Raw genomic sequence first — 112,728 nt, 5'->3', positions numbered from 1 at the left:
GTCGCCCAGCGCCGACGGCTCCTGCAGTACGACGGACTCCAGGTAAGGGATCGCGTCGACGAAGATCGGCGGATGATGCAGTACGACGATCGAGCCGGCCGGTGCCGGAGTCGCCAGCTCCGCGGCCAACCACTCCAGCTGGTCACGACCCAACACGCCCTGCGTCTTGCCGGGCACCAGGCTGTCGAGGGTGATCACGCGCAGCCCGTTCACCTCACTGACGCCTGCGATCACCCGATCGATGTCGGCTCGGCGTCCGATCGGTGAACCGTCCGGTCCGAGGTGGCCGTGACTGAGGGCCGCCGCGAAGCCCTCGCGGCGATCGTGGTTCCCGGTGCTGTAGATGTGCGGGATCCCGCGCTCGGCGGCGAAGGCGCCGACCAGCGACCGGACCACCTCACATCCCTCGCGGGAGCCGTCGTCGGCGATGTCTCCACTGACCACGACCAGGTCCAGCGCCGGCACATGGCGTACGTCGTACAGCAGCTGCCGCAGCGCGGCGACGCCGTCGACGCCGTCCTCGTCCGGTCCGGTGCGGCTGACATGGGTGTCCGACAGGTGCAGTACACGGGTCACGACCAGGCTCCTCGGCATCGTTGCCTCAGGCACCCAGGCGGTCGATGCCCTGCTGTCACTCCCCGGTGGTCACACCCACCCGCGCCAGTCGTGTCCAGACAGCGTACCGGCGGGGCGCGTCAGAGTGGGGTGAGGAGGCAGAACTCGTTGCCTTCGGGGTCGGCGAGGACGGCCCACGCGACATCACCCTGGCCGACGTCGGCGTCGGTGGCGCCGAGCGCTTTCAGGCGCGCTACCTCCGCCGGGTGATCGTCACCGGGGTATGGCCGGACGTCCAGGTGGACGCGGTTCAACCCGGTCTTCGGGTCGGGTGTACGGACGAACTCGAGATAGGGACCGACGCCCTTGGCCGACCGCAACCGCGCATGATCGTCGGCCACCTCGTGGACGGTCCAGTCCATCGCCTCGCCCCAGAAGCGGGCCATGACCGCCGGATCCAGGCAGTCGACCACCACGGCCGCGATCGGCCCGGTGTCGCGGTAGATCTCCCGCGGCTCCAGGACGCAGAACTCGTTGCCTTCCGGGTCGGCGAGCACTGTCCACGGGACGTCGCCCTGGCCGACGTCGGCGGGTGTCGCGCCGAGGCCCTGCAGCCGCGCGACCAACTCCGCCTGATGAGCCGCGGAAGTGGTGGCGAGGTCGAGGTGCACCCGGTTCTTCACCGTCTTGGGTTCCGGGACCGCGAGGACGTCGACGCAGACGGCGACGGGGTCGGGATAGCTGAAGCCCACGGGCTCGACGTTCGTCACGCCGGGTCCCTCGCTGGAGACGCCCCAGCCGAGCGCGTCCGCCCAGAACCGGCCGACCGCAGCGTCGTCCCGAGCCTTCATCGTCACCTGAACAAGCCGCGTCGCCATGCCGCCGATCCTATGCCCGCGGATCCCGGGGAAAACCGCGGGCACCAGATGTCACACCGATGCGGCGGGCGGTGTCCTCAGAGCGACAACACGATCGGAAGGAACGAACATGCGAGTCTTCGTCACCGGAGCGACCGGCGCACTCGGTCGGCACCTGGTGCCTGGGCTGGTTGCGGCAGGTCACCAGGTCACTGCCACCACGAGGTCACCCGGCAAGATCGGGGAACTGCGGGCGGCGGGTGCCGAGGCGGTCGTCGTCGATGGGCTGGATCGGGAGGCGGTGATCGCCGCGGTCGGAGCCGCCGAGCCCGAGGTGATCGTGCACCAGATGACTGCGCTCGCCGAGATGCGCAACCTGCGCAAGGTCGACCAGGTGTTCGCCGCCACCAACGAATTGCGGACCCGCGGCACGGACAACCTGCTGGCGGCCGCCGAGCGAGCCGGCACCCGCCGGGTGGTCGCTCAGGGCCACAACTTCATCTACGACCAGTCCGGCGGTCCGGTGAAGACCGAGACCGACCCGGTTATCACCAACCCGGTCCCGTCCGCGGCCAAAACGCTCGCCGCGATCAAGTACGTGGACGCGACCGTGCAGGAGCGGGCCCCGGAGGGAATCGTCCTGCGCTACGGGTCCTTCTACGGGCCCGGCGCGTCGGACGCGATGGTCGAGATGGTGCGCAAACGGCAACTGCCGGTCGTCGCCGGCGGCGCCGGAATCTGGTCGTTCATCGAGACCACCGACGCCGCAGCCGCGACGCTGGCCGCGATCGAGCGCGGTGAGCCCGGCGTCTACAACATCGCCGACGACGACCCGGCTCCGGTCTCCGAGTGGCTGCCGTACCTGGCCGAGGTGGCCGGCGCCAAGCCGCCGATGCGCGTGCCGGCGTGGCTCGGTAAGCTGCTCGCCGGCGAGTTCGTCCTGGCTCAGATGACCACCGCGCGTGGCGTCTCCAACGAGAAGGCGCGCAAGGAACTCGACTGGACCCCGAAGTACCCGAGCTGGCGCGACGGCTTCCCCGCTTGGATCAAGGGCCAGGCCTAGGACTCCTGGAAAGTCACGTCCGCGGTGGTCTCGACCGCCGCGGTCCGGCCAGGAGCCTTGTGGTACTGCCAGTACAGGTTGGTGTGGGCGATCACCTTGTCCGGCGTCGGGGCGCCGTACTCGGAGAGGTCCTCGGTGGTGTGCGCGTCGCCGACGAGGGTCACGTCGTACCCACGGACGAAGGCGCCGTGGATGGTCGAGCGGATGCACTCGTCGGTCTGCGCGCCGCTGACGAACAGCCGGCCGATCCCGGCCGCGGCCAGCACGTCCTCGAGGTCGGTGTCCTCGAAGGAGTCGGCGAAGGTCTTGTGGACGAGCGGCTCGGACTCGGAGCGCTTCAGCTCCGGGACGAGCTGCCAGTTCTCGCTGTCCTTCACCAGGTTCTCGCTGTTGTGCTGAACCCACACCACTGACACACCGCCGGCACGGGCTTTGTCGACGAGCGTGCTGATGTTCGCCACTACCTGGTCGCGCTCGTGTCCCGCTGACACGACGCCGGTCTGGACATCGATGACGAGCAGGGCTGTATTCGGCCGATCGGACAACGTGGACATGTGAGGTTCCCTCCCTTTGCCGGGTGCGCAACGAACCCTAGACCCGGCCGTGGACAGTTTCAGGAGACCTTCCAGCTGCGCAGCCGGAGCCGGACGGTCGGCACGTCGCCGTCGTCGAGGTCCTCGGCCCGCCGGACCGCGGTCTTGACCGGCAGGATGTACCGGCCGTCCTTGGGAAACATCGAGGTGTCCCAGACGGTGCCGCCGATCTCGGCCTGGACCGGGATCATCCCCCAGCCGTAGGTGACGAAGTTCGACTCGGCCTCGAAGTAGGCGCTCTCCTCGTCCGGGACCGTGATGAAGAAGAAGGGCGCCGGGCCGCGCCAGTACCAGATCTCCCCGGCGAACTCGATCTCAGTCACAGCTGCTTGCCTCCAGCAAACGTCGGCCGAGCGCGCGACTGGCCTCCTGCAGCTCGGGCGAGCCGAGGATACGGTACGGCGCCTTGATCGCGGTCAGCTGCGCGGCGTACCAGTCCGGCTCGTCGGTGCTCGCGAGCAGCCGGGTGTGGCCGGCGTCGATCTCCTCGAGCCGGCCCATGCTGCGGGGGATCCACCACGCCGCGTCGGCGATCGGCGCGTCGATGACGACCTCGATCTTGTACTTCCAGCCGAGCGCGAGATGTTCCTCCACCGACGCGAGCGGATCAAGGTCCTCAGGTGGGCTGAAGGTCGCGTCCTGTGGATCGACCCGCTTGATCTTGTCCACGCGCAGCACGCGCTTGGCCGACTTCGTGTGCGACCAGCACAACAGGTACCAGCGCCCCCGGCGTACGACGACCGCCCACGGGTCGACGTCCATCGTCCAGCCCTCCCCCGGGCACCGCTCGTAGTACAACTCGATCCGCCGCTGCGCGGTGCTGTGCGTCACGAGTTGCGCGGTGATCTCGGGGTCCGGCGTCCGCGCCCCCGGATCCGGCCCGCGCGCACTCACCCGCCGTACGGCGTCCGTCGCTCGGGCGATCGGCTCCGGCAGCACCCGGACGATCTTGCCGAGCGCGTTCTCCACCGGATCGTCCGCGCCACGCGGCCCTTCGAGCACAGCCATGACCAGCCCGAGCGCCTCGGTGGTGCTGAACATCAGCGGTGGCAGCCGCAGCCCACGTCCGACCCGGTAGCCGCCGTACGGGCCTCTGACGGACTCGATCGGTACGTCGGCCTCGCGCAGGATCGCCACGTACCGCCGGGCGGCTCGCTCGGAGACGCCGAGCTTGTCCCCCAGTTGCTCGGCGGTGATGCCGGGACTGTTCTGGATCAGCTCGAGCACCATCAGGGTCCGCGCCGTCGGACTCTCGTCGTACGCCATGGCCCCACTATTCCGGAAGAGAACCGTCCGGAACAGCTCGTACAGTGTGGCCATGGACAACGAGATTCTCCTGGAGCCCCCGATCGCCGGCAGCGAGATCGACACCCTGATCGGTGCGCTGGAGCGGAACCGCCGGACCTTCGCCTGGAAGTGCGGCGGCCTCGACGCGGACGGGCTCGCGGCCAAGCACCCGCCGTCGACGCTGACGCTGGGTGGCCTGCTCAAGCACCTCGCCCTGGTCGAGGACGAGTACTTCACCGGCCGGCTGCACGACCGGGAGCTGCCGCCGCCGTGGGACACGGTGGACTGGGACGCGACCCCGGACTGGGAGTGGCAGAGCGCCGCCGACGACTCCCCCGAGCAGCTCATGACGCTCTGGCAGGACGCGGTCGAGCGCTCCCGCAAGGCAGTCGAGGAGGCACTCGCCACCGGCGGCATCGACCAGCTCGCGCAGCGGTCCCGCAACGGCCGGTCGGCGAGCCTGCGCTACATCCTCGTCGACCTGATCGAGGAGTACGCGCGCCACACCGGCCACGCCGACCTCATCCGCGAGTCCATCGACGGCCTGGTTGGCGAGGGCGCACCAAGCTGATCAGCACGACAGCTACGGGCAGTGACGCCCACAGCCAGCGGCTCCTCGCCCAGTCGTCGTCCGCCATGTAGGGGAACACGGGTACGGCGTCCGCGAACGGACGGGCCAGGGCGACGAACAGCGCGACTCCGACGATCCCCGCTGACACCGCCCGTGCCGGCCCGTGGGAGCCGCGGGCCCGCTGCCAGGTGAGGAACCCGGCCGCCGCGGCTGCCAGGGCGATCCCCTGCCAGGCGACGTCCATGGCGTGACCGAAGTACCCAGGCCGCGTCGCTCGTACGGCGATCAGCCACACCAGCACGACTGCGACCGCACCGGCCGACCGAGCCGCCGTACGCCAGCCGAGCCCACGTGGCAGCGTGTCGACGACCGCGGCGGCCGGTTCCGGGTAGCACCAGACGACTGTTCCCGCGAGCAACCCGACGGCAGTGCCCTGCAGCGGCCAGAGCTCGTACGGCCAGCGCTCTACCAACAGCAGCAGCCCGAAAGTCAGACCCGCGCCGGTCCCCAGGAGTCCCCAGGGGACGGCGCGGGCGGCGTACCGGATCATGGCTGTGACCGCAGTGGGTTGATCATGACGTCCTGCACGCCGGTGGTGATCGCCAGCGTGGCCGTGACCACCGCGAGCGCCGCGATCACACCGAGCGCGATCAGCAACGGACGGCGTGGTCGTTCGCGGTCGTGGAGCAGCGCGAGTACGACGCCCAGTGCACACAGCACCAGCAGGTACACGCAGTACCACTGTGGTGACCCAGTCAGGACCACCATGCGGTCGGCGTCTCCCTCCACGCCGACCGGACCGGCGAAGTAGGTCCACGGCGCGACCGGCCGGATGTACCGCAGCGACTCGAACAGCCCCTGCATCAGGATCGTCTCGGCCACCACCAGTACGGCGATCAGCGGTGCCGCACCGCGTCGCGGGACCCAACGCCCGACCAGCAACCCGAGGATTGGCCCGCCGAGAGCCGGGAGCACTCCGAGCGCTATGAAGTTCGCGAGGACCCAACCATCGCCGATGTCACCGAACGGCGCGCCGTACGGAGGCGGCGGCCAGTGCCGGCAGGCCCAGATCGCCCAGCCCAGCCAGCACAGTCCGGCCGCGAACGGCACGATCAGCGCACAGAGCAGCCCGAGCGTCCGGGTCCGTTCGGTCACCACGACCGCACCGGCTGCCGTCGCGATCTGGTCGGACGTTCGGGTCAGCGACGCCATCACCAGCAGGCCGATCACACCGAACCCCGCCGCCGGTGCGATCACGTTGCCGAGCGACGACATGTTCCCGTCCGGCTTGCCGATCGAGGTCAGCGCGACGAGCGCGACGCCGACCAGGAACAGCGGATGCGAGGCGTAGCGGGCGATCTCCTTGCGCGCCAACTGGCCGAGCATCGACTCCGGCCGAGCGGCGACCACAGCGGTAGTCATCGCGGCTCTCCGATCATCGTCTCGCTCCGGACGAGCAGGTACGCGTCCTCGACCGCCGGCTCGGCCGGGCGGCTGCCCGCGGCCGGGACCCCGCCGAGGGATCGCACTTCACCGGTCCCGGTGCGCCAGGAGGACAGGGCCCCGGAGTTCACCTCGGCGCCGATCCACACCTGCCCGTGAGCCAGCGCGATCAGCGACGCCACCGAGCCGTCGAACCTGATGCTGCCGTCGTCGAGGATGATCACCCGGTCGCAGAGCGCGGACACGTCCTCGGTCTGGTGGGTCGCGATCAGCACGGCGCCGCGGTCGGCGTACGACGACAGGATGCCGCGCAGCGACGCCCGCTGCTCCGGGTCGAGGCCGGTCGTCGGTTCGTCGAGCACGACCAGGTCCGGCTCACCCATCAGCGCCTGCGCGAGGGCCAGTCGCCGGCGTTGCCCGCCGGAGAGCGCCGACACGCGTTTCGTGCAGCGGTCTGCCAGCCCGACCAGGCGGAGGACGCGGTTGACCTCGCGATGCCGTGCGTCGGTGTCCTTCCACTCCTTCAGTACGGCGATGTAGTCGAGGAAACCGAAGCTGGTCATCCGGTGTGGGATGCCGGCCTCCTGTGGCAGGTAGCTGAGCCGGCGGCGGGCCGCCGTACGCTCTGCGATCCCGCCGGTGACGACGTGGCCGCTGACGACGATCCGGCCGGCGGTCGGTGGCATGGCAGTGGCGAGCAGGCGGAGCATGGTCGACTTGCCGGCGCCGTTCGGGCCGAGCAGGCCGATCACGCCGCGGTCGAAGCCGAGGTCGGTGCGGTGCAGCACCTCGGTACCGCCGTACGACTTGGTGACGCCGTCGAGGACGGCGATCTGGGGACTCATGCGTAGCCTCCTGGTGCATGGTGCGAGGTGAGCCGAATGGCGAGAGCGGCCAGCGCCAGGAGGGCTGCGACAGCGAAGGCCAGCTGGGCGAACGGAGTCTCGATCGCACTGAGCTGATCGGCCGACCGCAGGACTCCGACGACTGCGAGCCAGACAACGGCGACGACCCAGGCGGTGACCGGTGCGGTCCACCAGGTCAGCAGCGTCAGCGCGAGCAGGGTCAGAGTCAGTGACGGCAGCAGCCAAGCGAACGCGTCCGCGCCGACGAACGGCAGGACCAGCCCGGCCAGCAGTACGACGGGTAGCGCGACAGCAACCGCGGACGCCGTACGCAGCAGGGCGATGCGGACCTTGCTGAACGGTGTGGCCGCGGCCAGTTCGCGGATCGGGTCGGTGGTGTCGTACGCCGCTGCGACCGTGATTGCCGGGAGCAACGGAGCGAAGAGCAGGTAGAACGCGCGCTGCTGCGCTGCCGGGAGCATGGACCCGCCGACCCCGATCACGAACGCTCCGACGAGCGAGAGCAGCCACGGCCGGTAGAGCGCACTGGACGCGCGCAGGACGATCGCGTCGGTGTGGGCGAGGCCGAGCCTCCGCGCGATCCGGAGCGGCCAGGGCAGCCGCGGTCGGGCGGTCGCGATCTCTACGCCTTGCCAGATGTCGGCGAGCAGGTCCTGCGGCGCCTTGGCCGAGGTCAGGCGGCGGCAGTCGGCGCAGGCGACCAGGTGGGTCTCCACGGCGGACTGGCGAGCGAGGTCCAGGTCACCGTCGGCGTAGCGGTCCAGCAGTTCGGGACCGAGGTGCCAGGTCATCAGATCCTCCCGTCCCGGGTCGGCATCAACTGGTCGCGCAACCGGCTCTTGGCCACCCGCAGCCGGCTCTTCACGGTGCCTTGCGGTATGCCGAGCAGCACGGCCGCCTCCTTCGTGGTCAGCCCGTCGATCACGGTCGCCTGCAGCGTCGCGCGGAGCTCCGGTGGCAGCGTCCGCAGTGCGCGTCCGACGTCGCCGTACTCGATTCCGCGCAGCAACTCGTCCTCTGCGCTGTTGACAGCCGGTACGGCGGAGCCGACAACGTCGTCGCCGAGCGGGTCGGCCGCCGGGTGACCGCGGAGCGCCGAGACGAGTCGGCGGATGGAGATCCCCCACAGCCAGGCGGCCACGTCGCCCTCGCCGCGGAACCGTCCGGCGGACTGCCAGACCGCGACGAAGGTGTCCTGCAGCGCGCCGGCCACGACGTCCTGGCTGCCGCAGCGGCGGTTCAGCCGGAGCAGCAGCCAGCCGGCGTGCCGTTCGTAGAGCATCCGCAGCGCCGACTCGTCGCCGGCGGAGATGTTCCGCAGCAGCTCGGTGTCGGACAGGGTGCTCATGTCTTTACTGTCGCAGCGGACTTCGCGTCCGGATCGACCTGATTTTCCGTGCCTTTCCAGCGACTGAGAGTGCCCGGGATAAGTGCTCAGCGGTTGAGCGGTTTGTCTGCGAGCATGGTCGGGTGCGGGCGGATCGACTGGTGGCAGTACTGCTGCTGATGCAGGCGCGCGGCCGGGTGACCGCGGCCGAGGTGGCCGAGGAGCTGGAGATCTCGGTCGCCACCGCGCGGCGCGATCTCGAGGCGCTGTCGACCGCCGGGATCCCGGTCTATCCACAGCCTGGACGCAACGGTGGCTGGCAGCTGATCGGCGGCGCCCGGACGGACCTCAGTGGGCTGACCGCTCCGGAGGCGCAGGCGTTGTTCCTGCTGGTCGGGCCGGCTGCGTCGATCGCGCCGGATGCGAAAGCAGCGCTGCGCAAGCTCGTGCGGGCACTCCCCCAGACGTTCCGCGAGCATGCCGAGGCAGCGGCCGAGGCGGTCGTGATCGATCCGGCTCGCTGGGGCGAGAACGTGAAGGAACGCCCGGAGCTGGTGAAGCAGTTGCAGGATGCCGTCGTACGGCGGGCGAAGGTGCGATTGGTCTACGCAGGACGCGGCCGGGAGCCGTCCGAGCGCGTCGTCGATCCGCTCGGGCTCGTCGACAAGGACGACATCTGGTACCTGATCGCCTGGACGCCGAAGGGACAGCGGACGTTCCGGGTCGAGCGGGTGGTGTCAGCCGAGGCGACCGGCGAACAGTTCGAGCGGCCCGCGGACTTCGACCTGTCCGCGGCCTGGAACGCGGTCGTCGAGCAGATGGAGGAACGGCGCTCCGGACTGACCGCGACCGTGCTGATGGAGGAACGGCACCTGTGGGTGATGCAGGACCGGCTCGGACGGCACTGCGAGGTCGACGGGATGGACGGTGAGCGCGTCCGGATCAAGGTGACCGCGCCGACGCCGCTGATGATCGCGCAGCACCTGGCCGGCTGGGGTGGCTCGATCGAGGTCATCGATCCGCCGTCGGTGCAGGCCGAGCTGGCCCGCCTCGGCCGCGAGCTCGCAGACCGCTACACCGGCTCCGTCTGATCGCACACCGTTCCCAGCCGCCACCCTGGCCCACCCACCGCTGGTTGGCTGACCCACCAGAACGTGGGTTGCCCAACCGGAATCAGGTGGGCTGACCCACACGCTGGTTGGCTGACCCATCAAAGGGGGCGGGTCGGTGACTGGCGGCTGGTCGGGGCGAGTGGCGCGGGTAGGTGGTTGCGGCGGGGTTGGTCGGGTTGCTAGAGCGGGACGCCGTACAGGATGAAGCCGCGGTTCTCGGCGACCTGGTCGTAGAGGCGGCGGGCGGTCGCGTTCGACTCGTGGGTGGACCAGTAGACGCGGCCGCATCCGCGCGCTCGCGCCCAGTCGGTGACAGCCGCGATCAACGCGCGGGCGGCGCCCTGGCCGCGGGCCTCGGGGGCGGTGAAGAGGTCCTGCAGGTAGCAGGAGTCGGGCGAGGTCGTGCTGGCGTGGGTGAGGAAGTGCGTGATGCCGACCAGTTGGCCGCCGAGGCGGGCGCCGAGGGCGTGGATCTCGGTGTCCTGCCGGAATCTGGTCCAGGCCTGATCGTAGAACTCGTCCGGCATCGTGCGGCCGTAGAACTCGTTGTACCCGGCAAACAACTGCTGCCAGGCCGGGCGATCCGCGGGTTCCAGGGGACCGATCGTGAGCATGGACGCACGGTGCCACATGGAAGGCCCAAGTGGACCACTGGGGTGAGTAAAGTGCGGTGGTTCGTCTTGTTCCGTCATCGTCTTCCAGGAAGCGTCCGTGACCACATCCCCTCCCCAGCCCCCGCAGAACCCGTACCCCAACCAGCCGGGTGGCTACGGTCCGCCGGAGCAGTTCCCGCAGTACACCCAGCCGCAGCAGCCTCAGCAGTACCAGCAGGCGCCGCACCAGCAGACGTTCCCGCAGCCGGGTCAGCCGTTACCCCAGCAGCAGGGCCAGTTCCAGCAGCCGGGTCAGCCGCAGGGGCAGCCGCAACAGCAGCCGATGCCGCAGGGGGCGGCGGTGCAGTGCCGGTTCTGTGGTGGGTTCCCCGCCGTGCAGGCGACCGTGCGCGGGCACCAGGGCATGATCGTGGTGATGCGGTTCCTGAAGCTGCAGGGCCCGTTCTGCCGGACCTGCGGGATCGCGACCGTGCGGGACATGACCTCGAAGAGCCTGTGGCAGGGCTGGTGGGGTATCGGCTCGATGATCGTCAACCCGATCACGATGCTGATGAACCTCGAGCCGTGGTCGAAGTTCCGCAAGCTCCCCGAGCCCGCCCCCGGCGCCCCAGGCCGGCCGATGAACCCGGGCAAGCCGCTGCTGCAGCGCCCGGCGATCGCGATGCTGCTGCTCCCGATCGCGCTGCTCGTCGCGATCGTGGCGATCAACCTGACCATCACGACCGCGTCCGACGCCACAGTCGGATCCTGCGTGGTGAACAAGGGCACGTCGACGACCCCGGACGTCAAGGTCGTCGACTGCGCGTCGTCCGAGGCGGAGTACAAGGTCGTCGGCAAGCTCGACGACACTGTCGACGACACCAAGTGCGAGCAGTTCCCCGGCTACGAGGCGGCGTACACCTCCGAGGTCGGCTCGCAGCGCTACACCCTCTGCCTCGGCCCGATCTGATCCGCGAACGGTGCCGGTCTACGCGTAGTAGCCTTCGACCGGCACCTTCGCCTCGTCGTACAGCGCAGGGCCTTCCAGCGGTACGGCGGGGAAGCCGCCGGTGGACTTGAGTCCGTCGAGCTGCTCACCGGACAACGCGTAGACCACCCGGCCGAGCCCGGACCGTGCCAGCGCACCCGAGCACATCCCGCACGGCTGGCAACTCGTGTACATGGTCGTCCCCGCGGCCGTCTTGGGGTCCAGCTCGCGGGCCGCCCACACCGCAAGCTTCAGCTCCGGGTGGAAGCTGATGTCGCCGTCGGTGATCGTCGAATTCTGCTCCTCGGCGAGCACCGTCCCGTCCGGGCCGACCAGCAGCGACCCGAACGGCGGGTTGCCGGATCGCCGGGCGGCCGCGGCCAGCTCGATCGCGCGGCGAAGGAAGCCTTCTGCTTCGGGGGTCATGTGTTCTCCTGTCGTCGGTGCGCGGCGACCGTCGCCAGCGCCTGCCAAGCTACTTCGGGCCGCTCGGTCTCGGCGGGGTCGCCGATGAAGGGATCCAGTACGACGCTCCGCGCGCCGAGCTCATGGAGTGCGTCGAGGTCGGCCAGGACTTGGTCGAGCGAGCCTTCACCGCCCACCCGCTCGTCGTCGGGCAGCGGTGACTCGGTCAGCCGGAGCAGGATCCGGGGCGCGAACTCCGGTACCGGGCGCTCCTCCTCGGCGGCGATCGCGCGCAGCCGGTCCAGTGCCGTGCGCATCCAGTCGAGCCGTTCCCGCAGCGGGTGCCACGCGTCGCCGTACCGGACTGTCCGGCGCATGCCCGCCGTACTGCGGCCGCCGACCCAGATCGGGATCGAGCCGCCGCCGTAGTCCTTGTCGTTCGCCCAGGCTCGCCGGATCTCGATCAGCGTCTGGTCGGTCACCCGGCCGCGCGCTTCGAAATCCGCACCGAGCGCCTCGAACTCCTGCCGGGCCCAGCCGACGCCCACGCCGAGGACGAACCGGCCGCCGCTGAGCTGGTCGAGGTTCGCCGCCATCCTTGCCACCAGCAACGGGTGCCGGTACGGCGCGATCAGCACGGTGGTGCCGAGCCGGACCCGCTCGGTGACGCCGGCCAGCCAGCTGAGCGTGGTGAACGGATCGAAGAACGGCGCCGGGTACTGCTCCGCGACGTCGGGCGTGATCGCGACGTGGTCGGAGACCATCAGCAGGTCGTAGCCGAGGCCCTCGACCGTGCGGGCCCAGTCGCGCAGCCGGGCCGGGTTCGCGCCGGGGCCGAAGTTGGGGACGTTCACACCGAGTTCCACGCCTCACAGGCTAGCCAGCCGAGGGTGCGGTTTTGAAGGGAAACCTCCCGGCGTACGGCGGGTCGGGCCGGGGAATCGCCGGTATATTCGCGGTATGACCGAGACTCTCGATCCGACCGACTGGGCCATCCTGGCCGAGCTCCAGAACGACGCCCGGATCTCGCTGACCGAGCTCGGCCGCCGGGTGAACCTGAGCGCCTCCGCGACCACCGAGCGCGTCCGCCGGCTGGAGTCGGCCGGGATCATCACCGCGTATCGCGCCGAGGTGGATCTGACGAAGGTGGGTTACCCGGTGCTGGCCGTCGTACGACTGAAGTACCCCGGCAACAAGCACGAGCCCCTGCACCGGTTGCTCAAGGAACGCCACGAGATCCTCGAGTGTCTGCGCACCACCGGCGAGGACTGCTACACCCTGAAGGTCGCGGCGGCGTCGATGCCGCACCTCGAAGAGTTGGTCAACGAGCTCACCGACTTCGGCAGCACCACCACCAACCTCGTGTACTCCCAGACCCTCCCCCTGCGCGGCCCGCGGCAGACGCCGGAGTCAACGGTTTCCGCGTAGGCTGACCGGGTGAGGGTGCTCGTCACTGGGGCTGGTGGGCTACTGGGGAGCGAGATCGCGCGGGTGGCTGAGCACGAAGTGGTACCGGCGTACTACAGACAGCCAGTGCCGGGCGGGGTCCGGATGGATGTCCGGGATCGCGGCGAGGTCGAGGACGTCGTCCGCAAGGTCCGCCCGGACGGCATCATCCACACCGCGTTCCTGCAGTCGGACTGGGCGACGACCGCGGACGGTCCGGCCAATGTTGCCCTCGCGGCCCGCGGCATCAGACTCGTCTTCGTCTCGACGGACGTGGTCTTCGGCGGCGGCGACCACTCGTACGACGAGGACGCGAGCCCGTGCCCGGTCACGCCGTACGGCGCAGCGAAGGCAGCCGCCGAGACAGCGGTCCGAGCCATCGACCCGTCAGCCGTCGTCGCCCGGACCTCGCTGATCATCGGGTACGACGGCACGTCGTCGACGGAGCGCCTCGTGCACGCGCTGGCCGCGGGCGGGCCAGGTGCTTTGTACACCGGCAACATCCGCTGCCCGGTGCACGTCACCGACCTCGCGACCGCACTGCTCGAGCTCCTGGCGTCCGACCTCCAGGGCCCGGCCCATGTGGCCGGACCCCAAGCCGTCAACCGCCTCGAACTCGGTCGCATGATCGCGACCCGCGACGGCCTCGACCCGCAGTCGCTGCCCTTCACCCCCGGCTCGCCCTCGGATGTCCGGCTGGCCGGTGAGCGCACGCAGAAGCTCCTCACCACCCGGCTGCGGCCGGTCGGTGAGTTCCTCGGTTAGACCGTCTCGTCGACGGTCGTGGTGACCGGTGTCCCGAGCTCGACCGTGCGGCTGACCGTGCAGAGCCGGTCGTGCGACATCTTCACCGCGCGCGGCAACGCCTCGCGGGCCTTGTCGCCGTCCTCGCCCTCGGGGAATCCGATGGTGAGCTCGACCGCGAGGTTCTCCATCCGGTTGCCCTCCTCGGGGTCACGGACCTTGTCGCCGCGGACGACCGCCTTGAACTCCGTCGGCTCGGACCGGCGGCTGACCACGATGTCGACGTCGATCGCGGTGCAGGTGCCGATCGCCGCAAGCAGCAGCTCGATCGGGGTGAAGTCGGTGTCCTCACCACCCGAGCCGACCCGGATCGTGCCGCCGCGCGCGTTGCGGACCTCGTAGCTGCTGTTGGCCAGGCGCTCGAAGTGCACCTGCCGGAGAGTGTCGCCCATAACCGTCACATTCTGTTGCTTGTGGCAACGTCAGAGGTTCTTCAGTGCCTCGGCCGCCGGGGTCTGTCCGGCGACGAGCTCGAGGGTCCGGCCGATCGCGGCCGGGGTGTCGCAGAGGCCGGCCAGCACGAGCGCCACGTCGTCGCGGCTGATCCGGCCGTTGCCGATGTGCTCCGCGAGCTGGACCAGGCCGGTGCCGGGTTCGTTGGTGAGACCGCCCGGGCGCAGGATGGTCCAGTCGAGATCGCGCCGCCGCAGGTCCTCCTCGGCGGCCCACTTGGCCTTGAGGTAGGCGGTGAACACCTCGTCGTCGGTCAGCGAGTTCGCCCGGTCGGCGTTGATCGAGCCGACCTGGATGTGCCGCCGTACGCCGGCCTGCTCGGCAGCGTCCGCGAACAGCGCCGCGGCCCCCCGGTCGACGGTGTCCTTGCGCGCCTTCCCGCTGCCCGGCCCCGCACCGGCGGCGAAGATCGCCACGTCGGCTCCCGCCAGCACCTCGGCCACGGCAGCCGCGTCGACCTGTTCAAGGTCCAGTACGGCGGCCTGTCCGCCGGCGGCGGCGATGTCGGCTTCATGATCCGGGTTGCGAACCAGTCCGACTACCTCATGCCCGTCCCCGGCCATCAGCTTGGTCAACCGCAGCGCGATCTGCCCGTGTCCACCCGCAATCACCACTCGCATACCCCGAGCCTAACCCGCGACCGAATCAGGCAGACTGCTCCCGTGCCGCACGCAAGAACGACCGACGGCCAGCGGATCGCCTACCAGGTCCGGGGCGCCGGGCAACCGCTCGTGCTCCTGGCCGGCCAGTCCAACAACCACACCTGGTGGGACCCGGTCCGCGCCGACTTCGAAGCGTCGTACCAGACCATCACCCTCGACTGGCGCGGCACCGGTGACAGCGACAAGCCGGACGACGTCTACAGCACGCCCGGGTTCGCGGAGGACGTCATCGCCGTACTGGACGACCTCGGGCTGACCGCGGTCCACCTCTACGGCACGTCGATGGGTGGACGGGTCGCGCAGTGGGTAGCCATCAACCACCCCGACCGAGTGAGGGCGCTGGTCCTCGGGTGCACGTCACCGGGGGCGGCACATGGGTACGAGCGAAGCCAGGAGATCCGCCGCGCGCTGGCCGACTCCGAGAAGGCCGAGCGGGTGTTGCTCGAGCTGATGTACACGCCGGAGTGGCTGGCGGCGAACCCAGGCCCGCATCCGGTGCTCGGTGACGCGAGCATGCCGTCGTACGCGAAGGCTCGGCACCTGGTCGCGAGCAACAGGCACGACGCATGGGACGGCCTACCGAGCATCCCCGCGCCGACGCTCATCCTGCACGGGACCGACGACATCTTCAGCCCAGCGGCCAACGCGCAACTGCTCGCCGACCGCATCCCGCGAGCACGTGCCGAGCTCATCGCGGGCGCCCGGCACGCGTACTTCCACGAGTTCCACGCAGTCGCCGGGGCGGCGGTCCTACGGTTCCTGGGTGCGCAGGATCGGCCTTAAGGCCTCGAGTACGGCGGGATCCTCGATCGTCGACGGGATCGGTTCGTCGCGCCCGTCGGCGATACCGCGCATGGTCTTGCGCAGGATTTTCCCCGACCGAGTCTTGGGCAGCGCATCCACCACCGACACGTCCCGGAACGCGGCCACCGGCCCGATGTCCCGCCGTACCGCGGCCACCAACTCCTCGCGCAGGACCTCCTCGGGGATGTCGGCACCAGCCTTGAGTACGACGAGACCACGCGGAAGCTGGCCCTTCAATTCATCCTGCACACCGATCACCGCGCACTCGGCGACCGCCGGATGCGCGGCCAGCACGGCTTCCATGCTGCCGGTCGACAACCGGTGCCCGGCGACGTTGATGACGTCGTCGGTCCGGCCCATCACGAAGATGTACCCGTCGTCGTCGAGGTAACCGGAGTCGCCGGTCAGGTAGTAGCCGTCGTACCGGCTCAGGTAGTTGTCGATGTAGCGCTGGTCGTCACCCCACAGCGTCGGCAGCGCACCCGGCGGCAGCGGCAGCTTGATCGCGATCGCGCCCTCCTCGCCCGCCGGCAACTGGTTGCCGGTCGCGTCGAGGATCTGCAGGTTCCAGCCGGGCATCGGGACAGTCGCCGAGCCGGGCTTCGTCGGCAGCGGTTCGAGCCCGCGCGGGTTGGCGGCGATCGGCCAGCCGGTCTCGGTCTGCCACCAGTGATCGACCACCGGTACGCCGAGGTGCTCGTGCGCCCAGTGGTAGGTCTCCGGATCCAGTCGTTCACCGGCAAGGAACAGCGTCCGGAAGGCCGACAGGTCGTACTTCCCCAGCTCCAGAGCCTTTGGGTCGACTCGCTTGATCGCGCGGAACGCGGTCGGCGCGGTGAACAACGCCTTGGCGCCGTGCTCGGAGATCACCCGCCAGAACGCCCCGGCATCAGGGGTACCGACCGGTTTCCCCTCGTAGAGCACGGTCGTCGCGCCGACCAGCAACGGTGCGTAGACGATGTAGGAGTGGCCGACGACCCAGCCGACGTCGGAGGCCGTCCACCACACGTCACCCGGCCCGATGTCGTACACCGCGCGCATCGACCAGGACAGCGCGACCGCGTGACCGCCGTTGTCGCGGACCACGCCCTTCGGCTTCCCCGTCGTACCCGAGGTGTAAAGGATGTAGAGCGGATCGGTCGCGGCGACCGGCACCGGGTCGGCGGCCGCGGCGCCGGCGGTGAGGTCGGACCAGTCCAGATCGCGGTCGCCGAGCTTCGCGAGCGCGGCCTCGCGCTGGAGGACGACCGTGTGCTCCGGCTGGTGCCGGGTGAGCTCGAGGGCGGCGTCGACGATCGGCTTGTACTCGACCACGCGGGTCGGCTCGATCCCGCAGGACGCGGCGACGATCACCTTCGGCTCCGCGTCGTCGATCCGGGCCGCGAGCTCCTTCGGGGCGAAGCCGCCGAACACGACGGAGTGGATCGCGCCGAGTCGCGCGCACGCGAGCATCGCGACCGCAGCCTCCGGGACCATCGGCATGTAGACGATCACGCGGTCGCCCTTCCCGACGCCGAGTGACTCGAGCGCTCCGGCGAAGACGGCGACCTCGTCGCGCAGCTGCTGATAGGTCAGGGTCCGCTGGCCGGCGGTGACGGGCGAGTCGTAGATCAGCGCGGTCCGGTCGCCGTTGCCCGCTTCGAGGTGCCGGTCGAGCGCGTTGTACGACGTGTTCAGCTCGCCGTCCGGGAACCACCGGTACAGCGGCGCTCCCGCCGCGTCGAGGGCCCGTGCCGGTGGGCGGGTCCAGGAGATGGCGCCGGCCGCTTCCAGCCAGAACGCTTCCGGATCGTCGAGACTGCGCCGGTGGCTTTCCTCATACGCGCCCATGCCCTCATCGTGGCAGGGTTGGCGCATGACGGTAAGTGTCGACGACGTCCGCGCAGCGGCGAAGCGGATCGCCGGGCGGGTACGGCGTACGCCGGTGATCGAGGTCGCGCCGGGCCTCACCTTCAAGCTGGAGTTGCTCCAGCACACCGGGTCGTTCAAGCCACGCGGCGCGTTCAACCGACTGCTCACCGCGAGGGAGAACGGACACCTCACCGGCAAGGGACTCGTCGCGGCTTCAGGCGGCAACGCGGGCCTCGCGGCCGCTTACGCGGCTCGTGAGCTCGGGATCCCGGCGCGGATCTTCGTCCCCGCCACCACGCCCGCCGCGAAGGTCGCCAAGCTGCACACCCTGCAGGCCGAGGTCGTCCAGGTCGGAAACGAGTACGCCGAGGCGTACCAAGCGGCCCTCGAAGCTCGAGACGAGACGGGCGCGCTGCTGCTGCACGCCTACGACCAGCCCGAGGTGGTCGCCGGGCAAGGCACGATCGGGTTGGAGTTGCTCGACCAGGTCGGCGGGTTCGACACCGTGCTGGTCGCGGTCGGCGGCGGTGGGCTGATCGCGGGAATCGCGACCGCACTCGGAGACCAGGCTCGCGTCATCGGCATCGAACCCGAGCTCGCACCGACCTTCCACCACGCGCTCGAAGCAGGCGAGCCGGTCGACGTCCCGGTCGGCGGGGTCGCGGTCGACTCGCTGGGTGGCCGACGCCTGGGCGACCTGGCGTTCGCGGCGGCGACGCAGTACACCCTGTCCTCGCTGCTCGTCGACGACGACGCGATCGTTGCCGCGCGCAATGAGCTCTGGCGCGATCATCGCCTCGTGGTCGAGCACGGCGCCGCCGTCGCCTACGCCGCGCTCACGTCCGGGGTCTACCGCCCCGCGGCCGGCGAGCGGGTCGTGGTCATCGTCTGCGGAGCCAACACCGACCCCGCGACCCTCGGCTAACCCGCCCGTTTCTTCGGCCGGTCGTCGGCGAGGATCCAGGCGGCCAGGACGCCGGCGACCGCGCCGAACAGGTGACCCTGCCAGGAGATCCCGTCCTGCGGCAGCAGGCCGCCGAGCAGCGCACTCCCCCAGACCATGATCACCAGGACGCCGACCAGCACCTGGCTGAGCCGGCGGTTGAAGATGCCCCGCGCGATCAGGTACGCCGCGAACCCGAAGACCAGCCCGCTCGCGCCGATGGTGATCGTGTTCGGCGGTGAGATCAGCCAGGTGCCGATCCCGCCGATGACAGTGACGATCGCGGTGACCGCGAACAGCCGGGCCGCACCACTGAGCGCGATCAGCGCGCCGAGGGTCACCAGCGGCAGCGTGTTCGAGATCAGGTGGCCGAAGCCGAGGTGCAGGAACGGCGCGGTCACGACACCGAGCAGTCCCTCCGGATCGCGCGAGATGATCCCGTACTGATCGAGGGCGCCGTTCATCGCGGTGTCGACGATCTCGCTCAGCCACATCAGCCCGACGAGCAGCACGAGCAGCTTCAGCCCGCCGCCGATCCGGGCCGTGTCGACACTCCGACCGGTCCGTCGAGCCGGGGTCTGAAAGCTCATGTCTCAACGATGCCGTATCCACCCAAGTCTCAACCTGTGGCAGGCGCGGCGACAGCGGACGGTGATCTTTGCGATACTCCGGGTTGCAGTCGAGGGGTGGGGGAACGCGATGCCGGTAGCCGTCTATGTCCTTGGCCTGAGCATCTTCGCTCAGGGCACGTCCGAGCTGATGCTCGCCGGACTACTGCCTGAGCTGTCAGCGGACCTGGATGTCTCCATCCCCCAGGCCGGTCTGCTGATCTCGGCGTTCGCCGTCGGCATGCTGGTCGGAGCCCCGGTCCTCGCGGTCGTCACGCTCACCTGGTCCCGCCGTACGGCGCTGCTGCTCTTCTTGGCCGTGTTCGCCCTGACCCACGTCGCCGGTGCGCTCACGCCGAACTACGCCGTACTGCTCGTGACCCGAATCGTCGGCGCCTTCGTCTACGCCGGCTTCTGGTCGGTCGCGGCCGTCACCGTGGTCGCACTGGTCCCGGCGACTGCGCGCGCCCGAGCGATGAGCATCGTGACCGGCGGCCTCACCATTGCCACCATCGTCGGACTCCCGGCCGGCACGGTCATGGGCCAGCACCTCGGCTGGCGTACGGCGTTCTGGGCCGTCGCCGGACTCTGTGTCCTAGCGATGGCCGGTGTCCTCATCACGATCCCGGCAGGGCGACCAACCCCCGAGCAGACCCCGCGTCTCCGCAACGAAGTCCGGGCGCTCGTCAACTCCAGGCTGTGGCTGGCGTTCTGCACCACCGCACTGGTCACGACGACCATCCTGGTGGTGTTCAGCTACCTCGCTCCCCTGCTGATCCAGACCACCGGGCTCTCGCCGGCAGCCGTGCCCGGCGTCCTCGCGCTCTACGGTCTCGGCTCGTTCATCGGCATCACGCTCGGCGGCCGGACCGCGGACGCGCGGCCCTTCCACACCCTGTTCACCGGCGTCGCCGGCCTCAGCGTCCTGTCCGCCGTCCTGGCGCTCACCGCGACCGACCCCGTCGTCGCGATCGCGGTCATCGTGCTGCTCGGCGGCTTCGGCTTCGCGACCAACCCGGCGCTCAACGCCCGGGTCTTCAGCCTGGCCGGCGCCGCACCCACGCTGGCGACCGCGACCAACTTCTCCGCGTTCAACGTCGGCATCACAGCAGGGCCGTGGCTCGGCGGCCTGGCGATCGACGCCGGCGCGGGCTTCGCCGCACTCGGCTGGATCGCCGTGGCCACCGGGCTCACGGCCCTGGGCACTGTCGTGGTGGCAGCGCTGCTGCCGGTCAGTTCACCGGACCACCCGGGTCGATATGGCTCGGGTCGAACTCGGCGTGCCGGTTGAACACGTACTTGTTCAGCAGCCAGGTCAGCGCCCACAGCCCGACACCGATCAGCATCAGCCAGCCGGCGATCTTGTAGTCCGCCGAGGCCCGCCCGGACAGCGGGCTGGCCAGGTAGACGCACAGGACGGCGCCCAGCACCGGCAGCGCGGTCGGCGCGTGGAAGTGCTTGTGCTCCACCTGGTCCCGGCGCAGCACCAGTACGGCGACGTTCACGATCGCGAACACGCACAGCAGCAGGAGTGCCGTCGTACCACCGAGCGCTGCGAGGTCGGCGTACCCGATCAGGAAGAACGCGAGCAGCGTGGTGAACAGGATGGCCACGTACGGCGTCCGGCGCCGGTTCAGCACCCGGCCGAGTGGGCCGGGCAGGACCTGCTCGTGCGCCATGCCGTACAGCAGCCGGCTCGCCATCAGCATGTTGATCAGCGCCGAGTTCGCGACCGCGAACATCGTGATCCAGGCGAACACCTCGAGCGGGAAGCCCGGGGCGCCGGCCGAGACGACCTTCAGCAGCGGCGTCGAGCCCTGATTCAGGTCGTCCGGCGACACCAGCGTGACCGCCGAGATCGCGACCAGGACGTAGATGACACCGGTGATGCACAGGCCGGTCAGCATGATCTTGGGGAAGATCCGGACCGGGTCCTTGGTCTCCTCGGCCATGTTCACCGAGTCCTCGAAGCCGACCATCGCGAAGAACGCCAGCGCGGTCGCCGCGGTGACCGAACCGAAGGCGGTCTCACCGGACGGGGTGTTGAACTCGGTCAGCCGGGACGTGTCGCCGTCGCCGCTGCCGATCGCCCAGACACCGATCGCGATCACGATCAGCAGACCGGACAGCTCGACCAAGGTCAGCACGACGTTCGCCTTCACGCTCTCGCCGACGCCGCGCAGGTTCACCAGCGCGATCAGCGCCATGAAGCTCAGCGCGGTGATCATCAGCAGCGAACCGCGCTCGGGGTCGATGTCGGCGGCGGAGAAGAAGTTCGCCGCGAACGCCTTCGACGCGCTCGACGCCGAGGTGAGCCCGGAGCACATCACCGCGAAGGTGAGCAGGAAGGTGAGGAAGTGGATGCCGAACGCCTTGTGCGTGTACACCGCGGCGCCACCGGCCCGCGGGTACTTGGTGACGAGCTCCAGATAGCTCGTCGCGGTCAGCAGGGCCACGACGAACGCGCACAGGAACGGCAGCCAGACCGCCCCGCCGACCTCGCCGGCCACCTTGCCGGTCAGCGCGTAGACGCCGGTGCCGAGAATGTCCCCGACCACGAACAACAGCAACAGGCCGGGGCCCATGACCCGTTTCAGCTCGGGGCGCTCACCCGCCTTGGGCGCGGCGGCTGCACTAGCACTCTCACTCATCCGCGTCCTCGCTTCGCTCCGGGCGCGGATGAGGCTCCAATCACCCTGTGCCGAATGGTGAACTCGCTTCGCTCGCTCACTGTGCCTCCCTGGATTCGGTGCGTCGGTGGACCACATCCGGGGGTGCATGCGCAGGGCGGCGCTCAGGCCGTGACCGGAAGGTGACCGGCGGCCTGGGAGCATATGGCCCGTGATGCACCTTCGTCTCATCGTCCCACCGGATCGCAGCGAGCGCGTCCTGAACACGCTCGTCGACGACCCACGGGTGACCAGCATCGTCCGGGTCCAAGGCGCCGCGCACCGGCCGGCGGGCGACATGATCGAATGCGACGTCACCCGTGAGGCGATGTCGGAGATTCTCAGTTGGCTCAAGCAGCAAGGCCTGTACGACGACGGCGCGGTCGCCATGTCGTCGGTCGACGCGGCCCCCTCCCGTAACGCGCAGGCCGCGGAGAAGGCCGCGCCCGGCGCGCCGGACGACGCAGTGATCTGGGACGCCGTGGTCGACCAGGCCTACAACGAGGCCGGCGGGTCCTGGGTCTACTACGTGTTCCTGACGCTGGCCACGATGATCGCCGCCGTTGCCGTGGTCACCGACTCCTCGATCCTGGTGGTCGGCGCCATGGTCGTCGGTCCCGAGTTCGGCGTCGTCGCCGCGCTGGCGGTCGGCCTCTTCCTGCGCAAGCGCGGGCTGACCGAACGGTCGCTGTCGCTGCTGGTGAAAGGGTTCGTCTTCGCGATCGTGCTGACCACCCTCGCCGCGTTGCTGGCGCGGGCGGTCGGCTGGATCGACGTCGCCGACGTCACGGCCGACCGTCCGTTGACGGGCTTCATCTGGCGGCCCGACAAGTGGTCGGCGGTGGTCGCGGTCCTGGCCGGGTGTGCCGGGGTGCTCTCCCAGACCGCCGGTCGCGGCAACGCGCTGGTGGGGGTGTTCATCTCGGTCACCACCGTGCCGGCTGCCGGGGACCTGGCATTGTCGCTCGCCCTGTGGGTGCCGGACCACATCGGCGGCGCGGCCGCGCAACTGGGGATCAATCTCGCCGGGATGACCGCGGCCGGTGTGGTGACGCTGGTGCTGCAGCGGCGGATCTGGCGGCTGTACCTGCGGGCGAAACGCCGACGGGGTCAGGCGGGCGCGCGCGTTGAGGCTTGACCGGGCGTCCCCTGTCCGGTCCGCGCGCGCCCTGCTCAGCTAGTCGTACCCCATTCGGGGGTCGCTCGCACCACAGATTTCGCTGACGTATGTCGGACATGGCGCGAAGTTGCCAATCAGGTGAAAACGAATCCACAGGCATCCGGGAGACGAGATAGCCTGTCCGGGATCCGGTCGCGCGGGAGGGATGATGCTGGAGTCGCTGGGGGTGGAGCCGGCGGACGAAGAGGCCTATCGGGCCCTGCTGGCTGCACCGGGCTGCGAGCTGACCGAGTTCGTCAAACGTCTCGACCGCGACGAGAAGGACGTCGTCGCCACGGTCGAGCGGCTCGAGGAAGCCGGGTTGCTGACGACCACCTCCGACGATCCGCCCCGGCTGCTGCCGACGCGTCCGGACGTGGCCGTCGACGCGCTGGTCGCCGTACGGCGTGCGGAGCTGGACCGGGTTCGCGCCGAGGCCCGGGTGCTGCTGTCGGAGCTGCGGGCGCAGGAGCAGCACCGGCCGGAGAACCTGGTCGAGGTGATCGTCGGCCAGGAGGCGATCGCGGCCCGGTTCGCTCAGTTGCTGAACGGCACGCGGGAGCAACTGCTCGTGCTCGACCGGCCGCCGTACGCGTCCCGGCCAGGTGAGTCCGATCCCCGGGTCCGCGGGCTGCTGAGCGACGGAGTGGTTGTCCGGGGCATCTACTCCCCCGACTCCCTCGACGTGCCGGGCGGAGTGGACGAGGCGTACAGTGCGGCCGACGCCGGGGAGACGTCACGCGTGCATCCGCAGGTTCCGATGAAGCTGGCCGTGTTCGACCGCAAGATGGCGCTGCTGCCGTTGTCGGTGGACCAGTTGGTCGACACGGCGCTCGTCGTACACCCGTGTGCGCTGCTGGACGCGCTCATCGAGATGTTCACGCTGCTGTGGGACCAGGCGGTGCCGGTGGTGCCGCCGGCGACGACGGATCCGCTCGACGCGCGGCTGATGACACTGCTCGCCGCGGGGTTCAAGGACGACGCGATCGCGCGGCAGCTCGGGCTGAGCAGCCGTACGGTCGGCCGGCGGGTCGCCGAGCTGATGGAGACGCTGGGTGCGCGGACCAGGTTCCAGGCCGGGATCCACGCCCAGCGCCGCCATCTGCTCGAGGACTGATCAGCAGGTGCCGAGCATCTGCTGCAGGGCGGTCTTCTCCGCGGACTGCAGCGACAGGCCGTAGGTGTGCTTCACCCAGATCCACTCGCGCGCGTAGATGCAGTGCACCGAGGTGTTCGGCGGCTTCCAGGCCGACGGGTCCCGGTCGCCCTTCGAGCGGTTGCTCGACGCCGACACCGCGATCAGCTGCGCGATGCTCAGGTCGTTGGCGAACTGCTGCCGGCGTGACGTGCTCCACGTGTTGGCGCCGGACTTCCACGCCTCGGCCAGCGGCACGATGTGGTCGATGTCGACCGACGAGTCGTCGTTCACCCAGGTGGCGTCGTACACGCTGTACCACCGGCCGGCGGTCGGCTCGCACTGGCTGTCGACCGTGACGCCGGAGCCGTCGCGCTTGAGCACTTGGTCGCGGGTGTCGCAGGTCCCGGACTGGGTGATCCAGTGCGGGAACAGGTCCCGGCTGTAGCCGCTCGTCGAGCCTTCGGCCTTGACGGTGAGACCGGCGAGCTGGGTGGCCGCCGTACTCGCCGACGGCGGGGTCGGTGGGTAGGCCAGCACCGGTCCGGCGCTCAAGGCCCATGCCGTCACCGCGGCGACGGCAGTCATGACAAGAGTGGTGAAACGTCGCATCAGTCAGGCCTCCGAAGGGTCGGGCGGGTCCCCCCTGACGTGCTGCCCTCAGCCTTCCCCGATTACGCGCGGTAAGAAATTACTCACTGATGAAACGACGGTGAACGCTCTCGCTCAGGCAGGTTCGAAGCTGGCCAGCATCTCCTCCAGCGCCCGCTGGTCCGGTCCGACGAACGCATCAGCCTGCGGCGCCGTCTCCAGCAGGTCCAGGAACTCGCCCGTGTGCCTCGGTGCCGGTGGCAAGTGGCTGCTGAGGATGACCTCCGGATCCATCTCCCGCAGCGGTTGGACGGTACGCCGGAACGCGTCCTGCTCGACGTTGTGCACCCACGGGCTGTCGATGGTCGCCCAGAGCAACTGTCCGCCGCGCAGCGCGTCCGGCGGCGCGTCACTGACGTCACCACAGTCGGCGAGCTCGGACGTCGGCATCGGCGCACCGAAACAGTCGGAACTGAAGCAGGCCCGCGACCGGTCGTCGTAGAAGCCGACAGTCGCCGGGCTGTCGTACAGCGGTGGCCGGAACGCCGTCAGCGTGCGGTCGGCCAGCATCAGCGACTGGCCGGGGTTCAGCAGGTACAGCCTGTCCATCGGCAGCGGCCGCTCGGTGCTCATGATCCCCGCGCCGACGAACGTCGTGATCAGCCGTGCCTGTGGCGCCGCCTCCAGCAGGTCGAACAGGGAACCGGTGTGGTCCCGGTCCGGGTGGGTCAGCCAGATCCACCGCACGTCCCGCGGATCGACGACCGTGCCGAGGGAGTCCATGAAGCCCCGGTCCGGCAGGCTCAACCCGGTGTCGACCACCAGCGGTTCGGCCCCGAGCAGGACGAACGCGTTCACCGGCAGGAACCCGATGCCGGGCACCGGTATCTGGTCACTCAGCACGCTGATCTCAGCGCCGACACGATTGATACGCATGATGGTTCCCCCTTGGGAGTTCGGCCGTCCCCCTGCGAGACCGCTCCTCCTGGGAGCGTCCGTCGCCGCTCACCCGCTGTCAAGACCCGTCGACATCCCCTGTTCACAAGGCTTCACGGTCCCGAAATGCCGTGCCGGTATACAGACGACACCATCCAGTGAGGAGACATGTCGATGGCAACCATTGGTGAACAGGCCGCCGCTCTGCTCCGCTCCGGCCTCGGCCGCCGGGACTTCCTGCGCGCGACCGCGGCCGTCAGCGCCGCCGGAGCCGCCGTCTCGGCGAGTACGGCGGGCTCCGCGCAAGCCGCCGTACCGCGGGAGGTGTTACAGCCGGGCAAGGGACCGATCCACGGCGGTCACTACCTGCGGTCGATGCCCGACCAGGTCCGGTGGGGCTACGTTCCGTCGCTCGACAGCGACCCGGTGCTGCGCATGCGGTCAGGTGAGACCGTCACTGTCGACACCGTCTCCCACGAGGGCATCCTCGAGGACCAGGGCCGGGACCCGGTCGAGTACTTCGCCCAGCACGGCGTCGCCAGGTCGTCGGTCCTGGACGACGCCGTCGCGATCGCCCGCGAGTACGACCGGACCACGCGGAACTTCGACGTCGACGGGCCGCATGTCGTGACCGGCCCGATCTTCGTGCAGGACGCGAAACCCGGCGACGTCCTCAAGGTCGAGATGCTGACAATGCTCCCGCGCGTCCCGTACGGCGTGGTGTCCAGCCGGCATGGGAAAGGCGCCCTCCCGCGGCTGGCCGGCGGCGGTGTCCCGGCCGGCATCACCCTCGACGAGATCATGCCGCCGGTGGCGACGGACGGCCGGGCGACCGGCGACCCGACCCGCTACGGGAACGTCTCGGTGTTCACGCCGATCCGGGGCGGACGCGGGGTGATGTCACGCGGCACCCGACGTGCGGTGACCTTCCCACTGCAGCCCTTCATGGGATTGATGGGTGTCGCGTTCGCCGGCTCGGCGTCGCCGACAGCCCCGGAGCTGAACTCGATTCCGCCGACTCTCGGCGGCGGCAACATCGACATCAACCTGCTGACCGTCCGGTCCGCGTTCTATCTGCCGGTGTTCGCCGACGGCGCGCTGTTCCACGTCGGTGACCCACATCTCGCGATGGGCAACGGCGAGGTCGCGCTCACCGCCCTGGAGGGCTCGCTGCGGGCGACCTTCCGGCTGACGGTGTGCAAGGCAGGGTCCGGCGATGCCCCGTCGGTGGCGTTCCGCTACCCGTTCGCGGAAACGCCGGACGCCTGGGTCCCGATCGGCCTGTCGGACCCTGACGGCAGCCGGAACGGTCAGGGCAACGACCTGAACGTCGCCATGCGCCGCGCGGTCGTCAACGCCCTCGACTTCCTCGCAACCGACCAGGGCATGGACCGGGCGACGGGCTACGCCTACCTCTCGGCCGCCGCCGACTTCGAGATCTCCCAGGTCGTCGACCGCACCACCGGCGTCCACGCCATCATCAGAAAGTCTGACTTCGACTAGGACCACCGCCGGGCTGGTCGCGCTCCACCACGGTCAGTGCCCAACCAGGGCCGCTCTGATCGAGTTCGGCGTTCCAGCGCTCGTTGACGAGTTTGTGGAGGGCCTTCGGGGTGCCGGGGTCCTTGCCGGACTCGAGTAGGTGGCGGGCGACGAGGCCGCGGGTGTGCTTGGCGTTGTGCGAGACGACCGACCGGACGCCGTTGCGTTCGCGGACGACGTTCACCGAGACCCACTTCGCCGCCTGGTCACCGTTCGGCCGCCAGGCGGCGACATACGTGGACGAGCGGCAGTCCACGATCACGCCGTTGGCTTCTGCGAGTGCGGTGGCCAGCGGGTTACGCCACACCGAGGCGAGCGGTCCGAGACCGGGCAGCGTCGTACCCATGGACAGCCGGTACGGCGGTACGCGGTCAGCCATCCGTAGTGCGCCCCACGCGGCCGACACGACGAGCAGCCGGTTGCCGGCCCGGCGCTTGCTGCCGGCGGACAAGGTCGCGTAGCCGAGTGCGTCGTACAGGACCCCGGAGTACAGCTCCGACACCGGCACAGCCGGCTCGGTCCGCCACCGGGTGTTCCGGTCCACCTCGTGCTGGAGTGATGCGCCGACTCCCAGTACGTCGTACGCGTCGGACGAAGCGGAGACCTTCGCCAGCGCCTCGAGGACCTGCTCGCGGACGGGATTGAGCTCCGGGAAGGACAGCGACGCGTGGTCGACCGCACGGCCACGGCTCCGCCCGGTCTTGCCCTCAGACGGCGGCAGCAAGATCAGTGTCATGGGGCCTCCCGGCCTGGACTGAGGAACGGAGGGAGCGAAGCGACCGGAGAGACGAGGGAAGGCCGGGAGTTTGAGCCCCATGACACCCGCGCCGGAGGCGCGGCATTCAATACCGTCACGTCAGGTCGTCCAGGGTGGCCAGGTCGGCGGCGGTCGGGTCCCAGAGCCCGGCGGCGACGTTCTGCTCGATCTGCTCCGGCTTGGTCGCGCCGGCGATCACCGAAGCGACCGCGGGCTGCGCCGCGAGACCGCCGATGGCGACGTCGATCATGGTCAGGTCGCGCTCGGCCGCGAAGGTCTCGAGCGCCTCGATCTTGTCGAAGTCCGCCCGTGCCAGGCGCTCCGGCTGAGTCGCCAGCCGACTGCCTTCCGGGGCTTCCTCACCACGCTTGTACTTGCCGCTGAGCAGGCCGGCCGCGAGCGGGAAGAACGGCAGGATGCCGATGCCGAGGTGCTCGCAGGCCGGGACCAGCTCGTCCTCGACGTCGCGCTCGAGCAGCGAGTACTGGTTCTGCGCGCTGACGAAGTGCTCCAGGCCGGCGGACTTGGCGACCCAGTCGGCGTCGACCACCTGCCAGGCCGCGAACTGGGAGCTGCCGAGGTAGCGGACCTTGCCCTCGGCAACCAGCTCGGACAGCGCCGCCAGGGTCTCCTCGATCGGCGTGACCGGGTCCGGGAAGTGCAGCTGGTAGAGGTCGATCCAGTCCGTGCCGAGCCGCTGCAGGCTCGACTCGACCGCCTTGCGGATGTACCGGCGGGAGCCGCGGACACCCCAGTCCGGCCCGTTCACGCCCTGCATGTCGCCGCCGAACTTGGTCGCGACCACCACCTCGTCGCGGCGGCTGCCGAGCGCCTTGCCGAGCAACTCCTCGCTGTAGCCGTACTCACCGTGGTAGATGTCCGCGGTGTCGAACAACGTGATCCCCGCGTCCACCGCGGCGTTCACGACCGCGTCCGTCCGGGTCGCGTCCAGCCGCCGCCCGAAGTTGTTGCAGCCCAGCCCCACCACACTCACCGTGAGGCCCGAGTCACCCAGCTGCCGGTACTCCATATCGGTCATGTGCTCAGCCTAGTAACCGCATACAGTTGCCGGCATGCCGAGTCTCACCGTCGCCGGCGCCCGTACCCGGGCCGCCGCACTCTCCGTCCATTCGTACGACGTCGACCTCGACCTGACCCAGGGCGAGCGGACGTTCGGATCGACCACCACGATCAGCTTCTCCGCCACCAGTACGACGACGTGGCTGGACGTGAAACCGGACAAGCTCGTCTCGGTGACCCTCAACGGTACGGCGGTCGACGCCGCCGGACTGACCGACGGCCGGCTCGAGCTCACGGACCTGCAGCCGTCCAACGAGCTCGTCGTCGTGGCCTCGATGCTGTACTCCCACGACGGCGAGGGGCTGCACCGCGCGGTCGACGCCGCCGACGGACTCGCCTACACCTACGCGATGTCGTTCCTGGACGCCGCGCCCCGGATCTTCGCGTGCTTCGACCAGCCCGACCTCAAGGCGCCGTACCGGATGAAGGTCACCGCGCCGGACGGCTGGCTGGTGCTCGGCAACGGCGCGGCCACCCAGGTCTCCCCCGGCCGCTGGGAGCTGGCCGAGACGCCGCCGCTGTCGACGTACTTCGTCACCGTGGTGGCCGGGCCGTACCACCAGCTCACCGACTCGCACGACGGGATCCCGCTCAGCGTGGTCGCCCGGCAGTCGCTCAAGGAGGCGCTGGAGCGCGAGGCCGCGGACATCTTCACTGTCACCAAGCAGTCCTTCGACGAGTACCACCGGATGTTCGCCTACCGGTACCCGTTCGGCGAGTACCACCAGGCCTTCGTGCCGGAGTTCAACGCCGGCGCTATGGAGAACCCGGGCTGCGTGACCTTCCGCGACCAGATGGTGTTCCGCTCGGCGGTGACGGACGGCGAGCGCAGCAACCGGGCCCGGACGATCGTGCACGAGATGGCGCACCAGTGGTTCGGCGACATCGTCACGATGGAGTGGTGGAACGACCTCTGGCTGAACGAGTCGTTCGCGGAGTACATGGCCCACCGGGTGTCGACCGACGCGACCCAGTACACCGACAACTGGATCGACTTCGCGTTCATCCGGAAGTGGTGGGGCCTGCAGGCAGACCAGCGGTCCTCGACGCACCCGGTCGCGGCCGACCCGGTCAAGGACGCGCTCGCCTCCCTCGACGACTTCGACGGCATCTCGTACGCCAAGGGCGCCGCGGTGCTCAAGCAGCTGGCCGCCTACCTGGGTGACGAGGTCTTCCTGGCCGGCGTCGGGGCGCACATCCGATCGAACGAGTTCGCCAACGCGACCTTCGCCGACCTGGTCGCCAAGTGGACCGAGGCCGGCGCCACCGACCTCGACACCTGGGCGCGCAACTGGCTGCGCACGCCGGGCCTGGACACGATCAGCGCGTCGCGCACCGAGTCGGGCACCGTGCTGCGCCGGGTCGCCCCGGCCGAGTTCCCGGCCGAGCGCCCGCACAAGCTCACGGTCGGCGGGTACGACGCGGACGGCCGGGGTACGGCGGTCGCCGTACTGCTGGACGCGGACGAGGTGGCGGTCGCGCTCGACCCGTCGGTCGCGGTCGTGATCCCGGACGCCGGCGACGACACCTGGGCCAAGATCCGGCTCGACGCGGACAGCCTGGCGAACCTGCCGGCGGTGCTGCCGAAGATCGCCGACGGCGTGACCCGGGCCGTCGTACTGAACAGCATCCGCGACGCCGTCGCCGACGCCGAGCTTGACCCGAAGCTCGGGTTCGACGTGCTGATCGGGATGCTGCCGCACGAGACGAGCGACATCGCGGTCTCGACGATGGTCGGCTGGGCGAACACCCACCTGCTCGGCATCTACCTGCCCTACGAGCCGTACCGCGGCCAGCTGGCCGAGGCCCTCGCGGCGCGGCTCAAGACCGTCACGGCCGGCAGCAGCCTGCAGCTCTCGGTGGCCCGCGGGTACGTGCGGTTCACCGAGGAGGTCGACGTACTGAAGGGCTGGCTCGTCGGCGCGGGTGTGCCGGCGGGGCTCGCGATGGACGCCGACCTGCGGTGGACCGTCCTGCTCCAGCTCGCCCGCCTCGGCGCAGCCGGACCGGCCGACATCGACGCCGAGCTCGAGCGCGACACGTCGTCCGAGGGCATCGTGCACGCGACCCGGTGCCGGGCCGCGCTGCCGACGGCGGAGGCCAAGGAGCAGGCCTGGACGCTGATCACAACCGACGCCGACGTCGCGAACTACGAGCTGTACGCGGCCTGCGAGGGTTTCTGGCATCCCGGTCAGACCGAGCTCACCGCGACCTACGTGAACCGGTTCTTCGCCGAGATCGGCGGCACCGAGAAGCTGCGGTCCGGGTGGGTGGTCGCGCAGAGCGCGAGGCTCGCCTTCCCCCGGTACGCCGTCGAGCAGCAGGTCGTGGCGCGGGCCACGGACCTGGTGGCGGACGAGTCGGTGGCGGCCGGAATCCGGCGCTCGGTCGGGGACGGTGTAGACGACCTGAACCGGGCGCTGGCGGTGCGTTCCGCGTTCAGTGGGTGACCTGTAAGGTTCGGTCACACCGTGTTGTGACCACTGTGACTGGTGTGATCACAAGGACCCTTGTGAGCAGGCAAGATGTGATTTCGTGACGTAACCTCCACAATGACCGCGCGGCACGGCGCGCCGGTCTTGGTCAGGCAGCACGTCCCGGGAGAGACTGTCGAGAACCGCACAGGAGAACAAAGGCAATGCGCGAGGCGAGGCTCGTCGGTCTGAGCCAGGATGGCAAGCAGCTCATCCTGGCGATGGCAGAGACGGGTGAGGAGTTCGCCGTCCCGGTCGACGACCGGTTGCGTGCGGCCCTGCGCGGCGACCGTGCCCGACTCGGCCAGCTGGAGATTCAAATGGAGAGCGCGCTGCGCCCACGAGACATCCAGGCTCGTATCCGCGCCGGCGAAAGTCCCGAGGCGGTCGCTGCGGTCGCCCAGATGCCGATGGAACGCGTGATGGCGTTCGCCGGTCCGGTCCTGGCCGAGCGGGACCACATCGCGAGCCTCGCGCAGCGCGCCTCCGTCCGGCGCCGGGGTGGCGCCGACGCACCGACCCGCAACCTGGGCGCCTGGGTGACCGAGCGGCTGCGCACCCGCCAGGTCGACCCGGCGTCGGCCGAGTGGGACGCGTGGCGGCGCGACGACGGTCGCTGGGCGGTCCGCGTCTCGTACTTCGTCGAGAGCGCCGACGAGGCCGAGCAGAAGGACGAGAAGATCGCGATGTTCGCGTACGACGCCCCCGGTCGGTACGCGGTCCCGGACGACGACGAGGCCCGTTGGCTGGTCGGCGAGCAGGCGCAGGTGATCCCGCCGCCCGTGCAGCCGCAGCCCGGTGAGCGCCGGCTCGCCGCGGTCGCCGACATCGACCTGTCCGTCGCGCCCGACCACGGCGCCGACAGCTACGAGGCAGGCTTCGAGGACACGGTCAGCCTGCCCCGCCGAAACCATCCGGTTTCCCGCGAGCCGGTGCGCGAGCGGGAGGGCTTCGCCGCCCGCGAGACCCACCGTGAGCCAGTGCGTGACACCGGCCGCGAGGGTTCTCGCGAGACCGGTCCGCGAAGGGTGCACTCGGTGCCGGATCCGGACACCGAGCCGACGCTGATCGACGTACCGATCGAGCAGCCGCCGACGCTCCGCCCTGCCGTGCGCGCCGTCGAGCGCCCGACCCAACTCCCCGTCGAGGCTGCATCCCTGGCCCCGCCGGAGGAGCGCCGTACGCCGCCCCCGGTCGAGGACCGTGAACGCGCGCCCGTCGTCGAAGAGCCCACTCCTCCCCCGGCAGCGGCTGAGCCCGAGCCCGAGGCTGAGGTCGCCCCCGAGCCCGTGACTGCCACTGCGGAAGAACCCCAGGCCGAGCCGAAGAAGAAGCCGGCCCGTCGCAACAACAAGCGCGCCAGCGTCCCCAGCTGGGACGAGATCATGTTCGGCAAGAAGGCCGACTGACCTCCACAGCGTAGGCCCCGCGGGCCGGTAGGTTCGCGCCCCGTGACAACTGGTCTCGAGGAGGCCGTGCAGCGCACCGCCGAACTGTGCGCTGCTTGACACATCACGGACAGTTGTCCCAGATGGCGGACGGTGTTTGGCATTGCACCGGGGCTCTGCCATGATCTTCGGCATGCAGATGCTGTGTTGTTGCTGTTGTCGCTGACGCGCGCCGTCTCCGGCGCACGAGGCCCTGTCCTTTCCGTGGCCCGCCCGCCGACACCAGCACTCACAGGATCTTCCGCACATGAATCTCCCGGCCTTCGCCGATCTGCTCGCGTCCCGCGGCCTCCGGCTGCTGCCCGGCTCGCACGCGGTCCCGGTCGAGCTGCTCGTCCAGTTGCCTGACGCAACGATCGCCCGGTTCACCGCGCGTGGCACCACGCTGCGGCTCAGCCGCTTCTCCCCCGACGCGCTGACCGCGATCACGATCGCCGCCGAGTGCGGTTGCGGTGACCACCACCCGCAGACCGGCCCGTCCCGGGTGACGCTGAGCCGGTACGCCGTACCGTTCGACGAGCGCACGATCGACGGCGAGCTGCTCTTCGGCTGGCAGTCCCACGAAGCCGGATTGCTCCGGCTCACCGACGCCGCCATCCACTTCTTCACCCTCCTCGACGACGCGCGAACCCCCGAGCGCGTCCTCGTCGGCGTGGCCTGACCCCCACTTTGTGCACCGCCTGAGCGTTTTCGGGGCGCCGAACCACTCAGGCGGTGCACAAAGTCGGATCAGGGACGCCGGTGGGCCGGTTCGGTGTCGTCGTAGCGGCGGCGGGCGGCCTCGACCTTGGCGAGGTTGGGTGACCACTTGGCCAGGGACTGGAAGAGAGGCGCGAGGCTGCGGCCGAGGTCGCTGATCTCGTACTCGACCCGCGGCGGCACCTCCGGGTAGTAGGTGCGCAGTACAAGACCGTCGCGCTCGAGTTGCCGTAGCCGCTGGGTCAGCACCTTCGGCGTGATCACGCCGATCCGGCGCTCGAGCTCGACGAACCGCTGCCGCCCGAACTCGTTCAGCGACCACAGGATCGGCGTCGTCCACCGGCTGAACACCACGTCGACCACCGGAGCGATCGGACAGGCCTGCACCGGATCCACCTGTGTGGCGTCGACCACAATCACCCTCCCAGCCCAATACTTTCCTCTAGGTACCTAGTATGCCAAGGCAAGTAGCGTCCTCGTCAGATCAACCGAACGAGGAGCGAACACATGATCGTGGTGACTGGGGCAACGGGGAACGTCGGACGGCCGCTGGTGGAGGCACTCACCGCAGCGGGCGAGCAGGTACGAGCGGTATCGCGGAACGCGACCGGCTTCCCGGCGGACCTGTCGGAACCGGAGACGCTCAAGCCCGCACTCGACGGAGCCGACGCGGTGTTCCTGCTGACCTCCGCCGATTTCCTGGCGAACGGCAATCTCGCTGACGTGATGGACGTCGTCCGTGGCGCCGGCGTCCAGCGCGTCGTACTGCTGTCCTCCCAAGGTGTGGGCACCCAACGCCACCCGTCCGGACTGGAGGACGCGGTCAGAGCATCCGGCCTCGCGTGGACGATGCTGCGACCGGGCAACTTCGCCTCGAACGCCTTCCAATGGGCCGAGTCGATCCGCACCCGCCGACAACTCGAGGCCCCGTACGGCGACGTCGCACTGCCCGCCGTCGACCCGGCGGACATCGCCGAGGTCGCGGCCGTCGTACTGCGTGAACCCGGCCACGCCGGCGCGATCTACACGCTGACCGGACCGGAGCCGATCTCGCCGCGACAGCAGGCGGCCGCGATTGGCGAGGCCATCGGTGAGCCGGTGCAGTTCGTCGAGCTCAGCCGGGCGGACGCGCGGTCCCGGATGCTGACCTACATGCCGGAGCCGGTCGTCGAGGCCACGCTCGGCGTTCTCGGCGAGCCGACCGCCGACGAGCAGCGCGTCAGGCCGGACATCGAGCGGGTCCTCGGTCGCCCAGCCCGGCCGTTCGCGGAGTGGGCAACCCGCAACGCACCCGCTTTCAAGTAGGCCGGACAAGCCGCCGGCGGCGTCTGGGAGCCAGGTCTTGAATTAGTAACACGCTTGGTTTAACTTATCCGCGCAGCTGCCTCAGCGTGTACTTCCGGACCGCCACCTGGAGGTTTCAGCATGACCAGACGCCTGCTCGCGGGGTTCCTCCCTGCCCTAGTGCTGGCCGGCGTGCTCGTCGCGCCCGCCGCCCAGGCCGCCACGATGTACCCGAGCGGCGTCGGCGCCGACCTCGGACCGACCCCGACCACACTCGGCGTGCAGCCCGGCGCGGGCGACGACCCCGCCGGGCTGCAGACCGGCAGCGAGCTCGGCCGCAGCTACTGGCGCACCAACCAAGCGGCCGGCACGAGCTATCTCGAGTTCGATGTCGACCGGGACTACGTCGACGAGATCGGCACCGACGACGTCCTGGTGACGGTGACGTATCTCGACCGCGGCACCGGCACCCTCGAGCTCCAGTACGACGCCGCCGACAACCCGCAGGCGGATGCGCAGGACCTCCGACTGGCGAACACCGGCCAGTGGCAGGCCGGCACCTTCGCACTCATCGGCATCGGCTTCACCAACCGCCTCGGCGACGCCGACCTGCGCCTGTTCGGCAGCGCCGACATCACCGTCTCGAGCCTCCGGATCAGTACGGCGGGCGCCGTCGTACAACTTGGTCAGTCGCCGATCCAGCAGGGCATCAGCCCGCGCGCCGGCGACCGCCCGGAGAACCTGGTCACCGGCGTGCAGGACGGCCGTCCGTACTGGCAGACCGACCGCACCGCGCCGGCGCCGGGCACGAACTTCTTCTACATGAACGTCGCCGACACCTACCTGTACGACAATCGCAGCCTGGTCCTGGTCAGCGTCGACTACTTCGACGAGGGCAACGGCCAGTTCGGACTGCACTACGACTCCCCCGGCGAGACGATCCCGGAGAAGTTCAAGAACTCCGAGCTCGTCCGCTACGGCGACACCAGGACCTGGAAGACGCACACCTTCGCGCTCCCGGACGCGGTGCTGACGAACCGCTCGAACGGATCCGACTTCCGCATCCACAACGGCGACGGCGCGGTCGACCTCAAGGTCGCCGCAGTCCGGGTCGCCAAGGTCGCGACCACGCTCGACGTCACCGAAGGTCTACTCGACCTGATCGACGAGGCCGCCCGGGTCGAGCAGGCCGCCCGGGAAGGCACGCGCGACGGGCAGTACCCGGCCGGCAGCCGGGCAATCCTGCGTACGGCGATCGACGACGCCCGCGCGATCGCGGCCACGCCAGGTGTGACCGACGTACAGGTCAAGGAAGCGCTTCAGGCCCTGCAGGCCAAGCTGGATGCGTTCCAGCCGATCGACACGAACTTTGCACCGGACGGTACGGCGACCGCGAGCAGCGGCACCGGCGCGATCAACGTCAACGACCGCAACCACAACTCGGCCTGGACCAGTGGCCCGGGTGACTCCTGGCTGCAGCTCGACCTCGGCAAGCCGCGGCGGGTGAACGACGTCCGCCTGGAGTGGGCGCAGGCCTACTCCCCCGACTACACCGTCCAGGTCTCCAACGACGGGACGAGCTTCACCACGGTCGGCCGGACCGGCTCGCCAGGCGCCAACCAGTTCAGCAAGACCCGCTTCGCCACGACCGCCGCCCGCTACGTCCGGGTCGCGATGACCGGGGCCGACTCCTTCATCGTCAAGGAACTCCAGCTCCGCGAGTCCCCTGTCGTCGCCCCGGAGCCGCGGCTGGTCCAGACGGTCAAGCCCACAGAGGACGGCGTGATCGCGGACTTCGACGCCACCGAGTACGGCGCCGATCGCAGCGGCCGGCGTGATTCGACGAAGGCGATCCAGCAGGCGATCTACGCCTGCCAGGACGCGGGCGGCGGCACGGTCTGGTTGCCCGCCGGCCACTACCTCGTGAGCGACACCGTCGAGGTGCACGCCTTCTGCACCCTGCGCGGCGACAGCGACCACACGGTCGTGGTCGCGAACCTGCCGAGCGGCGACGACGGCCCGAGCCTGTTCCGGATCGGCGGCAGCGCCGGCGTCCTCGGCGTCACCACGTTCTATCCGAACCAGAACGCGACCGACCCAATCCCGTACAACTACACGTTCGAGATCCCCGGCGGCGCCTGGATCGGCAACGAGAACTACATGATGGCGACCGTCGCCGACGTGACCCTGCTGAACTCCTACCGTGGGATCGGGATCAGCACGATGGCCAACGACCGCGGCAACGCGCCCAGCTCCGGCCAGGTGCACGAGTCGTCGACCATCCGCAACGTCCGCGGGACCGCTCTGTTCGAAGGCGCCCGCGCGTACAACGGCGCCGACGTCGGCACCTGGGAGAACGTTGCGTTCAGCAACTCCGTGTGGTCGTCGGCGCCGGCGAAGTACAACCCGCCATCGCGCCAGGTCCTCGACGCCTGGACCCGGGCGCACGGCACCGGCCTGGTCCTCGGCGACCTCGAGTGGGACCAGTTCCACCGGATCACCCTGTCCGACTACCGCGTCGGCATCCACGTCGTGGCCGGCCAGCGGGCCCAGTTCACCGGGAGCTTCCTGCAGCCCGACGTACGCCGTACCGACATCGGCATCCTCGTGGACGTGATGGACGACCGCTGGGGCATGACGCTGGCCGCGGGCCTGGTCGAGGGCAGCGACCACGCGATCCTGAACAACTCCCGCGGCTACGTGAAGGTCACCGGTACGGCGCTCACCGGCGCGGTCGCCGGGATCGTACACCGCATGTCGGGCACGGCGCCGACCTACCAGACCGAGCCGCTTCCGAAACCGAAACAGGCCCTGTACGTCGTCGACGCTCCGCACGGGGTCGGGTACCTTCCGGCTGCCGACGCGACCAGCGCGGTGCAGAAGGCGCTCGACAAGGCCGGGAGAGCGGGCGGCGGGATCGTCTACCTGCCGGCCGGGTGGTACCGGATCAGCACGCACCTGACTGTCCCGGCGAAGGTGGAGTTGCGGGGCGCGTCCGCCGTACCGAACCGGGATCAGTCCGGGGCGAGCGGCGGAACGGTGCTGCACGCCTTCGAGCGGAACACCGAGACTGCTTTGATCACGCTGAAGCACCAAGCGGGCGTGCGCGGTCTGCGCGTGTTCTACCCGGACAACAACCCGGGCCGGCCGGAAGGTGTCGTCGCCTACCCGTTCGCGGTCCGCGGGTATGCCGGCGGCAACTACGTCATCAACTCCGGCTTCCCGAACACCTGGAACGGGATCGACCTGCGCGGTGACGACATCGTGGTCCGCAAGGTCGCCGGGGCGTTCTTCGACCACGCGATCAAGGTGGGTCCGGGCCGCAACGGCCGGATCGAGGGCGTGCTGTCGAACGGCAACGCGGTCACCCGGGTCGGCTACCAGCAGCCGTACTGGATGAACGAGGGCAACATCTTCGAGCTCGTCATCGACAAGTACATGCGCAAGACCGCCAAGATCGTCACCGTCGACGGTGCGACGGGACTGACGTTGCTCAACGTGTTCGCCTACGGATTCCACGACGGGCTCGTGGTGAACAGTGGCCAGGTGGACGCGTTCAACCTCGGCACCGACAACCTCGGCGCCGACGGCTACACCGTGAAGGTGGCGGGCGGCGACGTCGAGGCCACCAACCTGGCCCGCTACAACGGCGCCACCAGCACCGGTCCGGTCACGCTCCGGAACGTGATGGTGATCAACGTCGTCCAGCGCCGGGTCTCGGTCGCCGCCAACGGGCCAGGCACGGTGAAGATCGCCGGCAACGAGTCCGAACCCGGCACGTACGAGGTCGGCGCGCAGGTGACCGTGACGGCGACGCCAACATCGGATAGCGTTTTCCGGAACTGGACCGTGGACGGCGTGGTGGTCTCGACCGAGGCGTCGTACACGTTTACCGTCGGCACGGACCAGGTACTGACCGCGAACTTCACGTAGGAGCGAGATGGCTGACGCTACGAACCACCAGGTCGCGATCGTGGGCTGCGGCATCATCGGCCGCACCCACGCGGACACCGTCGCCGAGCGGCCGGACGCCACCGTCACGGCCCTCGTCGACGGCGACGCGGCCGCCCGGGAGGCGCTGGCGGCCCGGCTGAAGGAGGCCGGGCACCCGGAGCCCAAGCTGTACGGCGACCTGTCCGCGGCGCTGAGCGGGTCCGACGTCTCGCTCGTCGCGATCTGCACGCCGAGCGGGACCCATGCGGCGCTGGCCGAGGAGGCGCTGAACGAGAAGAAGCACGTCGTGATCGAGAAGCCGCTCGACGTCGACCTGACCCGGGCGCGGCGCCTCGGCGCGGCCGCTGCCCGGGCCGCAAGCCACGGGGTGGTGTCGTCGGTGATCAGCCAGCACCGCTTCGACGCCGGCAGCGTGGTGGTCCACGAGGCGATCGAGGCCGGCCGATTCGGTCAGCTGACGTCGGCGGTCGCGACGGTGGCCTGGTGGCGCAGCGACGAGTACTACGCCTCGGCCGGCTGGCGTGGGACCTGGGCGCAGGACGGCGGTGGCGCGCTGATGAACCAGGGCGTGCACACCGTCGACCTGCTGCTGTGGTTCATGGGCCGCCCGGTGAACATCCAGGCCCAGGCGCTCCGCGCGGCGCACCACGAGATCGAGGTCGAGGACACTGTCGTGGCGACGCTGACGTTCGAGTCCGGCGCGGTCGCCACCCTGCACGCGACGACCGCGGCCTTTCCTGGTGGCCGGACGCGGGTGTCGGTGCACGGGACGCAAGGCGGCGCCGAGGTGGAGGACGACCTGCTCCGGCGGTTCAACGCCGACGGCTCGAAGGACGACGTCTCGGTCGACGCCGGTCCGCCTGGCAGGCACACGGCGCAGTACGACGACATCCTGCGAGCGATCGCGGACGGCGGCAAGCCCGGCATCACCGTCCAGGACGCCATCGACGCGCTGGCCACAGTCCGGGCCGTCTACATCGCCTCGACCCTCCAGCGCCCGGTCAAGTTCATCGACGTCCTGGAGGGCCGCTACGACGACGTCGACGTCTCGCGCGGTATCGGACTGCCGCCCAACTAGGCGCCGGGCTCGCGGTTGTTGAGGATGCGCTGGTAGAGGTTGCAGTCCTGCCAGGCGCCCGCGATGTGCAGGTAGGTGGGTGCCATGCCGATCTGGGTGAAGCCGGTGCGCTGGAGAACGCGTTGCGACGCGACGTTGTTCGTCAGCGTGCTGGCTTCCACCCGGTGCAGCTTGAGCTCGGTGTCCGCGATCTCCATCGCGATTTCCACGCCACGAGTGATCAGGCCCCGCCCGACCGCGTCGACCGCGAGCCAGTAGCCGAGCGCCGCGCTGCGGAACGGTCCGGGCACCAGGTCGTTGAGCGTGATCGCACCGACAATCCGGTCGCCTTCGGCGAGCACCCACGGCACGGTCCGGCTGTCCTTGTACCGCTCGAGCTGGCTGGTCAGCTTTTCCCGCTGCCCGGCGACGGTGAACCAGCTGTCCTGCCGGTCGGGTTCCCACGGCTTCAGGTGGTCCCAGCTGCGCGTGTAGGCGTCGACGAGCCCTTCGGCGTCGTCGAGGCTCGCGATGCGGAGCTGTACGTCGAGAGTCAGTGAGCGGGGTGAAATCACTTCGGCAGCCTACGCGCCTGACTGGATCCGCTGACCCGAGGTGTGAACGCGTCGTGGAAGATCGTCGACGCGGCGCCGACCGCGGCTGCGTCGGTCTGCAGCATCGACTCCTCCACCGCCACCGGGCGGGTCTCGCGCGCGACCGGATGGGCGTTGACCGCGCGGCCGATCTCGGCCAGGAAGACCTCCGAGATCTCCTTGCCGAACGCCGGCCCGCCGAGCACGACCAGGTCGATGTCGAGCAGGTCGACCAGGCCGACCGCGCCTTGGCCGATCACGCGGGCGATCTGCGTGACTGCCTTCACCGCCGCCTCGTCACCATCGGCGGCAGCCTTGCACGCCGCCCGGTACCGCTTCGCCTCGTCGGTGGCGCTCGGGTCGGTCTCGACGTACCCGTACTCCGCCGCGATCAGCGGCAGCGAGGCGGTCGGGTTGCACTCTGGCAGCATCCGCGGCCCGTCCTCGGGATCCCACTCCCCCATCCGCAGCGCCGCGACCTGGCCGAACTCGCCGGCGTTCGCTGTACCGCCGCGGTAGATCGAGCCGTTCAGGATCAGGCCGCTGCCGACGCCGGTGCCGAGGTAGAGGTAGGCGAAGTCGCGGTCCCGGGCCGAGCGGCCGATCCAGCGCTCGCCGATGGCTGCCGCCGTACCGTCCTTCTCGACCAGGACCGGGTGGTTGAGCTTCTGCTGCAGCAGGTGCCGGATCTTCAGGCCGCGCCACGCCGGTTGCAGCGGGAGGGCGAGCAGCGTGCCGTCCGCATTGATCGGCCCGGGTACGGCGACGCCGACGCCGAGCATCGAGTCGAGGTCGACCTGGCTGATGCTGAGCGCCGCGGTCACGGTCGCGGCGGTCAGGTCGACGAGCTTGTCGGCGCTCAGGTCGTCCGCGAGCTCGACGGTCTCGCGGCGCACGATCGTGCCGTCCAGGTCCACGACCGCGACGGTGAGCAGCTCAGGGTCGATGTGGATGCCGACCGCGTGCGCCGCGTTCGACCGCAGCCGGACCGGCGTCCGCGGCTTGCCCAGTCGCTCGGCCCGCTCCTGGGCCTCCTCGACCAGCAGTCCCTGCTGCAACAGGATGCGCAGGATCCGCGACACCGACTGCTGGGTGAGGCCGGTCCGCCGCGAGATTTCGGTCCGGCTGATGGTGCCGGCCAGCCGGATCGTCTCGATGATCACGGCCTCGTTGAACGAGCCCAGGTCGTACTGGTTCGCGCCCGCGCGCCGCAGGTCCTGTTCGTCCGGCACCCTGCCCATCTCCCAGCCCACCTCCCCGTTCCTGTCCGTGACTAGCCGAGATCGTACTGCGGGAGAACCGTGCTCACGGTGCTTCGAGGGCGCCGTCGATGCGTCGTACGCCGGCCGCCCACTCGTCGTGTCCGGACAGTTGCGCGGGATAACGGGCGGCCGCCTCGAGGTCGAGGTCGATCCCCCAGCCGGGCGCGTCGTTCGGGGTCAGCCAGCCGTCCTCGATCCGTAGCGTGCCGGGGAACACCTCGTGCGTCGCCTCGTTGTAGAGGTGGCCCTCCTGGATGCCGAAGGCAACCGAACTGACGTCGAGGGCGACGTTGGCCGCGGCGCCGATCGGGGACGTGTCGCCTGGCCCGTGCCACGCCGTACGGACGCCGCACAGCTCGGCCAGGTCGGCGAGCTTGCGGGCCGGCGTCAGCCCGCCGATGTCGGACACGTGCGACCGGATGAAGTCGACGCCGCCGTCGCGAACCAGGCGTACGGCGTCGCCCATCGAGGTGGTCAGCTCGCCGACCGCGAGCGGCACCGGCGACGCGGCCCGCACCTCGGGCAGCCGATCCCAGTGCTCCGGCGGCAGCACGTCCTCGAGGAAGAACAGCCCATAAGGCTCGAGCGACCGCGCCAGCAGCACTGCTTCCTTCGGAGTGAGCCGCGAGTGCACGTCGTGCAGCAGCTCGATGTTCGCGGGCAGCGCCGACCTGCCCTCCTCGAACAGCTCGGGAGTCGTGCGCAGGTAGTCCCGCGCCGACCAGCCGTTGTGGTACGGCGAATTCGGATACAGGGTCTCCATCCGCGGAGCGCCGTACCCACCGCCTCCCGGCGTCGACATCTGGAGCCGGATGTGCCGCCAGCCCTGCGCGACGAACTTCTGCGCCTGGTCGAGGGTCTCCTCGATCGTCCGGCCGCTGGCGTGGATGTAGGTGTCGGCGGCCGCCCGGACCTTGCCGCCGAGCAGCTCGTACACCGGCATCCCGGCCCGCTTGCCCGCGATGTCCCACAGCGCCTGGTCGATCCCGGAGATCGCGTTGTTCGTCACCGGTCCGCCGCGCCAGTAGCCGGAGAACCCGGCCAGCCGGGTCAGGTCGCCGATGTCACCCGGGTAGCGCCCGATCAGCAGCCGGGCCAGGTGCTCGTCGACGAACGTCTGGACCGCCTTCCACCGCTGGGTGAAGGTCGCGCAGCCCAGGCCGTACAGCCCCGGCTCGGTGGTGTCGATCTTCACCACGACCAGCGGGATGCCCTGCGGCGCGGTGACGATCGCCTTCACCTCCCGGATGCGTACGTCGTCCCGCACCGGCCAGGGCTGGTCGAAGTTCGAGGGCATTCAGATCTCCAGGGGAAGGGTCGGCAGGTCGAGCTCGTGGCGGGCCTGGAAGCCCAGGACAGCCCGGGCCGCGGTCAGGTCGATCGGCACCTCACGCCCGGCGAACCGCCGCAGCCGCGGCACGTCCGGAGCGAAGGCGTCCAGCAGAGCATCGGTCTCGTACGGCGCGTTCGTGGTGTTCGCGGCGACGAGAAAGGTGTGCGCCCCGGACAGCGGCGCCGTCAGTCCGAGCTCGATCGCGTACGCCGCGTCCCGGGTGTCCAGGTTGCCCCAGCCCTCGCGGACCGCGCCGCCCGGGTTGTCCCGGTGGCCGTCGGCCTGCCGCCGCAGGACATCGGCGGAGTTGACGTGCGGGAACCGGAACGCGACCACGTCGATCCCCCAGTGCCGCCACGCCATCCGGGCGGTGTTCTCGTCGTTCTGCTTCGACAGCGAGTACCAGTCGCCGACGTCGGAGGGCATCGTCGCGTCCAGCGGGAAGTACGCCGGCAGTGGCTGGTGCGGGTTCATCGCGACGCCGTACGCGTTGATGCTGCTGGCGATGACCGCGCGCTTGATGCCGAGCGCACCGGCCTGGGCGAGCACGTTGAACGTGGACACGACGTTGCCCGAGTACACGTCGTACGGCGTGCCGGCGTCGCGATGCGCGAGCGCGGCCAGGTGGACGACCAGGTCGGCGCCCTCGAGCGCGCCGGCCACGTCGTCCTCGGACCGGGTGTCGCCGATGATCACCCGGTCGGCCTTGAGCGACGGCTCCTCGACGATCGTCAGCGCGGTCACCACCGCCCCCAGGTCGGCGAGATGACCGACGGTGACCGACCCGATCCGCCCCGCCGCCCCCGTCACCAGCACCCGCCGACCGTTCAGCGTTGTCACTCTTTGATTCCTCCTGACATTCCGACGCCTCTGAGGAACTGCTTTTGGAACACCAAGAACAGGATCACCGGGATCAGCACCGCCAGGAACAGGGCGCTCATCTGCAGCGAGATCTCCGTGGTCTCGGCCACCCGCGGCAGCGCCACCGAGATCGGCTGCAGCCGCGGGTCCGGCAGCACCAGCAGCGGCCAGAGGTAATCCTTCCAGGAGCCGATCACGGTCAGCAGGGCGACCACCCCGACGATCGGTTTCGACAGCGGCAGCACCAGCGACGTGAACAACCGCAGGTTGCTCGCGCCGTCGATCCGGGCCGCCTCGATCAGCTCCCGCGGGATCGAGTCGAAGTACCGCTTCATCACCAGGATGTTGAATGCGCCGGCCGCCTGCGGCAGCCAGACCGCCCAGAAGGTGTTCTGCAGGTTGAACCCGAGCACCGGCATCTTCAGGATCGTCAGGTAGAGCGGCACCAGCGAGATCACCCCGGGCAGGAACAGCGTCGCGAGTACGGCGCCGGTGATCACCGGTCCCCACTTCGGCCGCAACACACTCAGCACGAAGGCGCCCGTCGTACAGACGAACAGCGTCGACAGCAGCGAGCCGATCGCGATGATCGCGGTGTTGCCCAGGTACGAGCCGATCTGGACCCGGGTCCAGGCGTCGGGGATGTTCTGCCACTGGATCCCGGACGGCCACAGCTGCATGGGACCGCGCAGGATGTCCTGGCTCGTCGACAGGCCGGACTTGAGCAGCCAGAGCAGCGGTCCGACACCGGCGATCACCACCCCGATGAACAGCAGCACCTGGATCGTGGGCAGCCCGTACCGGATCAGCGGGCGTTTTCGGTCGGCGACGGAGATGATGGCCCGCTCGTGACTCATGTGATGCTCCAGCGCCGGGTCAGGAAGTGGTAGACGACCGACAGCACGCACAGCACGCCGGCCAGCAGCACGCTGAGCGCGGTGGCGGCGCCGAAGTCGCCGTTGATGAACGCGTACCGGTAGATCAGCAGCAGGATCGTGGTGGTCGCGTTGTCGGGGCCACCGCCGGTGAACAGGAACGGCTCGGTGAACACCTGGAACGTCCCGATCAGCTGCAGCAGCATCATGATCAGGATGATTCCGCGGATCTGCGGCAGCGTGACGTGCCAGACCCGCCGCCAGATCCCGGCGCCGTCCAGCTCGGCCGCCTCGTACAGCTCGGTCCGGACCCCGGTCAGCGCGGCCAGGTAGATGATCGCCGTGGCGCCGGCGCCGGCCCACGTCGCTTCCAGGACGATGGCCGGCATCGCCAGGTCCGGCGAGTTCAGCCACGCGAACGGCCCGATCCCGAACCACCCGAGTACGGCGTTGAACACGCCGGAGCCACTGGGGTCGTAGAAGAACTTCCACAGCAGGATCGCCGCCACCGGAGGAACCACCGCCGGCAGGTAGGACAGCACGTTGTAGAGCCAGCCGGTGCTGCGCAGCTCGCTGATGAAGACCGCCAGGAACAGCGGGACCGGGAAGCCGAAGATCAGCGCGAGCAGCGCGAAGTACAGCGTGTTCACCGCGGCCTGCGGCAGCTGTGGGTCGGTCAGCACGTAGCTGAAGTTGGCCATCCCGACCCACTCCGGGGTGGTGACCAGGTTGTTCTTCTGGAAGCTGAGCACCAGGCCGCGGACGATCGGGCCCCAGGAGAAGTACAGGAACGTCAGGACCAGGGGCAGGGCGAAGATGATCGCGCTCAGCCCGCCGGAGTGGTACCAGGTGGCAACACTCCGGCTGGGCTTCGGCGTACGCAGGAGGGACATTCGGCTACCGGGCCAGGCGGGCGTCGATCTTCGATGCGGCGTCGGTGAGCAGCTTGTCGATGTCCGCGTCCTTCTTGGTCAGCACCTGCTGGACCACCGGGTCGAGCAGCGCGTAGACCTCCTGCCCCTTGTTCGGCGGCTCGGGCAGCAGCTTCAGCGACTTGGTCGAGTCGAGGTAGCCCTGGAACTGCTTGACCGGGACGTTCACGTAGGGCTCACGCCACTTGTTGTACTGGTCGTAGGTCTCCTGGCTCAGCGGGGTGATGCCGGGCCGGCCCACGAAGCCCTTGTCGGCGATCGTGTCCTTGGCGTTCTGCACCGCGAGGCTCTCGGTGGTGTACTTGTCGAACTCCTGCGACTTGATCCACTTCAGCGCCGCGACGATCTCGTTCTTGGACGCCTTCGGGTTGATCATCTTGAGCGAGCCGCCGGTCAGGGTGCCGTGCGGGCCGCCGTCCTGCGGCAGCGCGGCGTGACCGTAGTCGGCCGGCTTCATGCCGAAGTTCTTCACGCACATGTCGTAGGCGTCCGGCGCCTGCAGCACCATGCCGATCTTGCCGGCCGCGAAGTCCTGCCGGATCTCCTCCTGGTTGTAGAGGAAGTTGCTGCCCATCGCGTTGTCGGTCCAGCGCATGTCCTTGAGCAGCTGCAGCGCCTTCTTGGTCGGCGCGTCGTTGAAGGTCGCCTTCTTGCCGTCCTCGCTCTCCACCGAGCCGCCCATGCTGTACGTCATGGTGGTCAGCATCCAGCCGCCGGTGTTGTCCTTGGTCAGCTGCGCGTAGCCGGCCTTGCCGGTCTTCTCGGTGATCTGCTTGGCGTACTGGCGGACCTCGTCCCAGGTCGACGGCGGCTTGTCCGGGTCGAGCCCGGCCTGCGTGAACAGCGCCCGGTTGTAGGCCAGCCCGACCGAGAACACGTCGATCGGCACCCCGTAGATCCGGCCGGCGTCGTCCTGGACGATCTTCAGCACGTCGGGGTTCAGGTCCTTGGTCAGGTCGACCAGCTTCAGCTCGTCGGTGATGTCGGGGAGCTGCTTGTTCGGGATCATGTTGGCCGGCTCGGTGAAGCTGATGTTCATCACCGTCGGGAGCGAGCCACCCGCTACCTGCGCCTGGAAGGTCTGCGCGTCCCACTTGGTCTCGGTCGACTTCACCGTGATGTTCGGGTGCGCGTCCATGAACTTCTTGATGTTGCGCTCGAACGCGGCGATGTCGTTCGGCTTGTCCGGGGTCGGGCGGTCCCCGATCGTGATCGTCACCGGCGCGTTCTCGTCGATCGCGCCGCCGGCGTTGTCGGCGCCGGGCGTGGTCCCGTCCGCACAGCCGGCCACGGCGAGCACCAGACCGGCCAGGCCCAGCCCGGCGCCCCACCTGCTCACTCTCGTCATCGGAACTCCTCAGGTTTCCGGATGCCGCCGGTGTGCTCTGAGCCACACACCGGCCAGGTCCCGAGTAAGTTAAACCAAGCGTGTTACTTTCTCAATGCCCAGCAAGGTACCGATTTGGACAGGCTCGGTCAGAGATCCCCGAGTGGCATGTACTTCCGCGCCTGGGTGTCAGCCAGGAAGTCGAGAAGGAGGCGGTTCACGAGATCGGGCTTCTCCAGCGGCACCGCGTGGGAGCCGCCAGGGATCACGGCGAGTTGTGCGTCCGGGATCGCCCTGGCGAGGTCCACGTTGTGCTCGATGCGGACACAGTCGTCGTCGCCCTGCATGAGCAGGACGGGCATCGGGAGCTGTTCGAGTTCGGCGGGCTCGATGTCGGGGATCGACGCCCACATCTCGGTCCACTTCGCGAAGACCACGCCGAAGTGCTCGGGACCATCCGGAGACAACCGCTCATAGTCCTCGCGCGCGATCCCCTCGAGTCGCGCGAGCCCTTCTGGTGTCGTCATCAGGCGGTCGTTCGCCGGCGTGCCGCCTGCCCTGGTGAGCTCGGAGCCGATCAGGACCAGCTTGCGGACCAGGTCCGGTCGGCTCATCGCCATCCGCACCGCGACCTTGCCGCCGTCGCTCCAGCCGACGACGTACGCCGTACCGAGTCCGAGCGCCGTCATGAACGCGACCAGGTCGGCGGCGTACCCGTCCATGCTCGCCGGTCCCTCGGCGTCCGGAGTCCGGCCGTGCCCGCGGCGGTCCGGCACGAACACCCGGTACCGCTCGGCGAGCGTCGGCACCTGCGCCGACCAGCTCTCCCCAGTGGTCGCGCCGCCATGGATCAAAAGGACCGGCTCCCCGTCGCCCACGACCTCGTAGTACGTCCGCAGTCCCCCGGCGTCGACGTAGTCACCCATGCCCACATCATGCGCCCCTGCCCAGGTGTCACATGAGGATCAATCGCGGCGTCTGGTGCACGAACTGTCGATTCCACAGGAGGACATATGAAGAACCCAGGCCAGACCACGGCGCTGATCACCGGAGCCAACAAGGGGCTCGGGTATGAAGCGGCGCGGCGGCTCGGTCAGCTCGGCTGGAAGATCTTTCTCGGCTCCCGCGACTCGGCCAGGGGTCTGACGGCCGCTGAGAAGCTGGCCGGCGACGGCGTCGACGTCGTCCTGGTCCCGCTGGACGTCACATCGGACGAATCGGTGGTCGCGGCGCGGGAACTCGTCAGCGCGCATACCGACCGGCTCGACGTACTGATCAACAACGCCGGGGCACCCGGACACATCGTCCACCCCAGCCAGGCGACCGTCGGCGAACTACAGGAGGTGTACGACGCCAACGTCTACGGACCGGTGCGAGTCACTCACGCGTTCCTGCCGTTGCTGCAGGCGGCGGAGAACCCGCGCGTGGTCATGGTCACCAGCGCCGGCGGCGCCTTCAGCGTGGTCCTCGACCCGGAGCAGCCGGTCTCCACGATGCACGAGCTCGCCTACAGCTCGTCGAAGGCGGCACTCAACATGATCACCGTCAGGTACGCGCAGGCGTTGCCGGGGATCAAGTTCAACGCCGTCACGCCGGGTGAGACCGCGAAGCACACGTTCGCGGCCACCGACATGAACAATCACAAGGGTCAGCTGACCGTCACCGAGGGCACCGACTCCATCATCCGGATGGCGACGCTCGGCCCGGACGGTCCTACCGGCACCTTCGAGGACCGCCTCGGACCCATCGCGTGGTGACTCGACCGGACCAGCTGCCGGTGTAATCGGGTGGCCGGGGCGTCGCGGGTCGGAGAGGATGGCGGCATGCTGCTCCGACCCGCGACCGCCGGCGATTTCGCCTTCCTGACCGAGATGTTGCTGAAGGCATACAACTGGGACGGGACGCCATCGTTCGACCTCGACAAGCTGCGCGCCGAGGACAAGGCCTGGCGGTACGTCGGCGACTGGCCGCGCGCGACCGATTTCGGAGTGATCGCCGAGGTGGACGGGACGCCCGCCGGAGCCGCTTGGGCCCGCTGCTTCACCGCTGACCGCCCGGGCTACGGCTACGTCGCCGACGATGTCCCCGAGCTCTCACTCGGAGTCTCCGCTGCCTTCCGCCGCCGCGGGATCGCGCGGGCCCTGATGACCGAGCTGATCCGGGTCTCGCCGTACCCGAAGCTCAGTCTCAGTGTCGACCCGAAGAACCCCGCGGCCGAGCTCTACCGCTCGCTCGGCTTCGAGAAGGTCGGCACGGTCGAGACTTCCGACACGATGGTGCTGGAGCACTAGCTGCCGGCGCCGAAGGGTGGGGTTGTTCGGTAGCGGCCTGGAGTGGTGCCGACCAGGTTGCTGAAGGCGGCGATGAAGCTGCTGGGATTCGACCAGCCGCAGGCGTGCGCGACGCGGGTCGTGTCGACCGATTCGCGGTTGCCCGACGGGACGACCGTCGCGGCGGTGATGGGTGAGTTGGGCCGCGCGTTCGACGGCGGCTATGCGGAGTACGCCTTGCTGCCCAACGCGCTGCTGATGCCGATCAAAACCAAGCTGCCCTGGGACATCTTGGCGGCCCTACCCGAGACATACCTGACAGCACAGGGCGCGCTGGACGCATTGGGCATCGTCGAAGGACGGTTGCTCATCCGTGGCGGGACCTCGTCGGTCGGGTTGGCGGCGGCGTCGATCGCGTCCGGGTAGGGGCGCCGGTAAGAAGCGTGTCACCAGCCGCCAGATGCGCGGAGTGACCTTCGTCGGCAGCAGGATTGCCGCCTGTGGATCGGTCGGTTGAGCTCGATGAGTTGGTTGAGCACTGGACGCTGTTGGATGACGAGCGGGTGCTGCTGTCGGGCAAGGGTGGTTCTGGGCGGCTGGGGTTTGCGCTGCTGCTGAAGTTCTACACCCGGCACGGCCGGTTCCCACGGGGACGAGGCGAGGTGCCGGATGTCGTCGTACGGTTTGTCGCTGACCAGGTGAAGGTTCCCGCGTCCGAGCTCGGTTTGTACGAGTGGGCGGGGCGGACGGTGGAGCGGCACCGGGCGCAGATCCGGAGCCATCTGGGATTCCGGGAGTGCTCGGTCGAGGACGCTGACAAGGTCACGGCGTGGCTGGCGGCGGTGGTGTGCGAGGCCGAGCGGGATCCCGCGCGGGTCCGTGAGCAACTAATGTCACGGTGCCGGGCTGAGCGGATCGAGCTGCCGACCCAGGGCCGGATGGACCGGATCGTTCGCTCGGCGCTGCACCAGGCCGAGACCGCCATGGCCTGCCGGATCGCTGGCCGGATCCCGGCGTCCGGTGTCACGCGGCTGGAGGCGCTGGTCGACGTCGAGGTGGATCCGGACGAGGTGATCGGCGCGTCGACCGGCGACGGCGGGGACGTGCTCGCGTTGGTGAAGTCGGTACCGGGCAACGTGAGCCTGGAGTCGATGCTGACCGAGATCTGTAAGCTGCGCGCGGTCCGTGCGATCGGGCTCCCGTCGGCTCTGTTCGCCGACGTCGCGCCCAAGGTGCTGGCCGGCTGGCGGGCCCGGGCGGCAGTCGAGTCTCCCTCCCACCTGCGAACCCACCCACCTGAGCTGCGGCTGACGCTCCTGGCGGCGCTGCTGCACTCGCGGCAGCGCGAGATCACCGACACCCTGGTCGATCTGCTGATCTCGACGGTGCACCGGATCGGTGCCCGCGCCGATCGGCGGGTGACCCAGGAACTGGTGAACGCCTTCAAGAAGGTGACCGGCAAGGAGAACATTCTGTTCTCGATCGCTGCGGCCGCCCTCGCTGCGCCGGACGAGCCGGTGCGCGAGGTGGTGTTCCCGGCGGTGTCTGGTGGGGAGCAGACGTTGCGGGAGTTGGTGCACGAGTACAAGACGAAGGGCCCGGTGTACCGCAGGACGGTGCAGACGACGTTGAAGGCGTCGTACACGAACCACTACCGGCGCGGGCTGATCGAGCTGCTAGAGGTGCTGGAGTTCCGGTCGAACAACACCACGCACCGGCCGGTGCTGGACGCGCTGGAGTTGGTTGCGCGGCATGCCGATGCCCGGTTGACGTACTACCCGGCCGGGGAGCAAGTTCCGGCGCATCGCGGTCTGGTCGGGGATTGGGAACAGCTGGTGTACCGGGCCGATGAGCGGGGCCGGCAGCGGGTGGTTCGTTCAGCGTATGAAATCTGCGCGCTCCAGGCGCTGCGGGAACGGCTGCGCTGCAAGGAGATCTGGGTGGAGGGCGCGGACCGGTGGCGCAACCCCGACCATGACCTGCCGGCAGACTTCGAGGAGCGCCGGGTCGAGCATTACGCGGCGCTGCGCAAGCCGTTGGACCCGACAGCGTTCATCGATCAGCTGCGCGAGGAGATGCGGGCCGAGCTGGCTGCGCTGGACGAGCAGTTGCTGGGTCTTGACTGGGTGGACGTCCGGGAGCGGGGCAAGCAGGGCCCGATCAAGCTGACGCCGTTGGATGCCGCGCCGGAGCCGCGAAATCTGCGCGCGCTGAAGACGGAGATCCGGAGCCGGTGGGGCACGGTGCCGTTGATCGACATGCTGAAGGAGGCGGTGCTGCGCACCGGCTGCCTCGAGCACGTGACCGGTACGGCGGCGGGCCGTGGTGACTTGTCGCGTGAGGTGCTGGCCGAGCGGCTGCTGCTGGTGGTGTACGCCTACGGCACGAATACCGGGATCCGCGCTGTGTCCGGCGGCGAGCACGGCCACAGCGAAGATGACCTGCGCTACGTCCGGCGCCGGTACCTGTCACCGGAGGTGGCCCGGGCGATGGCCGTGCAGATCGCGAACGCGACGTTCGCGTCCCGCCGTACGGCGGTGTGGGGTGCCGGGTCATCGGCGGTGGCGTCGGACTCGACGCACTTCGGGGCGCTGGACCAGAACCTGTTCACTGAGTGGCACTCCCGCTACGGCGGCCGCGGCGTGCTGATCTACTGGCACGTCGAACGCAAGTCCATGGCGATCCACTCCCAGGTGATCAACTGCTCCGCCTCCGAGGTCGCGGCGATGATCGAGGGCGCCATGCGGCACGGCACCCAGATGGAGGTCGACGGCAACTACACCGACTCCCACGGTCAGTCCGAGATCGGGTTCGGCCTGACGAGGTTGCTGGGGTTCGATCTGCTGCCGCGGATCAAGCGGATCAACCACGTCAAGCTGTACCGGCCCGCGGCCGGCGAACCCGACGCCTACCCGCGACTCCAGGCAGCGCTCACGCGGCCGATCCGATGGGACGTGATCGGCGAGCAGTACGACCAGATGGTCCGGTACGCGACCGCGATCCGGGCCGGCACCGCCTCCACCGAGGCGATCTTGCGCCGCTTCGCGAAGGCCAACGCGCTCCATCCGACGTATCAGGCGATGATCGAGACCGGCCGCGCCCAGAAGACCCTGTTCGTCGCCCGCTACCTGCGGGACAGGGATCTGCAGCGCGAGATCAACGAGGGCCTGAACGTCGTCGAGTCCTGGAACCGCGGCAACAGCGTGATCTTCTACGGCAAGGGCGGCGACATCGCCACCAACCGCCGCGACGAACAAGAGTTGTCAGTGCTGTGCCTGCGGGTGCTGCAGGCCGCGCTGGTCTACGTGAACACCCTGCTCGTCCAGGACGTCCTCGCCGACCCCCGCTGGGCCGAGAAGATGACCGACGCCGACCACCGCGGCCTGTCCCCCCTGTTCTGGACTCACGTCGCCCCGTACGGCGAGGTCCGGCTCAACATGCAGCGCCGCCTCACACTAAGCGCCGAGAACAGCCTCGCACCGGCCAGTCCACAGTGATCTCAAGTGACCCGGCGGCGGCTCCGGACGGAACGGAGTTCAGCCGGCATGCGATCAGGCAGCGCGGTCGTCGAGCGTCGGGATCGCGGCGCAGCAGGTCGAGAGCCGGACGCGACGTTCCAGTCCCGACAGTTCCCGGCGGCAGTCTGCCCTGGACTCCCGAAGGTGCCCCAGGCCGCAGAGTAGAGCCGAGACGACCAGCGTCGACCCGCTAGGTCGGTGTCCGTTAAGGGAACCCTCAACGGACACCCCGAACCGCACAATCAATCAGCGGCTCGCCGCCTGAACCGGCGTCTCACATAAGGTGTCCGATGATTTGTCCGGTGAACGGGGGCTATCCGTTACAGTACGCCGCATGCTGATCGGCTACGCGCGCTGCTCGACCGACAAACAAGACCTCGAAGCCAACCGGCAGATCCTGCTCGACCTCGGCGTCGAAGAGGAGCACATCCACCTCGACCGCGCCTACTCCGGCACCACCCGCGCACGGCCCGGCCTCGACAAGGCGCTCGCCGCGGTCCGGGCAGGCGACACCCTGGTCGTGCCCAAGCTAGACCGGCTCGCCCGCTCCGTCCCCGATGCCCGCGACATCGGCGACACCCTCGCCGGCCGCGGGATCCGGCTGCAGCTCGGGACCATGGTCTACGACCCGACCGACCCGATGGGCAAGATGTTCTTCAACATCCTCGCCACCTTCGCCGAGTTCGAAGTCGACCTGCTCCGGATGCGCACCCGCGAAGGCATGGCGATCGCCCGCGCCAAAGGCAAGCTCAAAGGCCGGGCACCGAAACTGTCCACCACCCGGCAAGCACACCTGCTGAAACTGCACACCGCCGGCGAACACACCATCGCCGAACTCGCCGAACTGTTCGAAGTCTCTAGGCCGACCGTGTACCGCGTCCTCGAACGCCACCGCCCCAGCACGACCGGTGCCTGAGAGGGCAGCACTCACGAGCCGGTGCCCGGCCGGGGTTGGTTAGGTGCCGGTCTTGGTGGCGCCGAGGACGTCTTCTGCCTTCTCGACAGCGGTGGCGGTGGCGCCGTCGATGTCTTCGGGCAGGCCGTTAATCACGGTGAGGGCCAGGACGACGTCGTCAACGCCGGTAGTGATCATGGTGACCTCGAAGCCCTCCACTGGGCCGGAGGTCGCGGTGAAGCGGACAGCGACGGGATCGGTGCCGACCTGCGGCGCGGCGACCTCGCGCACACTGATCGGCGAGCTGCCCTCGCCCGGAACCTTCAAGGTCATCGTGCGGCACGCGGCGACGGCCTGCTTGAAGGATTTCTGCAACGCCCGGACCGCCGCGGGCGACCCCATCGCATCGATGCTCTCATCGACAAACGGGCCTTGCGCGCCACCGGAGTACGACTGACCCGCAGACGCCTTCGACCCGGGCGAGTTGTCCGCATTGGAGAACGCGACCAGCTTCGCGCACCGGGGGTCCTTCGACGACACCGTGACATGGGAGTCGTCACCACCCTCGTCCTTCTCGACAGAGAAGCCCGGCGGCAGATCGGCCAGCGCCAGCAACGCCTTGGAAAGCTCTGCCACCGTCCGGGCCGGCTTGGCCAGCGGCGTCGACGGTACGGCGGGTGGCGTGCTGGTAGTGCGCGTCGTGGTGGTTGGAGCCGCTGTCGACGACGCGGTCGAGGGTGCGGGCGTGGCGGTGCCAGAGCCGCCGGAGCAGGCGCTGAGCGCGACCACCACGACAGCGCCGCAAGCAGCGTTACGGAAGGACCTGATCATGGAATCTCCTAGTGTGCGGGCATGGGTCGGGCGTTGCCGACCAGACTTCCCGGCACACCAGAACAACCAAAGCCCTTCCGAGCGTTCGAACCGTCATTCACCGACACACCGTAACCTACGAAGTTCGAGGTGGACGGCCAGAATCCACATATCTCGGCGAAGCGACCTACCTTCAATTTATGTGCCTTGCGTTCTGTCGTGTCGGGCGGTCATGCCTAGCGCGATAGACGCCGTCGATGCAAGCACCCAAGGCAAGAACGATGAACGCACTTAGAACTAGGATTGAGTTATCCCAAATGACAGTAAGTGTCGCTAGCACACAGCCAATGGGTATCAAGAATGATGTTCGGAGGGGCTGGTAGCGCCAGCGCCAGGCGTTCCATGTCAACGCCACAGTGATGACGCTACCCGCTAGCAGCCACAACCAGTCGTTCTCAATGCTCACACTTTCTACCAGCCGTTCCTGAAGGACCTGTAGGCATAGTATCCCTGGATGCCGGCTCGGAAGGCGGAGCGGTATCGATGCCTCGAGACCGCGTGACGGAGTGACCGGTTGTGGCTTATGAAGGCACGGTGGTTGCCCCTTCGCTTGTAGGTCCACCGCCAGATCTTCCTCGCGCCGCTCTTGCCGTGGCGCACTACGCTCTTGTAGTTGCGCACGGCCTTGAACCGCAAGGTAATGGCGTCCCAGCCGAAGCTCTTCAAGGCGCTCCGTCCGCTTACCCGCCTGCCGTTGTCATCGCCCTTTCGGTACTTGTAGTAGTTCCACGCGCCACTTGCCGCGACGGCGCCGATGGTTGCGGCTGCACACAGGCCGGCGGTCGCAATGATGCACGCACCGGCTGCGACGATGCCTGTCACTGTTGCGGCCCGTTTCCAGAACTTCCTCCAGCTCCACCGGCCGTCCAGATCTACGTTGTTGATGGGGTCGCTGGGATATGTGTATGCGTTGGCGTTTCCGCCTTCGACTGGGTCGGTGCTGGTGAACAGGCCCGTGGCGCGGTTGTAGAGGCGTACGCCCATCAGGGTCAGGCCGGCGCCGCTGGCGGCGCGTTGCTTGGCTCCGAGCCACCCGTAGGAGACGGTGCCTGTGCTGGCGGTCTCGGTGATGGGGTTGCCGTACTCGTCGAAGCTGTTCCAGCCGGCGATCGAGGTGGCGGGCGCTCCGGCCGAGGGCAGGTCGACGGTGGTCACAACGTCGCCGTGGTTGTTGGCCAGCGTCAGGTCGGCGTTGCCGGTGTGCTCGACGGTGAGGGACAGGTCGCCGCCGATGAGTTCGGCGTACCTGGTCAAGGAGGTGCCTTCGGTGACCCAGGTGGGGTTGTCGCCGCTGTCGGTGTAGTGGCGGGTTTTCTGAGTGGTGCCGGAGCCGGTGGTGATGGATTCGATAGCCCGCCGGTCGGCAGCATCGAGGGTGAGCGTGGTGGTGGTTCCGCCCTGCGCGATGGACCGCGCGAGGTCGTTGTCGTAGTAGCCCAGCGTGACGTTCCCGTCAGCCGGCTTCGGCGCGTCCGACGCCGGCAGGGTGGTGGTGCGGCCGAGCGCGTCGTAGGTGTAGGCGCCGGTGCCGTTGGCGCCGGTGATGGGCCGGTCGGCGGTGTCGAAGGCGCGGGTTGTGGTGGTGGCGCCGGTGGTGGTGCAGACGCCGTCCGGTCCGGACGTAGCCGAGCTCTTGGTGAGGCGGTTGTCGTTGGCGTCGAAGCCGTAGGTGCGGGTGATGCAGGGTGTGGCGGTGGGGTCGGTGATGTCGACTCCGGCGGCGGTGGCGGTGCGGTCCTTGACGGTGACGAGCCGTCCGGCGGTGTCGTAGCTGTAGGAGCGGTCGTAGGGGATGGCGTCACCAGGGTCGCTGCCGGCGGGTCCGGTGAAGGCGGCGCCGTCGGGGGTCCATTCACGCGCCACCTTGCCGGTGATGTCGTTGTCGATCGACCAGGACAGCCAGCCGCCGTTGGGGTCGACGGTCGTACTGCCGTCTTCGTTCTGGGTGGTGACCTGGCCGGTGTAGCGCAGGCCGACCGGATCGCCGGCGGTGTCGGTGTCGTTGTGCTGGGTGACGCCGCCGGGCAGTTTCTGGGTGGTCATCGACCCGTCGGCGTCGTAGCCGCCGACCGATGTCCAGGTGGCGCCGGCGGTGGTGACGTCGACCTTGGTCGCCAGGCCGCGGCGTTCTTGCTGGCCATTGGCGTCGGTGCCGTCATAGGTGTAGACGGTGGAGCCGTTGGCGTCGGTGACGGTCTTGGTGCGGCCGGCGGCGTCGTAGACGGTCGTGGTGGCCGTTTCGCCGGACGGCTGGTAGCTGGTTTGGCGGCCCCAGGTGTCGTAGCCGGTCGTGATGGTGCCGACTGTCACGCCGTTGGTGTCCTTCGCGGTCACCACGGTCGGTTGCCCGGTGGCGGGGTCGTAAGTGGTGAGCTTCTCGGTGTTCGGCGTCGACCCGGTTAGTCCGTTGACCGTGGTCTTGGTCGAGGCGGTGCGACCGTCGGTCAGGTAGGTCGTGGTGGTGGTGCGGGTGACCGTGCCGGAGGTTTCAGTGATGGTCTTCGGCGCAAGCAGGTGGGTGAACGCCGATGTCGTTGTCGACGGCAGGGTCGGGCCGGAGCTCGGCGCTGCGGCCGGGTAGGTCTTACAGACCAGGCCGGCCCACTCCGGCTTCGCCCCACACACGGGGTGGGTCGCGTTGGCGGCCGCGGTGTAGTACACGGTCTTGGTGGTGCCGGCGTCGGCGCCGTTCGACGCGGGTTGGCGGGTTTCGATGACGCGACCCTCGGCGTCGTAGCGGGTGAGTTTCACGATGTCGCCGGCGCTGTTGGTCCCGTCGAGGTCGAGGTCGGTGATGGTCTTGCCTGGCTGGCCCTTGCCCCAGCCGTCGGCGTCGCCGGCCTCTGGTGGGCCGTAGTCGGTCAGGGCCTGGCCGGTGGTCTCGAGATCGGTGCCGGTGCCCGGGTCGTGCGCGTAGGAGGTTTCGGTGGTGGCGAGCCGGTACGGCAGCGACGTGTCCGGGTTGATCCCGGCGTTCGGGGCACCCTGGTCGTAGGTGGTGTGGGTGTGCGGCCGTACCCACGCGACGGTGCCGTCCTTGAGCGCTGCCCAGCGGGCGGGGCTGTAGGTGTCGGTGACCAGGGTCCCGGCCGGGGTCAGCACGGTGTCGCCGGCGGCGTTCTTGATGTCGGGGTTGTACACGGTGACGGTGGCGAGCTGGTCGACGGTCGCACCCGCGGGCATCGCGTTGTCGATGACCGCGCGCAGCGCGCGTTCGTCGAGTTCGCGGATCGTGTTGCCTTGGGCGTCGTAGTCGGTGGCGGTGTATTGCCAGTTCCCGGCGCCGTACTTGGCGGTGTTGACGGTGTAGCCGGCGGCGTCGGTGTACTGCAGGTCGGCGTACTCCCAATCACCCGCGCCGGGGGCCCCGGTGAGCGGGTGGTCCGGGCCGAAGACCGCGTATCCGCTGGTCGGGACGGTCTTCTGGTTCCAGCGCGCCACCGAGCCGGCGGTCAGGTCCGGGAGGCCGGCGCCGGACAGCGGGATGTCGTAGACGTACTTGCCGAGGGTGGCGGTGCCGCCGGCCGGGTCACCGGCGGGCCGGGCCCGGGTGACAGTGTCGAGTTTCTCGCGGCCGTCGACGGTGACGTAGTTGAACTGGTAGGCGACCTGACCGGCGGGTTTGATCGAGGTCAGGTCGTTGCCGGCGTTGTAGGTGTACTCCGTCGACAGGCCGGACCGCGGATCGGTGACCTTCGTGAGGCGGGCGTCGATGTCGTAGGTGTAGGCGGCGACCTGGATCGACTCCATCCCGGGTGCCGGCTGACCGTTGACCAACTTGTCGGGGTTGTAGATGTCCAGCCAGGCCTGGCTGATCCGCACCTTCGTGGCGCCGATCGTGACGTAGCTGAACCGCAGCGCGCGGCAGCCGGCGTTCATCCCGGTCAACGGGTTCGCCGGGTCGAAGGTGCCGCAGGTGACGCCGGGCGGGGCGGGCGCGAGGATCCGCACCACGCGGCCGGTGCCGTCGTAGGAGAACGTGGTCTTGCCCGCGACACCGGGCTCGGAGATCCCGTCCGGCCGGAACTCGGCCGCGGCGTCCGCGGCCGGCGCCGCCGGGAGTTTCCAGGTGGTGACGGTGCCGTCGTCCTCGGTGTAGGACAGCACCGTGTTGATCCCGCTACCGGTGACGGTCAGGCGCGATCCATCCAGTTCGGTGTCGGCGTCGGCCGGGACCCAGTCCCCGGTCGCGAACGTCTCGGTGGTGCGACGATCACCGGACGGTGATTCGAAGATCAGGCTGGTGCCGTCGCCGTCCATCAACACCAGGGTGCCGTCGAGTCGGGTGGAGTCGATCACCTGCATCCCGGCCGCGCCGGAGTCGGCGCCGTCGAACTGGGTGCTCCAGCCGTCCCCGAACACGTTGTAGATCGGGGTCCGCGGCGTCTCGTAGGTCATGTGCGACCGGGAGATCGACAGGTCGCCGGTGTAGCCGGGCACCGAGATGTCGGTCGCCGAGGCATTGAACTCACCTGTGAACAGCGCCACCTGCCCCGGCCCGGCGTCGCTGGTCGGGAACCCGTTACCGAAGGCATGCGGCAGCCGCTGCACCGTGGTGTCCGGGGTCTGCGACCACGTGCACTGCGGCGTGCTGCCGTAGGTGAGACAGACCTGGATGTCGAGCTTGACCGGGACCCGCTCGTCCAGCTGGGTGGGCTGCACACCTGCAGTGTCGGGGTCGGAGTCCAGGAAGTTGTCGGTCTTGGCGTTGTTGGTATCCCACGTCGTGTTCACGACCACGCCGCCGGCGCCGTTGTCGGTGACCGGCAGCTCGGTGGGGTCTTCGTTCCAGCCGACCAAGTCGTCGGCGCCACCGTACCCCGAGACCCGCCACCGCACCTTCGCCGTCACCAACGGCGCCGTGCCCTTCGGCGGGCCGGAGGCGGTGACCCGGACCGTGTCCGCGGTCGTGATCCTCGGGTTGGCGGTCGGCGACGTCAGCGCCGTGCCGCCCCATCCGAAGGCGTGGGTCTTGACCGGGGACAGGTTGCCGGCCGGGGTCTCGGCGGTCGCGGTGATCGTGTGCAGCCCCGGCGTGTCCTTCGGGATCGTCACCGTTTTCTGCGCGATCGCCGGGTCGCTCGACGGGGTGATCTTCCACTGGCCCGCCACGCCGGTGTTCGACGTGATCGGTTGGCCGTCCACGGTGACCCGGACATAGCCGGGCGCGTTGTAACCGGTGCCGGTCGCGGTGATCGTGCACGTCACATCGCCGGCCGGCGGGGTGTCTTGCCAGGAGTTGTGCACGTCATAGGGCGCCGGGCACACCACCTGCGGTGCGGCCGGAACCGCCGCGCCGATCCGCAGCCGGGTCTGGTAGCTCGTCCACGGCCCGTCGACGCGGCCGTCGTTCGCCTTCGCCCGCACATACAGCAGCGTGTTGTCCGGCAGGTCCGCGGCCGGGCGGCACCCGGCCAGCGTGCCCGAGGCATACACCGACGACGTACACGTCCCCAGCAGGCTGAACGTCGGCCCGTCGCCAGTGAAGAACTCGAACACGTACCTCACCGTGTTGCCGTCCGGATCGGTCGCCTTGGTCTCCACCCACGGCCGCAGGCTCGCCGAGTACATGTACGACGCCTCGTTCGGCGCAGCGTAGGCAACCGCCTCCTTCGTCACGACCGTCGCCGGCGGGTTCGGCGGCCGGTTCCAGGTCAGCGAAATGTACGGATCCGCGGGACCTTCGGTGGCGTAGAACCGCTTCCACGCGTTCGCGTCCGCCTCGTTCGCCGCCTTCAACGCCACCCCCACCGTGGCGTCGGTCTGCCCGGACCAGTACTGCGCCAGCCCGGTCATCGGAATGTAGATCCGGTCCGCCGCACACCCCGTGAAGCCCTTCGCCGCCGACACCGAACCCCACACCTGCTGGCTCGTCACTGGCTGGTTCGTCCACCGGGTCTCCGTCGACGCCGGCAACGCCGCGTGCAGGTTCACCACCGTCGGCGTACAGGTCGTCGCGCCGTACTGCATGATCGACAGCTGGGCGTCGATGACGTCCTTGCCGTGGAACGACGCGCCCGGAAAGTTGAGGAACGACCGCTCGGTGGTGGTGCCGTTCTTGCCGGCGCGCAGATCCACCAGGCTCGACAAGTCATTGGGCCAGTCGGACTGGACGAAGGTGTCGAAGCTCGACATGACCGGCGTGTTCGCGTACGTCGGGTCGACGGTCGCCGGGAACACCCGCGCCGGGTCCAGGAACCACTTGGCGTCCGGCGCGATCACCAGCGTCGCCTGCCCCGGCGGCACCTGCTCGACCGTGACGTTCACGATTGCCTTGTTCACCGGGTCCTTGGTCGCGGGGTCGGTGACCGAATCCCACATGTACGCGACCGGGATCCGCGACCGTACGACGTTCTTGGCGTCGACGAACTCGATCGTGCCGTCGGCCGCGGTGCGGGCGGTCAGGCCCTTGGTGCGCAGCGGGATCCGCCACACCGGCGCCGTCGCCGGGCGCTGCTTGACGATGAAGTCGGCCTCGAACCCGGACCGGCGCGCGTCCAGCGTGAGGTCCACGCCCGGCTGCACCTCGGCGTAGGTCGCCTTCGTGCCGTCGATGGTCGGCTCCGGCAGCTTGAATGGTGCCAGCCACTCCACCTGGTGGCTCGATCCCGCCACTGCTGAGGCGAAGACACCACCGGTCGCGGTGTTGCGTTTGCCGAGCCGCAGGCCGAGCTTGTGACCCCGCGGCGCCACCGTCCCGTCCGTCCTCCTCTCCAGGGTCAGGTCGACCGGCTGCCACGCCCCGTTCGCGGCCTTGAACCGGATCGGCGCCGCGTGCGCCTCCGTGGTCATCGTGCCGTCCGGGTTCGCCCAGGTCGTCGACGTCTCCGACCGCATCGACTCCACCTCAACCCTGGAGCCCTGCGACCGCGCCGTCACCACCGCCGACACCAAGTCCGGCCGAGACGAGACCTTCGCCGCGGCTGGCTGCGGGTCCGCCACCGGGGCCGCTTGGGCAGGCTGCTGTCCCTCCAGCCCAGCCACCACCAAGGCCAACGCCATCACGGCGGCGACGATCCGCGGGAACTTCTGCACCCGGGCACGCTGACAACGATCCAGGACAAACACGACGATCCCCACCCCTTCGCCGGCCGGGACAAGCACCGGTGACTAGGCGGGTCACCGAGCTGGCCAGCGACCCGTACATCGTTAACCAACAGCGGGGCGTTACAGAACTGCAACAACCTGCAACTTCGCGCTGACCCATTGACTTCAGAACACGCCGAACTCGAACCGCGCACCGCAGGCCACTCAGCAACCAACTCGGCTGAACGCCGTCGATCGGACACCCGCTCGCCGGGCAGCGACGCGTCACCCAACGTGCATGGTGGCGCCAGGCCCAACATCACCACCAGGCGCTCACCGGGACTCATTTGCCGCTGGTGACACGCCTCTTGCCGGCCCCCAGAGAGGGTCGCAGCCGTCATCGACAAAATGTGGCGGCTGGTGACACGTTTCTTACCGGCTCCCGGACATGAACAATCACAAGGGTCAGCTGACCGTCACCGAGGGCACCGACTCCATCATCCGGATGGCGACGCTCGGCCCGGACGGTCCTACCGGCACCTTCGAGGACCGCCTCGGACCCATCGCGTGGTGACTCGACCGGACCAGCTGCCGGTGTAATCGGGTGGCCGGGGCGTCGCGGGTCGGAGAGGATGGCGGCATGCTGCTCCGACCCGCGACCGCCGGCGATTTCGCCTTCCTGACCGAGATGTTGCTGAAGGCATACAACTGGGACGGGACGCCATCGTTCGACCTCGACAAGCTGCGCGCCGAGGACAAGGCCTGGCGGTACGTCGGCGACTGGCCGCGCGCGACCGATTTCGGAGTGATCGCCGAGGTGGACGGGACGCCCGCCGGAGCCGCTTGGGCCCGCTGCTTCACCGCTGACCGCCCGGGCTACGGCTACGTCGCCGACGATGTCCCCGAGCTCTCACTCGGAGTCTCCGCTGCCTTCCGCCGCCGCGGGATCGCGCGGGCCCTGATGACCGAGCTGATCCGGGTCTCGCCGTACCCGAAGCTCAGTCTCAGTGTCGACCCGAAGAACCCCGCGGCCGAGCTCTACCGCTCGCTCGGCTTCGAGAAGGTCGGCACGGTCGAGACTTCCGACACGATGGTGCTGGAGCACTAGCTGCCGGCGCCGAAGGGTGGGGTTGTTCGGTAGCGGCCTGGAGTGGTGCCGACCAGGTTGCTGAAGGCGGCGATGAAGCTGCTGGGATTCGACCAGCCGCAGGCGTGCGCGACGCGGGTCGTGTCATGTCCGTCGGCGAGCAGGACGAGCGCGTGACAGACGCGCAGCTGGGTGCGCCACTCGTAGAACGTCATGCCGAGCTCGTCGTGGAACAGCCGGCTGAGCGTGCGGGCACTGGCTCCGACCCGCCGCCCGATCACGGCCAACGCGGTGTTGTCCGCGGGGTCTTGGTAGAGCAGTTCCGCAACGGCTCGCAGGCGATCGTCGCGAGGTTCCGGCAACTGCAGCGGCTGTTCCTGCGCTTCCTGAAGCTCGTCGACGAGGACTCGGCGGAGGCGGGTCTGGGCAGCGCGGTCACGCTGGTTCGGCCCGGTGAGCGTGAGCAGAACTTCGCGGGCGAGACCGGACACCATGAACACGGCCGGATGGTCCGGAACGTCGTGGTGCCCTAGTCGGTGCCGGTGCCGGTGCCGGTGCCGGTGCCGGTGGCGACCGGGCGGGACGGGTCGGTGATCCACTCCGACCACGAGCCGACGTACACGGTCGACGGGATGCCGCTGACCTCCAGCGCCAGTGCTTCGTGGGTCGCCGTGACTCCTGAGCCGCAGTAGACGCCGACCTGAGTGGATTCGTTCGCCCCGAGCTTCTCGAAGCGTTCGCGGAGCTCGTCGGCCGGGAGGAAGCGCCCGGATTCGTCGACGTTCGCGGTGGTGGGTGCGTTGACGGCGCCCGGGATGTGGCCGGCGACCGGGTCCATCGGCTCGACCTCACCGGCGTACCGCTCCGGCGCCCGCGCATCCAGCAGTACGCCGGTCGCGGCAACGTCGGCCGCGCCGTCGGCGTTCAGCAGCGGGATGTGTCCGGCGGTCGCGATGAACGAACCGTCCCCGTCGGCCGGGACCTCGGTGGTCACCTCTCCCCCGGCCGCCTGCCATGCCGCGAGTCCCCCGTCGAGCACGCGGACGTCACGCACGCCGAAGTACCGGAAGATCCACCACGCCCGCGCCGCAGCCGTCGAGTTGGCCGCGTCGTAGACGACCAGCGGAGTGCTCGGGCCGACACCGGCACGGCGCAGCGCCGCGGTCACGGTGGTTGCTGCGGGCAACGGGTGGCGGCCGCCGGGCCCGGGCGGTCCGGCGAGCTCGGTGTCCAGGTCGACGAAGTAGGCGCCGGGGAGGTGGCCGGCGTCGTACGACTCCTTGCCGGGCGGGCCCGCGAGGTTCCAGGTCGTGTCGATCAGCACCGGGCGCTCAGCCAGGGCGCGCAGCTCTTCGACGGTGATCAACGGGCTGGTCATGATGCGGCTCCTCCGAACGGCAGTACCTCAGGTGACAGTGTGGCGCGGGCGCGGGCCTGGGTGAGCCGGCGCCGGTGGTGCCGCCGGCACAGCACCTCGTACGCGACCTCGTGGTCCTGCGTCACGATGTCGCCGACCACCAGTTGCTCGCCCTCCGTCACCATCTCCCCACCGATCGTACGGGCGTTGTGCGTGGCCCGTTCACCGCACCAGCACAATGCCTCGACCTGTAGCAGTTCCATCTTGTCCGCAAGCTCGACCAACCGCGCCGAACCGGGGAACAACGTGGCCCGGAAGTCGGTCAGGATGCCGAAGGCGAACACGTCGATCTGCAGCTCGTCGACCAGCCGGGCCAGCTGCTCGATCTGCAGCGGGCTGTAGAACTGCGCCTCGTCGCACACCACGTAGTCGATCCGGCCACCGTGCGTCAGCTCGCCGACGACGTACTCCCAGAAGTCGAACTCGGGCCGGACCTCGATCGCCTGCGCCGCCAGCCCGAGCCGGGACGAGAGCACCGACTCACCGGCCCGGTCGTGGCTGGTGAAGATCCGGCCGAGCCGGCCCCGGGCCTTGTGGTTGTGGTCCATCTGCAGGGCGAGGGTGGACTTGCCGCAGTCCATGGTCCCGGTGAAGTAGAGCAGCTCAGCCACGGGCGATCATCCTGCCAAGTCAGCGGACCACCCCGCACCTCGGGGTGGCGCGTCGTACCAGGTCGGTACCGTTCCCGGGGGTCGGCTTGGGTTCTGAGCCTCCGTCCGGTTTGAATGGATCGTGCGCAAAGCTCTGGTCCTGCTCCTCGCGGCCTGCCTGATGACCGCGTCCGCCACTCTTCCGGCGGCCGCCGTGCCGGAACGCGCCGAGGCGGGACTCCGGGCGTACTTCGTCATCACCGAGCCGAAGCAGACCGCCAAGGTCACCGCGGCGATCGCCTCGAACGGCGGCACCGTCTACGCGACGTACGACGCTATCGGGGTGGTCGTAGCGCACTCGAGCGCGGCCGACTTCGCAACCAAGATGCGCGGCGTCGAGGGCGTCCAGAAGGCGGGCGCCACCCGGACGTCGGACCTTCCCGCCGACATCGGCGCCCCGGCGATCCCGGCCCAGGTCCCCGAGACCCCGAGCGCGACGCCGGAGACCGACCGGCCGGACATGGCCCAGATCGGCGCCGACCGCGCCTGGGACAAGAACCCGGGCGCCAAGACCATCACCGTCGGCGTGCTCGACACCGGCGTGGACGACCAGCACCCGGACCTGAAGGCGAACTTCGACGCCACCAAGTCAGCCTCCTGCGCCTACGGCAAGGCCGACACCCGGCCCGGCGCGTGGCGGCCGGTCGGTGAGCACGGCACGCACGTGGCCGGCACGATCGCGGCTGCCCGTAACGGCACCGGCATGATCGGGGTCGCGCCCGGCGTGAAGTTCTCGTCGATCCGGGTCGCCGAGGCCGACAGCCAGCTGTTCTTCCCGGAGAACACCGTGTGCGCGTTCATGTTCGCCGCCGACAAGGGCGTGTCGGTCACCAACAACAGCTACTACACCGACCCGTGGCTGTTCCTGTGCCCGTCGGACCCGGACCAGGACGCCATCGCGGAGGGGGTACGGCGCTCGGTCGCGTACTCGGAGTCCAAGGGCGTGGTGAACATCGCCGCGGCCGGCAACGAGGACTACGACCTGGCCGACAAGTCCGAGGACGACACCAGCCCGAACGACTCCACCCCGGCGCTGCGGACGGTGACCAACGACTGTTTGAGCCTGCCGACCGAGCTGCCGAGCATGGTCGTGGTCGCCTCTGTCGACGCTGCCGGGGCGAAGTCGCGGTTCTCCAACTTCGGCGAGAACAAGATCAACGTCGCGGCCCCCGGGGAGAACGTCTACTCGACCGTCCCGGGCGGCGGCTACCAGTCGCTGAGCGGGACGTCGATGGCCGCGCCGCACGTCGCCGGGGTCGCGGCGCTGCTCCGCAGCCTGAACCCCAAGGCGACGCCGGCGGAGGTTCGCGGCCAGCTCGCCCAGCAGGCGAACGACCTGGCCTGCCCGCCGGGCTCGTCTGGTGAGTGCATCGGCACGCAGGCGAACAACTCGTACTACGGGGAGGGCATGGTCGACGCCGCCGAGGCAGTCGGCGCCGCGGCCGCTCAGCCGAACGGCGCGATCTCGATCACCAAGCCGTCCGATCAGCTCGGGGTCGGCGGCCTGCCGGCGATTCCGCTGCTGATGAAGGGAACCGGCGGGTCCGGCGAGGTCAGCTACTCGGCGACCGGGCTGCCGCCGGGCCTCGAGATCGACGCCGAGCGCGGCTGGATCACCGGCGTCCTCACCCCGGGCGCCGGGCGCTACAAGGTGACAGTCATCGCCCGCGACGGCGAGGCGAAGACCGCCGAGACCACGTTCTTCTGGAACGTCTGGAGTTTCTAGACCCCTGGGTCGACCAGCAGCGGGATCGCCATCTCGTCGTCGGTCAGCGAGCCGTGCAATCCGATCAGCCCGGCCTCCTGCGGGTAGCGCCGGCTCGCGACCAGGGCGACCGGACCGAGGGACGCCACCACGACATCGCCGAGCCGGGGCGAGACGCGATCCTCGACTCCGCCGAACCACCCGAGCTCGACGGCCTCCTCCCGGCTGAGCACGAGCGCCTTCTCACCGAGCCGCTCCCGGTACGTCGCCACTACGTCGGCCTCGGCGCCGTCGACGCAGTACAGGTGCCGGAAGCGCGACTCGCCGCCGATGAGCCGGAGCCCGTCGGTCAGGGCGGGCTCCGCGTCGAGGTCGACCCGGTCCTCCGGCGCGACGTCGACCATGCCGTGGTCGGCGACGACGACCAGTACGGCGTCCCGCGGCAACGCCGAGCGCACCTGGGAAGCGAACAGGTCGGCGGCGGCCAGCTCCTTGCGCCACTGCCAGGAGTCGCTGCCCTGGTTGTGGCCGGTGTAGTCGAGCTGGGAGTCGTACACGTAGACCAGCGACGACTTGCCCTCCCGGCTGGCGAAACGCGTCGCGTCCAGCCGGTCCTCGACCGTGTCTGCACCGCGATGCGCACTCCCCCGGAACGCCGCAGCCGTCAGCCCCGACGTGTCGAAGCGCGCCTTGCTCACGTTGCGGGTCGCCACACCGGACGCCGCGATCCGCTCGAACACGGTGCCGTGCGGCTGCCACCGCCGCGGGTCCACCGGCGCATCCCACGCCAGCGCGTTGAGCAGCGCTCCGGACTCGGGCACGATCGACGTGTAGCCGACGATGCCGTGCGCACCCGGAGGCAGGCCGGTCCCGAGACTGGTCAGACTGACCGCGGTCGTTGACGGCACCCCAGCCGTGAGGCTGCGCCCTGTCGGCAGCAGCGACGCCAGGTACGGCGCGACGTCCGCGTGCCGCTGCAGTAGGTTCCACCCCAGTCCGTCGAGCAGCAGTACGGCGTACCGGGGGGCCGGCGGGAGACCGAGAACGTTCTGCTCACCGGGAACCGACAACGCGCCGGCCACCGAGGGAAGCACGTCGGCGAGCGCCCCACCGCCGTATTGCGGGCGCACCGGTGTCAGCATCGCACTACCGGCTGGTGGCGAACGACAGCGCCTGCGCGAAGTCGAGCACCTGCTGGATGCCGGCCGGACCGTCCGCGGCCGCGCTGATCCGCAACGAGATGTCGTCGGCCGCGACCGATCCGGTGTAGCCGTGGTCGGCCTCGCAGTTCGGGTCGGCGCACACGGCCGGCTCGAGGTCGATCCGGTTCACCATCCCCCAGCCGATCGTCAGCACCACCTCACCGCCACCGGCCACCGCCGGGTCGGCCTTGCCTGAGGCGTAGCCGGCCGGGTTCGGTACGACGCGGTTGACCACCACCGCGTTCACCCGGTGCAGCGGGATCGCCTCGGTGGAGGTCGACGCGTACGGCGCGCGGATCAGCTCGTCGGCAGCGTGCTCGTCGGTGTGCCCGACGATCAGCCGGGTCGGCGTCAGCGCCAGGATGGTGATGTGCCGCCGGACCTCGTCGCGGTCGAAGGTCGGCTCGTGCTGCAGCACGAACGAGGTGATCGGTTCGCCCGCGATCGCGACCGCGAGCGAGTCCGTCACGACGTCCGGGTAGTAGCCGCACCGGTCGATCGCCTCGCGCAGGGCGGAAGATACATCCGCGAGTTCGGGCACATTCAGGTCACGCATGCCCTCATCCTTGCACGATCCGGTGCAAGCGCGATTCCACCTTGTGGACAACCGCGATCACTTCGCACTTGCCTTCCGCAGCACCGGCGCCCCGGCCGCTCCGGCGACCGCGACCAACACGAGCCCGGCCACCACCTGCCCGATCAGCACGAGCAGGCCGGAATTCCCCTCGGTGATCACCCTTCCACCGCTCACCGCCAGCCCGCACAGCGCGCCGAACCCGACGACCGGCAGCCCGACCGCAACCACCGGTACGACGGCCGCCAGCCGAGCCGACCGCTCGATCACGGACAGCGGTACACCGGACCGCCGCAGCGCACGGGCGGGTGCTGCCTGGTCCAGCGCCGTACCGACTGCTCCGGCTGCGGTCGAGGCGGCCACCGTCAAGAACACCAGCGCCAGCAGCAACACGACGCCGATCCGCAGGTCTTGGTACGTCGGGTCGTCGTCACCGGGCGGCATGAACACCGACATGAAGCCGGTGACGAAGCCACTCAGCACCAGCGCGGCCACCGGGCGGAACGCACCCTTCGGGTCGTCGACCAGCCGCCGGCCGGCCAGGAGCATGACCGGTCCGTTGGCGAGGTTCGCGAGGATCCTGCCGATCACCTGCACCGCCCACGGCCCGATCACCCGTACGGCGAGCGCGGCCAGACCGACCCCGATCAGCACCGGGAGGAGTCCGGTCTGCATGCCGTAATACGCCAGCACGACCGGTCCGATCACCAGGAAGACCAGCCGCAACGCGCTGGTCGCCTTGCGGGTCTGGCCGCGGACGACCCCGAGCGGGGTGATGCTGACTCGCCCCAGGCCGATGAGGGCACTGATCACCGAGAGCACGGGCACGGCGGCCAGCACGATGAGCACTGTCCACCAGTTGACGGTGATGTCGGAGAGGAACCACCTGCCACCGCCGAGCGGGATGCGTGCGATGAGTGGAGTCAGGGCGGTGTAGCCGACCAGACCGACGATTGCACCGGCCACGCCGAGGACTGCCTGCTCCACCGAGCTCAACCACAACACCTGCGTCCTGGTGGCGCCTGCGAGGCGCAGTGCGGCCAGGCGGTGCTCACGACGCTTCGCAGCGACTCCTGCAGCTTGGCCGACGAGGCTGAGGATCGGGAACAGCACCAGAGTGATGCCCAAGGCAACTGCCATCAGCAGACCGAGCATCCGGCTGTCCATCACGTTCTCGTGCCAGCTGGCGACGTACTGCGGGTGCTCGCCCACGGCACCTGGAGAGACTCCGCGGATGAGCACCAGCTCTTCTGGTGACGACAGGCCCTTGTCGGTGATCACGCCGGTCGGCTGCTCGCCGCCGTACTCCTTGCTGATGCTCGACCAGTGCTTGGCGAGCTCGGGTGACACGAAGAGCTCCCCCGGCTTGGGAGTGTGGTCGAGACCGGGTGGTGGCGGCAGCTCGTTGGGTCGCAGCGTCGCGAGGTCGACGCGGAGCATCGGACGGCCGTCGACCCTCAGGTCGTCCTCCTGTTTGATCGCGCCGATCGCGGTGGCGGGGTCGGCCTTGTCGCCGCTGCGCCAGCCGATCCGATCCGAGCGGTGGACCAGACCGAGCGACCCGGCGATCAGGAACGTGACCAGGAGCGCCACGACGGCGGTAGCGCCGAGCGCGGCGAGGTTGGCCGCGCGGCCACCCGGACCGGGCCGGCGAACGAACCGGAGACCGAGGTCCGTCATCGGGTTCATCGGCCGGCTCCCAGTGACTCGCTGACTCGGCCGTCGACGATTGTCAGCACGCGCTGGCAGCGGGCGGCGACGGCGTTGTCGTGGGTGACGACGACCACCGCCGCGCCGCGGTGAGTGGCGGCGCCGACGAGCAGGTCGATGACCTGGGCGCCGGTAGCCGCGTCGAGTGCGCCGGTGGGCTCGTCGGCGAAGACCGCCTGCGGCTCACCGACCAGGGCGCGGGCGATCGCGACGCGCTGCGCCTGGCCGCCGGACAGCTCACCGGGCCGGCGACCCGCCTCCGCGGACAGACCGACCTGGGCTAGCATCATGCGGGCCCGTCCGATGGCGTCCCGCCGGCTCACACCGTCGACCATCAACGGCAGCGCCACGTTCTCGTCGGCGGGCAGCTCGGCGAGCAACTGGTTGTCCTGGAAGACGAAGCCGAGCCGACGGCGGCGCAGGACCGTGCGGGCGGCGTCGTTCAGCTTGTCGACTCGCTCACCGGCCAGCCAGACCTCGCCCTGATCCGGCGTGAGGATGCCGGCCAGGACGTGCAGCAGCGTGGTCTTGCCGTTGCCGCTTGGGCCCATGACTGCGAGGGCTTCGCCGGACCGTACGGCGACGTCCACACCGGCGAGACCGACGACGTCGCCGTAGTACTTGACCAGGCCGTGACCGCTGAGGACGACCTGCTGGGGACTCTGAAAGCTCATGGTGCTGAGCTTTCCGTGGCTCGGCCGACGGATCGTCGGCCCGCAGACCGGTCTTGCCGTCGCCTTCCGGAGTCGTTCGTCGGGTGCGCGTCGTACTGGAGTCGTACGTCAGCTGGTCCGGAAGGCTGACGGGTAGGCGTCGCGGTAGCTCGGGATGGTCCCGGCCGGGGTCTCGACCGTCTCGGCGTTGAGCATCGCGTGGACGACCGCGCGCGACAGCGTCCGCGCTCCGGCTGCGTAGACCGTCTCGAGCTGGCCGAGTGCAGTCGGGTCGGTGACGCTCAGCCGGGGCCGGTCGTCGTCGGGGACACGCGGCGAGAGCGCGAAGATGCTGTCGCCGTCGACCAGCGTATGGATCGGGTCGATCGCCCGGGCCAGACCGTCGTGCGCGATCATCGCCATCCGCTTGGCGGCCGCCTTGTCCAGCGGTACGTCGGTCGCGACCACCGCGATCACCGTGTTCGTCCCAGGACCGGGAATCAGGTTGCGGCCGGGTACGACGAGCGCCGGCTGCTCGGTGGGTGTGCGCAAGAACGCGAACTCGTCGCCGAGACCGTACCGTGCGCCGTACAGCCGACCGCGGTCGTCGATGGTCGAGCCGGCCGCGTTCACGATCACCAGCGCGCCCACCGTCGTACCGTCGTCGAGGCGGACGCTGGCCGAGCCGACGCCGCCCTTCAGCGACCGAGCCCGGGCCCCGGCGCCGGCCCCATGGTTGCCGAGAGCAACAGGCCCGCCGGTGGCGGCGGTGATCGCGTCGGCGCCCCAGGACGGCTCGGGCCGGGCCCGGAAATCACCACCACGGCCGAGGTCGAAGATCACCGCGGTCGGCACGATCGGTACGACGTCCCGCTCCCCCGGACCCACCCGCACCCCGAGGCCGCGATCCTCGAGCCACCGCATCACGCTCCCGGCAGTGTCCAGCCCGTACGCGCTGCCGCCACTCAGCACCACCGCATTCGCACCCGGGTTCGCATTCACCGGCTCCAGCAGATCCGTCTCCCGCGTCCCCGGCGCACCGCCACGAACATCCACCCCACCCACTGCCCCAGCCGGCACATGCACAACCGTCGTCCCCGTCAGGTACGGCGCCTCCACTCGCTCCACCTGCCCGACCAGAACCCCCGGCACATCGGTGATCGCGTTGTGCGGACCCGGTGTCATCGTCATGAGCACTGTCTAGCACCCCACCGAAATCCGGTTGCAGTCGTGGTTAGCGTGGAACGCATGAACGCTGATTTGCTCTGTGGTTTGCTGGCTGAGCCTTCGAGGCTGCGGACGTACTCCGCGGTTGTCCTCGGCGCCACCACTCCGGAGCAGGTTGCCGGAAGCACCGGGCTGAGTGCGCCCGTCGTACACAAGGCCTTGCAGCGGCTGGTCAAGGGCGGGCTCGTCTTCGACAGCGGCGGTGGGCTGCGGGCGGACGAGGGCGCGTTCAAGGACGCGGTGCGGGTGAGCCGGCCGGAGCGGGTGCCGCTCGACCCGGACCCCGATCGCGACGCCGTGCTCAAGTCGTTCATCCGGGACGGGCGGCTGACGCACTTCCCGACCATCCCGGCCAAGTTCCGGGTCGTCCTGGAATACCTCGCCGCCAACTTCGAGCCGGGCCGGAGCTACCCCGAGCCCGAGGTCAACGACATCCTCAACCGCTGGCACCCCGACCACGCAGCGCTGCGCCGCGAGCTGGTCGACGCCGGCCTGCTGAGCCGCGCGGACAGCATCTACGTCAGGTGAGGCGGCGGGCCGCGGTGTCCTGACGGGGCTTCTCGTTCGGGGCGATCCGGATGCAGGCGTCGAGGACGGTGGCGCCGTCGGCCCCGACCAGGACCGAGCGGAGGTCGAGCTTGACGACCTCCTCCAGGTCGAGGGTCAGCCGGGAGACTCGGTGCAGGAGGTTCTCGATCGCGGAGATGTCGACCGGGTCCGTGCCGCGGTAGCCGTAGAGCAGCGGCGCGGCCCGGACCTCACGCACCATCTCGGCGGCGTCGCGGGTGGTCAGCGGCGGCATCCGGTACGAGCGGTCGCCCAGCAGGTCGGTCGCGACCCCGGACAGGCCGAACGACACGACCGGACCGAACGACACGTCCTCCAACGCCGAGATCACCACCGGCACCCCGGGCGGAGCCATCTTCTGTACGACGAACTGCGCGCGCCCCGGGTCCGACGCGACCCCGAAGGTCTGGGTCATCTCGTCCCAAGCCTGGCGCATGTCGTCCTCGTCGTGGATGTGCCGCCAGATGTCGGCCAGGTCCGGGCGCATCCGCCACTGCTCGGCGGTGGCCTTGAGGATCACCTCGAAGCCGAGGTCGGCAGCCCGCTCGACGGCCTCGTCGGCGCTCTGCACCGGGAACGCCGGCAGCACCGAGATGCCGTAGAAGCTGAGCAGCAGTTGCCGGTCCGCGTCGTCCAGGTCCGCGCCATGCGGATGCCGTTGCAGGTACTCCGCGACGAAGTCCTCCGCTGGCCTGGTGTCGACGTCAGGCAGGTCCGGGATGTGGCTGTCGGACCGCCGCCGCCACTCGGCGTACTGCGTCGCCTTGGCCAGCGCGCCCACGGCGTACTGCGGGTTCAGGAACGACGGAATCGAACCACGGGCCGCGCCGCCGTCACCGTCCGGCACCCGGAGCTCCGCCGGCACACTGCGCGAGGCGAGGAAGGTGGACACGACCGGCTTGTCGGACCCAGCGGCTGCCGCGGCCAGCACCTGCGCGACCTCGGCGCCGTTGGACTGGACCGGTGGCGTGTAGATGACCACGACCGAGTGCACCCGGTCGTCGGCGAAGACCTCCGACAAGGCTGCTCCGAAGTCCTCCGCGGTCGCGTCGGCGCTCAGGTTGCGCGGCTCCCCCGCGACGTCCAGGCCGCAGCCGGCCATCGTGTCGAGCGCGAGCAGCGTCAGCGCGTCGGAGTTGCTGACGATCGCGACCCGGCGTCCCTTCGGCAGTGGCTGGTGCGCGAGCAGCTGGGCGACGTCGAAGAGCTCACCGGTGGTGTCGACGCCGATCAGGCCGCTCTGCCGGAACATCGACTCGACCGTTGCGGCCGGCAACTGGCTGCGCCGGACCATCTGCCCGAGCGGCACTCCCTGGGTGGCCCGGCCCGACTTCAGCGCGACCACCGGCTTGCGGCGGGCCAGCCGGCGCGACACCCGGCTGAACTTCCGCGGGTTGCCCAGCGACTCCAGGTACAGCAGGACGACCTCGGTCGACTCGTCGGAGTACCAGAACTGCATCAGGTCGTTGCCCGAGACATCGGCCCGGTTGCCCGCCGAGACGAAGCTGGACAGGCCCAGGCCACGGCGGACCATGTCGGCCAGGATCGGCACCCCGAGCGCACCGGACTGGCAGAAGAACGCCACCCGCCCCCGGCTTGGCATCAGCGGTGACAGCGTCGCGTTCAGCGACACCCCGGCCGCGGTGTTGATCAGCCCGAGCGCGTTCGGCCCGATCACCCGCATCCCGTACGACCGGGCCAGACCGGCCAGGTACCGCTGCCGCTTCCGCCCTTCGTCCCCGATCTCCGCGAACCCGCTCGACACCACGACCAGCCCGCGCACACCCTTGCCGGCGCAGTCCAGCACCACGTCGGCGACCATCTCAGCCCGTACGGCGACCACGGCCAGGTCGATCGTGTCGTCCACGTCCCGGATCGTCGGGTACGCCGGGACGCCCTCGATCTCGTCCGCGTCGGTGTCGGTGTTCACGGCGTACAGGCGACCGGTGAACCCGCCGTCGCGCAGGTTGCGCAGCAGCGCGTTGCCGATCGTCCCCTCCCGGCGGCTGGCGCCGATCACGGCGACCGCCGACGGGGCCAGCAGCCGCGCGATCGACAGCGCCTCGGACCGCTGCTCGCGGGCCTGCATCACACCGAACGAGGTGTCGGTCGGCGCGATGTCGAACTCGACCATGATTACGCCGTCCTCGAACTCGCGCGCGACCTTGTAGCCGGCCTCGGTGAAGACGGTGATCATCTTGCGGTTGTCCGGCAGCACCTCCGCGACGAACTGAGCGATGCCGTTCTCCCGGGCCGCCTGCGCCAGGTGCTCGAGCAGCAACTGGCCTAGGCCGCGGCCCTGGTGCGCGTCCTCGATCAGGAACGCGACCTCCGCGGTGCGGCGTCCGGTCCGCTCGTACCGCCCGACGCCGATCATCTCGCTGCCGACGGTGACGATCAGCGCCAGCCGGTCGTGGTAGTCGACCTGCGTGAACCTCGCCACATCGCGGTCGGACAGCTGTGGGTACGGGGCGAAGAAGCGGTAGTACTTCGAGCTGTCGGACACCCGCGCGTAGAAGGCGACCAGCAGGTCGGCGTCGTCCGGCGTGATCGGCCGCAGGTGCGCGGTGGCCCCGTCGCGCAGCACGACGTCCGCCTCGAACTCCGCCGGATATCCGGCAGGCGGCTGAGAGTCATACTGGTCCGGCGGCGTCACCCGGCCAGCCTACTCAACCCGTCACCTCGGAGGTCATGAATTTGGTCGCACGGATTGCTCCCGTGCTGGTCTTCCTGATCGCCGTCACCGTGATCGCCGAGCTGGCCGACCAGGCGAAAGTCTTCGACGTCGCCGCCCGCGAGGCCGCGCACCTGGCACGCGGCCGGGTGTGGCGTCTCTGGCTGCTCGTGGTCGTCCTCGCCACCGGGCTGACCATCGTCCTCTCGCTGGACACCTGCGCGGTGCTGCTGACGCCCGTCGTGCTCTCGATGGCCCGTCAGCTGGGCATCCCGCCGAAGCTGTTCGCGTTCACCACCGTGTGGCTGGCCGGTACGGCCTCGCTGCTGCTCCCGGTCTCCAACCTCACCAACCTGCTCGCCCTGCACCAGTTCGAACACCTGCACAGCTACCTCACTGTCAGTTGGCGGCCCGCAATTGCAGCGGTCCTGATAACAGTCGTTGTCCTGGCTGTGCTGTTCCATCGGGACCTGCGGCGAACGTACGTCGTCCCACCGACGCCCCCTGTGGACGACAAAGTGCTGTTCTGGGGGTCGACGGGTGTATGCGTGCTGCTCGGACCCGCGTTCGTCTCCGGTATTGAGGTCGCTTGGCCGGCAAGTGTCGGGGCTCTGGCCCTGGTCGGGTTGTTCGCGTTCCGGCGGCGGAGCGCACTGCGGTGGTCCTTGCTCCCGGTCAAGCTGGTGGCGACGGTGGTCGTGCTGTTCACCCTGGTCGGGTTCCTCAGCGCACACGGACTCCAGGATGTGCTGAGCCGGGTCGCCGGCACCACGTCCGAGCTACGGCTCAGCGTCACCGCCGCACTCGGCGCGAACCTGGCCGACAACCTGCCCGCCTACCTGGCCATGGAGCCGATCGCCGCCGACAGCCCGCACCGCATGATGGCGCTGCTGATCGGCGTCAACTGCGGCTGCCTGCTCACCCTCTGGGGCTCGCTCGCGACCCTGCTGTGGCGCGACCGCTGCGACGCCGCCCGGGTCGACATCTCCTGGTGGTCGTTCCTCTGGCGCGGACTGATCCTGACACCACTCGTCGTGGTGGGCTCGGTCCTCGCGCTGGGTGGGTAATGTGCGGGACATGGCTACGGAGCGCAGCACGCAAGATGTCACGCGGGAGTTCCGGGCGGCCCGGGACTTCCTGGTGGCACACCGGGAGGACTACGAGACGGCGTACCGGGACTTCCACTGGCCCTCGTTCGACCGTTTCAACTGGGCCCGGGACTGGTTCGACGCGCTCGCGGTCGAGCAGCCCGAGGTCGCGGCGCTGACGATCGTCGAGGAGGACGGCGAGGTCAACACCCGGACGTACGCCGAGATGGCCGAGCGATCCCGTCGGGTCGCCGGCTGGCTCACCCAGGCCGGCCTGCTGCCGGGCGACCGGGTCCTGATCGTGCTCGGCAACACCGTGCCGCTGTGGGAGACCATGCTCGGCTGCATCCGCGCCGGTGCGGTCATGATCCCCGCGACCACGCTGCTCACCGACGCCGACCTCGCCGACCGGATCGAGCGCGGCGGCGTACGTGCTGTGGTCACCAGCAGCGCCGACACCGCCCGGTACGCCGGGATCGCGGACCACTGCCTCCGCGTCGCCGTCGGGGACGCGGTCGACGGCTGGCTGCACTACGCCGACTCGGAGCAGTACGACGGCCCGGTGCCCGATGTGGACACCTCCGCCCACGACTCGCTGCTGCTCTACTTCACCTCCGGTACGACGAGCCAGCCGAAGCTGGTCGAGCACACCCAGGTCAGCTACCCGGTCGGCCACCTGTCGACGATGTACTGGATCGGCCTGCAACCGGGCGACGTCCACCTCAACGTCTCGTCCCCCGGCTGGGCCAAGCACTCATGGAGCAACGTGTTCGCGCCGTGGAACGCGGGTGCGACCGTCTTCCTCTACAACTACACGCGCTTCGACGCCGAGAAGATGCTGCAGGTCCTGCAGACGTACGGCGTGACCACGTTCTGTGCGCCGCCGACGGTTTGGCGGATGCTGATCCAGGCCGACCTGTCCGCGGTCGAGGTCCGGATCCGCGAGTGCATCTCGGCCGGTGAGCCGCTCAACCCCGAGGTGATCGAGCAGGTCCGCAACGCCTGGGGCGTCACCATCCGGGACGGGTACGGGCAGACCGAGACCACCGCGCAGATCGGCAACCCGCCCGGCCAGCCGGTGAAGCTCGGGTCGATGGGCCGCCCGCTGCCCGGCTACACGATCGCGCTGATCGACCCGTCGACCGACGAGGTCGGTGAGGACGGCGAGATCTGCATCGAGCTCGCCCCGGCGCCGGTCCCGTTGATGCGCGGCTACCGCGACGCTCCCGAGCTGACTGCCGAGGTGATGCGCGCCGGGCACTACCACACCGGCGACGTCGCGAGCCGGGACGAGGACGGCTACATCACCTACGTCGGCCGCTCCGACGACGTGTTCAAGGCCAGCGACTACCGGATCTCGCCCTTCGAGCTGGAGTCGGTGCTGATCGAGCATCCAGCAGTCGCCGAGGCAGCCGTCGTACCGTCACCGGACCCGGTCCGCCTCGCGGTCCCCAAGGCGTACGTCGTGCTGTCCGCCGGCTACCAGCCGTCCCGTGAGCTGGCCGGCGAGATCCTCGCCTTCTGCCGTGAGCACCTGGCGCCGTACAAGCGGATCCGCCGGATCGAGTTCGCGGAGCTGCCCAAGACGATCTCGGGGAAGATCCGCCGGGTCGAGCTGCGCGCGGACGAGGCGGCCAAGGTGGACAGCGGGGAGCCGGCTCAGCACGCGTACGACGAGACCGACTTCAAGGAAGGGTGATGTCCTTCGACACCGGGCTCGGTTGGGCAGCGGTCGTCGTCCTGCCACTCCTGATCGCACTCGGGGTCGTTGCTTCCCGATCCGCGGGGCTGCGGCACGACAGAGGGATCGTGACTGCGGCCCTGCGTGCTGTTGTGCAGCTGACCGCGGTCGGTCTGGTGGTCGGCGTGGCGCTGCAGCACACGCTGGGTGCGATCGCCTTCGTGCTGGTGATGTTCGTGGTCGCCACGATCACCAGCACCCGCCGGATTCACTCGACGGCGGTGATCCCGGGGCAGTGGATGTACTGCGCGGCGGCGATCGGTTGCGGTGCGTTCGCCGTACTGCTGCTGCTCATCCTGCCCGGGGTGGTGCCGCGGAACCCGGCCACCATCCTGCCGATGGGCGGCATCATCATCGGCGGCACGATGACCGCGACCACGCTGGCCGGGCGCCGGGTGCTGAACGAGTACGGCACCCGGTACGGCGAGTTCGAGGCCGGACTGACGATCGGTCTGCTGCCACCGGACGCGTTCAAGCTCGTGGTCGGGCCGGTCGCCGGTGACGCGCTGCTGCCCGCGCTCGACCAGACACGCACCGTCGGGCTCGTCTCGCTGCCGGGAGCATTCGTCGGCATGGTCCTCGGCGGTGCCTCCCCCACGGAGGCAGCCGCCCTTCAGCTGGTCGTCCTGATCGGCCTGATCGCCGCCGAGGCGCTGGCGATCCTGGCCATCACCGAACTCCTGTCCCGCGCCGCCCTTCCGGACGGGCGTACGGTTTCCCCATGAGTGATGACAAGAGCCTGTTCAGCCGGATCGACGAGCTGGTCGCCGAGGAGAAGGAGCTGCGCGGCCGGCACGCCGCCGGGCGGATCACCGACGAGGACGAGCACGCCCGGCTGCGGTCCCTCGAGGTCGAGCTCGACCAGTGCTGGGACCTGCTCCGCCAGCGCCGCGCCAAGCGTGAGTTCGGCGGCAACCCTGAAGACGCCCAGGCCCGCTCCGCCGACACCGTCGAGGGCTACCTCGGCTAGAAACCGCGCAGTTTCTCCGGGGTGATCCGGAGGATGACCGAGTAGTCGGCGTGGAACTGGTCGTTGGTCATCCCGAGGCCGGCGATGTCGTCGGCGTACTTGTTGTTGTACGCCGCCAGCTCGTCACCGGAGATCGGGGCGTCGTCGACGACCGCCGTACCGGAGATCACCCCGACGTCGCCGCCGGTGTGGGTGGCGTTGAAGTTCAGCGCCACCCGCGGGTTGGCGGCGACGTTGTGCAGCTTGGCCTTGTCCGGCTGGCTGGCGATCAGCAGCTGGTCGCCGTGCCAGAGGAACCAGACCGGGTTCGGCGCCGGCGTCCCGGACTTGCCGACGGTCGTCAGCCACACCACTCGTTCGTCGTCCAGCTGCCGCGCGATTCGCTTGCCGAAGTCGGTGGAGGTGTCGATCGTGATCATCAGGCCCCTTCAGGCTCAGGTGGTCAGGACGGACCGAGACGCCCCCACTCGATCGCCGGGCAGCGGTTCATCACCATGGTCAGCCCGGCGGCCGTCGTACGCGCGTAAGCGTCCGGATCCACTACATCCAGCTGGAACCACACGGCCCGCGCGTTGATTCCCACCGCCTGGTCCGCGATGTCGCCGGCCAGCTCCGAGCGGACGAACACGTCCACGCAGTCCACCGGGAACGGGATCTCGGCCAGCGTCGCGTACCCCTGCTCGCCGTGCACGGTCTCCGCCGACGGATGCACCGGCACGATCCGCTTCCCGTGCCCCTGCAGGAACCGCGCCACGCCGTACGCCGCCCGGCTGGTGTTGTTCGACAGTCCTACGACCGCCCACGTCTGGCAGTCCGCGAGGATCTTCCGGATATCGCTGTCCATGTGTCGATCCTCTCTCAGCCACGCAAGTACGTGAGTACGGCGGACACCCGCCGATCCAGTCCGTCGTCCAGCTGCAGCTTCGCGAAGATGTTGCCGACGTGCTTGCGTACGGCGGCCTCGCTCACCACCAACTGCTCTGCGATCGACGCGTTCACCCGACCCTCGGCCATCAGCGCGAGCACCTCGAGCTCCCGCGGCGTGAGCGCCGACAGCGGCCCGTCGTTCCGCCGCCGCGCGAGCAGCTGCCGGACCACCTCCGGGTCCACCACGGTCCCGCCGTCGGCGACCCGGTCCAGTGACTCCAGGAACTCCGCGACGTGCCCGACCCGGTCCTTCAGCAGGTACCCGATCCCGCCGGTCGTTGTCTCGAGCAACGAGGAGAGATAGGCGTCGGCGACGTACTGCGACAGCACCAGGATCCCGATCGACGGCAGCTCGGCCCGGATCGCGGCCGCCGCCCGCAGCCCTTCGTCACTGTGACCGGGCGGCATCCGGACGTCGGTGATCACCACGTCCGGCGGCGCCTTGCGTACGACGGCCAGCAGCGTGTCCGCGTCCCCGACAGCGTCCCGTACCTCGTGGCCGGCCCGGTCGAGAATGCTGGCCAGCCCCTCCCGCAACAGCATCGAGTCTTCGGCCAGCACGATGCTCAGTCGCCGAGTCGGCACGGGCACTCCATCCTCAGTCGAGTCGGCCCACCGGAGGGGCTGTCGATGTCGAGTGTGCCTCCCAAGGCGTCCAACCGGGTCACCAGCCCGGTGAGTCCGGTCCCGGCTCCGGCTTTCGCACCTCCGACGCCGTCATCGGTGATCGTGATGACCAGCCGGTCACGCTCGACCCACCCGGCCACCTCACAGCTCCTCGCCCGCGCGTGCTTGGCGACGTTGGCCAGCGCTTCGCTGACGACGAAGTACGCCGCTGCCTCGATCGGCGGCGGCAGTCGCGACGGCAGCGACAGCTGCACGCTCACCGGCAGCGGACTCCGGTCCGCCACCTCCAGTACGGCGGCCTCCAGCCCATGGTCGACGAGTACGCGCGGGTGGATCCCGCGCACCGCCTCGCGCAGGTCCGCCAGCGCCGCCTCCGCCTCACTGTGGGCCTTCACGACCAGCCGCTTGCCCTCACCCTCAGGCAGGTCGAGCTCAGCCAGCCCCAGCGTCATGGTCAGCCCGACCAGGCGCTGCTGCACGCCGTCGTGCAGGTGCCGCTCGATCCGGGCGCGCTCGGTCTCGAACGCGTCCACCAGATCGAGCCGGGACCGCCGCAGCTCGGCCACGTTCCGCTGCAGCTCCTCCTGCCGCGGACCCAGCATCGCCTTCGCCAGCGCAGCCTCCGCACCGGCGAGCGCGCCGACCAGGTAGCAGCTCAGCGCGAAGAAGGGCGGCCCGAAGCACAGCAGGAAGATGAACCCCTCCTGGGCGCTGTCCAGAATCCACGGCCCTATCCCCATCTGGTCGCCGTCCGCGATCACCGGCGCGGCCAGCGTCGTACCGAGGATCGTCGCGCTCAGGCCCGCGATCAGCGCGCTCAGCGGCCAGATGAAGACGCCCAGCACGAACCCGTACCCGAGCGCCCGCAGCGAGGCCTGCTCCCGGCGCCGGAACTTCAGCTTCTCCCGCAGCGACAGCGACTCGGGCATCTTGGCGTGCGGGCTGCTGATCCCGTCGATCAGCACCAGCCCGGACCGCCACCGCTCGACCCGGCCGATCAGCACCCCGATCAGCGGGAACATGGTGATCAGCAGGATCCCGATCAGGATCGGACTGAGCACCGCACTGGCCGCCGCGAGCCCGATGAGCACGCCGATCGTCACGAGACCGACCGGGACCGAGGTGAACAGATACGCGTAGCTCCGCCATGGCCACGACGACACCAGATACCGCGGCGACGCCATCGCCGACCACGCTGTCATCGGTCTGTCCACGGCGCCAGCCTAGGTGTACGAACGCTTGGTGGACGGTAGCGTGCGCGCTACTGCAGGTCTCTTCCGTGGGCCAGGGCTTGTCGAGCCGATCAGCGGTGTTCTGGTTGCATGACCGCTACCGCGCCGATGTACGCCGACGTCGTACCCACTGAAACGCCCGCTCTGCTGCTGGACGGCATCACCAAGACCTACCGGTCCAAGGCCGGTGCTGTCGACGCGCTGCGAGGCGTGACCTACCACTTCCACCGCGGCACGTTCACCGCCGTGATGGGCCCGTCCGGGTCTGGCAAGTCGACCCTGCTGCAGTGCGCGGCCGGCCTCGACCAGCCCTCCAACGGCGCCGTCGTGCTCGGCGGAGTCAACCTGCGCGGGCTCAACGAGGTCGCCCTCACCAAGCTGCGCCGCAAGGAGATGGGCTTCGTCTTCCAGGCGTACAACCTGCTGCCGTCGCTGACCGTCTACGACAACGTGGCGCTCCCCCTGCGGCTCACCGGTCGCCGCCCGAGCCGCAGCGCCGTACACCAGGTGCTCGAGCAGGTCGGGCTGGACGGCAAGGCGAAGCGCAGGCCGGCGGAGCTGTCCGGTGGACAGCAGCAGCGGGTCGCGATCGCACGAGCGCTGATCACCCAGCCATCGGTGTTCTTCGCGGACGAGCCGACCGGCGCGCTGGACAGCGGCACCAGCCGGCAGATCCTGTCGTTGTTGCGCGAGGCAACCGACCGGGCCGGGCAGACCGTCGTGATGGTGACCCACGACCCGGTCGCCGCCGCGTACGCCGAGCGGGTCCTGTTCCTGTCCGACGGGCTGATCGCAGGACACCTCGAGCGCGGCACTCCGGCCCAGATCGCCGCCGCGATGAGCCAGCTGGAGCGGTGATGTTCCACATCAGCCGCCAGACCGTCGGCCGTCACCGCTCGCTGTACGCCGGCTCGTTCATCGCGCTGGCCGTAGGAGTGTTCCTGCTCGGTCTCGCCGCCACCGCGACCGCCGCCACCATCGCGTACGACGGTCCGCTCGCCGACAGCATCACCGTGACAACACTCGGGAGCCCCGACACGCCGTCCCAGCAGGTCCGGGTCCCCACGTCCGACGCCGACGTGTCCGGGCTGCAGACCGTGCTCAGCCTGGTCGGGACGCTCGCCGGCTTCATCACGATCTTCGTCATCGCGAGCACTTTCGCCTTCGCGGTCGCCTCCCGTCGCCGGGAGATCGGCCTGCTCCGGCTGATCGGCGCCACTCCCCGGCAGGTACGGCGGATGATCCTCGGCGAAGCGCTGGTCGTCGCGATCGCGGCTGCACTGACCGGCGCCGTACTGGCTCAGCTCGCAACCCCGTTGCTGCTGAGCAAGGCGTCGTACACCGAGCTGGCGCCGGTGAAGCTGGAGCCGGCCTCGCCGTGGGTTCCGTTGTCGATCGCGGTCGGCGCCGGGGTGCTGGTGGCGATGCTCGGCGCTCGGTCGGCGGCTCGACGAGCCGGGCGAGTCGGGCCGGTCGACGCCCTGCGCGAGGCAGCGCTGGAGCCACCTCGGATCGGACCGGTGCGGATCGTCTTCGGGCTGCTCTTCCTGGCTGGATCGATCACGTTGCTGGCACTGATCCGGCCGTCGACCGGCGAGGGTGTGATGCCGCTGGCGATGTTCACGCCGATGCTGCTGGTGATCGCGCTCACTCTGCTCGCACCACTCGTCGTCCCGTGGATCAGCCGGCTGTGGGCGCTGCCGCTGACCAGGTGGACCCAGGTGTCGGGCCTGCTCGCGCGCAGCAACGTGATCGCGGCACCCCGCCGGAGTGCCTCGCTCGCGGCGCCGATCCTGGCGATCTCGGCGATCGCCGGGTCGATGGTTCTCAGCCTCAGCTTCGCCGCCGACAGCGCCGAGGCGGCCATTCGCGACACCGTCCGCGCGCCCGTCGTGGTCACCGGCTCGCACCTGTCGTCGACTACCGGCGTGGCCGCTGCCGACGCCGGTGTGCCGCTGCAGTTCGTCCGGATCAGCCAGGACGACGCCCAGCTCGAGGACGCCGAGGGCATCGACCCGGCGATCGCCGTCAAGACCCGGCAGCTGGCGCCGATCGCCGGCGACCTCGCGCAGCTCACCGGCAATACGGTTGCTGTGGGCAAGGAAATGGCCGGGTTCGAGCACTACCGGGTCGGCGACGAGGTCCCGGTGACGTTCCTGGACCGGACCAGCGTCAAGCTCCGGATCGTCGCCATCATCCCCGACGCGTTCGGCGCCATGCCGTCCTTCCTCGTGCCGGTCGACCTGGCCCGCAAGCACGCGCCGACGGCCGAGCCCGAGCGGATCTTCGTGCTGCCCGATCCCGGCGTCGACCTGGCCGGCAAGCTCGACAACGCCGTACCGGCCACAGAGTGGGAGGCGGAGCAGGCGGAGGGGGTCCGGAAAGGCAACCAGTTCGGGCTGATCCTGCTGCTCGGACCGGCCGCTCTCTACAGCGCGATCGCGATCGCCAACACGCTGCTGATGGGCAGCCTGCAGCGGCGGCACGAGTTCGTCACGTCACGCTTGCTGGGCGCCACACCGGCCCAGATCCGCCGGATGGTGCTCTGGGAGTCGTCCCTCGTCGGCGCGGTGGCGCTCAGCCTCGGTACGGCGATCACCGTCACCGTCGGCGTCCTGATCCGGCACGCGCTGACGTCGGGGGTGGCCGACGTACCGGTGACCGTTCCGTGGGGTGTGCTGCTGGGTATCGCCGGGATCTGTCTGACCCTGGCGGTAGGGTCCGCTCTGGCCCCGACGACGTACATCCTGCGCCGGTCGCAGCCGTCCGCAGCGGTGGACTAGACCGCTGACGGCGACTGTGTCGGCACGATGGCGGGTCGCGGCCGGGCAAACCGCCGTTCACCAGCGACAATGGGCACGGCGCCGGACCGTCGCGGCGCCGTACCGGCTTGATCGAGGAGTTCGTACACCGCATGGCACGCCGTTCCAGCACCACCGCCGAGCCCGAGGACTTCGAGGAGCGCATCCTCGACGTCGACGTCTCCGACGAGATGCGCACCAGCTACCTGGAGTACGCCTACTCGGTGATCTACTCCCGGGCGCTGCCGGACGCGCGGGACGGGCTGAAACCGGTCCAGCGGCGGATCCTGTTCTCGATGGCGGAGAACAACATCCGCCCCGACCGCGGTCACGTGAAGTCGGCCCGCGTCGTCGGTGAAGTGATGGGTAAGTACCACCCGCACGGCGACGGCGCGATCTACGACGCCCTGGTCCGGACCGCGCAGCCGTGGTCGATGCGAGTCCCGCTGATCGACGGCCACGGCAACTTCGGATCTCTGGACGATGGTCCGGCGGCGATGCGATACACCGAGTGCCGGATGGCGCCGCCGGCGATGGCGATGACCAGTGGCCTGGACGAGAACGTGGTCGACTTCCGGCCGAACTACGACGGCCAGGAGGAGGAGCCGGCGGTGCTGCCGGCCGCGTTCCCGAACCTGCTGGTCAACGGCGCCGCCGGGATCGCGGTCGGGATGGCGACCAACATGGCGCCGCACAACCTGGTCGAGGTGATCCAGGCGCTGCGGCACCTGATCAAGACCCCGACCGCCGACGTCGACGACCTGATGCGGTTCGTGCCCGGCCCGGACCTGCCCACCGGCGGCAAGATCGTCGGCCTGGAGGGCATCAAGGACGCCTACGCAGGAGGCCGCGGCAGCTTCAAGATGCGCGCCACCGCCCGGATCGAGAACGTCACCCCGCGCCGCAAGGGCATCGTGGTCACCGAGCTGCCGTACTCGGTCGGCCCGGAGAAGGTGATCGAGAAGATCAAGACCCTGGTCCAGTCGAAGAAGCTGCAGGGCATCGCCGACGTCAAGGACCTGACCGACCGGACCCACGGCACCCAGCTGGTGATCGAGGTCAAGAACGGCTTCGTCCCCGAGGCGCTGCTGGAGCAGCTGTACAAGCTGACCCCGCTCGAGGACGCGTTCCACGTCAACAACGTGTGCCTGGTCGACGGCCAGCCGCGCACTCTCGGGCTGAAGGAGCTGCTCGAGGTCTACCTCGGCCACCGGTACGACGTGGTCCGCCGGCGCAGCGAGTTCCGCCGGACGAAGGCTCAGGACCGGCTGCACATCGTCGACGGCCTGCTGATCGCGATCCTGGACATCGACGAGGTCATCCAGATCATCCGCAGCAGCGACGACGCCGCCCAGGCCCGCGGCCGGCTGATCGAGATCTACGACCTGTCCGAGGTGCAGGCAAACTACATCCTCGACATGCCGCTGCGCCGGCTGACCAAGTTCTCCAAGCTCGAGCTGGAGACCGAGAAGGGCGAGCTGGAGCGCGAGATCGAGGCGCTGACCGCGATCCTCGAGGACGAGAAACTGCTGAAGAAGACCGTCTCGGACGAGCTGGCCGAGGTCGCCAAGACCTACGGCACGCCGCGCCGGACCGTGCTGCTGGAGTCGTCCGGGGCCACCAAGACCGCGGCCGTGCCGCTCGAGGTCAGCGACGACCCGTGCTGGGTGCTGATGAGCTCGACCGGACTGCTCGCCCGGACCAACGGCGTCGAGCCGTTCGGCACCGGCGACGCCCGGGCCAAGCACGACGCGATCGTGTCCGCGGTCAAGAGCACCGCCCGCGGGCAGTACGGCCTGATCACCAGCGCCGGACGGCTGATCCGGCTCGAGTCGCTCGACCTCCCCGCCGTACCGACGACGGCGAACGCGCCGAACCTGCAGGGTGGCGCGCCGGTGGCCGAGTTCGTGTCCCTGGAGCCCGGTGAGAAGGCGCTCGCGCTGACCACGATGGATCCCGACTCCATCGGCGTCGCGCTGGGTACGGCGGGTGGCGTGGTGAAGCGGGTCGTGCCCGACCACCTGAGCAACCGCGACGCCTGGGAGATCGTCCGGCTGAACGACGGCGACGAGGTCGTCGGCGCGGTCGAGCTCACCACCGGCGACGAGGAGCTGTGCTTCATCACCTCCGACGCGCAACTGCTGCACTTCCCGGCGTCGGCGGTGCGTCCGCAGGGCCGGACCGCGGGCGGCATGGCCGGCGTCCGGCTCGCCAACGGCGCGAAGGTGGTCTTCTTCGGTGCCGTCGACTCCGCCCGCGAGGCACACGTCGTCACGATCGCGGGCTCGTCGTCGGCGCTGCCGGGGACCGAGGTCGGCGCTGTGAAGGTGACTCCCTTCAGCGAGTACCCGGGCAAGGGCCGTGGCACCGGCGGTGTCCGCTGCCAGCGGCTGCTCAAGGGTGAGGACGGGCTGCTGCTCGGCTTCATCGGCGCCGCGCCGGTCCGGGCCAGCGCCAACAGCGGTGCGCCGGTGGACCTGCCGCCGATCGACCCCCGACGGGACGGCTCCGGCGTACCGGTTGCGCAACCCATCGCCGCATGCGCCGCAGAACTGGCAGGCTGACTCCATGAAGAAACTGCTCGCGCTGGGCGCGGTGCTGGTGCTGGCGCTGGCGGGCTGCAGCGACGACAAGACGGACGCCGACGGCGGCACCAACCAGCCCGGTGACGACCCGGTCGCGCTGCTGACGGATGCCAAGAAGACGATCGACGAGGCGTCCAGCGTGCACATCGTGCTGACCGGCCGGGACCTGCCGGAGAACGCGCAGACCCTGGTCAGCGGTGACGGTGTGGCGACGCACGCCCCGGCGTTCAAGGGCAAGCTGACCGTTCGTACGGCGGGCGCTCCGATCGACGCCGAGGTGGTCGCGGTCGGCAGCAAGGTCTACGCCAAGCTGCCGTTCACGACCGGCTTCACCGAACTGCCGCAGTCGCAACTGGTCGCGCTCGGCGCGCCGGACCCGGCGATCCTGCTGGACCCGGACAAGGGCCTGACGTCTTTGCTGCCGAAGGTGAAGGACCCGAAGATCAAGGGCGAGACCCGGGAGGGCGCGAAGGTGCTGACCGAGGTCACTGGCACGGTGCCGGGCTCAGCGCTGCCGGGAATCTTCCCGAAGGCGCCGGCCGACCAGGACTTCCCGAGCACCTTCAAGATCGACAAGGACACCAAGCAGTTGGTGTCGGCAACGATCACCGGCCCGTTCTACGACGGCGCCACCAGCAGCTACGACGTCACCCTGGACAAGTACGGCGAACAGGTCGAGATCACCAAGCCGTGAGCAACCCCAGGGGCCGGCTCACCCTTGCATCGATCGCAGTAGCCTTCGCAGCTGCGGACACCTACGTCGTTGTGCTGGCCTTACCGGACATGATGGCGGGAGTCGGCCTGTCCGCCGACGAGCTCCAGCGGGCGGCGCCGATCATCTCCGGCTTCCTGCTCGGCTACATCGCCGTGCTGCCGCTGATCGGCCGGATCGCCGACGTCGTCGGCCGCACACCGGTCCTCATCGGGGCGCTGGTCCTGTTCGCGGTGGGCTCGCTCATCACCGCCGGGGCGTACGACCTGTCGTTGGTGGTGACCGGGCGGTTCCTGCAAGGTGTCGGCGGTGGCGGTCTCGTGCCTGCCACGCTCGCTCTGGTCGCCGACCTGTGGCCGGCCGACCGCAGAGGCCTGCCGCTCGGCGTGGTGGGCGCCGTACAGGAGATCGGGTCGGTCCTCGGCCCGTTGCTCGGCGCGCTCGTGCTTGCCGTGGCCGACTGGCGGTACATCTTCTGGTTGAACCTTGTGGTGGCTGTCGTCCTCGCACTGTTACTGCGTGGGCTGAAGGCGCCACCACTCTCGGCTGCGGTCGGCTTCCTCGCCTGTGTGGCTCTCGGCCTCACCCTGACTGCCCCAGAGCGGTTGGCGACCGGTGTGACGCTCGGCATCCCGTTCGTCCCGTTCTCCGGTAACTCCCGCTTGCTCACGCCGATCGGTGTCGTCACCGCCGTACTGCTGCTGCTCTGGATCGCCCTGCTACTCCGCAAGACGCGCCTGCGGGCCACGCTCGAGCAGGTCGACCTCGTGGGCGCACTGCTGCTCGCGCTCGCGCTGGCCGGTGTGGTGCTGGCGTTTGCGACTGCTGATCCCGAGCGGGAGCTGATGTCACCGGCTGGACCGTGGCTGCTGGTCGGGGCCGCTGTGTTTGCGATCGCGTTTGCCGTCTGGCAACGGCGTACCGCGCGAGCGATCGTGCCGCGTGGTTTGCTCGGCGCAGCGCCCGCCTGGGGTTCGCTGGTGGTCAGCTTTCTCGTCGGCTCCGCGTTGATCGCAGCGCTGGTCGACGTACCCGTGTTCGCGCGCACCACGCAGGGCGGTGGGCAGTTGGCGGCCGCGTTGGTGTTGTTGCGGTTCCTGATCGCGTTGCCGGTCGGTGCGGTGGTCGGTGGTTGGCTGACCAGGCGCTACGGGCTGGGATGGATCACCGGGACCGGGCTCGCGCTGGCCGGAGCGATGTTCGTGCTGATGGCGTTCTGGGGTCGCGACGCACTGGATCACTGGCCGGCGACCGTCGTACTGCTGCTGTGCGGATTCGGATTCGGGCTGGCGTTGTCGCCGGTCAACACGGCCATGCTCGGGGCCACTCCCCCGGACAGCCACGGCCTGGTCAGCGCACTGGTCGTCGTCGCCCGGATGGTCGGCATGCTCGTCGGGGTCTCCGCACTCACCGCGATCGGTCTACGCCGGTACTTCACCATCGTCGAGGACGTCCCGTCCCCGAACGAACTGTGCCCCTCGGCTCCCGGTTCGTGCCGCCCGTTCGTCGACGCGCTGCGCGACGCGGCCGTTTCACAAGTTCACGCAATCTTCGCCGGCGCCGCCGTCTGCGCCTTCCTGGCCGCCGTCCTGGCCGTTCTGCTCCTCGGCCGACGTGGCGTTGTGCACAGATAATGGTCACCGTGCCGGAACCCGGTCCCGGCTGCCGTACGGTGATTCCGTGACCGCACGACTCGACGCAACCGGCCGGCCGGGCCTGTGCTCGACCTTCTGTCGGGAGCTGCTGGAGCCGATGCCGGGTACGGCGGTTGTCGCCAGCGGCTGGGTCCTGGTCGAGCAACCGGGGCCGTGGGGCGCGAAGGCGCCGACACAGAGCCACCTTGATCCGGAGTTCGGTCGCGCGATCGACGAGGCGTGCAAGAAGGCGGACGTGCGGTTCGGGCTGATCCGCTCCCCCGGCAGGCACCCGGACGTGGTCGAGCGCACACATCAGGTGTACGTCGCCTCGACCAGACCCGGCCGGACGTGGCTGCTCGGAGGAGCTGTCGCGGACCCGGCGGAGCTGGACGAGCTCGACCTCGATGCGGTCAGCCGGGGCGATGTGGATGCCGTGACCGAGTCGCTGCCGGCGCTGACTGCGGTCGACGAGCCGGTGATGCTGGTCTGCACCAACGGCAAGCGCGACGAGTGCTGCGCGTTGCTCGGGCGGCCCTTGGTCAAGGCGGTCGCCGCGGTCGCGCCTGGCCGGGTCTGGGAGGCGAACCACCTCGGTGGACACCGGTTCGCGCCGACCGCGACCGTGCTCCCCTTCGGCACGATGCACGGCCACCTGACTGCCGACACCGCCGTCGGCGTCCTGGAGGCCGCGGCTCGCGGGGAGACCGTGCTGACCGGGTTGCGTGGCCGGTCGACCTGGTCGAAACACGGCCAGGCGGCGGAGATCGCCGTACGTCAGCTCATCGGTGAGCTTGCGCTGGATGCCCTCAGTGTGGCGGGCGAAGACCTGGGAACCGTGACCGTCGTGCATCGCGACGGCCGGTCCTGGACCGTGCCGGTCACCAGCGCACCCGCCGATCCACCTCGTCCGGAGTCCTGCGGAAAGGAGCCGTTCGCCATGTCGATCCTGCGTGCCGAAACCCCAGTGCCGGGTGACGTCCGATGACCAGCGGATTCGAGGACCTGCTGGCCGCCAACGCCGACTACGCCGCCGACTTCCACTACGGCGGGTTCGACGGGATCGCGCACGCCGGCGTCGGCGTCGTCACCTGTATGGACTCGCGGATCCCGCCGCTGGAGATGCTCGGGCTGAAGCCGGGTGACGCCAAGGTGCTGCGCAGCGCCGGTGGCCGGGTCACCGAGGTGACGATGACCGGGCTGGTGCTCGGCGTCCAGCTGCTCGGCGTCCGGCGGATCATGGTCATCCCGCACACCCGCTGCGCGATGGCCGCGATGTCCGAGGACGACCTGCGCGCCAAGGTCGAGACCGCCGCCGGGAAGCCGGCCGGCTACCTGCCGATCCACGTCATCCCGGACCAGCTCGAGGCGCTCCGCCACGACGTCACCGCGGTCCGGCAGCATCCGCTGATCGGCGACGACATCCTGGTCGGTGGCTTCATGTACGACGTGGACACCGGCCGCCTCACCCAGATCGACTGACACCCCAGGAGCTGCTTCCGTGCCGGGTCCCGCCCACCCTCAGTCCACGCTCGCTCCTCCCGCACTCCGCCCCTTGCCGCTGGCAACCATCCGGCCCACCGGATGGTTGCTGGAGCGTCTGCGCCTGCAGGCCGGCGGGATGGCCGGTCACCTGGACGAGTTCTGGCCCGACATCGCCCGCAGCGGATGGATCGGCGGTGACGCCGAAGGCTGGGAGCGCGGACCGTACTGGCTCGACGGCATCACCGGCCTCGCCTACCTGATCGACGACGAGCGCCTGCAGGCGAAGGTACGGCGCTGGGTCGGCTACATCCTCGACCACCAGCACCCGGACGGCTGGTTCGGGCCGCGCTCGGGTGACGCGACGTACGCCGATCACGACGTCTGGCCGCGGATCATCGTGCTGAAGGCGCTCCTGCAGCACCACGACGCGACCGGCGACGAGCGGGTGGTCCCGGCCGCACTGCGGTTCCTCCGGTTGCTCGACGTACTGCTGGACGAGTGGCCGCTGCAGGAGTGGGCGCGGTCACGGTGGACCGACGTGGTCTGGGTGATCAACCAACTGCACGATCTGACCGGTGAGGACTGGCTGCTGCCGCTGGCGGCGAAGTGCCGGGAGGAGGGGTTCGACTGGTTCGGGTAGGCCGACGACCTGCCGTTCCGCGGGAAGGTCCCCGACGCGACCCTGCAGGCTGCGAAGGACGAGCACGACGGCGTCTGGATGAACGACGTTCACCTGTCCTCCCACGGGGTGAACGTCGCGATGGGACTCAAGGCGATGCCGGTCTGGTCACGTCACGACTCGACCGAAGACCAGCAGGCCCGTCTCCTGCGTCTGGTCGCGGCCTTGAACGAGCACCACGGGCAGGCGAGCGGCCTGTTCAGCTGCGACGAGCACCTGGCCGGTCGCCACCCGAGCCAGGGCACCGAGAACTGCACAGTGGTCGAGCACCTGGCGTCGCTCGAGGTCGCCCTCGAGTCCTTCGGCGCCGTCGAGCCGCTCGCTGACCGGATGGAGCGGCTCGCGTTCAACGCGCTGCCCGCGAGTGCGTCGGCCGACGAGTGGACCCACCAGTATGTGCAGCAGGCCAACCAGGTGATCTGCCACGTCACCGAAGACCGCATCTACACCAACAACGGACCGGACGCGAACGTCTTCGGCCTGGCACCGCACTTCGGTTGCTGCACCGCCAACCGCCACCAGGGCTGGCACCGCTTCACCACCCACCTCTGGATGCACTCCCCCGACGGCGCCCCCACCGCACTGTCCTACGCGCCCTGCTCGTTCTCGTACGGCGACCTGTCCGTCGACGTCGCCACGTCGTACCCGTTCGAGGACGACATCACGATCACGGTCAGCGGCTCCGGCGTCGTACCGCTGAACCTCCGCATCCCCGCCTGGGCCACGGACGCCACCGTCGACGGCAAGCCGGTTGCCGCCGGCACCATTCACCAGGTACGACGCGACTGGTCCGGCGGACCGCACGTCGTACGACTCCACCTCCCCTCCGCAGTCACGACAACCCACCGGACAGCCGCCACCTTCGAACGCGGTCCGCTGGTCTTCGCACTCCCCATCCCCGAGACCCGGCACCGCATCGGCGGCGACGACCCGCACGCCACCTGGGAAATCCACCCAGCCGGCCCGTGGAACTACGCCATCGACCCGGCGACCGTCCAGCTCGACCGCCGGTCGTTGACCGGGCATCCCTTCGTGAAGTCCCCGATCCAGCTCCGAGTGCAGGGCCGCCAGGTCCCCGACTGGACCCTCGAACACGGCGCAGCCGCCGCCCCTTCACCCAGGCCGGCGACCACGGGCGACGCGCAGGACCTCACCCTCGTCCCCTACGGCTGCACAACCCTGCGCGTCACCGAGCTACCGCTGACGTCCTAGACCTCAGAGCTCGTCGAGCACCTCGATCTCCTCGACGGCGGAGGTGCCCTCGCGGACCAGAGCGAACGCGGCCTTCACCTCGGGGAGGTTCGGAGCGAGCTCACGGACCGACTTGAGGGTGTCCATCGAGTCCCAGCGCCAGACGCCGACCCACTGACCGTCCGGGAGCTGACCGAGGCGCGCCTCGGTCAGGCCTGGGGTGGCGGTGCGAACGGCCTGGACCAGGGCGGTGTGCCGGTCCCGGACCTCGGTCGCCTCGACGGTGTCGACAGCCTCGAACCGGGTGACTGCGATGAGTGACATGACTAGTGCCTTTCTCTAGAGTTGACTTATAGCGAGTGAATCTAGAGATAGACTCTAGTCATGACTGTTGTCAAGCGGCCCAACCGGCGGGCGGAGAAGGCGGCCGAGACGCGGCGGCGGATCATCCGGGCGGCGACCGAGCTGTTCGTCGAGGACGGGTACGGCGCAACCAACCTGCAGGACGTGGCCGACCGGGCCGGTGTCGCCGTACAGACGATCTACTTCGTCTTCGGCAACAAACGGGCCCTGCTCAAGGAGCTCGTCGACGTCACCATCGCCGGGGACTCGGAGCCGATCGCGACGATGGACCGCCTGTGGTTCACCGACGCCGTCAAGGCGGCGACGGCTGGAGAGATGCTCACCGCGTATGTCCCCGGCTCGAGCGCCGTACTGCAGCGGGTCTCGCCGATCATGCGCGTCCTGGAGGCCGCCGTCGCGAACGACCCCGAGGTTGCCGCGCTCTGGCCCCAGGACGAGGACATGCGGTACGTCGTCCAGCGCGCAGCCGCGGACGCCTTGGTCACCAAGCCAGGCGTCGCCAAAGACCTCAGCGCCGAGGATGCCGCAGACATCCTCTACGCCATCCTCAGCCCCGAGCTCTACCTGCTCTTCACCCGAGACCGCGCCTGGTCCCACGACCGCTGGCTCCAGTGGTCCACCGAAACCCTCCGCAGTCAGCTCATTAGCGGAGGGTGACCTTTGCCGGCTTCGGCGGGCTCCCGGTCACCGAGTGGTCGAGCGCTTCCCCGGCACTGGGTGCTGCTGCCAGATTGCCGAGCCCCGGTCAATCGGCACTCCCCGCAACCGGTCGCGGCTGAGTTGAAATCGCTCCTATTCGAACGTATGCTCGATTTATGAGTGAGTGTCCGGTCGATCAGCCAGCCGACGAGGCCGCGCGCCCGTCGCCGCGGCAGGCTGGGCACCTGTTTGTGGTGCCGCCGGTGAAGTCGGCGCAGGAGCGTGAGGCTGACCTGCACCGGCTGCGGGATCGGGTGCGGCGTGATGCGCTGTTGGCTGACCGGCACGGGCTGCTGGCGCGGCACGACGAGCCAGATGATCCGGACCGCGGTGCCGGACTGTTCGAGGCGCTCGTCTTCCAAGACACCTCTCAATTGACCGACGCCGGCTGGCTGGACCGGCTGGAGGCGATTGGCCGGACGGAGGCGCGGCTGGCTGCGTTGAAGGCCGAAGCGATCGCCATGCATGATGCCTCGCTGCAGGGTGTGTCCGCGGACCTCGGACATCGGTACCCCGAGCCGGGTGACCGGGCCGCAGCTCCCGGCGAGCGGCGTTGGGTGGCCGGGGACCTGCGGTCGGTGGCCGACGAGGTCGCGTTGGCATTGCAGCTGAGCAAGGGAGCCGCGATGACGCGAATTCATACCTCATGCGAGCTGGTGCACAACTTCCCCGCCACGCTGCACGCTCTGACCGAGGGCGAGTTGACCGAGCGGGCCGCGTTCACCATCGTGCGGGAACTGTCGGTACTGGACGATCTGGACGGCATCCGGGCCGGTGAGGCCGCGCTGCTGGACTGGGCCCGCAAGCACCCGCTGCAAAGAATCAAGCACCAGGCGCAGAACGAGGCCGCCCGCCGTGACCCGGCCGCTCGCAGCAGAGCTCACGCCCGGGCGATGGACGAACGGTCGGTGCGGATATTCCCCAACAGCGACGGCACCGCTCAACTCGTCCACACCCAGGACGCTATCGACGCGGCCGCGGTGATGAACAGTCTCAATCGCGCCGCCGCCTACCGCCGCCGCCACGGAGACACCCGCACCCTCGACCAGTTGCGCGCCGACATCGCCCTGGCCCGCCTCCTTCCCTGTACGAAGCGCCTCGCCTGCAGCGATCCCGATGGCCGGGCGGACGCCGCGACAGTCAACAGCGCGGCGAGCAACGACACGGCCGGCGGCGGATTGGATGACCGGGCGGACGACATTGTCGTTGGTGCCGACACCACTGTGGTCATCCATGCCACCGGTACCGAACTCCGCGCCCTCATCGACGGCCAGCCCGGCACCGGCGGGCACGCCGACCACCACGGACCCATCCCGCAGAGCTCACTTCGGAAGCACCTCATCCGAGCCCTCGCCCGAACACTCCTACCGCGCAGGCCCGCCGCAGGCGATGCTGCCTCGCCATCGGAACCCGCGCCGACGGCTGTGGCGCTGCAGTCTGCCCGGCCGCGCATCGACATCCGCATCACCGACGAACCACCCGGTGGCAGCCCCGGCAAGTACAGCCCCACGGCCGCAGTCGACCGCTATGTGCGACTGCGCGACCGCACCTGTCAGTTCCCGGGTTGCAACAGGCCTGCTGAGTTCGCGGACGTCGACCACCGCACCGCCTTCGCCGAAGGCGGCCGCACCACCACCGACAACCTCCATTGCCTATGCCGCCACCACCACCGCCTCAAGCACCAAGGCGGGTGGACCATCACCCCCAACCCCGACAGAACCACCACGTGGACCAGCCCCACCGGCCGCGCCTATCGCACACCCCCACCCAACCCCGAACCCGACGCAGTCGGCACGAACGACTGGTCCGACGACCAAGCGGATCCCGTCCAACCGCCCGCACCCCAGCAACAGCACCTTGAGCCCTGCTCAGCTGAAGTCGGCCAGCAACCCTCGCGCTGAATTGCGAACGGCCTCGTCGGGGTCGTTGGCAGCGAGAGCTTTGAGGAGGTCGAGGGATTCCGGGCTCTCCAGGTAGACGGTCGACCAGGCGGCAGCGTTGCGGATCTCAGGGGCTTCGTCACGGGCGGCGTCCGCGAGCGCAGCGAAGTACTCGGGGTCGAAGTCCTTGCCCATTGCGAGGGCCAGGCGCACCACAGCCCGGATCTTGTCCTGACCTTGGAACCGGCTGACGGAGGTCAACAGCTCTTCGCGCGTGTAAGGGACGCCGCCGAGCAGGCCCAGGATCCGGCGGGCCAACTCGGCGACGTCTTCCGCGTCCTCACCGAACACCTCGAGGATCGAAGCCCGCGTGGTGAGATCCTCCAGATACGTCACCCATAGCCCTGGCGCCGCACCCCAGAGCCGGTAGCTCCGGTACCCAGCGTCGCCCTCGTCGTCGATGCTCTCGAACGGCGACCACTGTCCGGCACGCGCGATGTACTCGACACTGGTTCGCGCACTGCCGTCTTGCGGTTCGAACAGAATCAACCGGACGTCCGACTCGGCCCGATCGATCGACTCGCGCAGCACCATCTTCTTGGAGTGATAGGACACGGTCACGAGCCGAGAACCTACTGACGTCAGAGGTCACCCTGGTCAGTTCGGCGAGGCGCGGTCTGGTCGACGTACCTGGGCACCTGTCGCCTCTCTGCGACGGTCCGCCTAGCTGATGATGACCTTGCCGGTGTCGAGTTCGTAGTAGGCGCCGACCAGTTTGAGTTTGCCGGACTTCTCCAGGGGACCGATGACAGGTGACTGCCGGAGCTTGGCGAGAACCAGGTCGACGTTGGCGTGGATCGCGTTGGTGAGACGGTCGCCCGGTTTGCCCGCGACCTGGCGGACGGCCGGGGCGAGGGTGTCGACCAGGTAGTCCATCTCGCCGGCTTCGGCGGTCCGCTGACCTGCGTCGACTGCCTTCATCGTCGCGGTGAGCGCGCCACACCGCTGATGTCCAAGGACCATCAACAGCGGCGTGTGCAACTCGGCGACCCCAAACTCCAGACTCCCGGTCACCGAGTGATCGAGAGCCTCACCGGCGCTCCGTACGACGACCAGGTCACCGAGCCCCTGGTCGAAGACGAGCTCGATCGGCACCCGCGAGTCCACACAGCCGAGCACGGTCGCGAACGGCGTCTGCCCCTTGCTCACGGCAACGCGGCGCGCGATGCCCTCGTCCAGGTTTTCCTCGCGGTCGGCGACGAACCGCGCATTGCCTTCCTGCAACCGCTGGAGCGCCTGGTTGCCGTCAGCAACCGGCGGCGCCGGGGGCGGGTTGGTGCCGGCCAGGGTCTGCCCGGCGGACGAGGCGACCGACGAGGGCGTCGTACCGTCGTCGGCGCAGGCGGTGAGGGTGGCGCCGCCGGCTCCGGCGACGAGAGTAGTCTGCAGGGCGGTGGTCAGGAACCGGCGCCGCGAGGTGACGGGCGCCGCTGCCGGACCGCGGCGAGATGTGATGCTCAACGATGTGCTCCTTGATGAGGGCGGCGTGGGCGATCGCCGCCTTCTGAAGGTAACCCCTTGCATACTGTCTGCAATACCCGGGGTGGTCAGAAATCTGATCGGGTTCCGGCAGAGATCTGATAGACAGCCCTTATGAGACTCCGCCCCAGCTCGTTCTCACGCTCCCTGCTCATCGGCGCAATCGCCCTGACTACCGCCCTGTCGGGCGCGCCGACCGTCCACGCCGCACCCACCACCGGCTGTCTCGACACCGCCGTCAAAGGCACCGTCGAGGAGCAGCGCCTGGACAACGGGGTCGCCGGTGGCCCGTCGGTGCCGGCCGAGATCCTCCGCCGCTCCGGCTTCGACCGGCACGTCGCCCTGTTCACCCGGCTGCTCTGCTCCGCCCCGAACAAGCACGCCGCCGCCGTCCTGGTCCGCACGCAAGGCGAGGCCCTCTGGCGTACGGCGACCCATCGTGCGCAGCACCCACAGACCCAGCCCGACGCACTGCCCGCCACCGACGACCGCGGCCTCTACTGGGCACGCATCTCCATGGCCCTCGCCCTCCGCCAGTGGCAGCCCGACTTCACCCTCGGTACGGCGGACCGCGCCGATCTGATCCGGTCCCTCGAATACAGCTCCCGCGGCATCACCGGCACCCGGTTCGCGCCCGGCGTGCAGAAGATCCTGGTGACCGGCTTCGACCCGTTCACGCTCGACGCGGACATCCGGATCGGCAACCCGTCCGGGGCGAACGCACTCACTCTGGACGGTCAGCGCTGGGTGGTGAACGGCAAGACCTACGAGATCCAGACCGTCGTGTTCCCGGTCCGCTACACCGACTTCGACGAGAACATGGTCGAGAACGCCCTCGCCCCGCACTACCGCCCAGGTCCGCAGCGGGCCGATCTGGTCATGACCGCGAGCCAGGGTCGGGTAGGCATCTTCGACCTGGAGGTGTTCAACGGCCGGCGCCGTTCGGTCAGCTCGATCGGTGACAACAACAACCTGTGGGGCGGTGGCACGATCAACGCACCGGTCGTCTCCCCCAGCATGCCGGCGGGTCCCGAGTGGCTGACCTCCAGCCTGCCGCTGGCGCGGATGGCGCAGGCCGACGTGACGCCGTTCCGGATGCGGGTGAACACCAGCGTGCTCGAGATCCCGGCCGGCCAGACGCTGCCTGTGCGTCAGCCGCTCGGCCCGACGCCCGGTTCGATTGCGTCCGAGGGCGCCGGCGGCGGTTACCTTTCCAACGAGGTTGCCTACCGCAACACCCTGCAGCGCGATCTGCTCGACCCGTCGATGCCGGCAGGTCACCTGCACGTCCCGGTGCTGTCCTTCGACCCGGCCAACAAGACCGAGATCACCGACCCGACGTACGAGGCCAACCGGGAGGCGATCGTCCGCGGCGCCCATGCCGCGCTGCGCACCGCGCTCGGTTAGAGCTTCAGTACGTCGGCAGTCCGCACGGGCTGACCGGTTGCGAACGAGCGGTTGGCGGCAAGCCCGGTGACCAAGGCCAGGGCCGCCTGCCGCGCGTCCGCGACGTCGGCGCCCTGGGTCGGATCGTTGTCGAGCAGTGCGGCCAGGACCCGCGGATCGGCGCCGCCATGGCCGGTGTGATCAGGCTCGACGGTGTGGTCGACGGGCGGCGACCACAACGGGCGGAGCGTGATGCTGGTCCGAAATGTCGACTCTTCGACATCCAGCTCCAACCGGCCCCGCGATCCGTTGAACATCACCCGGTACCCCTCGGCCGGTGAGTACGCGGTCAGGTGGTACGTCATCGTCGCACCGGTGTCGTAGGACACCAGCAAGGCCATGTCGTCCTCGATCGTCACGCCGGGCGCGAACACGTTGCGGTCGCGGTAGTACCCGTCCTCGCCCTCGGCATCCAGATAGAGCTCCCGCAGAGTCGCGTTGTCCGCCAGCTGCAGCGCGAACGGGTCGTCCAGCGACTCGGCGGATGCGTGTGCTCGGGCGTAGTCCCGCGCGTACCCGTGCTGTTGCCCAGGACCGTAGAACGCCAGCTGCCCGCGCCCGTAGACCAGCTCCGGTTCGGCGCCGAGCCACCAGTTCACCAGGTCGAAGTGATGACTGGCCTTGTGCACCATCAGGCCGCCCGAGTTCGCCTTGTCGCGATGCCACCGCCGGAAGTAGTCCGCGCCGTGCGACACGTCGAGCATCCACTCGAAGTGCACCGAGTGCACGTCGCCGATCGCGCCCTCGGCCAGCAACGACCGCACCCGCCGGTGCACCGGGTTGAACCGGTAGTTGTACGCCACCGACAGCGACCCGCCGGTCTCCCGGACGGTGTCGAGGATGCGCTGCGCCTTCACCTCGTCCGTCGTCATCGGCTTCTCACTGATCACCCGGACGCCGGCTCGCAGCGCGGACCCGATGTAGCGGTCGTGGGTCGCGTCGACGCTCGTCACCACCAGCAGCTCGATCCGCTCGACCCGGAGCATCTCGTCGAACCGCGCTGGCGGCCACTGATGAGCAGTACGGCGGCCGGCTGCCAGCAGCATGCGGTTGTGGAAGGCCATCCGCACCGAGTTCGAGTCGCACAACGCCACGACGTCGTACGCGTCCCGCTTGGCGAGGCCCTCGGTGAACAGCTGAGCCCGGTGGCCGGTGCCGACGATCGCCGTCCGGACAGGTGTGGACATAGATGACCCCCTACTGCTTGACCGCGCCGGCCAAGCCGTTGACGAAGAAACGTTGCAGCAGCAGGAACAACAGGACGATCGGCGCGAGCGTGATCACCGTGCCGGCGCACAGCAGCGTCCACTCGGTCGAGTTCTCCCCGATGAACGCGTACATGCCGATCGCGAGCGTGCGCAGCTCCGGCCGGCCGAGTGTGAAGACCAGTGGGATGAAGAAGCTGTTCCAGGCCGTGATCGCGGTGAACAGCCCGACCGTCGCCAGCATCGGGCCGGACAGCGGCAGCATGATCCGCGCGAACGTCTGATGGAAGTTCGCGCCGTCGACCTGGGCCGCGTCCTCGAGTTCACGGTCGATCGCCATGAAGTAGCCCATGAACAGGAACGTGCCGAACACCACCCCGCCGGACGCCTGCACGATGATCACCGCCCACAGGCTGTTCAGCAGGTGCAGCCGCTGCATCAGGTCGAACACCGGGATGATCGTGTAGCCGTGCGGCAGGAACAACGTCGCCGACACCAGCCCCAGACAGAACCCCCGGCCCGGGAAGCGTGTCCGGGCGAGTACGTATCCCGCGGTGGACGTGACTACCAAAGTAACCACCACCGTCCCGAGGGTGATCAGAAAAGTGTTCATGAAGTAGCGCCCGAACGACGCCTCCCGCCACGCGTCCAGGTAGTTCGACCAGAGGAACTGCGACGGCAGCGGGTTGAGCCCGCGGCCGAAGAACTCGTCGTCACTCTTCAGCGAACTGCCGAGCGCCCAGAACAGCGGATACAGCCAGGCCAGGCCGCTGACCAGTAAGGCGACATGCGTCATCGCCGTCACCATGCGCCGTCGAGTCATCGGCCGCCTCCGGTCCCCCGGCGCCTCGCGAGAGAGCGCAGTACGACGACCTGGACCACGGAGAACCCGATCAGCAGCAGCCCGTAGATGAACGACGCCGCCGACGCGAGCCCGATGTCGGGCTGGACCGCGTTGGCGTTACTGCCGCCGAAGGCCAGGTGGTAGATGTAGGTGTTCACGACCTCGGTGGAGAAGTACGGACCACCGCTGGTCAGCACCTGAACCAGGTCGAAGATCTGGAACGTCCCGATCACCGCGAGCACGACGATCACCACCCCCACCGCGCGCAGCATCGGGACGGTGATGTACCGGAACATCGCGACCCGGCCGGCGCCGTCCAGCCGGGCGGCTTCGTAGAGCTCCTCCGGGATCGTCTGCAACCCGGCCAGGAAGTACACCAGGTTGTACCCGAACGTGTGCCAGATCCCGACCAGGATGATGATCGCCATCGCGAAGTGTGGGTCCCCCAGCCAGTCGACCGGCCGGTCGATCAGGTGCACCTTCAGCAGCAGGTCGTTGATCGACTCGCCGAAGTTCGACACCAGCAGCTGGATCACGACCCCGATCACCGCCGCCGACGTCACCACCGGCAGGAAGAACAGCGTCCGATAGAACGACGCGAACCGCAGCCGCTTGTTGTTCAGCACCAGCGCGAGTGCGAGCGCCAGGACGAGCTGGATCGGTACGACGAAGGCGGCGTACACGAAGGTGTGGCCGAGGGACCGCCAGAAGATGCTGTCGTCGACGATCTGGCGGAAGTTGTCCAGCCCGACGAAGTCCGTCGGGTCGCCGATCCCGTCCCACTTGTAGAACGTGTAGCCGAGCGACGCGATGATCGGGTACACCACGAAGCCGAGCAGCAGCACCATCATCGGCGCCAGGTAGACGTACGACCACAGGTACGTCCGCCGACGCCGCCGCCGCCGGCGGACCGCGGGTGGCGGCCCTCCGGCGGCGACGTCTTCGCGTACGGCGGTCAGCACCATCAGGCGACCGGTTTCGTCGTGTACGGCTTGGTCAGGTCCCAGTCGGTGAAGGCGAAGTCCTTCAGGCTCGCACCGGCCCCGACCTTCTTCACCGCGTCGGCCAGCGCCTGGTTCATCTTGCCCGTCAGCTCGGTCAGCGCTCCTTGGACATCCTTGAGCTGACCGGTGTAGATGCCGGCCAGCACGTCGTTGATGTCCGGCTTCACCGCGGGCAGCTCGAGCTTGGTCAGCTTCGGGTTCCGGATCGTCGGTTGCGGACCGACCACCGCGGCTCCGGACATGGCGACGTACTGCGCGAACGGCGCGAAGGTGACCGCCTTCGGGTCGTTGTTCTGCGCGTAGACCGACAGCCCCTGACCTTGCTCGACCCAGCGCTTGCCGGCGTCCGCGCTGTACAGCCAGTCGAACCACGCCCAGGCCTCGTCCGGATGCTTCGACTTCGAAGAAACCGCGACGAACCGCCCACCCGGCGGACCGTAGAAGAGCGCCTTCGGATCACCACTCGGGGTCGGCAACGTGACCAGGCTGTAGTCGGTGAACTTGTGCTTGGTCCACTCCGGCTGGTTCCAGACGCCGCCGACGGTCATCCCGAACCGGCCACGCTCGAAGAACGCCCGGGCCTGCTCGTCGGAGATGCTCATCGAGCTCGGGTAGAACCAGTTCTTGTTCTTCCACTCCAGCAGCAGGTTGATCACGTCGGCGTAGTTGCGGTCGCTCCCGAACGTCCACTGCCCGACTCGGTAGTCCATCCCGTCGATCCCGCCGACGGCGGCGCCGCCCGGTGATCCGGCGCCGCGGACGAACAGATCGAGCCACCAGGCCAAGGTCGTGTTCGTCGAGTTGCCGAAGCCGAACGGCGCCACCTTGCCACCACTCTTCGACGCGATCGCGTCGGCCGCGCGGCTCACGTCGTCCCAGGTCTTCGGCAGCTTCACGCTGCCGTCGGGGTTGGTCAACCCGGCGTCCTTGAAGACGCCGTGGTGGACGTACAGCTGCAGTGACGGCGCCGGCGCCGCGAACGGCGCGGTGTAGACCTTGCCGTCGAAGACGTCCACACCCTCGACGAAGCTGTTCTGCGGGAAGCGGGACTGCCAGGACTTCGTCGCCCACTTGTCGACCGGCATCAGCCAGCCCTGCGTGACCTGCTGGCTGAGCTGCGGGCTCTTCGGGATCATCAGGATGTCGGGCGGGTTGTTGCTGCGGTACGCGAGCGAGACCAGGTCGGCGTACTTGTCGCTGACCTGCGTCGTCTTCTTGACCGCGATCCCGGGATTGGCCTGCTGGAACAACTTGATCTCGTTGTCCACCCAGCCGGCCTGGCTGGCGTACCAGTCCCAGTAGGTGATCGTGGCCTGGGCCTTCGAGCCCTCGTCGCCGTCGCCCGACGAAGAGCAGCCGGCGACCGCTCCCGCACCGGCCAGGGCCGCGGCACCACGGAGCAGGGTCCGTCGTGAGATGCGTGATGACATGGTGTTCCTCCAGTGAGTCTTACGTGCAGGCCGGCGACGCCGACGAAGCGGTTTGGGTAAGAGCGCCGAGCCGCCAGGTGAGTGGGCTGCCGTCCCAGGTGACCGCGACGCGGCGCGGCCGCTGGAAGGGCAGGAAGTGCACGGTCTGGCCGCGGTCCGAGGGTCCGGGGCTGAAGTAGTTGTCGCTCCCGACCGGGACCGGGATGTAGTAGTTGTTGGCGTTCGAGTAGCCGAAGTACGCCGTGTAGGTGTTGTCGACCGAGTTCCGGACGACGCACGCCGCGGTCGGTTGCACCGGGTTGAACATGGTCTGCTCGACGCCGGCGGGCTGCAGCGCCGCGTCGTCCACGTAGACGTTGTCGTTGGCGACGATCCACTCGGCCTTGGTGAGCGTGCCCGTCCAGCTGACCGGGATGTTGTTCGCGGCAACCTTCGTCCAGCCGGACGCGTTCACCGCCGCCGACGCCAGCGGCACCGTCGCGACCGACCCGTCCGACTTCGTCAGCTTCAGCTGCACCTGGGCCGTGCCCGTGCCGCTCGCCAACTGGATCCAGGCCGAGGTCTTGTACGACGACCCGTTGGCCACGGTGACCGCTTGCGTCGGCGCCGTACCGAGGATCGCGGTGGAGCCGCCGTGCACCTGAGCCGTCTGCGCAGTGCAGGACGTCGTACAGGTCCAACTGTCGGTGCCCTGCTCGGCGTCGCCGTTGGCCAGGAGGTCGCGGCCCGGGATCGGCTTCGCCTTCGGAGCGAAGGACGCGTCATCGACCAGGAGACTGCCGGCGCCCGTCGTCGTACTGATCCACCACTCGGCCTTGGTCAGCGTGCCGGTCCAGGCGATCTTCGTGTTGGCCGCCGAGATCCGCGTCCAGCCGGTGCTCGTGACCGGCGCCTGGCCGAGCCTGATCGTCGTCGATCCGGTCGAGGTGGTCAGTTTCAGGCTGACCATCGCGGTGTCGGATCCACTCGCGAGTCGCACCCACGCGGACGAGTCGTACAGACCGCCGTTCACCACCGAGACGCCTTGCGCCGGACCGGCCCACGCTGCTTCCCGTCCGGTGACGGACAGGTCGCCGCTGCCGGTGTGCGGAGTGGTCGCCGCATTCTTCAGGGTGCAGGCGCCCAGGCAGTACCAGCCCGTCGTACTGGACTGATTCTCGAGTGTCCCGTTCACCAGGACCGACGGCGTCGGCAGGTACGGCGTCGTCGCGGGCGGACCCTGGGCGGGCGGTGGTGTGCCGTCGGTCGGGGTGATCCGGATGTCGTCGAGCGTGCACTCCGACGTGGTTGGGTTCGGGTTGGACCAGGCGAAAACTTGGATCCATTTGGTCCCGGTCGGTGGAGTGAAGGCCGCGAGTTTCTGCGTGTAGGCGCGTTCGTCGGCGTAGGTGAGCTCGTACTGGAAGGTCGGCGTACCTGCCGTCGCTCCCCCGCGGACGCCGATGTAGCACTGGGTGCCGCCGCCGTTGAGGCGTCCCCAGCCGGACAGCAGGTAGCTCGTGCCTGGCGTGAGGCCGGTGATGTTCTGCGTCACGCCCGATCCTGGGCTGAGCGACAGCGCGGTGTGCCCGCTGTGCGCGTTCGCGGCGCTCGACGGGCCGGTGCCGAGCGGGGTCCAGCCGCGGGTGCCACTCTCGAAGTCGCCGTCGCCGACCGGATTGGGCTGCGCGGGGCGGACCGTGGTCGCGATGCCGTCGGCGATGACCTTGACGGAGGCGCCGGCGGTGGTCGGCATCGGTACCTTGACCTGCTTGGAGATGCCGTTCACGGTGACTGTCACCAGGTAGTCACCGAGGAAGCCGCGGGTGCCGAAGGTCCCGGCGGCGCTGGTCTGGCCATTCACGCTCGTGTGCCACTGCCGCTTGATCAGGTCCTCCCAGACCAGCGCGTTCGGCTTCGGCGACCAGTCGGCGTTGTAGAGCGCGACCCGCGGGTTGTAGATGTTGTTGGCCCAGATCCCGAAGTTGCTGATCTGGTTGACGTTCGGGTTCGAGAACATCGCAGTCATGAAGTCTCGGGTGTAGTCCGCCTGCAGCTGCAGGTCGTCGGTGTCCACGTCGAACTCGGTGATCGCCACCGTCACGCCGAGCGCGGCGAACTGGTCGACGATCGTCATCAGGTCGTCGGGCGAGGTCAGCTGCAGCCCGTTGAAGTGACTCTCCATCCCGACCAGGTCGATCGGCGCACCGGACGCCTTCAGCGACTGGACGATGCCGTAGACGTGGTCGCGGTGCCGCTTCTCCCAGCCGTTGTTCTCCAGGAGCCCGTAGTCGTTCAGCGCCAGCGGCACGGTCGGGTCGGCCTGGCGGGCCAATCGGAACCACGACTCGATCTCGTCCGGTCCGAGGATGTCCTGCAGGCTGTGCTCGGAGTACGGCTCGTTCACCACATCCCACTCGTCGACGATCCCCTTCAGGGCCGTCGCCTCGTCGGTGATGTGATTGTTGACCCGGGCCCGGAGCGCGGCCGGATCGTTCTGCAAGGTGACCAGGTCCGGCGGCATGTATCCCCAGGACGGCCAGATCAGGGTGTGGCCGCGGACGCGCAGACCACGTTCCCGCATCCACTGCAGGGCGGGCATGGTGATCGTGTCCCGCTCGACCTGGTTCTCCCAGTGGTTGCTCCACTTGAGGTTGTTGCCCAGGGCTCCTTGATTGAACAGGGTCGAGGCCTTGCTCTGGTACTGCGCCAGGTCGCTCGCACTGATCCCGCTCGACGGGTCACCGATCAGCCGCGATCCGTCGGAGGCTGCGCCGAACTTGAAGGCGCTGGTCTGCTGCACGGCGGACACGGTCGCGCCGCTGACCGGGTTGCCGGCCGGGTCGACGACGGAGACGGCCAGGTTTCCCTTGCGGTACTGGTCGATTCTTGCGGCTGCCGCCGTACGCCAGGCTGCGTTCGACTCGCGGCCTTCGTAGGTCACCTGGGGGTAGCCGGCGGGTGTGCCTGGGCCCCAGTCCTTGACCGAGACGCCGGCGATCTGGAACTTCTGAGCGCCGTACCCGAGCCAGAGGTTGAGGTGTGCGGCGGTCGCCGTACCGGCTTCGTAGGTGACGGCGGCGCGGACCGGGAACTCGAACTTCTGCCACTCCGGGCCGTAGAGCAGTGCCGCGTTCATCGACTTCTTGTACGGCGGTCCGTCGGTTTCGAACACCACGTGCGCGTTGCCGGTCGTGCTGCCGGGCGTCGGCTCGATCGACCGCATCCACAGGGTCGCCACGAGCGCGTCGCCGGCGGTCACGGTCTGAGCCGCGGCGACTCCGAGGGTGATCTCGTACTCGCCGTCCAATCCCGGACTCTGCGGGGCGTTCGGCACGGTCACCTCGAGCGCCTTGCTGAAGTTGGGATTCCCAGTGATGGTGACTTGCTGCGTCGAGTCGGTCGGCAGGTTCTTGAACTGCGTGAAGTTCGCAATCGGATCAGCCGGCAACACCTCGAACGGCGTCACGTCGGCCCTGGCGGTGGGCTGGATCGCCAAGGCCGCGACGAGAGCAAGCGTCGCGGCGGAGGCCATGCCCCGTATTTCGGGTCTTTTGATCACTCCGGGGTCCTTCCAGAGGGCGCGCAGCAGCGTCTGGCCCGCCGGCCGTCGGCCGGGGGCGGTGTGGGGAGCTGCCGGGTGCGCTGGGGAGTCGTGGGTCGGGCGGGACCTCGATCCGGAGGATCAGGCCTTGGCGGTCTGCGACCGTCCGCGCGGGGACCGGGTCACGGGCACCGGCCCGCAACTCGCCCGGACGATCAGGCTGGTCGGCATCACCAGGCGAGGCAGTTCCACCTCGTCGATCGGTGCCACTTTGGGTTCGTCGTCGTTCGGGCCGATGGCCTCGAGCAGCATCGTCGCGGCGCGCTTGCCCATCTCGACGAACGGTTGCTGGATAGTCGTCAACGGCGGACGGATCTGGGCCGCGGACTCGATGTCGTCGAAGCCGATCACCGACACGTCCTCCGGCACCCGCAACCCGGCCTCGGCCGCGGCAGTCATCACGCCGTACGCCGTCACGTCGGAGTGCGCGAAGACCGCGGTCGGCCGCTGACCGGCCGGCAGCGCGAACAGCTCACGCGCGCGGGAACGGATCTGCTCGGGCACGAAGTCACCGGGTTTGGTGAGCTCGGGATCGGGCTGGATCCCGGCCTTGCGCAGTGCGTCCAGGTAGCCGCGGTAGCGGTCCTGGCAGCAGCGGTACGCCATGCGGCCTTGCACACAAGCGATTCGCTCGTGTCCGAGTTGCAGGAGGTGGTCCATCGCGGTCAGCGCGCCTTCGTAGTTGTCGGCGGTGACCGACGGCAGCTCCACGTCGGCGTCGATGGTGTTCACCAGGACGACCGGCAGGCCTTCCTGGTGCAGCTGGACGAGTGGCTCCAGCGGTTGCTCGTGGCTGACCACGAGCAGGCCGGACGCCATGCTGGAGGTCAGCACGCGGTCGATCAGCGGACCGTAGTCACGGTCGTTGGTCGCGGTGTAGAGAATGATGTCGAACCCGTTCCGCTCGGTCACCGCGGCCACGCCGATGTTGATCGAGGCAACCATGTGCCAGGACAGGCCGGGCACGACCATCCCGATCAGCCGGGTACTGCCCTTGGCGAGCGCGGTGGCGGCGAAACTCGGCACGTACCGGTGCTTGCGCATCACCGCGAGCACGTGCCGCCGGGTCGCCGGGTCCACTTTCGGGCTGTTGTTCAGCACCAGCGAGACGGTGGACTTGGACAGGCCGGACAGCGCGGCGATGTCGCGAATCGTCAGCTTCGCCATCCGGCCCCTCCCTCGATCAGCGCCGTTGGACTGGTCCAACGGGGTCAGCACCGGAACGTAACAGCGGGCGGGAGCGAGGTCAACAGCCCGTACGCAAACGGTTTCATGGCTTGACCATTGCGCACCTGCTGACCTTCGTGCCACCATCGAGCCACCGTGTTGGACCGGTCCTACGCAGGCCGGGATCACCTGCCGGGACCGGTCCGGCACGCCTCCCGCCCGGCCCGCCACCTTCGCGACGCGCTCGCCAGCTGCTGCAGGAAGGCCACCCATGCCGCCGTACGCCCTCGACGACTTCGCCTTCGACCTCCGCCGCGCCGTACCGCCGGATCAGATCTGGGTCGGCAGCGGCACAGGCACCGTCAGCCGGCTGAGCGGAACGGTCTGCGGCGTCGGAGGCTGGTTCGCTCCCCCACACGCCGCCGCCGACAGCCGGCTCACCATCTCCTTCGAGCTCGACGGACGGACCATCTCCGACGGCACCCGCCCAGGCGCCGGCGACCGCGGCCTCCTCCCCGCCGGCGGCACCTGGCGCCCGGACCGCGTGACCCGCCGAGGCACCTACCACCAGTACGTCGACGGCCGCCTGATTTCGCTCGCCGTCGAAAGCACCCTCACCCCACGCCACGGCGAGCCCGGCTACGTGCTAACCATCAACGTACGCAACCGCTCAGCTCACCACCACAACCTGCGCCTCCAACCAACCCTCTCTGGGACTGACATCCACATCCCCTTGTCCGACTGGGGATGGGTCCCACCTTCGCCCAGCAACGGCACCTCGATCACGCTCACCCACACCGGCCTCACCGCCCCACTCCCGCCGAACGGCGATGCCACCTTCACCCTCGCCGTCCACCCCTCCGGCGCAACGGCCTCCGCCGACCCCGCCGCGGACGCTGCCACCACCACCCGCGTCTGGACCGCTCGCCTCAACCAAGCCCTCGCCCGGATCCCCGTCCTCACCAGCGACATCCCAGGCCTCGAGCAGTACTACCGCCGCTCCCTCGCCAGCGGCCTCGTCTGCTGGTGGGACCACCCCGACTTCATCACCACCCCGTTCATCGCGACCTCAGGTCTCGACGGCGGCGCGCTCTGCGCCTACGCCTGGGACACCGGCGGCTACGCGCCCACCGTTCTCAGCCTCATGCTCGGCGACCACGTCGTCGACCTGATCGAGTCCTTCCTCGACGCCGACCTGACCGACCGCTACGCCATCGCCCCCGACGGCACCGGACTCGGCGTCGCCTATGCCTACAGCGGCTGGTCCCTCACCATGCTGGCCCGCGCTGCCGCAGCGGACCGTCGACTCGACCCCGGTCTGGTCTCACGGCTGTACGACGTACTGACTGCTCTCGACAAACGCTTCCGTCCCGACGACCAGACCGGCGTACTGCGGGACTACGGGGACCAGAGCAACCTCCTCGAGATGCGCGGCGCCGGCTGGGAACACGTGGTCGCGAGCCCCAACGCCGAGCGCGCCTGGTCGCTGGAGGCCCTGGCAGAACTGGCCGAACTCTCCGGCGCCGCCTTGCCGGTCGACGAGTTGCGGGCGTCCGCGCGCGAGATCCGGACCGAGGTGATCCGGCAACTGTGGGACGCCGACGCCGGCTGGTTCCGCAGCCGCTACCCCGACGGTCACACCGAGCTCGCGTACTCCATCCAGGCATTCGACGTACTGCGCTCCGGCGCCTGCCCACCCGAGGTCGCCGCTGCGTTGATCGAGCACCTCCGACCCGGCGCTTTCCTCGGCGAGTACGGCGCCAGCAGTGTCAGCGCGGAGGACGTACGACACTACGAGACGGCCGACATCGACTGGTCCGGCGCCGGCGCCTATACCGGCGAAGCACCCCAGCTCGCCCTGACCCTCTGGGAGCGCGGTGAGTCAGCACTCGCCTGGGACGTGCTCCGCCGCCTGTTCTGGATGGGCGAGCACTACCCGTACTTCCCCCAGGACCACTACTGCGACAAACCGGGCGCACCCGCCAGCGGCCGCCGCTCCAACGTCATAGCCGGCCTCACCGGCGCCGAAGCCATCCTCACCGGCTTGGCCGGCATCCGTCCCCACCCTGACGGCTCGCTGACCGTCCACCCAAACCCCGTCCCCACCGGCACGCTCACCCTCACCGGCTACACCCACCACAAGCACAGGATCGACCTGACGATCACCCCCGACCACACCGAAATCACCGTCGACGGCCGCCGTACCAACCCCGGCCAGGTAGTCCCACCCCGACGAGGTCCTACCGGCTGACCATGAGAACGTGCACCTGTACGGCGAACTCGCTCGCCGCACAGAGAGGCGTCCTGATGGAGATCCCGGTGACCGACTTCGCCGAACGCGCCGAGCGCTACCGGGGCGAGCTGCGGGTGCACTGCTACCGGATGCTCGGGTCGTTCGACGAGGCGGAGGACCTGGTCCAGGAGGTGTTCCTGCGAGCGTGGCGCGGACGCGAGGGCTTCGAGGGCCGTTCCTCACTGCGCGCCTGGTTGTACCGGATCGCCACCAACGCTTGCCTGGACTTCCTGGAAGGCCGTCGCCGCCGGACGCTTCCCGACCAGGCCGACTCGCCGGACGGCCCGTGGCTACAGCCGTTCCCCGGCCACCTGTGGGAGCCGGCGGCGCCGAGCGCCGACGACCCGGAGACAGCGGTGGTGGCGAAGGAGACCATGGAGCTGGCGTTCCTGGCCGCCATCCAGCACCTGCCACCGAGGCAGCGCGCCGCGACGATCCTGTGCGACGTGCTGGGCTGGCCGGTTCGCCAGACAGCCGAGGTCCTGGACGGCAGTGTCGCCTCGGTCAACAGCGCCCTGCAGCGGGCCAGGGCCACATTGCGCACCCACCTGCCGCCGGGCCGATCGGACTGGGCTCCATCAGCCCCGCCCACCGACGAGGACCGCAGGATCCTGCGCCGCTACATGTCCGCGGTGGAGCGTGGCGACCTTGCCGAGGTTGCGGAGCTGCTCGCAAAAGATGTGCGGGCGACGATGCCGCCGTACCCGGAGTGGTTCGCCGACCGCGACGGCGTGCTGGCAGCGCTGGCGACGAGCTGGGACGTGGACTCACCCCACTACGTCGGGACACTGCGCGTGGTGCCGGCCGCATGTGCCAACGGCGAGTTGGCCGCGGCGACGTACCGGTGTCCGCCGGGCGGGCACATGTACGAGCCGTTCGGCATCGGCGTGTTGCAGGTCCGCGACGGCCGGATCACCGAGATGGTCGCGTTCCACGAGCCGGCCCTGTTCCCGTCGTTCAACCTCCCACTCACCCTGGACCGATGAGGTTTCGCGGTGGATGCCGTCTCAATACTGCACGAGGCAATCAGCCGGCAGAGGAGAGACACAAGTGAACGACATCGAACCGCAGACCGCGAACGGCAAGGTGCTCTGGCACTTCACCATGTCCCTGGATGGATTCGTGGCCGGGCCGAACCACGACATGGACTGGATGATGACCGGCATCTCGCCCCAGCCGGGTTTGATCGACGAGTACGTCGCAACCACCGGCGCGGTCCTCGGCGGCCGGTGCGGCTGGGATCAGTTCCCGGATCCGGGAGCCGTCTACGGAGGCGCCTGGACCGGACCCCTCTTCGTGCTCACCCACCACCCGGAGGACGCCGCCCCCGCCGAGGGCGTCACGTTCCTGGACTGTGACGTGGCCGAGGCGGTGCGGATCGCGCTGGCCGCGGCCGGCGGCAAGAACGTCGAGGTGCTGTCGCCGAACATCGGCGCACAACTTCTCGAACGCGGCCTACTCGACGAGATCGACCTGCACATCGCGCCCGTGCTGCTCGGCGATGGCATCCGGCTGCTGGACCTCCCCGGCGGCCGGCCGCACTACCTCCACCGGGTCGGCGACGGCGACCCCACAGCCGAGCTGACCGTCCGGTACCGCCCGGTCAAGCCGTGAGCACGGAATCTGCTGAAGGAGGAGACGTGACGATGCAGAGTGCTGTGCGAGGGACCAGGGCCGGAAGGCGGGCTCTTGCGGTGGTGGGGGCCGTCGCGGCGGCCGTCCTGGTCTGGGTGGTGGGCGAGCCGTTGCTCGGCAACGACCTGATCATCCAGGCCGAGGGGCAGGAGCCGCAGGACCTCGGGGCGAGCGCGCTGATCATCTTCGCGGTGTTCTTCTCGCTGCTGGGCTGGGCGCTGCTTGCCCTGCTGGAGCGCGTGACGCCGCGCGCCCGCCTGATCTGGACGGTGGTGGCGCTGGCGTTCCTGGCCGTGTCGTTCTACTTCCCGCTGTTGGCCATCGAGGCGTCGGGTGGGACCAGGACCGTGCTCGCGTGCGGGCACGTCGCGGTCGCCGCAGTACTCGTCCCGGCCTTCCGGGCGACCTCGCCGTAGGGTCTTGCCGGGGCGGTGAGCTTGTCAGCCTCGGCCGAGGACGCAGAACTCATTGCCTTCCGGGTCAGCCAGAACCACCCACGGTACGTCGCCCTGGCCCACATCGGCCGGGGCGGCGCCGAGACCCCGCAGCCGCTCCACCTCCACCGCCTGATCCTCAACCGGATCAGGCAACAGGTCGAGATGAACGCGGCGCGCCAGATCCTCCCCGTGTGTTGTCCGTCGTTCATCTTGCCGATGACGGCGTCATCGGTGTTGCCGATGGTTGGGGTGTGGGTAGGCCCCGCCTGCTGGTCGCGGACGGGGCC

The 112,728-nt window shown here is 69.3% G+C and carries 103 protein-coding genes (1 of these 103 only partly in view); 47 read left to right on the top strand and 56 right to left on the bottom strand.

Annotated elements, in window-relative coordinates; translation table 11 throughout:
* Positions 1-576 carry the 5' portion of a metallophosphoesterase gene (locus ACIBL3_RS24955; protein ID WP_396355946.1) on the bottom strand. It extends 276 nt beyond the left edge of the window, so 576 of the gene's 852 nt are visible here — the first part of the coding sequence; the start codon lies at positions 574-576; the stop codon falls past the left edge of the window.
* Between the two features lie 119 nt (positions 577-695).
* Entirely contained in the window at positions 696-1,433 is a 738-nt protein-coding gene (locus tag ACIBL3_RS24950; RefSeq protein WP_396355945.1) for a VOC family protein, read from the bottom strand.
* A 109-nt stretch (positions 1,434-1,542) separates the two neighbouring features.
* Here ACIBL3_RS24950 and ACIBL3_RS24945 point away from each other — a divergent pair, with 109 nt between their 5' ends.
* Positions 1,543-2,475, top strand: coding sequence for an NAD-dependent epimerase/dehydratase family protein (locus ACIBL3_RS24945; RefSeq protein WP_396355944.1), 933 nt, complete (start codon positions 1,543-1,545; stop codon positions 2,473-2,475).
* On the opposite strand, the gene ACIBL3_RS24940 is transcribed toward ACIBL3_RS24945, so the two are convergent.
* The 3 genes from ACIBL3_RS24940 to ACIBL3_RS24930 are packed head-to-tail and all read right to left on the bottom strand — an operon-like array spanning position 2,472 to position 4,334.
* The gene (locus ACIBL3_RS24940; RefSeq protein ID WP_396355942.1) at positions 2,472-3,029 is read right to left on the bottom strand and encodes an isochorismatase family protein; all 558 of its coding nucleotides are present in this window, start codon (positions 3,027-3,029) and stop codon (positions 2,472-2,474) included. The two genes, ACIBL3_RS24945 and ACIBL3_RS24940, sit on opposite strands and share 4 nt — an antisense overlap.
* 59 nt (positions 3,030-3,088) lie before the next feature.
* Positions 3,089-3,391 carry a DUF1905 domain-containing protein gene (locus ACIBL3_RS24935; RefSeq protein ID WP_396355941.1) on the bottom strand — a complete coding sequence of 101 codons (303 nt, stop codon included), beginning with the start codon at positions 3,389-3,391 and terminating at the stop codon, positions 3,089-3,091.
* On the bottom strand, positions 3,384-4,334 hold the full coding sequence (locus ACIBL3_RS24930) for a helix-turn-helix transcriptional regulator (protein WP_396355940.1): 951 nt from the start codon (positions 4,332-4,334) through the stop codon (positions 3,384-3,386). Before ACIBL3_RS24930 ends, ACIBL3_RS24935 begins: the two co-directional genes overlap by 8 nt.
* Before the next feature lie 52 nt (positions 4,335-4,386).
* Between ACIBL3_RS24930 and ACIBL3_RS24925 the strand changes: the two genes are divergently transcribed.
* Positions 4,387-4,926, top strand: a complete 540-nt coding sequence (locus ACIBL3_RS24925; protein WP_396355939.1) for a DinB family protein — start codon at positions 4,387-4,389, stop codon at positions 4,924-4,926.
* Here the strand turns inward: ACIBL3_RS24925 and ACIBL3_RS24920 are convergent.
* The 5 genes from ACIBL3_RS24920 to ACIBL3_RS24900 are packed head-to-tail and all read right to left on the bottom strand — an operon-like array spanning position 4,877 to position 8,583.
* Positions 4,877-5,476, bottom strand: coding sequence for a hypothetical protein (locus ACIBL3_RS24920; RefSeq protein ID WP_396355938.1), 600 nt, complete (start codon positions 5,474-5,476; stop codon positions 4,877-4,879). The two genes, ACIBL3_RS24925 and ACIBL3_RS24920, sit on opposite strands and share 50 nt — an antisense overlap.
* On the bottom strand, positions 5,473-6,348 hold the full coding sequence (locus tag ACIBL3_RS24915; RefSeq protein WP_396355937.1) for a hypothetical protein: 876 nt from the start codon (positions 6,346-6,348) through the stop codon (positions 5,473-5,475). Before ACIBL3_RS24915 ends, ACIBL3_RS24920 begins: the two co-directional genes overlap by 4 nt.
* Complete coding sequence (locus ACIBL3_RS24910) at positions 6,345-7,214, bottom strand: ATP-binding cassette domain-containing protein (RefSeq protein WP_396355936.1); 870 nt, start codon at positions 7,212-7,214, stop codon at positions 6,345-6,347. The genes ACIBL3_RS24915 and ACIBL3_RS24910 overlap by 4 nt, the downstream gene beginning before the upstream one ends.
* Positions 7,211-8,026: a zf-HC2 domain-containing protein gene (locus ACIBL3_RS24905; protein ID WP_396355935.1), complete on the bottom strand. Its 816-nt coding sequence runs from the start codon at positions 8,024-8,026 to the stop codon at positions 7,211-7,213. The genes ACIBL3_RS24910 and ACIBL3_RS24905 overlap by 4 nt, the downstream gene beginning before the upstream one ends.
* On the bottom strand, positions 8,026-8,583 hold the full coding sequence (locus ACIBL3_RS24900) for an RNA polymerase sigma factor (RefSeq protein WP_396355934.1): 558 nt from the start codon (positions 8,581-8,583) through the stop codon (positions 8,026-8,028). Before ACIBL3_RS24900 ends, ACIBL3_RS24905 begins: the two co-directional genes overlap by 1 nt.
* 122 nt (positions 8,584-8,705) lie before the next feature.
* Between ACIBL3_RS24900 and ACIBL3_RS24895 the strand changes: the two genes are divergently transcribed.
* Entirely contained in the window at positions 8,706-9,653 is a 948-nt protein-coding gene (locus ACIBL3_RS24895; protein ID WP_396355933.1) for a helix-turn-helix transcriptional regulator, read from the top strand.
* A 200-nt stretch (positions 9,654-9,853) separates the two neighbouring features.
* Here the strand turns inward: ACIBL3_RS24895 and ACIBL3_RS24890 are convergent, their stop codons facing one another.
* Positions 9,854-10,288, bottom strand: a complete 435-nt coding sequence (locus tag ACIBL3_RS24890; RefSeq protein ID WP_396355932.1) for a GNAT family N-acetyltransferase — start codon at positions 10,286-10,288, stop codon at positions 9,854-9,856.
* A 97-nt stretch (positions 10,289-10,385) separates the two neighbouring features.
* On the opposite strand from ACIBL3_RS24890, the gene ACIBL3_RS24885 reads away from it, so the two are divergent.
* A complete protein-coding gene (locus tag ACIBL3_RS24885) occupies positions 10,386-11,237 on the top strand; it encodes a toxin-antitoxin system, toxin component (protein WP_396355931.1) in 852 nt (283 codons plus the stop codon).
* A gap of 18 nt (positions 11,238-11,255) precedes the next feature.
* On the opposite strand, the gene ACIBL3_RS24880 is transcribed toward ACIBL3_RS24885, so the two are convergent.
* Both ACIBL3_RS24880 and ACIBL3_RS24875 read right to left on the bottom strand, forming a co-directional pair.
* Entirely contained in the window at positions 11,256-11,681 is a 426-nt protein-coding gene (locus tag ACIBL3_RS24880) for a nucleoside deaminase (RefSeq protein ID WP_396355930.1), read from the bottom strand.
* The gene (locus ACIBL3_RS24875) at positions 11,678-12,526 is read right to left on the bottom strand and encodes a TIGR03619 family F420-dependent LLM class oxidoreductase (protein ID WP_396355929.1); all 849 of its coding nucleotides are present in this window, start codon (positions 12,524-12,526) and stop codon (positions 11,678-11,680) included. The genes ACIBL3_RS24880 and ACIBL3_RS24875 overlap by 4 nt, the downstream gene beginning before the upstream one ends.
* A 94-nt stretch (positions 12,527-12,620) precedes the next feature.
* On the opposite strand from ACIBL3_RS24875, the gene ACIBL3_RS24870 reads away from it, so the two are divergent.
* Both ACIBL3_RS24870 and ACIBL3_RS24865 read left to right on the top strand, forming a co-directional pair.
* Positions 12,621-13,088, top strand: coding sequence for an Lrp/AsnC family transcriptional regulator (locus ACIBL3_RS24870; protein WP_396355928.1), 468 nt, complete (start codon positions 12,621-12,623; stop codon positions 13,086-13,088).
* A gap of 9 nt (positions 13,089-13,097) precedes the next feature.
* Positions 13,098-13,871 carry an SDR family oxidoreductase gene (locus tag ACIBL3_RS24865; RefSeq protein ID WP_396355927.1) on the top strand — a complete coding sequence of 258 codons (774 nt, stop codon included), beginning with the start codon at positions 13,098-13,100 and terminating at the stop codon, positions 13,869-13,871.
* Here ACIBL3_RS24865 and ACIBL3_RS24860 read toward each other — a convergent pair.
* Together ACIBL3_RS24860 and ACIBL3_RS24855 are read right to left on the bottom strand one after the other, a co-directional pair.
* The gene (locus ACIBL3_RS24860; RefSeq protein ID WP_396355926.1) at positions 13,868-14,302 is read right to left on the bottom strand and encodes an OsmC family protein; all 435 of its coding nucleotides are present in this window, start codon (positions 14,300-14,302) and stop codon (positions 13,868-13,870) included. The two genes, ACIBL3_RS24865 and ACIBL3_RS24860, sit on opposite strands and share 4 nt — an antisense overlap.
* A 30-nt stretch (positions 14,303-14,332) precedes the next feature.
* Positions 14,333-14,983 (bottom strand): SDR family oxidoreductase, encoded by a 651-nt coding sequence (locus tag ACIBL3_RS24855; protein WP_396355925.1) that lies wholly within the window; start codon positions 14,981-14,983, stop codon positions 14,333-14,335.
* 42 nt (positions 14,984-15,025) lie between these two features.
* Here ACIBL3_RS24855 and ACIBL3_RS24850 point away from each other — a divergent pair, with 42 nt between their 5' ends.
* The gene (locus ACIBL3_RS24850) at positions 15,026-15,808 is read left to right on the top strand and encodes an alpha/beta fold hydrolase (RefSeq protein ID WP_396355924.1); all 783 of its coding nucleotides are present in this window, start codon (positions 15,026-15,028) and stop codon (positions 15,806-15,808) included.
* On the opposite strand, the gene ACIBL3_RS24845 is transcribed toward ACIBL3_RS24850, so the two are convergent.
* Complete coding sequence (locus ACIBL3_RS24845; RefSeq protein WP_396355923.1) at positions 15,776-17,659, bottom strand: propionyl-CoA synthetase; 1,884 nt, start codon at positions 17,657-17,659, stop codon at positions 15,776-15,778. The two genes, ACIBL3_RS24850 and ACIBL3_RS24845, sit on opposite strands and share 33 nt — an antisense overlap.
* Before the next feature lie 25 nt (positions 17,660-17,684).
* Here ACIBL3_RS24845 and ACIBL3_RS24840 point away from each other — a divergent pair, with 25 nt between their 5' ends.
* Positions 17,685-18,605 carry a threonine/serine dehydratase gene (locus ACIBL3_RS24840; RefSeq protein ID WP_396355922.1) on the top strand — a complete coding sequence of 307 codons (921 nt, stop codon included), beginning with the start codon at positions 17,685-17,687 and terminating at the stop codon, positions 18,603-18,605.
* Here the strand turns inward: ACIBL3_RS24840 and ACIBL3_RS24835 are convergent.
* A complete protein-coding gene (locus tag ACIBL3_RS24835; protein WP_396355921.1) occupies positions 18,602-19,213 on the bottom strand; it encodes a rhomboid family intramembrane serine protease in 612 nt (203 codons plus the stop codon). The two genes, ACIBL3_RS24840 and ACIBL3_RS24835, sit on opposite strands and share 4 nt — an antisense overlap.
* Before the next feature lie 109 nt (positions 19,214-19,322).
* On the opposite strand from ACIBL3_RS24835, the gene ACIBL3_RS24830 reads away from it, so the two are divergent.
* Complete coding sequence (locus ACIBL3_RS24830; protein WP_396355920.1) at positions 19,323-20,522, top strand: Cmx/CmrA family chloramphenicol efflux MFS transporter; 1,200 nt, start codon at positions 19,323-19,325, stop codon at positions 20,520-20,522.
* Here ACIBL3_RS24830 and ACIBL3_RS24825 read toward each other — a convergent pair.
* Positions 20,464-21,882: an APC family permease gene (locus ACIBL3_RS24825; RefSeq protein WP_396355919.1), complete on the bottom strand. Its 1,419-nt coding sequence runs from the start codon at positions 21,880-21,882 to the stop codon at positions 20,464-20,466. The genes ACIBL3_RS24830 and ACIBL3_RS24825 overlap by 59 nt on opposite strands.
* A 193-nt stretch (positions 21,883-22,075) precedes the next feature.
* Here ACIBL3_RS24825 and ACIBL3_RS24820 point away from each other — a divergent pair, with 193 nt between their 5' ends.
* Both ACIBL3_RS24820 and ACIBL3_RS24815 read left to right on the top strand, forming a co-directional pair.
* Complete coding sequence (locus ACIBL3_RS24820; RefSeq protein ID WP_396356104.1) at positions 22,076-23,038, top strand: DUF389 domain-containing protein; 963 nt, start codon at positions 22,076-22,078, stop codon at positions 23,036-23,038.
* A 190-nt stretch (positions 23,039-23,228) separates the two neighbouring features.
* Positions 23,229-24,176, top strand: coding sequence for a LuxR C-terminal-related transcriptional regulator (locus tag ACIBL3_RS24815; protein ID WP_396355918.1), 948 nt, complete (start codon positions 23,229-23,231; stop codon positions 24,174-24,176).
* Here ACIBL3_RS24815 and ACIBL3_RS24810 read toward each other — a convergent pair whose 3' ends face one another.
* Together ACIBL3_RS24810 and ACIBL3_RS24805 are read right to left on the bottom strand one after the other, a co-directional pair.
* Positions 24,177-24,782 carry an HNH endonuclease family protein gene (locus ACIBL3_RS24810; protein ID WP_396355917.1) on the bottom strand — a complete coding sequence of 202 codons (606 nt, stop codon included), beginning with the start codon at positions 24,780-24,782 and terminating at the stop codon, positions 24,177-24,179.
* A gap of 138 nt (positions 24,783-24,920) precedes the next feature.
* Positions 24,921-25,721, bottom strand: coding sequence for an MBL fold metallo-hydrolase (locus tag ACIBL3_RS24805; RefSeq protein WP_396355916.1), 801 nt, complete (start codon positions 25,719-25,721; stop codon positions 24,921-24,923).
* A gap of 174 nt (positions 25,722-25,895) precedes the next feature.
* Here ACIBL3_RS24805 and ACIBL3_RS24800 point away from each other — a divergent pair, with 174 nt between their 5' ends.
* Positions 25,896-27,224, top strand: a complete 1,329-nt coding sequence (locus tag ACIBL3_RS24800) for an acetamidase/formamidase family protein (RefSeq protein WP_396355915.1) — start codon at positions 25,896-25,898, stop codon at positions 27,222-27,224.
* On the opposite strand, the gene ACIBL3_RS24795 is transcribed toward ACIBL3_RS24800, so the two are convergent.
* Both ACIBL3_RS24795 and ACIBL3_RS24790 read right to left on the bottom strand, forming a co-directional pair.
* Entirely contained in the window at positions 27,202-27,999 is a 798-nt protein-coding gene (locus tag ACIBL3_RS24795; protein WP_396355914.1) for a YaaA family protein, read from the bottom strand. The genes ACIBL3_RS24800 and ACIBL3_RS24795 overlap by 23 nt on opposite strands.
* 115 nt (positions 28,000-28,114) lie before the next feature.
* Positions 28,115-29,059 carry an aldo/keto reductase gene (locus ACIBL3_RS24790; protein WP_396355913.1) on the bottom strand — a complete coding sequence of 315 codons (945 nt, stop codon included), beginning with the start codon at positions 29,057-29,059 and terminating at the stop codon, positions 28,115-28,117.
* Positions 29,060-29,093: 34 nt separating this feature from the next.
* Here ACIBL3_RS24790 and pepN point away from each other — a divergent pair, with 34 nt between their 5' ends.
* The 3 genes from pepN (at position 29,094) to ACIBL3_RS24775 (ending at position 33,683) form a co-directional block, all read left to right on the top strand.
* On the top strand, positions 29,094-31,550 hold the full coding sequence (gene pepN, locus ACIBL3_RS24785) for an aminopeptidase N (protein ID WP_396355912.1): 2,457 nt from the start codon (positions 29,094-29,096) through the stop codon (positions 31,548-31,550).
* A gap of 188 nt (positions 31,551-31,738) precedes the next feature.
* Positions 31,739-32,983 (top strand): septation protein SepH, encoded by a 1,245-nt coding sequence (sepH, locus tag ACIBL3_RS24780; protein ID WP_396355911.1) that lies wholly within the window; start codon positions 31,739-31,741, stop codon positions 32,981-32,983.
* Between the two features lie 286 nt (positions 32,984-33,269).
* Complete coding sequence (locus tag ACIBL3_RS24775; protein WP_396355910.1) at positions 33,270-33,683, top strand: hypothetical protein; 414 nt, start codon at positions 33,270-33,272, stop codon at positions 33,681-33,683.
* A gap of 68 nt (positions 33,684-33,751) precedes the next feature.
* Here the strand turns inward: ACIBL3_RS24775 and ACIBL3_RS24770 are convergent, their stop codons facing one another.
* Positions 33,752-34,135: a winged helix-turn-helix transcriptional regulator gene (locus ACIBL3_RS24770; RefSeq protein ID WP_396355909.1), complete on the bottom strand. Its 384-nt coding sequence runs from the start codon at positions 34,133-34,135 to the stop codon at positions 33,752-33,754.
* 93 nt (positions 34,136-34,228) lie between these two features.
* Here ACIBL3_RS24770 and ACIBL3_RS24765 point away from each other — a divergent pair, with 93 nt between their 5' ends.
* The 3 genes from ACIBL3_RS24765 (at position 34,229) to ACIBL3_RS24755 (ending at position 40,037) form a co-directional block, all read left to right on the top strand.
* Positions 34,229-35,026: an NAD(P)H-binding protein gene (locus ACIBL3_RS24765; protein WP_396355908.1), complete on the top strand. Its 798-nt coding sequence runs from the start codon at positions 34,229-34,231 to the stop codon at positions 35,024-35,026.
* A 120-nt stretch (positions 35,027-35,146) separates the two neighbouring features.
* Complete coding sequence (locus tag ACIBL3_RS24760; protein WP_396355907.1) at positions 35,147-38,938, top strand: glycosyl hydrolase family 28-related protein; 3,792 nt, start codon at positions 35,147-35,149, stop codon at positions 38,936-38,938.
* A 7-nt stretch (positions 38,939-38,945) separates the two neighbouring features.
* Positions 38,946-40,037, top strand: a complete 1,092-nt coding sequence (locus tag ACIBL3_RS24755) for a Gfo/Idh/MocA family protein (protein WP_396355906.1) — start codon at positions 38,946-38,948, stop codon at positions 40,035-40,037.
* Here the strand turns inward: ACIBL3_RS24755 and ACIBL3_RS24750 are convergent.
* The 8 genes from ACIBL3_RS24750 to ACIBL3_RS24715 all read right to left on the bottom strand — a co-directional run bounded on the left by ACIBL3_RS24750 (position 40,034) and on the right by ACIBL3_RS24715 (position 48,125).
* Positions 40,034-40,591: a GNAT family N-acetyltransferase gene (locus ACIBL3_RS24750; protein ID WP_396355905.1), complete on the bottom strand. Its 558-nt coding sequence runs from the start codon at positions 40,589-40,591 to the stop codon at positions 40,034-40,036. The two genes, ACIBL3_RS24755 and ACIBL3_RS24750, sit on opposite strands and share 4 nt — an antisense overlap.
* The gene (locus ACIBL3_RS24745) at positions 40,588-41,850 is read right to left on the bottom strand and encodes an ROK family transcriptional regulator (RefSeq protein ID WP_396355904.1); all 1,263 of its coding nucleotides are present in this window, start codon (positions 41,848-41,850) and stop codon (positions 40,588-40,590) included. Before ACIBL3_RS24745 ends, ACIBL3_RS24750 begins: the two co-directional genes overlap by 4 nt.
* Before the next feature lie 64 nt (positions 41,851-41,914).
* Positions 41,915-43,168 (bottom strand): enolase C-terminal domain-like protein, encoded by a 1,254-nt coding sequence (locus tag ACIBL3_RS24740; protein ID WP_396355903.1) that lies wholly within the window; start codon positions 43,166-43,168, stop codon positions 41,915-41,917.
* On the bottom strand, positions 43,169-44,044 hold the full coding sequence (locus tag ACIBL3_RS24735; protein WP_396355902.1) for an NAD-dependent epimerase/dehydratase family protein: 876 nt from the start codon (positions 44,042-44,044) through the stop codon (positions 43,169-43,171).
* A complete protein-coding gene (locus ACIBL3_RS24730; protein WP_396355901.1) occupies positions 44,041-44,922 on the bottom strand; it encodes a carbohydrate ABC transporter permease in 882 nt (293 codons plus the stop codon). The genes ACIBL3_RS24735 and ACIBL3_RS24730 overlap by 4 nt, the downstream gene beginning before the upstream one ends.
* Positions 44,919-45,833, bottom strand: coding sequence for a carbohydrate ABC transporter permease (locus tag ACIBL3_RS24725; RefSeq protein ID WP_396355900.1), 915 nt, complete (start codon positions 45,831-45,833; stop codon positions 44,919-44,921). The genes ACIBL3_RS24730 and ACIBL3_RS24725 overlap by 4 nt, the downstream gene beginning before the upstream one ends.
* A gap of 4 nt (positions 45,834-45,837) precedes the next feature.
* The gene (locus ACIBL3_RS24720; RefSeq protein WP_396355899.1) at positions 45,838-47,220 is read right to left on the bottom strand and encodes an ABC transporter substrate-binding protein; all 1,383 of its coding nucleotides are present in this window, start codon (positions 47,218-47,220) and stop codon (positions 45,838-45,840) included.
* Positions 47,221-47,348: 128 nt separating this feature from the next.
* Positions 47,349-48,125, bottom strand: coding sequence for an alpha/beta fold hydrolase (locus tag ACIBL3_RS24715; protein WP_396355898.1), 777 nt, complete (start codon positions 48,123-48,125; stop codon positions 47,349-47,351).
* Positions 48,126-48,212: 87 nt separating this feature from the next.
* Between ACIBL3_RS24715 and ACIBL3_RS24710 the strand changes: the two genes are divergently transcribed.
* From ACIBL3_RS24710 to ACIBL3_RS24690, 5 genes are all read left to right on the top strand, one after another.
* Positions 48,213-48,956: an SDR family NAD(P)-dependent oxidoreductase gene (locus ACIBL3_RS24710; RefSeq protein ID WP_396355897.1), complete on the top strand. Its 744-nt coding sequence runs from the start codon at positions 48,213-48,215 to the stop codon at positions 48,954-48,956.
* A gap of 66 nt (positions 48,957-49,022) precedes the next feature.
* The gene (locus ACIBL3_RS24705) at positions 49,023-49,490 is read left to right on the top strand and encodes a GNAT family N-acetyltransferase (RefSeq protein WP_396355890.1); all 468 of its coding nucleotides are present in this window, start codon (positions 49,023-49,025) and stop codon (positions 49,488-49,490) included.
* Positions 49,491-49,535: 45 nt separating this feature from the next.
* Positions 49,536-49,895 carry a hypothetical protein gene (locus ACIBL3_RS24700; RefSeq protein ID WP_396355896.1) on the top strand — a complete coding sequence of 120 codons (360 nt, stop codon included), beginning with the start codon at positions 49,536-49,538 and terminating at the stop codon, positions 49,893-49,895.
* A gap of 74 nt (positions 49,896-49,969) precedes the next feature.
* Positions 49,970-52,966 (top strand): Tn3 family transposase, encoded by a 2,997-nt coding sequence (locus ACIBL3_RS24695; protein WP_396355895.1) that lies wholly within the window; start codon positions 49,970-49,972, stop codon positions 52,964-52,966.
* A 355-nt stretch (positions 52,967-53,321) separates the two neighbouring features.
* Positions 53,322-53,903, top strand: a complete 582-nt coding sequence (locus tag ACIBL3_RS24690; RefSeq protein ID WP_396355894.1) for a recombinase family protein — start codon at positions 53,322-53,324, stop codon at positions 53,901-53,903.
* 39 nt (positions 53,904-53,942) lie between these two features.
* On the opposite strand, the gene ACIBL3_RS24685 is transcribed toward ACIBL3_RS24690, so the two are convergent.
* Positions 53,943-54,713, bottom strand: coding sequence for a hypothetical protein (locus tag ACIBL3_RS24685; RefSeq protein ID WP_396355893.1), 771 nt, complete (start codon positions 54,711-54,713; stop codon positions 53,943-53,945).
* A gap of 450 nt (positions 54,714-55,163) precedes the next feature.
* Positions 55,164-61,787: an RHS repeat-associated core domain-containing protein gene (locus ACIBL3_RS24680; protein ID WP_396355892.1), complete on the bottom strand. Its 6,624-nt coding sequence runs from the start codon at positions 61,785-61,787 to the stop codon at positions 55,164-55,166.
* A gap of 439 nt (positions 61,788-62,226) precedes the next feature.
* On the opposite strand from ACIBL3_RS24680, the gene ACIBL3_RS24675 reads away from it, so the two are divergent.
* Positions 62,227-62,352, top strand: coding sequence for a hypothetical protein (locus ACIBL3_RS24675; RefSeq protein WP_396355891.1), 126 nt, complete (start codon positions 62,227-62,229; stop codon positions 62,350-62,352).
* A gap of 66 nt (positions 62,353-62,418) precedes the next feature.
* A complete protein-coding gene (locus ACIBL3_RS24670; RefSeq protein WP_396355890.1) occupies positions 62,419-62,886 on the top strand; it encodes a GNAT family N-acetyltransferase in 468 nt (155 codons plus the stop codon).
* Here ACIBL3_RS24670 and ACIBL3_RS24665 read toward each other — a convergent pair.
* From ACIBL3_RS24665 to ACIBL3_RS24655, 3 genes are read right to left on the bottom strand one after another with little or no spacing between them, the layout of a single operon-like run.
* Positions 62,883-63,359, bottom strand: a complete 477-nt coding sequence (locus ACIBL3_RS24665; RefSeq protein ID WP_396356103.1) for a helix-turn-helix transcriptional regulator — start codon at positions 63,357-63,359, stop codon at positions 62,883-62,885. The two genes, ACIBL3_RS24670 and ACIBL3_RS24665, sit on opposite strands and share 4 nt — an antisense overlap.
* Positions 63,360-63,394: 35 nt before the next feature.
* Complete coding sequence (locus ACIBL3_RS24660) at positions 63,395-64,243, bottom strand: sulfurtransferase (RefSeq protein ID WP_396355889.1); 849 nt, start codon at positions 64,241-64,243, stop codon at positions 63,395-63,397.
* A complete protein-coding gene (locus tag ACIBL3_RS24655; RefSeq protein WP_396355888.1) occupies positions 64,240-64,893 on the bottom strand; it encodes a thymidine kinase in 654 nt (217 codons plus the stop codon). The genes ACIBL3_RS24660 and ACIBL3_RS24655 overlap by 4 nt, the downstream gene beginning before the upstream one ends.
* 121 nt (positions 64,894-65,014) lie before the next feature.
* Here ACIBL3_RS24655 and ACIBL3_RS24650 point away from each other — a divergent pair, with 121 nt between their 5' ends.
* Positions 65,015-66,658: a S8 family peptidase gene (locus ACIBL3_RS24650; protein WP_396355887.1), complete on the top strand. Its 1,644-nt coding sequence runs from the start codon at positions 65,015-65,017 to the stop codon at positions 66,656-66,658.
* On the opposite strand, the gene ACIBL3_RS24645 is transcribed toward ACIBL3_RS24650, so the two are convergent.
* From ACIBL3_RS24645 to ACIBL3_RS24625, 5 genes are all read right to left on the bottom strand, one after another.
* A complete protein-coding gene (locus ACIBL3_RS24645; protein WP_396355886.1) occupies positions 66,655-67,779 on the bottom strand; it encodes an alkaline phosphatase family protein in 1,125 nt (374 codons plus the stop codon). The two genes, ACIBL3_RS24650 and ACIBL3_RS24645, sit on opposite strands and share 4 nt — an antisense overlap.
* 4 nt (positions 67,780-67,783) lie before the next feature.
* On the bottom strand, positions 67,784-68,395 hold the full coding sequence (locus ACIBL3_RS24640; RefSeq protein WP_396355885.1) for a DUF5998 family protein: 612 nt from the start codon (positions 68,393-68,395) through the stop codon (positions 67,784-67,786).
* 57 nt (positions 68,396-68,452) lie between these two features.
* Positions 68,453-70,102 carry an FtsX-like permease family protein gene (locus ACIBL3_RS24635; RefSeq protein WP_396355884.1) on the bottom strand — a complete coding sequence of 550 codons (1,650 nt, stop codon included), beginning with the start codon at positions 70,100-70,102 and terminating at the stop codon, positions 68,453-68,455.
* Complete coding sequence (locus ACIBL3_RS24630; protein ID WP_396355883.1) at positions 70,099-70,797, bottom strand: ABC transporter ATP-binding protein; 699 nt, start codon at positions 70,795-70,797, stop codon at positions 70,099-70,101. Before ACIBL3_RS24630 ends, ACIBL3_RS24635 begins: the two co-directional genes overlap by 4 nt.
* A 108-nt stretch (positions 70,798-70,905) precedes the next feature.
* Positions 70,906-71,967 carry a P1 family peptidase gene (locus tag ACIBL3_RS24625; RefSeq protein WP_396355882.1) on the bottom strand — a complete coding sequence of 354 codons (1,062 nt, stop codon included), beginning with the start codon at positions 71,965-71,967 and terminating at the stop codon, positions 70,906-70,908.
* Between the two features lie 57 nt (positions 71,968-72,024).
* On the opposite strand from ACIBL3_RS24625, the gene ACIBL3_RS24620 reads away from it, so the two are divergent.
* Entirely contained in the window at positions 72,025-72,531 is a 507-nt protein-coding gene (locus ACIBL3_RS24620) for a DUF2087 domain-containing protein (RefSeq protein ID WP_396355881.1), read from the top strand.
* On the opposite strand, the gene ACIBL3_RS24615 is transcribed toward ACIBL3_RS24620, so the two are convergent.
* Positions 72,524-75,226, bottom strand: a complete 2,703-nt coding sequence (locus ACIBL3_RS24615; RefSeq protein WP_396355880.1) for a GNAT family N-acetyltransferase — start codon at positions 75,224-75,226, stop codon at positions 72,524-72,526. The two genes, ACIBL3_RS24620 and ACIBL3_RS24615, sit on opposite strands and share 8 nt — an antisense overlap.
* 35 nt (positions 75,227-75,261) lie before the next feature.
* On the opposite strand from ACIBL3_RS24615, the gene ACIBL3_RS24610 reads away from it, so the two are divergent.
* The 4 genes from ACIBL3_RS24610 to ACIBL3_RS24595 are packed head-to-tail and all read left to right on the top strand — an operon-like array spanning position 75,262 to position 79,043.
* On the top strand, positions 75,262-76,311 hold the full coding sequence (locus ACIBL3_RS24610; RefSeq protein WP_396355879.1) for an SLC13 family permease: 1,050 nt from the start codon (positions 75,262-75,264) through the stop codon (positions 76,309-76,311).
* Between the two features lie 10 nt (positions 76,312-76,321).
* Positions 76,322-78,031, top strand: a complete 1,710-nt coding sequence (locus tag ACIBL3_RS24605) for an AMP-binding protein (protein ID WP_396355878.1) — start codon at positions 76,322-76,324, stop codon at positions 78,029-78,031.
* Positions 78,031-78,798, top strand: a complete 768-nt coding sequence (locus tag ACIBL3_RS24600) for an ABC transporter permease (RefSeq protein ID WP_396355877.1) — start codon at positions 78,031-78,033, stop codon at positions 78,796-78,798. The genes ACIBL3_RS24605 and ACIBL3_RS24600 overlap by 1 nt, the downstream gene beginning before the upstream one ends.
* Positions 78,795-79,043, top strand: a complete 249-nt coding sequence (locus ACIBL3_RS24595) for a DUF2630 family protein (protein ID WP_396355876.1) — start codon at positions 78,795-78,797, stop codon at positions 79,041-79,043. Before ACIBL3_RS24600 ends, ACIBL3_RS24595 begins: the two co-directional genes overlap by 4 nt.
* On the opposite strand, the gene ACIBL3_RS24590 is transcribed toward ACIBL3_RS24595, so the two are convergent.
* The 4 genes from ACIBL3_RS24590 to ACIBL3_RS24575 are packed head-to-tail and all read right to left on the bottom strand — an operon-like array spanning position 79,040 to position 81,811.
* A complete protein-coding gene (locus ACIBL3_RS24590) occupies positions 79,040-79,462 on the bottom strand; it encodes a TIGR03667 family PPOX class F420-dependent oxidoreductase (protein WP_396355875.1) in 423 nt (140 codons plus the stop codon). The two genes, ACIBL3_RS24595 and ACIBL3_RS24590, sit on opposite strands and share 4 nt — an antisense overlap.
* Before the next feature lie 23 nt (positions 79,463-79,485).
* The gene (locus tag ACIBL3_RS24585) at positions 79,486-79,887 is read right to left on the bottom strand and encodes a CoA-binding protein (protein ID WP_396355874.1); all 402 of its coding nucleotides are present in this window, start codon (positions 79,885-79,887) and stop codon (positions 79,486-79,488) included.
* A gap of 14 nt (positions 79,888-79,901) precedes the next feature.
* A complete protein-coding gene (locus ACIBL3_RS24580) occupies positions 79,902-80,555 on the bottom strand; it encodes a response regulator transcription factor (protein WP_396355873.1) in 654 nt (217 codons plus the stop codon).
* A complete protein-coding gene (locus ACIBL3_RS24575) occupies positions 80,537-81,811 on the bottom strand; it encodes a sensor histidine kinase (RefSeq protein ID WP_396355872.1) in 1,275 nt (424 codons plus the stop codon). The genes ACIBL3_RS24580 and ACIBL3_RS24575 overlap by 19 nt, the downstream gene beginning before the upstream one ends.
* A gap of 108 nt (positions 81,812-81,919) precedes the next feature.
* Here ACIBL3_RS24575 and ACIBL3_RS24570 point away from each other — a divergent pair, with 108 nt between their 5' ends.
* The 9 genes from ACIBL3_RS24570 to ACIBL3_RS24530 all read left to right on the top strand — a co-directional run bounded on the left by ACIBL3_RS24570 (position 81,920) and on the right by ACIBL3_RS24530 (position 92,937).
* On the top strand, positions 81,920-82,687 hold the full coding sequence (locus ACIBL3_RS24570) for an ABC transporter ATP-binding protein (RefSeq protein WP_396355871.1): 768 nt from the start codon (positions 81,920-81,922) through the stop codon (positions 82,685-82,687).
* Positions 82,687-84,612, top strand: coding sequence for an FtsX-like permease family protein (locus tag ACIBL3_RS24565; protein ID WP_396355870.1), 1,926 nt, complete (start codon positions 82,687-82,689; stop codon positions 84,610-84,612). Before ACIBL3_RS24570 ends, ACIBL3_RS24565 begins: the two co-directional genes overlap by 1 nt.
* Positions 84,613-84,743: 131 nt before the next feature.
* Positions 84,744-87,194 (top strand): DNA topoisomerase (ATP-hydrolyzing) subunit A, encoded by a 2,451-nt coding sequence (locus tag ACIBL3_RS24560; RefSeq protein ID WP_396355869.1) that lies wholly within the window; start codon positions 84,744-84,746, stop codon positions 87,192-87,194.
* Between the two features lie 4 nt (positions 87,195-87,198).
* Positions 87,199-87,909 carry an LppX_LprAFG lipoprotein gene (locus tag ACIBL3_RS24555; protein WP_396355868.1) on the top strand — a complete coding sequence of 237 codons (711 nt, stop codon included), beginning with the start codon at positions 87,199-87,201 and terminating at the stop codon, positions 87,907-87,909.
* Positions 87,906-89,561 carry an MFS transporter gene (locus tag ACIBL3_RS24550; RefSeq protein WP_396355867.1) on the top strand — a complete coding sequence of 552 codons (1,656 nt, stop codon included), beginning with the start codon at positions 87,906-87,908 and terminating at the stop codon, positions 89,559-89,561. The genes ACIBL3_RS24555 and ACIBL3_RS24550 overlap by 4 nt, the downstream gene beginning before the upstream one ends.
* Before the next feature lie 46 nt (positions 89,562-89,607).
* Positions 89,608-90,549, top strand: a complete 942-nt coding sequence (locus ACIBL3_RS24545; protein WP_396355866.1) for a sucrase ferredoxin — start codon at positions 89,608-89,610, stop codon at positions 90,547-90,549.
* Positions 90,546-91,043 carry a beta-class carbonic anhydrase gene (locus ACIBL3_RS24540; RefSeq protein ID WP_396355865.1) on the top strand — a complete coding sequence of 166 codons (498 nt, stop codon included), beginning with the start codon at positions 90,546-90,548 and terminating at the stop codon, positions 91,041-91,043. The genes ACIBL3_RS24545 and ACIBL3_RS24540 overlap by 4 nt, the downstream gene beginning before the upstream one ends.
* A gap of 73 nt (positions 91,044-91,116) precedes the next feature.
* On the top strand, positions 91,117-91,686 hold the full coding sequence (locus ACIBL3_RS24535) for a beta-L-arabinofuranosidase domain-containing protein (protein ID WP_396355864.1): 570 nt from the start codon (positions 91,117-91,119) through the stop codon (positions 91,684-91,686).
* 78 nt (positions 91,687-91,764) lie between these two features.
* Entirely contained in the window at positions 91,765-92,937 is a 1,173-nt protein-coding gene (locus ACIBL3_RS24530; protein WP_396355863.1) for a hypothetical protein, read from the top strand.
* A gap of 3 nt (positions 92,938-92,940) precedes the next feature.
* Here the strand turns inward: ACIBL3_RS24530 and ACIBL3_RS24525 are convergent, their stop codons facing one another.
* Entirely contained in the window at positions 92,941-93,240 is a 300-nt protein-coding gene (locus tag ACIBL3_RS24525; protein WP_396355862.1) for a hypothetical protein, read from the bottom strand.
* A 60-nt stretch (positions 93,241-93,300) separates the two neighbouring features.
* Here ACIBL3_RS24525 and ACIBL3_RS24520 point away from each other — a divergent pair, with 60 nt between their 5' ends.
* Positions 93,301-93,936 carry a TetR/AcrR family transcriptional regulator gene (locus ACIBL3_RS24520; protein ID WP_396355861.1) on the top strand — a complete coding sequence of 212 codons (636 nt, stop codon included), beginning with the start codon at positions 93,301-93,303 and terminating at the stop codon, positions 93,934-93,936.
* 158 nt (positions 93,937-94,094) lie between these two features.
* On the top strand, positions 94,095-95,879 hold the full coding sequence (locus ACIBL3_RS24515) for a DUF222 domain-containing protein (protein WP_396355860.1): 1,785 nt from the start codon (positions 94,095-94,097) through the stop codon (positions 95,877-95,879).
* Here the strand turns inward: ACIBL3_RS24515 and ACIBL3_RS24510 are convergent.
* The gene (locus ACIBL3_RS24510) at positions 95,847-96,479 is read right to left on the bottom strand and encodes a HEAT repeat domain-containing protein (protein ID WP_396355859.1); all 633 of its coding nucleotides are present in this window, start codon (positions 96,477-96,479) and stop codon (positions 95,847-95,849) included. The two genes, ACIBL3_RS24515 and ACIBL3_RS24510, sit on opposite strands and share 33 nt — an antisense overlap.
* 102 nt (positions 96,480-96,581) lie before the next feature.
* Complete coding sequence (locus ACIBL3_RS24505; protein ID WP_396355858.1) at positions 96,582-97,379, bottom strand: carbonic anhydrase; 798 nt, start codon at positions 97,377-97,379, stop codon at positions 96,582-96,584.
* 132 nt (positions 97,380-97,511) lie between these two features.
* On the opposite strand from ACIBL3_RS24505, the gene ACIBL3_RS24500 reads away from it, so the two are divergent.
* The gene (locus ACIBL3_RS24500) at positions 97,512-98,804 is read left to right on the top strand and encodes a hypothetical protein (protein WP_396355857.1); all 1,293 of its coding nucleotides are present in this window, start codon (positions 97,512-97,514) and stop codon (positions 98,802-98,804) included.
* Here ACIBL3_RS24500 and ACIBL3_RS24495 read toward each other — a convergent pair.
* The 6 genes from ACIBL3_RS24495 to ACIBL3_RS24470 form a co-directional block, all read right to left on the bottom strand.
* Positions 98,801-100,030: a Gfo/Idh/MocA family oxidoreductase gene (locus ACIBL3_RS24495; RefSeq protein ID WP_396355856.1), complete on the bottom strand. Its 1,230-nt coding sequence runs from the start codon at positions 100,028-100,030 to the stop codon at positions 98,801-98,803. The two genes, ACIBL3_RS24500 and ACIBL3_RS24495, sit on opposite strands and share 4 nt — an antisense overlap.
* 10 nt (positions 100,031-100,040) lie before the next feature.
* Positions 100,041-100,871: a carbohydrate ABC transporter permease gene (locus ACIBL3_RS24490; protein WP_396355855.1), complete on the bottom strand. Its 831-nt coding sequence runs from the start codon at positions 100,869-100,871 to the stop codon at positions 100,041-100,043.
* Positions 100,868-101,857 carry a carbohydrate ABC transporter permease gene (locus tag ACIBL3_RS24485; protein WP_396355854.1) on the bottom strand — a complete coding sequence of 330 codons (990 nt, stop codon included), beginning with the start codon at positions 101,855-101,857 and terminating at the stop codon, positions 100,868-100,870. Before ACIBL3_RS24485 ends, ACIBL3_RS24490 begins: the two co-directional genes overlap by 4 nt.
* A complete protein-coding gene (locus ACIBL3_RS24480) occupies positions 101,857-103,326 on the bottom strand; it encodes an ABC transporter substrate-binding protein (RefSeq protein ID WP_396355853.1) in 1,470 nt (489 codons plus the stop codon). Before ACIBL3_RS24480 ends, ACIBL3_RS24485 begins: the two co-directional genes overlap by 1 nt.
* 19 nt (positions 103,327-103,345) lie before the next feature.
* Complete coding sequence (locus tag ACIBL3_RS24475; RefSeq protein ID WP_396355852.1) at positions 103,346-106,840, bottom strand: endo-1,4-beta-xylanase; 3,495 nt, start codon at positions 106,838-106,840, stop codon at positions 103,346-103,348.
* A gap of 150 nt (positions 106,841-106,990) precedes the next feature.
* Complete coding sequence (locus ACIBL3_RS24470) at positions 106,991-108,076, bottom strand: LacI family DNA-binding transcriptional regulator (protein WP_396355851.1); 1,086 nt, start codon at positions 108,074-108,076, stop codon at positions 106,991-106,993.
* 271 nt (positions 108,077-108,347) lie between these two features.
* Between ACIBL3_RS24470 and ACIBL3_RS24465 the strand changes: the two genes are divergently transcribed.
* From ACIBL3_RS24465 to ACIBL3_RS24450, 4 genes are all read left to right on the top strand, one after another.
* Positions 108,348-110,327 (top strand): MGH1-like glycoside hydrolase domain-containing protein, encoded by a 1,980-nt coding sequence (locus ACIBL3_RS24465; RefSeq protein ID WP_396355850.1) that lies wholly within the window; start codon positions 108,348-108,350, stop codon positions 110,325-110,327.
* A 2-nt stretch (positions 110,328-110,329) separates the two neighbouring features.
* Complete coding sequence (locus ACIBL3_RS24460; protein ID WP_396355849.1) at positions 110,330-111,355, top strand: RNA polymerase subunit sigma-70; 1,026 nt, start codon at positions 110,330-110,332, stop codon at positions 111,353-111,355.
* A 64-nt stretch (positions 111,356-111,419) separates the two neighbouring features.
* Positions 111,420-111,983, top strand: a complete 564-nt coding sequence (locus ACIBL3_RS24455; protein WP_396355848.1) for a dihydrofolate reductase family protein — start codon at positions 111,420-111,422, stop codon at positions 111,981-111,983.
* Positions 111,984-112,015: 32 nt separating this feature from the next.
* On the top strand, positions 112,016-112,420 hold the full coding sequence (locus ACIBL3_RS24450) for a DUF6069 family protein (RefSeq protein ID WP_396356102.1): 405 nt from the start codon (positions 112,016-112,018) through the stop codon (positions 112,418-112,420).
* A 24-nt stretch (positions 112,421-112,444) separates the two neighbouring features.
* Here ACIBL3_RS24450 and ACIBL3_RS24445 read toward each other — a convergent pair whose 3' ends face one another.
* Positions 112,445-112,561: a VOC family protein gene (locus ACIBL3_RS24445; RefSeq protein WP_396356101.1), complete on the bottom strand. Its 117-nt coding sequence runs from the start codon at positions 112,559-112,561 to the stop codon at positions 112,445-112,447.
* Positions 112,562-112,728: the final 167 nt, after the last annotated feature.

This window comes from Kribbella sp. NPDC050124, assembly GCF_044460355.1.
In the GTDB taxonomy this organism is placed as follows: domain Bacteria; phylum Actinomycetota; class Actinomycetes; order Propionibacteriales; family Kribbellaceae; genus Kribbella.
This window is presented reverse-complemented; position numbering and strand designations above follow the sequence as displayed.

What these genes read in the sequence shown, in the direction of transcription:
- ACIBL3_RS24790 (WP_396355913.1), bottom strand. Translation starts at nt 29,059, where the DNA reads ATGACCGATATGGAGTACCGGCAGCTGGGTGACTCGGGCCTCACGGTG.
- ACIBL3_RS24560 (WP_396355869.1), top strand. Translation starts at nt 84,744, where the DNA reads ATGGCACGCCGTTCCAGCACCACCGCCGAGCCCGAGGACTTCGAGGAG.
- ACIBL3_RS24500 (WP_396355857.1), top strand. Translation starts at nt 97,512, where the DNA reads ATGAGACTCCGCCCCAGCTCGTTCTCACGCTCCCTGCTCATCGGCGCA.
- ACIBL3_RS24845 (WP_396355923.1), bottom strand. Translation starts at nt 17,659, where the DNA reads ATGGGCGCGTATGAGGAAAGCCACCGGCGCAGTCTCGACGATCCGGAA.
- ACIBL3_RS24890 (WP_396355932.1), bottom strand. Translation starts at nt 10,288, where the DNA reads ATGCTCACGATCGGTCCCCTGGAACCCGCGGATCGCCCGGCCTGGCAG.
- ACIBL3_RS24920 (WP_396355938.1), bottom strand. Translation starts at nt 5,476, where the DNA reads ATGATCCGGTACGCCGCCCGCGCCGTCCCCTGGGGACTCCTGGGGACC.
- ACIBL3_RS24670 (WP_396355890.1), top strand. Translation starts at nt 62,419, where the DNA reads ATGCTGCTCCGACCCGCGACCGCCGGCGATTTCGCCTTCCTGACCGAG.
- ACIBL3_RS24485 (WP_396355854.1), bottom strand. Translation starts at nt 101,857, where the DNA reads ATGGTGCTGACCGCCGTACGCGAAGACGTCGCCGCCGGAGGGCCGCCA.
- ACIBL3_RS24950 (WP_396355945.1), bottom strand. Translation starts at nt 1,433, where the DNA reads ATGGCGACGCGGCTTGTTCAGGTGACGATGAAGGCTCGGGACGACGCT.
- ACIBL3_RS24815 (WP_396355918.1), top strand. Translation starts at nt 23,229, where the DNA reads ATGCTGGAGTCGCTGGGGGTGGAGCCGGCGGACGAAGAGGCCTATCGG.
- ACIBL3_RS24620 (WP_396355881.1), top strand. Translation starts at nt 72,025, where the DNA reads ATGAACGCTGATTTGCTCTGTGGTTTGCTGGCTGAGCCTTCGAGGCTG.
- ACIBL3_RS24610 (WP_396355879.1), top strand. Translation starts at nt 75,262, where the DNA reads ATGAATTTGGTCGCACGGATTGCTCCCGTGCTGGTCTTCCTGATCGCC.
- ACIBL3_RS24635 (WP_396355884.1), bottom strand. Translation starts at nt 70,102, where the DNA reads ATGAACCCGATGACGGACCTCGGTCTCCGGTTCGTTCGCCGGCCCGGT.
- ACIBL3_RS24685 (WP_396355893.1), bottom strand. Translation starts at nt 54,713, where the DNA reads ATGATCAGGTCCTTCCGTAACGCTGCTTGCGGCGCTGTCGTGGTGGTC.
- ACIBL3_RS24820 (WP_396356104.1), top strand. Translation starts at nt 22,076, where the DNA reads ATGCACCTTCGTCTCATCGTCCCACCGGATCGCAGCGAGCGCGTCCTG.
- ACIBL3_RS24775 (WP_396355910.1), top strand. Translation starts at nt 33,270, where the DNA reads ATGAATCTCCCGGCCTTCGCCGATCTGCTCGCGTCCCGCGGCCTCCGG.
- ACIBL3_RS24835 (WP_396355921.1), bottom strand. Translation starts at nt 19,213, where the DNA reads ATGAGCTTTCAGACCCCGGCTCGACGGACCGGTCGGAGTGTCGACACG.
- ACIBL3_RS24825 (WP_396355919.1), bottom strand. Translation starts at nt 21,882, where the DNA reads ATGAGTGAGAGTGCTAGTGCAGCCGCCGCGCCCAAGGCGGGTGAGCGC.
- ACIBL3_RS24480 (WP_396355853.1), bottom strand. Translation starts at nt 103,326, where the DNA reads ATGTCATCACGCATCTCACGACGGACCCTGCTCCGTGGTGCCGCGGCC.
- ACIBL3_RS24520 (WP_396355861.1), top strand. Translation starts at nt 93,301, where the DNA reads ATGACTGTTGTCAAGCGGCCCAACCGGCGGGCGGAGAAGGCGGCCGAG.
- ACIBL3_RS24930 (WP_396355940.1), bottom strand. Translation starts at nt 4,334, where the DNA reads ATGGCGTACGACGAGAGTCCGACGGCGCGGACCCTGATGGTGCTCGAG.
- ACIBL3_RS24840 (WP_396355922.1), top strand. Translation starts at nt 17,685, where the DNA reads ATGACGGTAAGTGTCGACGACGTCCGCGCAGCGGCGAAGCGGATCGCC.
- ACIBL3_RS24910 (WP_396355936.1), bottom strand. Translation starts at nt 7,214, where the DNA reads ATGAGTCCCCAGATCGCCGTCCTCGACGGCGTCACCAAGTCGTACGGC.
- pepN (WP_396355912.1), top strand. Translation starts at nt 29,094, where the DNA reads ATGCCGAGTCTCACCGTCGCCGGCGCCCGTACCCGGGCCGCCGCACTC.
- ACIBL3_RS24495 (WP_396355856.1), bottom strand. Translation starts at nt 100,030, where the DNA reads ATGTCCACACCTGTCCGGACGGCGATCGTCGGCACCGGCCACCGGGCT.
- ACIBL3_RS24470 (WP_396355851.1), bottom strand. Translation starts at nt 108,076, where the DNA reads ATGGCGAAGCTGACGATTCGCGACATCGCCGCGCTGTCCGGCCTGTCC.
- ACIBL3_RS24900 (WP_396355934.1), bottom strand. Translation starts at nt 8,583, where the DNA reads ATGAGCACCCTGTCCGACACCGAGCTGCTGCGGAACATCTCCGCCGGC.
- ACIBL3_RS24915 (WP_396355937.1), bottom strand. Translation starts at nt 6,348, where the DNA reads ATGACTACCGCTGTGGTCGCCGCTCGGCCGGAGTCGATGCTCGGCCAG.
- ACIBL3_RS24540 (WP_396355865.1), top strand. Translation starts at nt 90,546, where the DNA reads ATGACCAGCGGATTCGAGGACCTGCTGGCCGCCAACGCCGACTACGCC.
- ACIBL3_RS24945 (WP_396355944.1), top strand. Translation starts at nt 1,543, where the DNA reads ATGCGAGTCTTCGTCACCGGAGCGACCGGCGCACTCGGTCGGCACCTG.
- ACIBL3_RS24645 (WP_396355886.1), bottom strand. Translation starts at nt 67,779, where the DNA reads ATGCTGACACCGGTGCGCCCGCAATACGGCGGTGGGGCGCTCGCCGAC.
- ACIBL3_RS24720 (WP_396355899.1), bottom strand. Translation starts at nt 47,220, where the DNA reads ATGACGAGAGTGAGCAGGTGGGGCGCCGGGCTGGGCCTGGCCGGTCTG.
- ACIBL3_RS24870 (WP_396355928.1), top strand. Translation starts at nt 12,621, where the DNA reads ATGACCGAGACTCTCGATCCGACCGACTGGGCCATCCTGGCCGAGCTC.
- ACIBL3_RS24460 (WP_396355849.1), top strand. Translation starts at nt 110,330, where the DNA reads ATGAGAACGTGCACCTGTACGGCGAACTCGCTCGCCGCACAGAGAGGC.
- ACIBL3_RS24725 (WP_396355900.1), bottom strand. Translation starts at nt 45,833, where the DNA reads ATGTCCCTCCTGCGTACGCCGAAGCCCAGCCGGAGTGTTGCCACCTGG.
- ACIBL3_RS24755 (WP_396355906.1), top strand. Translation starts at nt 38,946, where the DNA reads ATGGCTGACGCTACGAACCACCAGGTCGCGATCGTGGGCTGCGGCATC.
- ACIBL3_RS24525 (WP_396355862.1), bottom strand. Translation starts at nt 93,240, where the DNA reads ATGTCACTCATCGCAGTCACCCGGTTCGAGGCTGTCGACACCGTCGAG.
- ACIBL3_RS24795 (WP_396355914.1), bottom strand. Translation starts at nt 27,999, where the DNA reads ATGACACTGATCTTGCTGCCGCCGTCTGAGGGCAAGACCGGGCGGAGC.
- ACIBL3_RS24570 (WP_396355871.1), top strand. Translation starts at nt 81,920, where the DNA reads ATGACCGCTACCGCGCCGATGTACGCCGACGTCGTACCCACTGAAACG.
- ACIBL3_RS24450 (WP_396356102.1), top strand. Translation starts at nt 112,016, where the DNA reads ATGCAGAGTGCTGTGCGAGGGACCAGGGCCGGAAGGCGGGCTCTTGCG.
- ACIBL3_RS24515 (WP_396355860.1), top strand. Translation starts at nt 94,095, where the DNA reads ATGAGTGAGTGTCCGGTCGATCAGCCAGCCGACGAGGCCGCGCGCCCG.
- ACIBL3_RS24860 (WP_396355926.1), bottom strand. Translation starts at nt 14,302, where the DNA reads ATGGGCGACACTCTCCGGCAGGTGCACTTCGAGCGCCTGGCCAACAGC.
- ACIBL3_RS24475 (WP_396355852.1), bottom strand. Translation starts at nt 106,840, where the DNA reads ATGGCCTCCGCCGCGACGCTTGCTCTCGTCGCGGCCTTGGCGATCCAG.
- ACIBL3_RS24905 (WP_396355935.1), bottom strand. Translation starts at nt 8,026, where the DNA reads ATGACCTGGCACCTCGGTCCCGAACTGCTGGACCGCTACGCCGACGGT.
- ACIBL3_RS24940 (WP_396355942.1), bottom strand. Translation starts at nt 3,029, where the DNA reads ATGTCCACGTTGTCCGATCGGCCGAATACAGCCCTGCTCGTCATCGAT.
- ACIBL3_RS24590 (WP_396355875.1), bottom strand. Translation starts at nt 79,462, where the DNA reads ATGATCACGATCGACACCTCCACCGACTTCGGCAAGCGAATCGCGCGG.
- ACIBL3_RS24765 (WP_396355908.1), top strand. Translation starts at nt 34,229, where the DNA reads ATGATCGTGGTGACTGGGGCAACGGGGAACGTCGGACGGCCGCTGGTG.
- ACIBL3_RS24630 (WP_396355883.1), bottom strand. Translation starts at nt 70,797, where the DNA reads ATGAGCTTTCAGAGTCCCCAGCAGGTCGTCCTCAGCGGTCACGGCCTG.
- ACIBL3_RS24675 (WP_396355891.1), top strand. Translation starts at nt 62,227, where the DNA reads ATGAACAATCACAAGGGTCAGCTGACCGTCACCGAGGGCACCGACTCC.
- ACIBL3_RS24710 (WP_396355897.1), top strand. Translation starts at nt 48,213, where the DNA reads ATGAAGAACCCAGGCCAGACCACGGCGCTGATCACCGGAGCCAACAAG.
- ACIBL3_RS24605 (WP_396355878.1), top strand. Translation starts at nt 76,322, where the DNA reads ATGGCTACGGAGCGCAGCACGCAAGATGTCACGCGGGAGTTCCGGGCG.
- ACIBL3_RS24730 (WP_396355901.1), bottom strand. Translation starts at nt 44,922, where the DNA reads ATGAGTCACGAGCGGGCCATCATCTCCGTCGCCGACCGAAAACGCCCG.
- ACIBL3_RS24585 (WP_396355874.1), bottom strand. Translation starts at nt 79,887, where the DNA reads ATGGACAGCGATATCCGGAAGATCCTCGCGGACTGCCAGACGTGGGCG.
- ACIBL3_RS24530 (WP_396355863.1), top strand. Translation starts at nt 91,765, where the DNA reads ATGAACGACGTTCACCTGTCCTCCCACGGGGTGAACGTCGCGATGGGA.
- ACIBL3_RS24490 (WP_396355855.1), bottom strand. Translation starts at nt 100,871, where the DNA reads ATGACTCGACGGCGCATGGTGACGGCGATGACGCATGTCGCCTTACTG.
- ACIBL3_RS24830 (WP_396355920.1), top strand. Translation starts at nt 19,323, where the DNA reads ATGCCGGTAGCCGTCTATGTCCTTGGCCTGAGCATCTTCGCTCAGGGC.
- ACIBL3_RS24745 (WP_396355904.1), bottom strand. Translation starts at nt 41,850, where the DNA reads ATGGGCAGGGTGCCGGACGAACAGGACCTGCGGCGCGCGGGCGCGAAC.
- ACIBL3_RS24855 (WP_396355925.1), bottom strand. Translation starts at nt 14,983, where the DNA reads ATGCGAGTGGTGATTGCGGGTGGACACGGGCAGATCGCGCTGCGGTTG.
- ACIBL3_RS24600 (WP_396355877.1), top strand. Translation starts at nt 78,031, where the DNA reads ATGTCCTTCGACACCGGGCTCGGTTGGGCAGCGGTCGTCGTCCTGCCA.
- ACIBL3_RS24465 (WP_396355850.1), top strand. Translation starts at nt 108,348, where the DNA reads ATGCCGCCGTACGCCCTCGACGACTTCGCCTTCGACCTCCGCCGCGCC.
- ACIBL3_RS24880 (WP_396355930.1), bottom strand. Translation starts at nt 11,681, where the DNA reads ATGACCCCCGAAGCAGAAGGCTTCCTTCGCCGCGCGATCGAGCTGGCC.
- ACIBL3_RS24715 (WP_396355898.1), bottom strand. Translation starts at nt 48,125, where the DNA reads ATGGGTGACTACGTCGACGCCGGGGGACTGCGGACGTACTACGAGGTC.
- ACIBL3_RS24740 (WP_396355903.1), bottom strand. Translation starts at nt 43,168, where the DNA reads ATGCCCTCGAACTTCGACCAGCCCTGGCCGGTGCGGGACGACGTACGC.
- ACIBL3_RS24760 (WP_396355907.1), top strand. Translation starts at nt 35,147, where the DNA reads ATGACCAGACGCCTGCTCGCGGGGTTCCTCCCTGCCCTAGTGCTGGCC.
- ACIBL3_RS24810 (WP_396355917.1), bottom strand. Translation starts at nt 24,782, where the DNA reads ATGACTGCCGTCGCCGCGGTGACGGCATGGGCCTTGAGCGCCGGACCG.
- ACIBL3_RS24565 (WP_396355870.1), top strand. Translation starts at nt 82,687, where the DNA reads ATGTTCCACATCAGCCGCCAGACCGTCGGCCGTCACCGCTCGCTGTAC.
- ACIBL3_RS24640 (WP_396355885.1), bottom strand. Translation starts at nt 68,395, where the DNA reads ATGCGTGACCTGAATGTGCCCGAACTCGCGGATGTATCTTCCGCCCTG.
- ACIBL3_RS24665 (WP_396356103.1), bottom strand. Translation starts at nt 63,359, where the DNA reads ATGGTGTCCGGTCTCGCCCGCGAAGTTCTGCTCACGCTCACCGGGCCG.
- ACIBL3_RS24660 (WP_396355889.1), bottom strand. Translation starts at nt 64,243, where the DNA reads ATGACCAGCCCGTTGATCACCGTCGAAGAGCTGCGCGCCCTGGCTGAG.
- ACIBL3_RS24690 (WP_396355894.1), top strand. Translation starts at nt 53,322, where the DNA reads ATGCTGATCGGCTACGCGCGCTGCTCGACCGACAAACAAGACCTCGAA.
- ACIBL3_RS24705 (WP_396355890.1), top strand. Translation starts at nt 49,023, where the DNA reads ATGCTGCTCCGACCCGCGACCGCCGGCGATTTCGCCTTCCTGACCGAG.
- ACIBL3_RS24925 (WP_396355939.1), top strand. Translation starts at nt 4,387, where the DNA reads ATGGACAACGAGATTCTCCTGGAGCCCCCGATCGCCGGCAGCGAGATC.
- ACIBL3_RS24625 (WP_396355882.1), bottom strand. Translation starts at nt 71,967, where the DNA reads ATGACGATGACACCGGGTCCGCACAACGCGATCACCGATGTGCCGGGG.
- ACIBL3_RS24800 (WP_396355915.1), top strand. Translation starts at nt 25,896, where the DNA reads ATGGCAACCATTGGTGAACAGGCCGCCGCTCTGCTCCGCTCCGGCCTC.
- ACIBL3_RS24805 (WP_396355916.1), bottom strand. Translation starts at nt 25,721, where the DNA reads ATGCGTATCAATCGTGTCGGCGCTGAGATCAGCGTGCTGAGTGACCAG.
- ACIBL3_RS24595 (WP_396355876.1), top strand. Translation starts at nt 78,795, where the DNA reads ATGAGTGATGACAAGAGCCTGTTCAGCCGGATCGACGAGCTGGTCGCC.
- sepH (WP_396355911.1), top strand. Translation starts at nt 31,739, where the DNA reads ATGCGCGAGGCGAGGCTCGTCGGTCTGAGCCAGGATGGCAAGCAGCTC.
- ACIBL3_RS24555 (WP_396355868.1), top strand. Translation starts at nt 87,199, where the DNA reads ATGAAGAAACTGCTCGCGCTGGGCGCGGTGCTGGTGCTGGCGCTGGCG.